Annotated in this window: 111 protein-coding genes, 1 tRNA gene and 4 riboswitches (1 of these 116 running past the window's edge); of the genes, 63 read left to right on the forward strand and 49 right to left on the reverse strand. The window is 63.5% G+C overall.

Annotated elements, in window-relative coordinates; all coding sequences use genetic code 11:
• Window positions 1–138: 138 nt before the first annotated feature.
• The gene (locus tag VMF11_06180) at window positions 139–1,485 is read right to left on the reverse strand and encodes a HAMP domain-containing sensor histidine kinase (GenBank protein HTU69891.1); all 1,347 of its coding nucleotides are present in this window, start codon (window positions 1,483–1,485) and stop codon (window positions 139–141) included.
• Window positions 1,482–2,906 (reverse strand): pyridoxal-dependent decarboxylase, encoded by a 1,425-nt coding sequence (locus tag VMF11_06185; GenBank protein HTU69892.1) that lies wholly within the window; start codon window positions 2,904–2,906, stop codon window positions 1,482–1,484. The genes VMF11_06180 and VMF11_06185 overlap by 4 nt, the downstream gene beginning before the upstream one ends.
• A 56-nt stretch (window positions 2,907–2,962) precedes the next feature.
• Between VMF11_06185 and VMF11_06190 the strand changes: the two genes are divergently transcribed.
• Both VMF11_06190 and VMF11_06195 read left to right on the forward strand, forming a co-directional pair.
• Window positions 2,963–3,994, forward strand: a complete 1,032-nt coding sequence (locus VMF11_06190) for an aldo/keto reductase (protein HTU69893.1) — start codon at window positions 2,963–2,965, stop codon at window positions 3,992–3,994.
• Window positions 3,994–4,377: a RidA family protein gene (locus VMF11_06195; protein HTU69894.1), complete on the forward strand. Its 384-nt coding sequence runs from the start codon at window positions 3,994–3,996 to the stop codon at window positions 4,375–4,377. Before VMF11_06190 ends, VMF11_06195 begins: the two co-directional genes overlap by 1 nt.
• 45 nt (window positions 4,378–4,422) lie before the next feature.
• Here VMF11_06195 and VMF11_06200 read toward each other — a convergent pair whose 3' ends face one another.
• Both VMF11_06200 and VMF11_06205 read right to left on the reverse strand, forming a co-directional pair.
• Window positions 4,423–5,703, reverse strand: a complete 1,281-nt coding sequence (locus VMF11_06200; protein ID HTU69895.1) for a glutamine synthetase family protein — start codon at window positions 5,701–5,703, stop codon at window positions 4,423–4,425.
• Window positions 5,681–6,823, reverse strand: coding sequence for a helix-turn-helix domain-containing protein (locus VMF11_06205; protein HTU69896.1), 1,143 nt, complete (start codon window positions 6,821–6,823; stop codon window positions 5,681–5,683). Before VMF11_06205 ends, VMF11_06200 begins: the two co-directional genes overlap by 23 nt.
• Window positions 6,824–6,862: 39 nt before the next feature.
• Here VMF11_06205 and VMF11_06210 point away from each other — a divergent pair, with 39 nt between their 5' ends.
• On the forward strand, window positions 6,863–8,668 hold the full coding sequence (locus tag VMF11_06210; GenBank protein HTU69897.1) for a diguanylate cyclase: 1,806 nt from the start codon (window positions 6,863–6,865) through the stop codon (window positions 8,666–8,668).
• Here VMF11_06210 and VMF11_06215 read toward each other — a convergent pair.
• Genes VMF11_06215 through VMF11_06225 form a run of 3 tightly spaced genes read right to left on the reverse strand, consistent with a single transcriptional unit; the run spans window position 8,643 to window position 12,595 of the window.
• Complete coding sequence (locus tag VMF11_06215; GenBank protein ID HTU69898.1) at window positions 8,643–9,953, reverse strand: Nramp family divalent metal transporter; 1,311 nt, start codon at window positions 9,951–9,953, stop codon at window positions 8,643–8,645. The two genes, VMF11_06210 and VMF11_06215, sit on opposite strands and share 26 nt — an antisense overlap.
• Entirely contained in the window at window positions 9,934–11,241 is a 1,308-nt protein-coding gene (locus VMF11_06220; protein ID HTU69899.1) for a CBS domain-containing protein, read from the reverse strand. The genes VMF11_06215 and VMF11_06220 overlap by 20 nt, the downstream gene beginning before the upstream one ends.
• A 43-nt stretch (window positions 11,242–11,284) precedes the next feature.
• Window positions 11,285–12,595, reverse strand: a complete 1,311-nt coding sequence (locus VMF11_06225; GenBank protein ID HTU69900.1) for a flagellin — start codon at window positions 12,593–12,595, stop codon at window positions 11,285–11,287.
• A 496-nt stretch (window positions 12,596–13,091) separates the two neighbouring features.
• On the opposite strand from VMF11_06225, the gene VMF11_06230 reads away from it, so the two are divergent.
• The 8 genes from VMF11_06230 to VMF11_06265 all read left to right on the forward strand — a co-directional run bounded on the left by VMF11_06230 (window position 13,092) and on the right by VMF11_06265 (window position 24,521).
• Window positions 13,092–16,130 carry a hypothetical protein gene (locus VMF11_06230; GenBank protein HTU69901.1) on the forward strand — a complete coding sequence of 1,013 codons (3,039 nt, stop codon included), beginning with the start codon at window positions 13,092–13,094 and terminating at the stop codon, window positions 16,128–16,130.
• A 54-nt stretch (window positions 16,131–16,184) separates the two neighbouring features.
• Window positions 16,185–16,889, forward strand: a complete 705-nt coding sequence (locus VMF11_06235; GenBank protein HTU69902.1) for a hypothetical protein — start codon at window positions 16,185–16,187, stop codon at window positions 16,887–16,889.
• A 64-nt stretch (window positions 16,890–16,953) separates the two neighbouring features.
• Window positions 16,954–17,757, forward strand: a complete 804-nt coding sequence (locus tag VMF11_06240; protein ID HTU69903.1) for a hypothetical protein — start codon at window positions 16,954–16,956, stop codon at window positions 17,755–17,757.
• 46 nt (window positions 17,758–17,803) lie between these two features.
• Window positions 17,804–18,481 (forward strand): hypothetical protein, encoded by a 678-nt coding sequence (locus tag VMF11_06245; protein ID HTU69904.1) that lies wholly within the window; start codon window positions 17,804–17,806, stop codon window positions 18,479–18,481.
• A complete protein-coding gene (locus VMF11_06250) occupies window positions 18,478–19,188 on the forward strand; it encodes a hypothetical protein (GenBank protein HTU69905.1) in 711 nt (236 codons plus the stop codon). The genes VMF11_06245 and VMF11_06250 overlap by 4 nt, the downstream gene beginning before the upstream one ends.
• Before the next feature lie 23 nt (window positions 19,189–19,211).
• The gene (locus tag VMF11_06255; protein HTU69906.1) at window positions 19,212–23,318 is read left to right on the forward strand and encodes a hypothetical protein; all 4,107 of its coding nucleotides are present in this window, start codon (window positions 19,212–19,214) and stop codon (window positions 23,316–23,318) included.
• On the forward strand, window positions 23,308–24,093 hold the full coding sequence (locus tag VMF11_06260) for an inositol monophosphatase family protein (protein HTU69907.1): 786 nt from the start codon (window positions 23,308–23,310) through the stop codon (window positions 24,091–24,093). Before VMF11_06255 ends, VMF11_06260 begins: the two co-directional genes overlap by 11 nt.
• Window positions 24,090–24,521: a DUF4383 domain-containing protein gene (locus VMF11_06265; GenBank protein ID HTU69908.1), complete on the forward strand. Its 432-nt coding sequence runs from the start codon at window positions 24,090–24,092 to the stop codon at window positions 24,519–24,521. Before VMF11_06260 ends, VMF11_06265 begins: the two co-directional genes overlap by 4 nt.
• Here the strand turns inward: VMF11_06265 and VMF11_06270 are convergent.
• From VMF11_06270 to VMF11_06290, 5 genes are read right to left on the reverse strand one after another with little or no spacing between them, the layout of a single operon-like run.
• Window positions 24,473–25,837 (reverse strand): MATE family efflux transporter, encoded by a 1,365-nt coding sequence (locus VMF11_06270; GenBank protein HTU69909.1) that lies wholly within the window; start codon window positions 25,835–25,837, stop codon window positions 24,473–24,475. The two genes, VMF11_06265 and VMF11_06270, sit on opposite strands and share 49 nt — an antisense overlap.
• Window positions 25,834–26,982: an aminotransferase class V-fold PLP-dependent enzyme gene (locus VMF11_06275; protein HTU69910.1), complete on the reverse strand. Its 1,149-nt coding sequence runs from the start codon at window positions 26,980–26,982 to the stop codon at window positions 25,834–25,836. Before VMF11_06275 ends, VMF11_06270 begins: the two co-directional genes overlap by 4 nt.
• Window positions 26,979–27,755: a tryptophan 2,3-dioxygenase family protein gene (locus tag VMF11_06280; GenBank protein HTU69911.1), complete on the reverse strand. Its 777-nt coding sequence runs from the start codon at window positions 27,753–27,755 to the stop codon at window positions 26,979–26,981. Before VMF11_06280 ends, VMF11_06275 begins: the two co-directional genes overlap by 4 nt.
• A 12-nt stretch (window positions 27,756–27,767) precedes the next feature.
• Window positions 27,768–28,163 carry a protease inhibitor I42 family protein gene (locus VMF11_06285; protein HTU69912.1) on the reverse strand — a complete coding sequence of 132 codons (396 nt, stop codon included), beginning with the start codon at window positions 28,161–28,163 and terminating at the stop codon, window positions 27,768–27,770.
• The gene (locus VMF11_06290) at window positions 28,160–28,483 is read right to left on the reverse strand and encodes a DUF962 domain-containing protein (protein HTU69913.1); all 324 of its coding nucleotides are present in this window, start codon (window positions 28,481–28,483) and stop codon (window positions 28,160–28,162) included. Before VMF11_06290 ends, VMF11_06285 begins: the two co-directional genes overlap by 4 nt.
• Before the next feature lie 48 nt (window positions 28,484–28,531).
• On the opposite strand from VMF11_06290, the gene VMF11_06295 reads away from it, so the two are divergent.
• Window positions 28,532–29,131 (forward strand): hypothetical protein, encoded by a 600-nt coding sequence (locus tag VMF11_06295; GenBank protein ID HTU69914.1) that lies wholly within the window; start codon window positions 28,532–28,534, stop codon window positions 29,129–29,131.
• A complete protein-coding gene (locus VMF11_06300) occupies window positions 29,115–29,843 on the forward strand; it encodes a hypothetical protein (protein HTU69915.1) in 729 nt (242 codons plus the stop codon). Before VMF11_06295 ends, VMF11_06300 begins: the two co-directional genes overlap by 17 nt.
• Here VMF11_06300 and VMF11_06305 read toward each other — a convergent pair.
• Window positions 29,773–30,309: a methylated-DNA--[protein]-cysteine S-methyltransferase gene (locus VMF11_06305; protein HTU69916.1), complete on the reverse strand. Its 537-nt coding sequence runs from the start codon at window positions 30,307–30,309 to the stop codon at window positions 29,773–29,775. The two genes, VMF11_06300 and VMF11_06305, sit on opposite strands and share 71 nt — an antisense overlap.
• A 15-nt stretch (window positions 30,310–30,324) precedes the next feature.
• Between VMF11_06305 and VMF11_06310 the strand changes: the two genes are divergently transcribed.
• On the forward strand, window positions 30,325–31,194 hold the full coding sequence (locus VMF11_06310; protein ID HTU69917.1) for an NAD(P)-dependent oxidoreductase: 870 nt from the start codon (window positions 30,325–30,327) through the stop codon (window positions 31,192–31,194).
• Between the two features lie 7 nt (window positions 31,195–31,201).
• Window positions 31,202–31,954 (forward strand): enoyl-CoA hydratase-related protein, encoded by a 753-nt coding sequence (locus VMF11_06315; protein HTU69918.1) that lies wholly within the window; start codon window positions 31,202–31,204, stop codon window positions 31,952–31,954.
• Here VMF11_06315 and VMF11_06320 read toward each other — a convergent pair.
• From VMF11_06320 to VMF11_06375, 12 genes are all read right to left on the reverse strand, one after another.
• Window positions 31,951–33,075 carry a Fic family protein gene (locus tag VMF11_06320; GenBank protein ID HTU69919.1) on the reverse strand — a complete coding sequence of 375 codons (1,125 nt, stop codon included), beginning with the start codon at window positions 33,073–33,075 and terminating at the stop codon, window positions 31,951–31,953. The genes VMF11_06315 and VMF11_06320 overlap by 4 nt on opposite strands.
• A 726-nt stretch (window positions 33,076–33,801) precedes the next feature.
• A complete protein-coding gene (locus tag VMF11_06325) occupies window positions 33,802–34,494 on the reverse strand; it encodes an ABC transporter ATP-binding protein (protein HTU69920.1) in 693 nt (230 codons plus the stop codon).
• A complete protein-coding gene (locus VMF11_06330) occupies window positions 34,494–35,258 on the reverse strand; it encodes an ABC transporter ATP-binding protein (GenBank protein HTU69921.1) in 765 nt (254 codons plus the stop codon). Before VMF11_06330 ends, VMF11_06325 begins: the two co-directional genes overlap by 1 nt.
• Before the next feature lie 62 nt (window positions 35,259–35,320).
• Window positions 35,321–35,506, reverse strand: a complete 186-nt coding sequence (locus tag VMF11_06335) for a helix-turn-helix transcriptional regulator (GenBank protein ID HTU69922.1) — start codon at window positions 35,504–35,506, stop codon at window positions 35,321–35,323.
• 19 nt (window positions 35,507–35,525) lie between these two features.
• The gene (locus tag VMF11_06340) at window positions 35,526–36,812 is read right to left on the reverse strand and encodes an ABC transporter substrate-binding protein (GenBank protein ID HTU69923.1); all 1,287 of its coding nucleotides are present in this window, start codon (window positions 36,810–36,812) and stop codon (window positions 35,526–35,528) included.
• A gap of 35 nt (window positions 36,813–36,847) precedes the next feature.
• Window positions 36,848–37,807 carry a Gfo/Idh/MocA family oxidoreductase gene (locus VMF11_06345; protein ID HTU69924.1) on the reverse strand — a complete coding sequence of 320 codons (960 nt, stop codon included), beginning with the start codon at window positions 37,805–37,807 and terminating at the stop codon, window positions 36,848–36,850.
• Window positions 37,804–38,655 carry a class III extradiol dioxygenase subunit beta gene (locus VMF11_06350; GenBank protein HTU69925.1) on the reverse strand — a complete coding sequence of 284 codons (852 nt, stop codon included), beginning with the start codon at window positions 38,653–38,655 and terminating at the stop codon, window positions 37,804–37,806. Before VMF11_06350 ends, VMF11_06345 begins: the two co-directional genes overlap by 4 nt.
• A complete protein-coding gene (ligA, locus tag VMF11_06355; GenBank protein HTU69926.1) occupies window positions 38,648–39,049 on the reverse strand; it encodes a protocatechuate 4,5-dioxygenase subunit alpha in 402 nt (133 codons plus the stop codon). The genes VMF11_06350 and ligA overlap by 8 nt, the downstream gene beginning before the upstream one ends.
• Entirely contained in the window at window positions 39,049–39,924 is an 876-nt protein-coding gene (locus VMF11_06360) for an amidohydrolase family protein (GenBank protein ID HTU69927.1), read from the reverse strand. The genes ligA and VMF11_06360 overlap by 1 nt, the downstream gene beginning before the upstream one ends.
• On the reverse strand, window positions 39,921–40,943 hold the full coding sequence (locus tag VMF11_06365; GenBank protein HTU69928.1) for an amidohydrolase family protein: 1,023 nt from the start codon (window positions 40,941–40,943) through the stop codon (window positions 39,921–39,923). Before VMF11_06365 ends, VMF11_06360 begins: the two co-directional genes overlap by 4 nt.
• Window positions 40,940–42,037 carry a 4-oxalomesaconate tautomerase gene (locus VMF11_06370; GenBank protein ID HTU69929.1) on the reverse strand — a complete coding sequence of 366 codons (1,098 nt, stop codon included), beginning with the start codon at window positions 42,035–42,037 and terminating at the stop codon, window positions 40,940–40,942. The genes VMF11_06365 and VMF11_06370 overlap by 4 nt, the downstream gene beginning before the upstream one ends.
• On the reverse strand, window positions 42,034–42,660 hold the full coding sequence (locus VMF11_06375; GenBank protein HTU69930.1) for a 4-carboxy-4-hydroxy-2-oxoadipate aldolase/oxaloacetate decarboxylase: 627 nt from the start codon (window positions 42,658–42,660) through the stop codon (window positions 42,034–42,036). Before VMF11_06375 ends, VMF11_06370 begins: the two co-directional genes overlap by 4 nt.
• A 55-nt stretch (window positions 42,661–42,715) precedes the next feature.
• On the opposite strand from VMF11_06375, the gene VMF11_06380 reads away from it, so the two are divergent.
• From VMF11_06380 to VMF11_06410, 7 genes are read left to right on the forward strand one after another with little or no spacing between them, the layout of a single operon-like run.
• Window positions 42,716–43,411, forward strand: a complete 696-nt coding sequence (locus VMF11_06380; protein HTU69931.1) for a GntR family transcriptional regulator — start codon at window positions 42,716–42,718, stop codon at window positions 43,409–43,411.
• A gap of 8 nt (window positions 43,412–43,419) precedes the next feature.
• Window positions 43,420–44,154, forward strand: a complete 735-nt coding sequence (locus tag VMF11_06385; protein ID HTU69932.1) for an ABC transporter ATP-binding protein — start codon at window positions 43,420–43,422, stop codon at window positions 44,152–44,154.
• Window positions 44,151–44,873 carry an ABC transporter ATP-binding protein gene (locus VMF11_06390; GenBank protein ID HTU69933.1) on the forward strand — a complete coding sequence of 241 codons (723 nt, stop codon included), beginning with the start codon at window positions 44,151–44,153 and terminating at the stop codon, window positions 44,871–44,873. The genes VMF11_06385 and VMF11_06390 overlap by 4 nt, the downstream gene beginning before the upstream one ends.
• Window positions 44,870–45,766, forward strand: a complete 897-nt coding sequence (locus VMF11_06395) for a branched-chain amino acid ABC transporter permease (GenBank protein HTU69934.1) — start codon at window positions 44,870–44,872, stop codon at window positions 45,764–45,766. Before VMF11_06390 ends, VMF11_06395 begins: the two co-directional genes overlap by 4 nt.
• Window positions 45,763–46,782 (forward strand): branched-chain amino acid ABC transporter permease, encoded by a 1,020-nt coding sequence (locus tag VMF11_06400; GenBank protein ID HTU69935.1) that lies wholly within the window; start codon window positions 45,763–45,765, stop codon window positions 46,780–46,782. Before VMF11_06395 ends, VMF11_06400 begins: the two co-directional genes overlap by 4 nt.
• Window position 46,783: 1 nt before the next feature.
• Window positions 46,784–48,001: a 4-hydroxybenzoate 3-monooxygenase gene (locus VMF11_06405; GenBank protein ID HTU69936.1), complete on the forward strand. Its 1,218-nt coding sequence runs from the start codon at window positions 46,784–46,786 to the stop codon at window positions 47,999–48,001.
• On the forward strand, window positions 47,998–49,479 hold the full coding sequence (locus tag VMF11_06410) for a benzaldehyde dehydrogenase (protein ID HTU69937.1): 1,482 nt from the start codon (window positions 47,998–48,000) through the stop codon (window positions 49,477–49,479). Before VMF11_06405 ends, VMF11_06410 begins: the two co-directional genes overlap by 4 nt.
• Here VMF11_06410 and VMF11_06415 read toward each other — a convergent pair.
• The 13 genes from VMF11_06415 to VMF11_06475 are packed head-to-tail and all read right to left on the reverse strand — an operon-like array spanning window position 49,476 to window position 61,859.
• Window positions 49,476–50,453, reverse strand: coding sequence for a hotdog domain-containing protein (locus VMF11_06415; protein HTU69938.1), 978 nt, complete (start codon window positions 50,451–50,453; stop codon window positions 49,476–49,478). The genes VMF11_06410 and VMF11_06415 overlap by 4 nt on opposite strands.
• 8 nt (window positions 50,454–50,461) lie before the next feature.
• A complete protein-coding gene (locus VMF11_06420) occupies window positions 50,462–50,917 on the reverse strand; it encodes a MaoC family dehydratase (GenBank protein HTU69939.1) in 456 nt (151 codons plus the stop codon).
• Window positions 50,917–52,560, reverse strand: coding sequence for a long-chain fatty acid--CoA ligase (locus tag VMF11_06425; GenBank protein HTU69940.1), 1,644 nt, complete (start codon window positions 52,558–52,560; stop codon window positions 50,917–50,919). The genes VMF11_06420 and VMF11_06425 overlap by 1 nt, the downstream gene beginning before the upstream one ends.
• Complete coding sequence (locus VMF11_06430; protein ID HTU69941.1) at window positions 52,557–53,402, reverse strand: alpha/beta fold hydrolase; 846 nt, start codon at window positions 53,400–53,402, stop codon at window positions 52,557–52,559. Before VMF11_06430 ends, VMF11_06425 begins: the two co-directional genes overlap by 4 nt.
• Window positions 53,399–54,235, reverse strand: coding sequence for an alpha/beta hydrolase (locus VMF11_06435; GenBank protein ID HTU69942.1), 837 nt, complete (start codon window positions 54,233–54,235; stop codon window positions 53,399–53,401). Before VMF11_06435 ends, VMF11_06430 begins: the two co-directional genes overlap by 4 nt.
• Window positions 54,214–55,143 (reverse strand): branched-chain amino acid ABC transporter permease, encoded by a 930-nt coding sequence (locus VMF11_06440; protein HTU69943.1) that lies wholly within the window; start codon window positions 55,141–55,143, stop codon window positions 54,214–54,216. The genes VMF11_06435 and VMF11_06440 overlap by 22 nt, the downstream gene beginning before the upstream one ends.
• Window positions 55,140–56,018 carry a branched-chain amino acid ABC transporter permease gene (locus VMF11_06445; protein HTU69944.1) on the reverse strand — a complete coding sequence of 293 codons (879 nt, stop codon included), beginning with the start codon at window positions 56,016–56,018 and terminating at the stop codon, window positions 55,140–55,142. Before VMF11_06445 ends, VMF11_06440 begins: the two co-directional genes overlap by 4 nt.
• Before the next feature lie 22 nt (window positions 56,019–56,040).
• The gene (locus VMF11_06450; protein HTU69945.1) at window positions 56,041–57,258 is read right to left on the reverse strand and encodes an ABC transporter substrate-binding protein; all 1,218 of its coding nucleotides are present in this window, start codon (window positions 57,256–57,258) and stop codon (window positions 56,041–56,043) included.
• On the reverse strand, window positions 57,255–58,307 hold the full coding sequence (locus VMF11_06455; GenBank protein ID HTU69946.1) for a branched-chain amino acid ABC transporter permease: 1,053 nt from the start codon (window positions 58,305–58,307) through the stop codon (window positions 57,255–57,257). Before VMF11_06455 ends, VMF11_06450 begins: the two co-directional genes overlap by 4 nt.
• Window positions 58,304–59,176, reverse strand: a complete 873-nt coding sequence (locus VMF11_06460) for a branched-chain amino acid ABC transporter permease (protein ID HTU69947.1) — start codon at window positions 59,174–59,176, stop codon at window positions 58,304–58,306. The genes VMF11_06455 and VMF11_06460 overlap by 4 nt, the downstream gene beginning before the upstream one ends.
• A complete protein-coding gene (locus tag VMF11_06465; GenBank protein ID HTU69948.1) occupies window positions 59,176–59,910 on the reverse strand; it encodes an ABC transporter ATP-binding protein in 735 nt (244 codons plus the stop codon). Before VMF11_06465 ends, VMF11_06460 begins: the two co-directional genes overlap by 1 nt.
• Entirely contained in the window at window positions 59,907–60,665 is a 759-nt protein-coding gene (locus tag VMF11_06470) for an ABC transporter ATP-binding protein (GenBank protein ID HTU69949.1), read from the reverse strand. The genes VMF11_06465 and VMF11_06470 overlap by 4 nt, the downstream gene beginning before the upstream one ends.
• Window positions 60,666–60,677: 12 nt before the next feature.
• Window positions 60,678–61,859, reverse strand: a complete 1,182-nt coding sequence (locus VMF11_06475; protein HTU69950.1) for a substrate-binding domain-containing protein — start codon at window positions 61,857–61,859, stop codon at window positions 60,678–60,680.
• Between the two features lie 172 nt (window positions 61,860–62,031).
• Between VMF11_06475 and VMF11_06480 the strand changes: the two genes are divergently transcribed.
• Together VMF11_06480 and VMF11_06485 are read left to right on the forward strand one after the other, a co-directional pair.
• Window positions 62,032–63,102 carry a histidine kinase gene (locus tag VMF11_06480; protein HTU69951.1) on the forward strand — a complete coding sequence of 357 codons (1,071 nt, stop codon included), beginning with the start codon at window positions 62,032–62,034 and terminating at the stop codon, window positions 63,100–63,102.
• Entirely contained in the window at window positions 63,087–63,716 is a 630-nt protein-coding gene (locus tag VMF11_06485; GenBank protein ID HTU69952.1) for a response regulator transcription factor, read from the forward strand. Before VMF11_06480 ends, VMF11_06485 begins: the two co-directional genes overlap by 16 nt.
• A 60-nt stretch (window positions 63,717–63,776) precedes the next feature.
• Here the strand turns inward: VMF11_06485 and VMF11_06490 are convergent, their stop codons facing one another.
• The 3 genes from VMF11_06490 to VMF11_06500 form a co-directional block, all read right to left on the reverse strand.
• Window positions 63,777–64,853 (reverse strand): hypothetical protein, encoded by a 1,077-nt coding sequence (locus VMF11_06490; protein HTU69953.1) that lies wholly within the window; start codon window positions 64,851–64,853, stop codon window positions 63,777–63,779.
• Window positions 64,854–64,982: 129 nt separating this feature from the next.
• Window positions 64,983–65,882 (reverse strand): 3-hydroxybutyrate dehydrogenase, encoded by a 900-nt coding sequence (locus VMF11_06495; protein HTU69954.1) that lies wholly within the window; start codon window positions 65,880–65,882, stop codon window positions 64,983–64,985.
• On the reverse strand, window positions 65,818–67,797 hold the full coding sequence (locus VMF11_06500; protein ID HTU69955.1) for an EAL domain-containing protein: 1,980 nt from the start codon (window positions 67,795–67,797) through the stop codon (window positions 65,818–65,820). The genes VMF11_06495 and VMF11_06500 overlap by 65 nt, the downstream gene beginning before the upstream one ends.
• A gap of 114 nt (window positions 67,798–67,911) precedes the next feature.
• On the opposite strand from VMF11_06500, the gene VMF11_06505 reads away from it, so the two are divergent.
• Window positions 67,912–69,765, forward strand: a complete 1,854-nt coding sequence (locus VMF11_06505; protein ID HTU69956.1) for a hypothetical protein — start codon at window positions 67,912–67,914, stop codon at window positions 69,763–69,765.
• On the opposite strand, the gene VMF11_06510 is transcribed toward VMF11_06505, so the two are convergent.
• A complete protein-coding gene (locus VMF11_06510) occupies window positions 69,762–71,597 on the reverse strand; it encodes a S53 family serine peptidase (GenBank protein ID HTU69957.1) in 1,836 nt (611 codons plus the stop codon). The genes VMF11_06505 and VMF11_06510 overlap by 4 nt on opposite strands.
• A gap of 69 nt (window positions 71,598–71,666) precedes the next feature.
• Window positions 71,667–72,437, reverse strand: coding sequence for a class II aldolase/adducin family protein (locus VMF11_06515; GenBank protein ID HTU69958.1), 771 nt, complete (start codon window positions 72,435–72,437; stop codon window positions 71,667–71,669).
• Between the two features lie 60 nt (window positions 72,438–72,497).
• Here VMF11_06515 and VMF11_06520 point away from each other — a divergent pair, with 60 nt between their 5' ends.
• The 10 genes from VMF11_06520 to VMF11_06565 all read left to right on the forward strand — a co-directional run bounded on the left by VMF11_06520 (window position 72,498) and on the right by VMF11_06565 (window position 81,630).
• The gene (locus VMF11_06520) at window positions 72,498–72,878 is read left to right on the forward strand and encodes a DUF1330 domain-containing protein (protein HTU69959.1); all 381 of its coding nucleotides are present in this window, start codon (window positions 72,498–72,500) and stop codon (window positions 72,876–72,878) included.
• Window positions 72,879–73,480: 602 nt separating this feature from the next.
• The gene (locus VMF11_06525; GenBank protein ID HTU69960.1) at window positions 73,481–77,002 is read left to right on the forward strand and encodes an AAA domain-containing protein; all 3,522 of its coding nucleotides are present in this window, start codon (window positions 73,481–73,483) and stop codon (window positions 77,000–77,002) included.
• The gene (locus VMF11_06530; GenBank protein ID HTU69961.1) at window positions 77,002–78,036 is read left to right on the forward strand and encodes a DNA topoisomerase; all 1,035 of its coding nucleotides are present in this window, start codon (window positions 77,002–77,004) and stop codon (window positions 78,034–78,036) included. Before VMF11_06525 ends, VMF11_06530 begins: the two co-directional genes overlap by 1 nt.
• The gene (locus VMF11_06535) at window positions 78,014–78,997 is read left to right on the forward strand and encodes a hypothetical protein (GenBank protein HTU69962.1); all 984 of its coding nucleotides are present in this window, start codon (window positions 78,014–78,016) and stop codon (window positions 78,995–78,997) included. The genes VMF11_06530 and VMF11_06535 overlap by 23 nt, the downstream gene beginning before the upstream one ends.
• Complete coding sequence (locus tag VMF11_06540; protein HTU69963.1) at window positions 78,994–79,737, forward strand: hypothetical protein; 744 nt, start codon at window positions 78,994–78,996, stop codon at window positions 79,735–79,737. The genes VMF11_06535 and VMF11_06540 overlap by 4 nt, the downstream gene beginning before the upstream one ends.
• Window positions 79,737–80,210, forward strand: a complete 474-nt coding sequence (locus VMF11_06545; GenBank protein HTU69964.1) for a hypothetical protein — start codon at window positions 79,737–79,739, stop codon at window positions 80,208–80,210. The genes VMF11_06540 and VMF11_06545 overlap by 1 nt, the downstream gene beginning before the upstream one ends.
• Window positions 80,211–80,488: 278 nt before the next feature.
• Entirely contained in the window at window positions 80,489–80,878 is a 390-nt protein-coding gene (locus VMF11_06550) for a hypothetical protein (GenBank protein ID HTU69965.1), read from the forward strand.
• A gap of 12 nt (window positions 80,879–80,890) precedes the next feature.
• Window positions 80,891–81,286 carry a helix-turn-helix transcriptional regulator gene (locus tag VMF11_06555; protein HTU69966.1) on the forward strand — a complete coding sequence of 132 codons (396 nt, stop codon included), beginning with the start codon at window positions 80,891–80,893 and terminating at the stop codon, window positions 81,284–81,286.
• 19 nt (window positions 81,287–81,305) lie between these two features.
• A complete protein-coding gene (locus VMF11_06560) occupies window positions 81,306–81,491 on the forward strand; it encodes a hypothetical protein (GenBank protein HTU69967.1) in 186 nt (61 codons plus the stop codon).
• Between the two features lie 51 nt (window positions 81,492–81,542).
• Window positions 81,543–81,630: transfer RNA gene (locus tag VMF11_06565), tRNA-Ser, on the forward strand.
• A 6-nt stretch (window positions 81,631–81,636) separates the two neighbouring features.
• Here the strand turns inward: VMF11_06565 and VMF11_06570 are convergent.
• On the reverse strand, window positions 81,637–82,299 hold the full coding sequence (locus tag VMF11_06570) for a carbonic anhydrase (protein HTU69968.1): 663 nt from the start codon (window positions 82,297–82,299) through the stop codon (window positions 81,637–81,639).
• A gap of 24 nt (window positions 82,300–82,323) precedes the next feature.
• Here VMF11_06570 and VMF11_06575 point away from each other — a divergent pair, with 24 nt between their 5' ends.
• From VMF11_06575 to VMF11_06605, 7 genes are all read left to right on the forward strand, one after another.
• Window positions 82,324–82,737, forward strand: coding sequence for a fimbria/pilus periplasmic chaperone (locus VMF11_06575; protein HTU69969.1), 414 nt, complete (start codon window positions 82,324–82,326; stop codon window positions 82,735–82,737).
• Entirely contained in the window at window positions 82,734–85,010 is a 2,277-nt protein-coding gene (locus VMF11_06580; GenBank protein ID HTU69970.1) for a fimbria/pilus outer membrane usher protein, read from the forward strand. Before VMF11_06575 ends, VMF11_06580 begins: the two co-directional genes overlap by 4 nt.
• A gap of 7 nt (window positions 85,011–85,017) precedes the next feature.
• On the forward strand, window positions 85,018–85,365 hold the full coding sequence (locus tag VMF11_06585) for a DUF190 domain-containing protein (protein ID HTU69971.1): 348 nt from the start codon (window positions 85,018–85,020) through the stop codon (window positions 85,363–85,365).
• 42 nt (window positions 85,366–85,407) lie between these two features.
• Window positions 85,408–85,472: riboswitch (Fluoride riboswitch) on the forward strand.
• A 27-nt stretch (window positions 85,473–85,499) separates the two neighbouring features.
• Window positions 85,500–85,982, forward strand: coding sequence for an NUDIX hydrolase (locus VMF11_06590; protein ID HTU69972.1), 483 nt, complete (start codon window positions 85,500–85,502; stop codon window positions 85,980–85,982).
• Between the two features lie 5 nt (window positions 85,983–85,987).
• Window positions 85,988–86,053: riboswitch (Fluoride riboswitch) on the forward strand.
• A gap of 22 nt (window positions 86,054–86,075) precedes the next feature.
• Window positions 86,076–86,414, forward strand: a complete 339-nt coding sequence (locus VMF11_06595; protein HTU69973.1) for a hypothetical protein — start codon at window positions 86,076–86,078, stop codon at window positions 86,412–86,414.
• A gap of 8 nt (window positions 86,415–86,422) precedes the next feature.
• On the forward strand, window positions 86,423–87,967 hold the full coding sequence (locus VMF11_06600) for a hypothetical protein (protein ID HTU69974.1): 1,545 nt from the start codon (window positions 86,423–86,425) through the stop codon (window positions 87,965–87,967).
• Window positions 87,964–89,493: a hypothetical protein gene (locus VMF11_06605; protein ID HTU69975.1), complete on the forward strand. Its 1,530-nt coding sequence runs from the start codon at window positions 87,964–87,966 to the stop codon at window positions 89,491–89,493. Before VMF11_06600 ends, VMF11_06605 begins: the two co-directional genes overlap by 4 nt.
• Here VMF11_06605 and VMF11_06610 read toward each other — a convergent pair.
• The 3 genes from VMF11_06610 to VMF11_06620 are packed head-to-tail and all read right to left on the reverse strand — an operon-like array spanning window position 89,433 to window position 92,351.
• Window positions 89,433–90,104 carry a hypothetical protein gene (locus VMF11_06610; protein ID HTU69976.1) on the reverse strand — a complete coding sequence of 224 codons (672 nt, stop codon included), beginning with the start codon at window positions 90,102–90,104 and terminating at the stop codon, window positions 89,433–89,435. The genes VMF11_06605 and VMF11_06610 overlap by 61 nt on opposite strands.
• Before the next feature lie 16 nt (window positions 90,105–90,120).
• A complete protein-coding gene (locus VMF11_06615; GenBank protein HTU69977.1) occupies window positions 90,121–91,797 on the reverse strand; it encodes a dynamin family protein in 1,677 nt (558 codons plus the stop codon).
• Window positions 91,779–92,351 (reverse strand): hypothetical protein, encoded by a 573-nt coding sequence (locus tag VMF11_06620; GenBank protein HTU69978.1) that lies wholly within the window; start codon window positions 92,349–92,351, stop codon window positions 91,779–91,781. Before VMF11_06620 ends, VMF11_06615 begins: the two co-directional genes overlap by 19 nt.
• A 28-nt stretch (window positions 92,352–92,379) precedes the next feature.
• Window positions 92,380–92,444, reverse strand: a riboswitch (Fluoride riboswitch).
• Between the two features lie 186 nt (window positions 92,445–92,630).
• Window positions 92,631–92,690, forward strand: a riboswitch (Fluoride riboswitch).
• Window positions 92,691–92,758: 68 nt separating this feature from the next.
• On the opposite strand from VMF11_06620, the gene VMF11_06625 reads away from it, so the two are divergent.
• The 7 genes from VMF11_06625 (at window position 92,759) to VMF11_06655 (ending at window position 100,622) form a co-directional block, all read left to right on the forward strand.
• On the forward strand, window positions 92,759–93,709 hold the full coding sequence (locus VMF11_06625) for an NADH-quinone oxidoreductase subunit H (protein ID HTU69979.1): 951 nt from the start codon (window positions 92,759–92,761) through the stop codon (window positions 93,707–93,709).
• Window positions 93,706–94,371 (forward strand): hypothetical protein, encoded by a 666-nt coding sequence (locus tag VMF11_06630; protein HTU69980.1) that lies wholly within the window; start codon window positions 93,706–93,708, stop codon window positions 94,369–94,371. The genes VMF11_06625 and VMF11_06630 overlap by 4 nt, the downstream gene beginning before the upstream one ends.
• A complete protein-coding gene (locus tag VMF11_06635; GenBank protein ID HTU69981.1) occupies window positions 94,368–95,804 on the forward strand; it encodes a proton-conducting transporter membrane subunit in 1,437 nt (478 codons plus the stop codon). The genes VMF11_06630 and VMF11_06635 overlap by 4 nt, the downstream gene beginning before the upstream one ends.
• A 3-nt stretch (window positions 95,805–95,807) precedes the next feature.
• Window positions 95,808–97,367, forward strand: coding sequence for an NADH-quinone oxidoreductase subunit C (locus VMF11_06640; protein ID HTU69982.1), 1,560 nt, complete (start codon window positions 95,808–95,810; stop codon window positions 97,365–97,367).
• Window positions 97,367–98,089 (forward strand): hypothetical protein, encoded by a 723-nt coding sequence (locus tag VMF11_06645; protein HTU69983.1) that lies wholly within the window; start codon window positions 97,367–97,369, stop codon window positions 98,087–98,089. Before VMF11_06640 ends, VMF11_06645 begins: the two co-directional genes overlap by 1 nt.
• Window positions 98,086–100,212 (forward strand): proton-conducting transporter membrane subunit, encoded by a 2,127-nt coding sequence (locus tag VMF11_06650; protein HTU69984.1) that lies wholly within the window; start codon window positions 98,086–98,088, stop codon window positions 100,210–100,212. The genes VMF11_06645 and VMF11_06650 overlap by 4 nt, the downstream gene beginning before the upstream one ends.
• Before the next feature lie 65 nt (window positions 100,213–100,277).
• The gene (locus VMF11_06655; protein ID HTU69985.1) at window positions 100,278–100,622 is read left to right on the forward strand and encodes a DUF190 domain-containing protein; all 345 of its coding nucleotides are present in this window, start codon (window positions 100,278–100,280) and stop codon (window positions 100,620–100,622) included.
• On the opposite strand, the gene VMF11_06660 is transcribed toward VMF11_06655, so the two are convergent.
• Window positions 100,608–101,528, reverse strand: a complete 921-nt coding sequence (locus VMF11_06660; protein HTU69986.1) for a glutathione S-transferase family protein — start codon at window positions 101,526–101,528, stop codon at window positions 100,608–100,610. The two genes, VMF11_06655 and VMF11_06660, sit on opposite strands and share 15 nt — an antisense overlap.
• 20 nt (window positions 101,529–101,548) lie before the next feature.
• Here VMF11_06660 and VMF11_06665 point away from each other — a divergent pair, with 20 nt between their 5' ends.
• Genes VMF11_06665 through VMF11_06685 form a run of 5 tightly spaced genes read left to right on the forward strand, consistent with a single transcriptional unit; the run spans window position 101,549 to window position 105,276 of the window.
• Window positions 101,549–102,118 (forward strand): cytochrome c, encoded by a 570-nt coding sequence (locus VMF11_06665; protein ID HTU69987.1) that lies wholly within the window; start codon window positions 101,549–101,551, stop codon window positions 102,116–102,118.
• 29 nt (window positions 102,119–102,147) lie between these two features.
• Window positions 102,148–103,080, forward strand: a complete 933-nt coding sequence (locus VMF11_06670) for a DUF2249 domain-containing protein (protein ID HTU69988.1) — start codon at window positions 102,148–102,150, stop codon at window positions 103,078–103,080.
• Window positions 103,077–103,676: a sterol desaturase family protein gene (locus VMF11_06675; GenBank protein ID HTU69989.1), complete on the forward strand. Its 600-nt coding sequence runs from the start codon at window positions 103,077–103,079 to the stop codon at window positions 103,674–103,676. Before VMF11_06670 ends, VMF11_06675 begins: the two co-directional genes overlap by 4 nt.
• Window positions 103,673–104,908 carry a DUF4010 domain-containing protein gene (locus VMF11_06680; protein ID HTU69990.1) on the forward strand — a complete coding sequence of 412 codons (1,236 nt, stop codon included), beginning with the start codon at window positions 103,673–103,675 and terminating at the stop codon, window positions 104,906–104,908. Before VMF11_06675 ends, VMF11_06680 begins: the two co-directional genes overlap by 4 nt.
• Complete coding sequence (locus VMF11_06685) at window positions 104,905–105,276, forward strand: hypothetical protein (GenBank protein ID HTU69991.1); 372 nt, start codon at window positions 104,905–104,907, stop codon at window positions 105,274–105,276. The genes VMF11_06680 and VMF11_06685 overlap by 4 nt, the downstream gene beginning before the upstream one ends.
• On the opposite strand, the gene serS is transcribed toward VMF11_06685, so the two are convergent.
• Entirely contained in the window at window positions 105,241–106,524 is a 1,284-nt protein-coding gene (gene serS / locus VMF11_06690) for a serine--tRNA ligase (protein ID HTU69992.1), read from the reverse strand. The genes VMF11_06685 and serS overlap by 36 nt on opposite strands.
• Between serS and VMF11_06695 the strand changes: the two genes are divergently transcribed.
• From VMF11_06695 to VMF11_06735, 9 genes are all read left to right on the forward strand, one after another.
• Complete coding sequence (locus tag VMF11_06695) at window positions 106,523–107,752, forward strand: molybdopterin molybdotransferase MoeA (protein HTU69993.1); 1,230 nt, start codon at window positions 106,523–106,525, stop codon at window positions 107,750–107,752. The two genes, serS and VMF11_06695, sit on opposite strands and share 2 nt — an antisense overlap.
• Before the next feature lie 55 nt (window positions 107,753–107,807).
• Entirely contained in the window at window positions 107,808–108,914 is a 1,107-nt protein-coding gene (locus VMF11_06700; protein HTU69994.1) for an aminotransferase class I/II-fold pyridoxal phosphate-dependent enzyme, read from the forward strand.
• Complete coding sequence (locus VMF11_06705; GenBank protein ID HTU69995.1) at window positions 108,911–109,636, forward strand: metallophosphoesterase family protein; 726 nt, start codon at window positions 108,911–108,913, stop codon at window positions 109,634–109,636. Before VMF11_06700 ends, VMF11_06705 begins: the two co-directional genes overlap by 4 nt.
• Window positions 109,633–110,079, forward strand: a complete 447-nt coding sequence (locus tag VMF11_06710; GenBank protein ID HTU69996.1) for a hotdog fold domain-containing protein — start codon at window positions 109,633–109,635, stop codon at window positions 110,077–110,079. The genes VMF11_06705 and VMF11_06710 overlap by 4 nt, the downstream gene beginning before the upstream one ends.
• 14 nt (window positions 110,080–110,093) lie before the next feature.
• Complete coding sequence (gene smpB, locus VMF11_06715) at window positions 110,094–110,588, forward strand: SsrA-binding protein SmpB (GenBank protein HTU69997.1); 495 nt, start codon at window positions 110,094–110,096, stop codon at window positions 110,586–110,588.
• Complete coding sequence (gene tilS / locus VMF11_06720; GenBank protein HTU69998.1) at window positions 110,575–111,456, forward strand: tRNA lysidine(34) synthetase TilS; 882 nt, start codon at window positions 110,575–110,577, stop codon at window positions 111,454–111,456. Before smpB ends, tilS begins: the two co-directional genes overlap by 14 nt.
• A 19-nt stretch (window positions 111,457–111,475) precedes the next feature.
• The gene (hpt, locus tag VMF11_06725) at window positions 111,476–112,054 is read left to right on the forward strand and encodes a hypoxanthine phosphoribosyltransferase (protein ID HTU69999.1); all 579 of its coding nucleotides are present in this window, start codon (window positions 111,476–111,478) and stop codon (window positions 112,052–112,054) included.
• 442 nt (window positions 112,055–112,496) lie between these two features.
• Complete coding sequence (gene ftsH, locus VMF11_06730) at window positions 112,497–114,416, forward strand: ATP-dependent zinc metalloprotease FtsH (GenBank protein ID HTU70000.1); 1,920 nt, start codon at window positions 112,497–112,499, stop codon at window positions 114,414–114,416.
• On the forward strand, window positions 114,416–115,343 hold the 5' portion of the coding sequence (locus tag VMF11_06735; GenBank protein ID HTU70001.1) for a hypothetical protein. It continues 362 nt past the right edge of the window; the window shows 928 of its 1,290 coding nt (coding positions 1–928); the start codon lies at window positions 114,416–114,418; the stop codon falls past the right edge of the window. Before ftsH ends, VMF11_06735 begins: the two co-directional genes overlap by 1 nt.

A 115,343-nucleotide genomic window follows, 5' to 3' on the forward strand; every position in this document is an offset into this window, starting at 1 on the left:
GGGTTATGGCCGCGATGGCGCATCTCCATCGTCGTCGGCTCGGTCACAGAACACCCTGGCTATGCTCCCTCGCCGACTCCTCGGATCTGCGGCCATCGGGGCCATAACGATCGGTGCATGGACTTCTTCAGAGCTTCCCTAGGAGCGGGAGGGGACGTTGACGGCGGCGAGGAGGTCGCTCACGAGGAATGGTTTGGGCAGCGTCGCGTCCCAGCCGTCGCCGGTTGCGGCTCCCACCCCGATCAATCGTGCTCGAACGTTGCCGAGCACCGTCCGTATCTGATCGACGGCCGCGTGCTGAGCGTCGACTAGCAGCACGTCACCGCCGCGCGCGCCGCTTGCGGCTTCGGAGGCCGAACTCACTTCGCGTACGCGCAACCCGCGCGAGCGTAGCTCGAAGGCGGTGAAACGCGCGAGGCGCGTATCCGGCGTCACGATCGTGACGCGTCCCGGCCCGGCGTTCCCGGTTTCCAACGTCGGGAGCGTCACCGTAAACGTGCTGCCCTTGCTCAACTCACTGGCAGCCTCCACGCCGCCGCCGTGGCGATCCACGATCGTACGCGCGATGAACAGCCCGACGCCCGTACCGGCGATTTTGAGCTTGCGCGCGTTTGACGCGCGCGCGAAACGGTTGAAAAGCTTGGGCAATTCGTCGGGAGGAACGCCGATGCCGCGATCGCGGAACGAGAATACCGCCGCATCCCCTCGCACGCGCGCCTCCACGCGAACCGGCTCGCCGCCGGGAGAGTATTTGATCGCGTTGCGCAGCAGATTGTCGAAGACCTGACGCAACCGATCGGCGTCTCCGCGCACGAACGCATTGTCGATTTCGAATGCCGTTTCGATCTTGCGCTCGGCCTCGACCGCTTCGATCGCCGAACGGAGAACCGTGATCACGTCGACACGATCGTCGGCGATTTCGAGCTCGCCGTACTCGACGCGCGAGAGCGCGAGCATGTCGTTGGCCAGCGTCGCCAGCCGCTGCGCGTTCGTCCGAATCGTGCGCGCGGCATCGGTCGCTTCCTCCCCCTGGAGAAATCCCTCTTCCATCAGTTCGGCGAACCCGATGATCGACGTCAACGGCCCTTTGATGTCGTGGGCGAGCGTGGCAACGAGGTCGTGCTTGAGCTGGCTGATCTGCAACACGGCCGCGCGCTGCGCTTCCAATTCTTCCAGCGCGGCCGCGAGCGATGTGTTCAGGCGCGCACGGTCCGCCGCCATGAAGAGCTTGCGCGCGAACGATTCGTCGTCGCCGAGAACGACCACCGGCACCGGCGCAACGGTCTTTACCAGCTGCTGCACGAGATCGGCCTTGGTGGCCAGGCGCGAGCGGTCGAGCACGACGACGTCGGCCGAGATCGGATTGGCGAGTGCTTCTTCGACCGTCGCGGCCGTCTCGACCAGGAACGAATCTCCCTCGGGCAGCGACTGTAATCCGGCGGTGGCGGCGGCGTTGCCGATCACGAGGATGCGCAGCGGTGTCATGGCTGCAGCCTTTGCGCTTCGCGCTGCAGAATCGACCACGCCGCCTCGACGTCGCCGCGGGTCGTTCGCAAGTTGCCGATCGCCAAACGCAGCACGTAGCGAGCGTCGAGCTTCGTATGCGAGATGAACATCTCGCCGCTCGTATTGACCGCGTCGAGAATTGCGGCATTGAGACGCTCGAGGACCGCTTCGTCGTCGACACCTCGCGGATGGAAGCGGAAGCAGACCAGAGAGAGCGGATGCGGCGCCATCACCTCCCAGTTCGGATTCTCGTCGACCCACTGGGCGAAACGCTGCGCAAGCGCGATGTGCCCGCGGAGGCGCTCGCGAATCTGGGCCGCGCCCATCGCTCGCAGCGTGAACCACAGCTTGAGCGCGCGGAAGCGCCGGCCCAACTGGATCCCGTAGTCCATGTAATTGCGTACGTCGCCGTCGGTGGTGGTGAGGTACTCGGGCACCAAGCTGAACGCGCGGCGCACCGTCGCTTCGTCGCGCAGGAACAAGACCGAGAGATCCATGGGAATGAAAAGCCATTTGTGCGGGTTGACGACGAGCGAATCGGCGCGGTTTACCCCGTCCATCAGATACGCGAATTCCGGAAGGATCGAGGCGACGCCGGCGTAGGCGGCATCGACGTGCAGCCACACGTTCTCACGGGCCGCGATCGTTGCGATCGCCGGTACCGGATCGATCGAGGTCGTCGAGGTCGTGCCGACGGTTGCGACGATCGCCATCGGTACGAAGCCCTCGCTGCGATCGTCGGTGATCGCGCGCTCGAGCGCGCTCGGGTTCATCCGATACGCATCGTCGCACGGCACGGCGACGACGTTGCGTCGTCCCAAACCCAGTGCGATCGCGGCCTTTTCGATGTGCGAATGCGTTTGCGCGGTTGCATAGACCCGCAGCCGCGGAAGATCGCGTCCGCTCATGCCCGCCTCGCGGATGTCCAGCCCCAAGGATTCGCGGGCGGCGGCCAACGCGGTGAAACCCGCGACCGAGGCCGTGTCGTAGATGATGCCGGTCCAGTGGTCGGGCACGCCCATCAAGCGGCCGAGCCAGCGCATTACCACCGACTCGAGTTCCGCGGCCGAAGGCGAGGTGCGCCACAGCATCACTTTGACGTCGAGTGCGGCCGCCAGCGCCTCGGCGGCGATCGCGGCGGGCGCGGCGCTGGTTGCGAAGTACGCGAAGAAGCGCGGGTGATTCCAGTGCGTGATGCCCGGCACGATGATCCGCTCGAAGTCCGCCATGATCCGCTCGAACGGCTCGCTCTCCTCCGGGGCCCGGTCCGGCAGGGCTGCAGCGATCTCGCCCGGCGCGACCTTGGGCAAGACGGGATAGCGGGCCGGATCGCTCAGATACTCCTCGATCCAGCGGCCGACCCGCGCAAAGTCTTCTTCAAAGGTGCGCTGCTGTACCACAATGTGAGGGTTTGGCGCTCCGCGTCAGAGAAGCCCGCTTGCAGGAGTGGCAACGCATGAAGTACCGCACGTATCCAAACAGTAATCTTACCGTCAGCGAGATCGGCTTCGGGATGTGGACGACCTCGACCGGATGGTGGGGCGAGAAGACCGACGACGAGGCCGTGCAGATGTTGCACGAAGCCCGCGACCTGGGCATCACGCTCTTCGATGCAGCCGATACGTACGGAAACGGCCGCAGTGAAGAACAGTTGGCGCGTGCGTTCGGGAACCGGCGCAGCGACGTCGTGATCGCCACCAAGTTCGGCTACGACATCTATTCCAACCCGGGCGAGCGGCGCGGGCAGATGGAGCTGCCGCAGAACGTTTCACCGGCGTTCATCCGCAAGGCGCTCGACGAGTCGCTGCGCCGTTTGGGAACCGACTATATCGACATCTATCAACTGCACAACGCGAAGATGGAACACGTGCACGATCCGGCGATGTGGGCGACGCTGGAAGAACTGCGGGCCGAGGGCAAGATCCGGATGTACGGAATCGCACTCGGTCCGGCGATCGGCTTCCTTTGCGAAGGCGTCGACGCGGTCAAAGAGCGCAACGTCGCCACCTTGCAGATCATTTGGAACATGCTCGAACAATTTCCCGGCGATAAGCAAATCGCCGCGGCCGACGAGGTCGGTGCCGACACCGGGTTCATGATTCGCGTGCCGCATGCGAGCGGCATGCTCGAAGGACACTACACGGAGGAGACCGTCTTCCCGGAGAACGATCATCGCCGCCATCGTCCCCGCTCCTGGCTGATCAACGGCATTCAAAAAGTCAAACAGCTGCGGTTCCTCGAGAGCCCGTCACGCACGTTGGGCCAGGCCGCGATCCAGTGGCTCCTGCGCGAGCCGCGCGTCATGACCGTGCTTCCGAACATCTACGACTCGGCCCAGCTTCGCGAATTCGCGTTGGCAACGGAGTCGCCCGCACTGACCGCGGATGAGCTGGCAGCGATCGACGCGCTCTATCGACGCAACTTCGGGCTCGAAGAGGAGCCGATGAAATTCAAGGGCACGATGACGCGCGAATCGGTTTCCGCGTAGTGGCTGCGAACGAGACTGTTCGCAGCGACGGGGCGCCGGCGCCGATCGGCCCGTACAGTCAGGCCATTCGCAGCGGTAAGACCCTGTATTGCTCGGGACAGATCGCGCTCGATCCAACGAGCGGCGCGCTGATCGACGGCGACGTCGCGGCGCAGACCGAACAGGCAATGAAAAACCTCGGCGCGGTACTGCGGGCCGCCGGGTTCGACTACGACGACATCGTCAAAACGTCGATCTTCCTGATCGACATGAACGATTTCGCCGCGGTCAACGAGGTCTACGGCCGCTACGTGGACGCTGCCAAGCCGGCGCGCTCGACGGTCGCCGTCGCTGCCCTCCCACGCGGCGCGCGCGTCGAAATCGACTGCATCGCTCGAAAATAGCTCCCAACCAGTTCGGAGTCGGGGTGACGGTTTCCGAATTGCGCCTCAATAGAGTTTCAAATACGCCCGGTGTTCCCAGGGGTGCACGGCGCGGCGGTAGCTTTCGTATTCGGCGAGTTTCGCGTCGCGGAACGCATGATAGATGTGATCGCCGAGCGCGGCGCGTACGACCGGGTCTTTGTCGAGTTCGGAGATCGCCTGCCGCAACGATTTCGGTAAAAGACCGATTCCTCGTTCGTGCCGTTCGCGTTCGTCGAGGTCGTAGGTCGATCCGGCAAGTGCGCCGCCCGGCAGCAGACTTCGCGCGACGCCGTCACCCGCCGCGCCGAGCAGTACGGCGAGCGCGAGATAGGGATTGCATGCCGGGTCGGGGCTGCGCATCTCGATCAGATGCGGCCGGCTCGCCGGCGGCACGCGTACCAGCGCGTTGACGCTGCGCTCGGACCACACCGTGTAAATCGGTGCGTCCCACGCGGCTACCAGCCGTTTATAGGAATTCACGGTTGGATTGCAGATCGCGGTGGCGGCGGATGCGTGCTCGAGCAACCCGCCGATGACGTAGAGCATCGTCTCTTCGTCGGACTGCTCGCCGAGCCGGAATTCGACGTGTAAGCCGTTTCCGGCGCGCTCTTCGAGCGGCTTGGGCATGAAGGTCGCATCGAGGCCAAAGCCGGCTGCCACGTGTTTGGCGATCGTCCGCAGCGTGAGCACGTTGTCGGCGGCGGCAAGCGGATCTTCGAATGCGAGATCGATTTCGTGCTGGCCCGGTCCGTGTTCGTGATGCGCCGAAGCCACCGCGATGCCCATGCTCTGCAGCGCCGCGACGATCGCGCTGCGCGCGTCTTCACCGCGGTCGTTGGCCGAGAAATCGAAATAGCTGCCGACGTCCGAGGTTTTCGTGCCGCCCTCGAACAGATAGAACTCGACCTCCAGGCCGATGCGCAGCGCCGGCAAGACGGCGTTCGCGCTCTCGATCGCGCGTGCGAGCGTGGTGCGGGGACAGCCTTCGAACGGCGAGCCGTCCGGCATCGCGATGTCGCAGAGCAGGCGCGCCTGCGCGCCCTCGGGGCTCGGCCACGGATAGACCGCGAACGTCGCCGGATCCGGGCGCAGCACCATGTCGAGTTCCTCGCCGCGCACGAATCCGTCGATCGACCCGCCGTCGAAGGTCACGCGGCCGTCGAGCGCGGCCTCGAGTTCGCTGGCGGGAATCGACACGTTCTTGCTCACGCCGAATATGTCGGCGAAGACCAGGCGCACGAAACGTACGTTGCGTTCCTTGGCGACCTTGACGACGTCGCGCTTATTGTTGGTTGTGGAGTGCATCGATCGCCAACGCGAGACGGAGGGTGAGCTGATCGTGCGCGCTCTCCAGCGAGCGCCCGGAGATCTCGTTGATTTGGCGCAGACGGTAGAAGACGGTGTGACGGTGGACATTGAGCTCGGATGCCGTTGTTTTCACGTTTTGCCCCGTTGCAAAGTAGAGCGCGAGCGTGCGCTCGAGTTCGGTTTGATGCTTCTCGTCGTAGGCGCGTAGCGGCGCCAGCACCGCGCGCGCGAGCGCGCGCAAATGCTCGACGTCCGCTCCGTCGTAGAGCAGTGCATACGCGCCCAGCTCGTCGTAGGCAGCGACTCGCCCGCCGCCGTAGATACGCCGGCCGATCGTGAGCGCCGCTTCGGCGTTCGCGACGCCGCGCTGCGCGCCCAGCGGTGCGACGACGGCCGAAACGCCGCCGGCAATGCGCAATCCCGATTTCCGTTTGGCGGCGCTTTTCGGCAAGAGCTGCGCGGCCGTCTTCGCATTTTCGGCGTCGACTTCGCGCCCGGCCGGAACGAGCACCGTCAGGGTTACGCCGCGCTCGAGGATGCCCACGTCGGCATCGCTCGCCCGGAACGTTTCGGCGGCGAGTGCGCGCAGTTCGGCTAAGGCGGGCGCGTGGTCCTCGTCCGGACCCGGCTCGGCTTCGAGCGCGATGCAGACGTACTGGGTCGCGAGGGTAACGCCGCGCGCGGCCGCGTCCTCGCGTGCCGAGCCGATCTCGTGGTACGCTCCGCCGATCAGGCGTTCCCAAAACGTGCGGCGCCGCGTGCGTCCGCCATCGGCCTCGCGCGCGAGCTCGAGCGCGATCGCCGCGGCAGCCAGACGGACGATGCGAACCAGTTCCTGGTCTACCTCCGGGGTGCCGGGAAAAACCGAGAGATAGCCGAGCTGATTCGTGCCTGAAGCGATGGCGACGGTGTGGACGCGGCCGTTGCCAAGACCGCGAGCCGTGGCCGGGAGACTGCCTTTACCGGCGGTCGCCACGTGACGCCACTCGGCGTCTTCCACCAGGACCCCCATTCCGGCCGCGTCGGAGAGGTGCGCTGCGAGCGCCTTCGGACCGCCGCCCGCGGCGGCGATCCGGGACAATTCTTCGGCAAATTCGATGATCCGGTCGGGGGTCATCCACAACTCTTTCGGCGAAATTGACGATAGTTCTTGGAGATGGACCCGCAAGTATTGCGTGAGGCGGTGGCCTCGCTGTACGAGGATACACCGGACGCGGTCGTCATGTACGACGCGACCGGGCATACCATTGCCGCCAACGAGGCCGCGCAGGCGCTCACCGGTTACAGCCCCGGCGAGTTCATCGGTTCGCCATACCGGCTGCACGTCGTCGAGACCGATTTCTCGCGACTGGAGCTCGCCCTCAAAACGGGGCTGGCCGGCGGGACCGATCATTTCGATACCAGCGTCAAGCATCGCGAAGGCACGCTGATCCCGGTCGAGTGTTACGTGTTTCCCGCGCGGTTCAACGGCGAAATCGTCGGGGTCTTTGCGCAGGCCCGCGACATCGTCGCGCTCCGCTCGGCCGAGTCCTCGCTCACGATCAATCAGGAAAAGTTTCGTTCGCTCTTCGAATATCACCCCGACGGCATCATGGAGCTCAAGAGTTCCGGCGCGATCTCGCGCGTCAACGTCGCGCTCGAAGGCGAGACCGGTTACTACGGCGAGCAGGTCGTCGGTAAGCCCTGGACGGAGCTGATCGCGCCGGAACGGCGCGACGCCGCGCTCGAATTGCTGCGCAACGCGATGCGCGGCGAAGCGGTCGAGGTCGATTCGCTCTTGCTCGATCGCCTCGGTAACCGGCTCGACGTGCAGCTCAAGCTCGTGCCGCTGCATGTCCACGGCGAGATTCACGGAGCCTATGCGATCTTCAAAAACGTGACCGCGCAACGCGAAGCGGAACGCGCGATCGCCGCGCAATCCGAACGCCTTCGCCGCCTGGTGATGGTCGCGGCATCGGGCCTCGAGTCGCTCGACGAACAGATCGATGGCGCGCTCAGCCTCGGTGTCGAGCTCTTCGGCTGGGACATCGGCTACGTCGCGCAATTCCAGCGCGATCGCGTGCTCGTGCGCAACGCCTCGGGCGAGGCGATGATGACCAAGGGAACGATCTTCCCGGCCCGAGCTTCCTTCTCGCACTACGTGATGGACCGTCACGCCCCGCACTTCATCCCCGACATGGATGCGCCGGAACTGCGCGAGGACCCGGTCCGTTCGACCGCACCGTGGCGTTCGTACTTCGGCGTGCCGCTCACCGTCTTCGGCGAACTCTACGGCGCCCTGGTCTTCGCCAGCCGCGCGTCGCACAGCGAAGGCATCGATCCGAGCGAGCGCGACCTGGTGCAGTTGATCGGACTCTTTGTCTCGGCCGCGCTCGAACGCGCCGCGCAGAACGAGCGCATCGAGCAGATGGCCTTCAACGACGCACTGACGGGCCTTCCCAACCGCGTACTCTTCACTGACCGTATCGAACAGACGATTGCGACCGCGCGGCGCTACGATCGCGGCTTCGCGGTGATGTACCTCGACGTCGACCACTTCAAAGCCGTCAACGACAAGTACGGGCACGCCGTCGGCGACGCCGCGCTGCAGGAAGTAGCGCACCGCTTGCGTCTAGCCACCCGCGAGAGCGATACGATCTCGCGCTTCGGCGGCGACGAGTTCGTGATCTTGCAGCCGATCGTCGACGGGCCGAGCGACGCGGCCGATCTCGCGCGCAAACTCAACGTCGCGATGCAGGATCCGGTCGTCATCGACGGTGCCCCGCACAAGATTCGGTTGAGCATCGGTATCGCGCTCTACCCCAGCGACGGCTCGACCATCGAAGCGCTGATGGAAGGCGCCGACCGCGCGCTCTACCGCGCCAAGAAAGAGGGGCGCAACCGCTGGTGCTTCGCCGACGTGGAGAACGCGCGCCGCACGCTGACGAAACCGCGCGTCATGAGCCGAGAAGCTGCGGAATAAACTGCCCCAACACGTAGACTAGCGAGAGCAGTCCGATCACGATCGCGGTCGTCCATGCGATCGCGTTCGCGAGCGGACCGTTCGTGTACGCGCCCATCACCGATTTGCGATTGATGATGATCAGCATCAGCACGAGCTCGAACGGAAGCAGCACGCCCTGCAAGAGCTGCGCGAAGAGAATGAATTGCAGCAGCGGGAGGCCGGGGATGAGCACGAACCCGGCGCCCAGCACCAAGCCCGCGGCAAAGAGCGTGAAAAAGAGCGGCGCCTCGGAAAAACGGCGGTCGATCGCAGCCTCGAAGCCGAGCGCTTCGCAGACGATGTAGCTGGTCGAGAGCGGCAATACGGTTGCGGTAAAGAGTCCCGCGTTGAGGATTCCAATCGCAAAAATCAGGGCCGCCGCTTCGCCCGCGAGCGGTTTGAGCGCGACGGCAAAGTCCATCGCGGTTTGCGGGTTGAGCCTGGCGCCGTGTTCGTTGGCGATGAAGATCGTTGCCGCGTTGGCGATGATCATGAAGCCGGCGAGCGCGATCGCGAGAATCGACCCGTTCGTCACGTCGATACGAGTGAACGTCAGATCCTCGGTACGCGATCCCTTTTCGACGACCTGCGACTGCAAGAAGAACTGCATGTAGGGCGAGATCGTCGTTCCGATGACCGTCACCACCATGGCGAGCCAGCCGGCCTGGTGGAAGGCGAAGTGCGGAATAAACGTGCCGGTTGCCACGCGGTGCCAATCAGGCTTGGCTAGGACGGCGGAGACGATGTAGCTCAGGTACATCAGCGAGAAGACGACGAAGACACGCTCGACGACTTTGCTGTTGAAGCGCAGGACGAAGAAGAAGACCGCCACCAGCGCGAGCGGAACTCCGACGTAGCGCGAGATGCCGAAATGTTCGGACGCGGCGGCGATGCCGGCGAATTCGGTCGACGTGATCAGCGTGTTGATGAGGAAGAGCACGAGCATGGCAAAGACCGAGATCCGCACGCCGAAGCCCTCGCGAATCAGCGCGGCGAGGCCCTTCCCGGTCACGCAGCCCATGCGCGCCGACATCTCCTGCACCACGATCAGCGCGACCGCGAGCGGAACCATCAGCCACAGGATGTCGTAGCCGAACTGTGCCCCCGCCGACGAATACGTCGCGATGCCGCCGACGTCGTTGCCGGCCGATGCCGTAACGAAGCCCGGGCCGAGAACCGCGAAGAGCAGAAGGAGGGTACGCCAGGGCGAACGGCGTCGCGGCGTTTCCGCCGCAGCGGCCGTGCTAGCCGGCGACGCTTGCATCCGGCTGACGCGAACGGCGGTGAGCGGTGAATTTGGGAAGTTTACGCGCGACGTCCTCGGGCATGATCGCGTCGATCGCGTCGTCGACGGTGACGATACCGAGCATCTTGTTCTTCGGATCGACCACCGGCACCGCGAGCAGGTCGTAGCGCGCGATCGTTGCGGCGACCTCTTCCGAAGGCATGTCGGGATGGATTACCACCAGATCCGTGTCCATGATCGTGTCGATCGATGCCAGCGGATCGGCCAGCAGCAGCGTACGCAGCGAGAGCGCGCCGAGCAGCGTGTCCTCCTTGTCGACTACGTAGAGGTAGTAGATGAATTCCGAGGTCGGTGCGATCTCGCGAATCTTACGGATCGTCGCCTCGGCGGTGCGGTGCGGATAGATCCAGGTGTAATCGGTGGTCATCAGGCCGCCGGCGCTATCTTCGGCATACTTGACCAGCTCGCGCAGCTCGCTCGCCGTGTACTCGTTCATCTCCGAAAGCAATTCGTGCTGCTGATCTTCGTCGAGCTCGGCGAGCAGATCGGCGGCGTCGTCGGAGTCCATCTCCTCGATGATGTCGGCAGCGCGTTCGGTGCCGATGTCCTCGATCAGCGAGCGCGCGGTCTCGGCGTCGAGATGCTCGAACGCGTCGGCCGCGGTCTCGTCGTCGAGTTGACTGACGACCGCTGCCGCCTCGTGGGACGAGAGGTCCCCGATGATCTCGGCCAGCTCGGAGGGGTGCATCCGGGCAAGCTTGCTCTCGGTGACGGAGAGATTGACTTGCGTCGGATTGACGTCGCGAATCGGCGCGACGGAATCCCATGCGATCATGGAGCGCGGGATCGAGCGGTAAATGGCCGGCGTGAAGCGCCGGCCGAACGATTTGAGGCCGAGCCGGCGGAAAAGTCCCGCCACGCCGACGTCCGCGGCCACAACCCGCAGCCCCTCTCCGGCGCGGGCGATCTCGAGATCGTTGATCCGCACGACCTTGCGGCCGTCGACGTCGACGATCTGCTTATCGAAAAGGTCCGCGATCAGTAATAAGGCGCTCTCCTCAGGGGGGGCGGGCTCCTTCGGCGTGGTCAAGAGCTCGATGGTGCGCCCGGCCGGATCGATCTGTGCGACGGTCTCGATCGGGGCGTAACGCAGGCCCTGCGAGGTCTTGATCACGAGGCCGTCGATTCGCGGAAAGACGTCGTCGGGCTTGTTGACCAGGAAGTCGCTGACCCTCCCAATGGGAATGTCGTTGACCGTCGCCTTGCGGCCGACCAATTCGGAAATGAAGCCTTCGGTGAACGCCATACCTCCTTAAGTATAGAACGTTCAGCCAAACCCCTTGGGGGGTCTATGCGATGAGCGCCTGGATCAGCAGGGCGGTCATGATCTTGGCGTTGCTTTCGATCTGACTGAGCACTTCGGTGCCCACGCTGGTGAGAATCTGTTCTTGGGTGTACTGAGTGGTCGCTTGTCCGACGTTGAGATCGGCGAGTTGGCTCACCGATTGCTGGTAGTTGACGATCGCGGTGTTGTCGTCGGTATCGTCGTCGTTCATCGCGACGATCTGGGCTCCGATCTGCGCCTCGTTCGTCGTGATCGTCGTGAGCGCATTTTGAACGAGCAATTGGGAGTACGATGCGGAAAAGTTATTGCTCGAACTCGTACTGACGTTGAAGTTCGCGTCCTCGACCGTCGGAGCGAGTACTGAGACGTCCGCTAGCCCGAGCGCGCCGGTATTGATGGTTGGAAGCGAGATGCTGAGCGTATCGCCCTCGTCACCGCCGTCGTTCAAGCTAAGAGCCGTTCCCGTTCCCGCCGGCGCCCCATCGGTCGAAAGGAAAGCCATCGTTACGCCGACGTCGTTTGGAGAGAGGTTTGCGATCTGGAAATTCTCCATCAGCAAACCGGTGCCGTCGGCGGTCGTGAGTTCCTCGTTCGGCGTTTGGCCGCTGCCGGTCGGTATCTGGATCGACTGCGAATAGAGCGGCGCGGGTCCAAAGTCGCTGGCGGTGCTGTATGCATCGATTTCGAGCGTCGCCTGCCCTGCACTATACCCCGTGACGGTGTAGACCATCAACGCCGGTACGAACGTTCCGACGGCGAGCGGAATCGGGGAGAGTCCGGGCGCGATAGCGATCAGCGGTCCCGAGCCGCCGGCGCCGGTCTCGTTTTCCACCTGCGTCGATCCGCTTCCATAGGGCGATGCGACCTCGGTAAACGTAGGCAGCGAACCGGTCGACGTATCGAATGCTCCATCGAGCAAATTCAATCCGTTGAAATTGGTCTTCTCGCCGATCGTGTTGATTTCGGTGAGCAACGATTCGATCTCGGTTTGGATATCCTGAAGGTCTTGCGTCGAGTTGATGTCGCTATTTGCTTCGACGATCAGGTTGTTGATGCGGACCAGAATGTTCTGGACCGAGCCGAGAGCGCCGTTGGCAACATTGAGCGCGTTGATGCCGTTCTGCACGTTGTTCACGGCTTGCTGGAGACCGTTCACTTTGCTCGTGAGATTGGTAGCGATCGCGTTGCCGCTGGGGTCGTCGGCTGCGCTGTTGATGCGCAGCCCCGACGAGAGCTGCTGGACCGTCTTTTCGAACGCTAGCTGATTTCGATCGAGGTTCAGCAGTACGTCATCCGCTCCGATTTGTAGGTTCATGTGCGCGCTCCCATCCTATGGAGCGAGCGGCGAAGCGCAAATCGGCAACGGCCGCGCGGACATGCGAAACCGATCGAGCGGATGTGCTGGATACGCTCGACGCGATGTGCGATGCCGGCGGCCGTGACGGAAGCGGATTGAGAATAGGTGCTGGAAACGCAAACACAAAGCGCACGATAGACTCTGTCTTTCGCGCACGTCAACCGTCCGTGTTTTGTTCGAGTCGGCGGAGCGTTCCGAAGAACGAAACCGCGACCCCCCAGCACATCCATGAACGAGGTCGTTTCCTCCCTGAAACTTCCCTGTAGTATTCCTATCGGCAGGGCAGGGCGAAAAGTTTGGGCCAAAGGCGGCGGCTGAGATTAAGGCTGAGCGTCCGGTGGTCCGAAACTCAAGGAGAACCATGGGTCGCCTTCTTCAAATTGTCGGTTGCGTGCTTATGCTCGCCGCCATGGGCGTTGCTTTGGGCCGAAGCAGCCAGGCGGATGCCGACATTTTGGCACCCTTGGGACGGGCGATCGTGCTGGCCGAGGCACAGCTCGCCCAGGCGACCCCCTCTCCCCACGCCTACGAGCCGTCGCCGACCCCCTCGGCGAGCGGGCTCATCCTACCGAACGCAACGCCGACCCCGGGCAAAGAGGAAACGATTCGCGGCGGTCCGGTCCGCTTTTCATTAAATGGAAGCCTCTCGCTGGGCGAGCGTTCGGCGACCCAGACGCTCAATGGCACGGGCGGCCTGTCACCGACGCCGACGCCGACCGCATCGGGTTCGCCTTCACCCTTCATCGGGCCGGGCGGCGCGACGATATCGACGCAGAACCAAGCCATCACCGGCGTCGGGCTCTTTGCCGAGCTCGACCGTCGGACCGCGCTCACCTCCACCGACGTCAAGGTCCCCTTTGCGTTCAGTAGCGGCGGCCAGGGCTTGATCGGTGCTACAACGGTGCTCTACTCGACGCCGAAATACGGGCTCGGTTACGGTCCCACACCGCTCACCCTTCTGGGGCAGCTCCCGGTAGGGAGCACGATCCGCAGCTATTACGGGATTCTTCCCACCCATAACGGCGAGACGACCTTTTACGAAGGACCGACGATCGGCGCGCAGGGCGAGGAGATTCCGATCGAGGGTATGCAGTGGCGCGAGTCCGCGGGCAACAGTATCTATGAGGGAGGACTGGTGTACGGCGACGGCCCGTTCACCGGCAAGAGCGAAACGGCTATCTTCGGTGACGCGGTCTCGCTCGGACCTCTCACCGCAATCGGCGAAGGTGCCTACCAAACGCGTAGCGGCGGCGATCAGGACGCATCCGGTTTGAGTTATCAGTTCCGCGCCGACGACGGCAACACCAATACCTACCTGACCGGCATCCTGCGGCACATCAGCGACGGCTTCGTCTCCTTCGGGGACGGCGAGATTTACGGCGACGATTATTTTTCGCTCGCCTATCATCGCGCGACCGCGTTGCAGAATTTCACGTTCAACGCGAGCACGGAACAGGCGGGCGCACTCGACGGGCCGCCGCTGCTCGATCGCATCGGCGCGCTCGCCTATAACGGGCCGCTCCGCTTCGGCGGCTACTCGATTTCCCTGCAGTCGCAGCGAACGGGTGAGTCCGGTTCGACGTCGTCGCTCGAGCAAGGCTCGACGCAGATCTCGGCGACCATCGGTAAAGGCGTGCTCCTGGTCGGCGATCTGCTCTCGCGCACCACCACGCAGATCGACGGAGACGAAAGTCAGGCGGGCTACAACGCAGAGCTGCAACTCCCGTTTCGCAGCGTGGTCGCCGGGCTCAGCTTCAATAACACCCGATTGACCTCGCAAGAGTCCGGAACGTCGCTCACCACCAGCGAAGGCCTGAATCTCAGCCGCTCGTTCGGCAAGGCCGCGATCACCCTCTCGGATATCTTTGCCCACGCACAGAGCGACATCTCCGATGCGTTGACGACAAACCTCTCGGTTGCCGTTTCGCGCGCCATATCGCCGGTGATTTCCGTACAGGCTCTCTTCGGCGTGCAGAGCTTGAACGACCGAATCAACCCGGTCGATAACGGGCGCTCGAAAAACTTCGCCATCCAGATCAACGCGCCGTTCAGTTACGGCAACGGCGTCGTCACCGGTCGCGCCGATCCGCGACTGCCGGCGACGATCGTCGGACGCGTCTTGACCGACACGTCCGCCAACCCGACATTCGCGGGCATCGCAAGCGGCGGCGTCGCCAACGTGGAGGTGATTCTCGACGATAAATCCGTCCAGCGCACCGACGTAAGCGGAAACTTCCAGTTCTCCTTCGTGACGCCGGGTCAACATCAGTTGAGCATCGAGAACTCCTCACTGCCGCGCGGCGTCACCGTGAACATCCCCGTCAACACGATTCAAGTGGCAGGCGGCCAAACCGCGCAAGTGACGTTCTTGGTCGGAACGTACGGCGGAATCACCGGCCACGTCTACGGACGCAACGATGCGGGCACCATCGTCCCATTACCCAATGTATTGGTTCGCGTGGACGGCGCCACGTACTCGCAAACCGATAAGACGGGCGCCTACGGGTTCGGGCGGTTGCGGCCCGGGAAGCATACGGTCAGCGTGGTCGAGAATTCGGTGCCGGCGTTCGCGACCTTCGATTCGGCCAACGACAAACAGACGGTCGACGTGCAGAACGGGCAATACGCGACCGTCGACTTTACCGCATTACCGCTCGGCTCGATCTCGGGTTCGATCCTCTTCGGCAGCGACATGGGGTACGGTCCCTCCGTCGGCGTTCCAAACGCGTATGTGGTGGCCGAACCCGGCGAACATGCGGCGATCGACAACGACGACGGAAGCTTCGTCATCGACGACCTCCCGCCCGGTGATTACACGGTATCGGTCGATCCCGAAACCGTACCCGAGGGGCTGGGCATCGAGCCGGACAGCATTGCAATTACTTTACAATCGCAGGAGCATTACCAAGGCGCGGCGTTCGTCGTCGGTCACACGGAGAAGAAGGTGACGTTCTCCTTCGTCGGCGGCGGCGTGAGCGCGGCCAGCGCGCCCAGGACGCGCCTGAGCGAGTCGCGTCTTCCGCCGCGCGGGTACACCACCGTGACCGTAGACGCGCCGAAGAGCGCCGGCCTCGTGAGCCTCGAGCTCTTCGGCGAGCACGTCGCGTTTACGTACGACGACAAGGCGGCGGTGTGGAGCGGCGCGATCACCGTGCCGACCAGCGTCAAAGGCGGCTCGTATGCCGTTTCGACAAAAGTAGAAAACGGGACGCAGCCGCAGCCGGCTACGCTGACCGTCGACCCGAAGATGCCGCTCGCGATACTGCAAACCGAGCCGTCCAATCCGCAGATCGGAGCGTACGTGCGCGTACGAGCACGATTCTTAGTGGATGCGCGGCCGGGCGACCACATCGTATGGGCCGATGGGCAAATCACGACACTGGGCAAACCGATCGCCGGTCGCGTCTTTACATTTAGTATACGTTTTTCTTTACGCCCGCTGCACGGAGTCCTACGTGCGCAGGGAGCAAGCTTGCCGATAAGTCTTATGTAACTGGCTCACCTCTCTGCCACGGACGGCAAAACTCTCGCGCATGGTGAAAGGAAAATGATTACTAAACGCATTGCTGCGCTCGCTGCCCTGAGCGCAATCATCTCGATGGCGGCGCCGGCAATGGCCGCGGCCCCGACCATCACGGTCAAGTGGAACACCCAGACGATCTCGACGTTCGTCGTTACGACTCAGGCGAGCGCCGCGGAAACGCACTCCGGCACCGCCGAAAACATCTACTGGGGCGGCAACGGCAGCACGTCCAGCGGCTGCGCCGGCACCACCGATACGGCGTCGGCCGGAACCGATAACTCGGCGAACGGGACCGTCAACTTCGGCAGCGTCACGCCCGACGCGGCCGACTACACCGACTGTCTCGAGGTCAACGCGGTGAACGCGTACGTCGCCACCAACGACTCGAACGGCTACAACGTCACGGTTCAAGCCACGAGCGCGGTGCCCAGCAACTACGCTGCGGCCGCAAACGGCGCGTACCTCTGCCTCCTGCCGAACGGCACGTGGGCGAACAACCTCGCCTACACGGCATCGACCCGTAACGCTGCGGTTGCCATCACGAGCACGACCGCTTGCCCGGCCGGCGACTTCGGTGTCGCAAGCTCGGCCGCGACGACGCTGCTCGCCGAGACGGCTTCGACCGCCGCGACGAACATTCCGCAGGACATGGAGCTGGTGCTCGGTCCGAACGCCTCGTCCACGGGCCAGGTCGCGATGGTCGTGACCTATACCCTGACCACCCTCTAAAGAAGAAGGAACCATGACCGCTTCGTCGCGGGACTCCAGGGAGTTCCGCGACGAAGGGGCCAGGATGATGCAGCAGCTGATACGACGCTCCGCCCTACTGGCATGCCTGATCGCGCTCTTCGGAGCCTTGACGGCAACGGCGGACTCCCTGGATCTCGGTATGACGGTAACACCGGGTAAGTTCGAAGCCTCGATACCGCTCGGTACGACCTACAACATACCGGTCACGGTGGCGAACACGGCGGCAACCCCGCTCCACGTGCTGGCCTCGATGACCGACTTCGGAGTCGCGGAGAACGGCGATTACCAATTCGAAAAGGTTGGTACCCGTCCGTACTCGCTGCTCAGGTGGGCGGCGATCCGTCCGCGCGAATTCGATCTCCCGCCGGGAACCTCGCAACAGGTGCAGCTCACGATTTCGATTCCCTCGGATGCGCAGCTCAACGGCGAGTACGCCGGCATCATCTTCTTCCAAACCCGGCCCGAGCGTCGGGCCGGAACGGGATACGCGTTCTCCGAGCGCGTCGCATCGAAATTCTACATCACCATTCCGAATACGGTGAAGGTGGACGGTGCGATCGTCAAGATGACGAGTGTGAAGGGAGGCGGTGACGAGATTTACCGCGTGCTCTTCAAGAACATTGGAAATGCCCATGAATATCTGCGCGGTCAGTTGACGGTGCAGAAGGGCGGAGCGGTCGTGTACCAAGTGCCGATGCCCGACAATATGTTGGTCGAGCGCGGCGGTGAACGATTGATCGAACTGAAGGGCAAGGGTCTGGAACCCGGCACCTATCAGGCGATCGCCACGATCGATTACGGTGGTAAAACGGAGACCGGCGGCGAGATCAACTTTGACGTTCGCTAGTCGGTAACTAAACTGACACAGGGAGCGTGTAGGAACTACACTGGCGATGAAACGGTATCTTTTGGGAGCACTCGGCCTAGCCTTCGCGATACTCGCGGCGCTGGCGGCCTTCTCCCCGGCCATCGCCCAGAGTAGCGCGACCGGCTCGGTCAGCACGAAGTGGCATACGACGGCTCTGATCGACTTCACGCTGACGCCGAACTACTACACGGGTTACGGCGCAGTGCCGGCCGAGTTCGGCACGCAGCCGGCTCCGACACACGGCCCCTACGCCACCGGCGTCGGCGCCGGCAGCGTCGATTTCGGCACCACGCTGGCCGGCAAGACGTACTTGTACAAGTACGCGGCGCACCTACACGTCACCAGCAACGATGCGGCGGGATTCTTCATCTACGGCGAAGCGGCGATCAACATCACCAACAGCACGGACGGAACTACCTACCCGGTCTCGCAAGCGTTGTTTTATCTTCCCAGCGGCGCAACGTCGGATTCCAACACGGGCTTCAGTCCCGGGTTCCCTTTTCAGTTGACCAGCGGCGCGGTTAGCGGCGGCACGTATAGCACCCCCCCGACGATCGCGTACACGACGTATCCGCCGCCGATCGCAAGCTCGAACACGGACGACGGCGATTACTACTACGACTACGAGTTCAAAGTGCCGAGCGACGCTACCGCCGGCAACGTATACTACGTGTGGATCGTCTACACGGTGATCGGACAATGAAATACTTCAAACTGTCGCTCGCTGCCGTTGGGCTCTTGATCCTTAGCCTCGTCCTGCTGCAGCCGGTGAAAGCCGGCCTCTCGTCGCAGCAGGCACAGATCGGCGTCACCATCGTCGTGATCGTTTCACCGACGCCTCTCGCCTACAACGAACGATCCACCACGACGGTCGCGCAGGCTCCGGTAATCACGTCATCGATGTCACTGGATCGCGCGACCCCCGCCCTCAAACACGTATTCGACGCACAGAGCCTCCAGTTCGAACAAACCTCGTCGCTCGTCGTGGCGCAGGTGCAGCATCCGCTGCTCGTTCAGGCCGCGGTATCGCCCAATCCGAACGCGACGCTGCTGACGTCGAACAATACCGAAGTCGTGATCAACGCGAGCCCGGGGACGACCCTGCAAGTGCCTTGTGCGTTTACCGTCACGGTGTCGACGACCACGAGCTGGTCGCTCGACGAGGGGCTTACGAACGACTTCTCGTCGAGCTTTCCGGGCAAGGACTTGGCCAACAACACGTACGCGAGCACGCCGCTGCCGACGTCGACGCCCTACCTCGTCTATGCCGACGACGGCAGTGCATGGTCGCTCTTGGCAAGCGGCTCGAAAATCACGACCTACTGCGTAACACTCACCGTGACGGTGCCGGCGTCCGTCACCGCCGGGACGTATAGTTCGAATGCGATCTATACGCTGTTCATGAGCTGATGCGAATTGCTCCTTCCGCGTGGGTGTTTGCGATCGTCTCGTTCGTCGCCGTAGCAACGGCGGCATTTGCCGATCCGCGGCTTGGGGTCGCTCCCGTCGCGCCGGTTCATCCGGTTCCCGTCGCAAGCGCGGTGCTTGCGCCGGCGCGAGCGATGGCGACCATGCCGCCGAACGGTGCGTACGTCGGTGCTGTGCCGCCCGGAACGGTCGTACCCCTTTCGCGTCTGCCGCGGTTGCCGATGCGCACGTCGATGAACACGGTGACACCGAAGGGGCTCAAAGCCGGGCATTTCCATATCATGGCGGCCAGCGGTGCGACGATCGACATCACCGGCACGTCCTGCGGCGGCGCGCTCGGCGATATCTTCCCGGTGGATTGCACGATAACGTGGCAGGCGATCAACCTGCCCGCCACCGACAGCAAACAAGATTACTACATCGCGGCGGAAAACGGCAACGAGCTGACCAGCAGCGCAACCGCGGTTGGCACAACGGGGAGAAGGCCGGAGGATCCGTACACCGCTACAACGGGCCCTTCGAACACGACGGAAATGACCGAGGACGGAACCTACATCTTCGGCACCTACGACGTCACCAAGTCCGAGTGGATCGCGGTCGTTTACGTCAATGCCGGCCAGGTCTTTACGCTCGAGGTCTTTTCGGACCCATACCACTCCTCTCAGACCTACCAGTTCGACGCCGCCGACAGCCCCGATGCGTACATTTATCTGCAGAACGTGGCGCAATCGGATTACTACGTCGTGGGCGTCCACGAAACCGGCGTCAATCCGAACTGCATCTTCATGGCGCCGGTTCCGACGCCGTCGCCGTACACCTACAGCTCGAGCCAGCTTTGCGATTTGACCGCGTCCTCCGGCGTTCAGGCGCCGGGCGGCGATCTCTCCGTCACCTGGCCGATCAGTTCGAGCGATCCGGCGGGCAATTATTCGGTCGAGGTGTACGATCTCACCCAGGGTCAGCGCCTGGGACAGGTGCAGGTCTCGCTAACGGGCTCGACCGGCATCGTGCTCGCGTCGTATCCCGATGATTCCGGAGCGAACTCGAACCCCTCACCGGCTCCGCCGATCGCCGCGACGCCGTCGACGATCCTTGCGTGGGATGGCGGCGCCGCGCCGGGACCCGCCGACGAATCGGTGACCGGCATCAAGACCACGGTCTCGGGATTGCAAAACGGCACCAATTACTTGTGGACGCTCTCCGATCCGCAAGGCCAGGTCGTCGGCACGGCAAACGGCACGATTACGGGCAGCGACGGATCGAACATCTTCACCTTCGACGATCTCTCGGGCGGCGCAGGCCAATCGTATATCGAACCTCCCGGCCGGTATCCCGCGAAATCGTGGGTGGTGCAGCTCTACAACACCACGAGCAAGACGGTCAGCGCGTCGCAATCGTTCCAGATTCTCGGCTACTCGACCTCGACGCAGTTCAACGCGAGCGGAACGCTCGAAACCTCGATGGCGCTCACGCCGGGCGGCACGGCGGTCGATGCCGGACTGCGGATCACCAACGCGAGCAGCACGGTGTTCAACGGCTACGGCGACAACCTGGCCAAGGTCTCGTTCTCCAGCGGCAACGACTTCAATCCGAGCGGAGGCGGCAGCGGAAACGGCATCATGGTCGGTACCAGCGCGACCGCGCCGTGCAGTACGGTGTGCAGCACGACGGGAACCGACGAGAACGGTAACACCTGGCCGGTCACGATTACGTGCAGCACCACCACGTTGACGACGTCAGGCGAATGTACGATCGAAGCCGACGCGCCATCCGGCGGATCCGTCTTTCTGACGCCGGGCGAATACGTCGAGGTTGATGGGCTCTACTGGTTCGACGCCGCCGCGAGCACGTGCGGCAATTCGTGCCAGGGTCTCACCTCGGAATTGCCGCAGCACGGCTTGCATTGGTCGTGCATCTATGGACAGGGATCCTGTCCATCGGACACGCTTGCGTGGGTTCCGGTCTATTTCCGCAACGCCAGCGCGACGGCTTCCGGGACTGCAAGCTTCGCGATCATCGGATCGTACAACGAGTCTGCGCTCAACGATCTTGCCTCGCCCTACACGCCGCCGTTCGTCAACGCGCATTGGTTCCAGGACTACTTCGAGCAGGCGGATTACGCCGAAACCTCACCTTACGACAGTCCGATCGGCGCGGTGGGCGACTACGGCGGTACCAACATGGACGTCGACGCGCTCACGATCACGAACTCGACCGACACCAACAACATCACCGAAGTCGCCGTCGTCTATCCGCCGGTGCTGCATGATCAAAGCTGGCTCGCGCTTCCGGGCGGCAACGGATGGGGCTTTGCGACCTGCCCGAACAACTTCCGCGCGGCGACGATCTGCTACGACGGCGGGAATATCGCCAAAGGTAAGAGCGACACGATCACGATCTACCAGACGCCGACGCTGCAAAGCTTCCCGTTCCAAGACCTGCAAGTGCTCGCCTACGACGGCTCGCAGTGGTTCCAGCTGACGCCCGCCTCGGAAAGCATTTCCACCCCCGACGGCCTCTATACGAATCTCGACGCCCTTTCGGTTGGACAGTATTCGCTCATTGCCAACGACATGACCGCGTACTTCGACCCGGACACGGTTGGGAACGGCTCGACGGCGACGCTCGGGTTCGTCTACACCAATACCTCGACGGCGGTGGATGCCAATCCGGATTCGATCGACGCGCTCGTTCTCGAAGCGCCCTCGACCGGCTATACGCTCAGCACGACGGGAATGACGATCAGTGCTCCGGGTTGGAGCTATCTCGGTGCCTACAAGCCGAACGGCGCGACGACCACGCAGTACTGGTTCGGTCTGTGCGCGACGCAATTCACCAATGGCTCGAACACCGGGACGTACAGCGGTCCGCCGACCGCAAGCGGCGGCCCCGGTTTCCCGCTGACCGCGAAGTATCCCACCCTCGGCAACCCCGCAACATGCGGAACCGAGCACGACGCGATCAAACCGGGCGGCTCGATCACGGTCTCGGGCCTCTCGTTCTCGAACTTCAACACGAACGGTACGCTGACGTGGTACATGTACGCCCATGGCATCAACGGTGGCGGATGGTCCGATAAACAGACGATGTCGCTCGCCGTCGCCTCCGCGTCCGCGTCGGTCTGGTTCAACGAGGTCGACGGAACCGCCGTCGCGTCGAATACGACGCCCACGATCGGCAGCAGCCCCAACGACTACCAGTACGCGATCGAAAACACGAGCAAGAGCACCAACATCACCTCGATTGCAATCACGCTGCCCGGTACCGACATCAACGGGCAGAACGCGTACGACGGCACGAATTATTGGGAGATCCCGAATATCGATACCGCCGGAACGATCACGCTTACCTATGCGGGCGCGAACAATCCGACGTGCACCGTCAACACGACGGCGGCCGACACCTACAACGCCACGTCGGGCGGGGCGAACGGCCAGATCTACATCACGTGCACCAATTTCAAGGCCGGCTACACCCTCTACGTGAACTTCCCGGCGACCAAGACGATGACCAACCCGGAGGAGGAGAGCGACAGCTACGTCTTCCCCGCGACGATCAACGGCACGACCGCGGCCGGAACGGCGTGGCTCGGCAGCGACGAGATCAACGAGCAGTTCAGCATCGGGCTCGACGTGGTCGTAGACCCGTCGAATCCGGGGCCGGGCGGTTCGACCCCGGTGGTCAACTGCGGCAATACCTGTGCCTTCTCGGGCAACACGATCGACTTCGGCAATATCGCGAACAATCAGAGCTTCACGTTCCAAGACGTCGTGCGCGCCAGCATGTACTATACGGGTACGACCTCTTCCGGACACAATCTCGATCTCTACGTCGAAGCGAATGCGAATCCGACCAACACCTCAGGCTCGCCGACGAACGAGTTGCAGACCGAGGTCGACCAGTCGCATTCCACCAGCGCGACCGGCATGTCGTTCCTGACGACCGCCTATACGGTGGTGCCTACCTCGACGATGCTCGAGCTGGCAACGGCGCCGGAGACCTACAGCTCGACGCCGTACGACATCATCAACAGCTACGAGGTCTCGATCGGGCCGAGTGATCCGATCACCGCTCAGATCATCACGCTAACGTATACGTTGATTGCGAATTAATCCTCTGACTACCGCCCTCGCGGCCGCGCGCGAGGGCGCGGCGGCGCTGCTCGAGCACGCGCATTTGCCGCTCGAGATCCGCGAGAAGGGCCGCCGGGCAGACCTCGTGACCGCCGCCGATCGCGCCAGCGAACGCGTGGTGATCGCGCGCTTGCGGGCCGATTTTCCGCACGCCGCGATCCTGGCCGAAGAGAGCGGCAGCGCGCCCGGTACCAGCGACGAGCGCTGGATCGTCGACCCGCTCGACGGCACCACGAACTACGCGCACGGCTATCCGGTCTACAGCATCTCGATCGCCTACGAGCGCGGCGGCGAATTGCTTGCCGGTATCGTGTACGCTCCGGCACTCGGTGAGTGTTTTGCCGCCGAACACGGCGGCGGCGCGCGTCTGAACGACCGGCCGATCGCGGTCTCGAGAATCGATCGCGTCGGCGACGCACTGCTCTGCACCGGCTTTCATCCGGCGGATTTCGAACGCAACGCGGACTTCTTCGCACGTGTGTCGGCGCGCGCGCAAGGCGTGCGGCGCGACGGATCGGCGGCGCTGGATTTAGCATTCACCGCGTGCGGGCGTTTCGACGGGTTTTGGGAATTCGACTTGAGTCCGTGGGACGTTGCCGCCGGCACCCTGCTGGTGCGCGAAGCGGGCGGATCGGTCAGCCGTGTCGACGGTGGTCCGAGCGCGCTCGATGCGCGCAGCATTCTCGCCAGCAACGGCCGAATCCACGCCGAACTGCAGGGCGTGCTCGCGGACGGAGATAAGCAGAGGCCATGAATGCAGCGCTGATCGCGCGTATCGTCGGCTTGATCTTTCTCGTTTTCGGTGTAGCCGGCTTCTTGCCGTGGGTTGCGCCGGCGGCGGCCTTCGACGCACCCGTGATCACGCTCGATGCCGGGTATCGAATGCTCTTTGGAATCTTCCCGGTCAACGCCGCGCTCGACGTCTTGTATCTCCTTTTCGGGATCTGGGGTTTGGTCGCGGGCGCGCGTTTTCGAGCGGCCGTCGTCTATAGCCGCAGCCTCGTCTGGATCGCGCTCGTATTGATCGTTCTCGGCGCGATTCCGATCACGAACACGCTCTTCGGCGCGGCGCCGATCTACGGCTGGGACGTCGCATTGTATGTGTTGGTCGCGATCGTCGCGGCATACGGCGGCTACGGGCGGGGTTCGATAATGGAAGAAGTCCAGGCGCCGGCGGAGTAGCGCAGTTTGCGCGCCGTCAGTGCCACGCGCACGCTCCAGGCAATGATCCAGGCAACCGGGACCGAGTAGAGACCGATCCGCAGACGCTCGATCGCAAGCCAGGCGATCGGCAAGACGAGCAGCCCGCACACCAGACCGACCGCCATCGAAAACTTCGTATCACCGGCGGCGCGAATGGGCGCGAGCGCGACCATGGCCCAACCCTTGAGCGGCAAGGTGATCATGTGAACGGCGATCGGCAGCGCGGCGACCGACGCTACCGCCGCATTCATCGTGAAGAGATAGGCGAGCGGCCACGAGGCGAGCGCAACCAGGACGCCGGTGATCGTCGTCACGACCAGCGCGGCGTTGAGCGCGCGGTGCAGAAATGATTTCGCTCCGGCCGGATCGCGTGCGCCGATGCGCTGACCGATGACGGTTTGCGTCGCGCTCTGCAATGGAACCGGCACGACGAAGGTCAAGTCGGAGACGACGTTGAGCGCGCGAAATGCCGCCACGACGGTTGCACCGAGCGGCGCCAGCATCGCGACGACCGCGACGTCGGGCGCGGCGATCGCAAAACCGAACACGCTCTCCGGCAGTCCGAGCCACGCGCAGCGCAGCGCCAGTGCAAGATCGACGGTGCGCTGCGCGAAGATCCGGTATACCGGTTTGCGCGCGACGTACATCAGGGCGAAGAGCGCGGCAATCGTCTCGGAGGTGAGCGTCGAGATTCCCGCCCCGACGATGCCGAACGGACGGTGGGTGAGCCATCCCAGAGCCAACACCGCCAGCAGCGGAATGTGGATCAGGTTGATCACACCGAGAATGTAGACGCCCAGCTTGCGATTTCCGGCCGCGCCGAGACCGACGATGAGCGTGGCCGAAACATCGATCGGGACGAGCGACGCGCAACGCAGGACGAGGTAGGCTGCGCTGGCGTGCACGCTCGGCAGATTGCCGAGCATGAGGTGGAGCAGCGGCTCCGCACCGAACACGCTCGCGCCGGTCAACAGCATCGCAGCGATCCCGGGGACGACCCAACCGGCGCGCACCGTGCGCGCGAAGCCGTCCACGTCGTGCGCGCCGATACGCTGGGCGGCGATGATCCCGAGGCCGCTCCACAATCCGTTGATCAGCAAGATCAACGCGAAGAAGACCGTCGTGGCCGCGGTCACGCCCGCGAGCGCACCGGTGCTGATGTAGCCGATCGCGATCGTGTCGACCACGCCGAGCAGTTGGTCGCCCAGCATCTGCAGGGCAAGAGGCAGCGATAGGCGCCGCAGCGCGGCGCCTATCTTGGTGTGATCGACGATCATCGAGTCGGCGGCGGTCATCGTCGAAGCGCATCCAGCTCGCGGAAAAAGCGTTCGATCTCGTCGTCGGTCGTGTAGAAGTGCGGGCTCACGCGCAGCCCGCAACCGGGACGGTAGTCGATGAAGACGCGGCGCGCAATCAGCGCGCGGCAGACGCGATCGGCGCCGTCGAAGTCGATGCCGATCCAGCCGGTGCGCGCCGGCGGGTCGAGCGGCGTATTGACCCGCAACCCGCGCTCGAGCGCCGCATCCGCAAGCCGCGTCGTCAACCGCAGGTTGTGTTCGCGAATGCGGCCGATGCCGATCTGTGCGATCAGCTTGTGCCCGCATTCGGCCACGACGTAGCCCGGGATCGTGGGCGTGCCGTGCGCGAAGCGATACATGGAATCGGCATAGCGAATCGGCGCGTCTTCAAAATCGAACGGCTGCGCATGCGCCATCCAGCCGGTAACGGCGGGGCGAAAGAGATCGCGCAGCTCCGGCTTGACGTAGATCCAGCCGCAGCCGGGGCCGCCGCACAACCATTTGTGCGAACCGCCGGTGACGACGTCGAGATCCCATTCGCGCACGTCGTAGGGATAGGTCCCCGTCGTCTGATACGCGTCGAGGCAGAGCAGCGCGCCGACGCGACGGCAGTGGGCCTGGATCGTGCGCACGTCGGCGATCGCCCCGGAAACATAGTAGGCGTGCGAGATCACGGCGATCGCGGTACGCTCGGTGATCGCGGCGATGATGCTTTCGGTCGGAATCGTTCGGCCGTCCGGCGAGGGAACGACGACGGTCTTCGCCCCATAGCGCTCCCACTCGCGCCAGACGTAGGTCAGCGATGGGAATTGCAGCGCTTCGTACACGACCTCGTTGCGTTCGGTCGAGAAACTCAGCGAGGTTGCAAGCGCGGCTTGGAGCACCGAGACGTTCGGTCCGAGAAAAACACTGCCCGGCGCAGCGCCGATCAGCGAGCCGATGCCGTCGGCGATCGCTGCGATGCGCGGAATCCACCGTTCCCAGGCCTGCGGACCGTCGCTCGCCCACTCATCCCAATAGGCGGCGAGGGCGGCTTTCGCGCCGAGCGGTGCCGCGCCCATCGAATGACTCACCAAGTACGTCGCGTTCGCCAAGATCGGGAACTCGTCGCGATGCAGGGCCTGTGTCGTCAGTGTGCTCAAGCGTACGATCCTTTGCCCAAATAGGTCCGTACTTCCCACAGTTCGGGGAAGAAGCGGTGCACCAGTGTTCCTTGCAGGTAGTGTGCACCCGACGATCCGCCGGTGCCCGTGCGCTGCCCGATCATCCGCTCGACCATGCGCACGTGCCGGCCGCGCCAGAGCAGAAACCGTTCGTCGAATTCGATCAGATCTTCCATCAAGAGATAGAGATCGTAGTTTGCGTCGGCATCGGCGTAGATGAGCCGCATGCTCTCGACCAGCGCCGCGCTCGGTTCCACCGCGTAGCCGCGGCGTGTGAGAAGCGCCTTGACCCGGTCGTAGAGCGAGGGGGCTGCGAGGCGCGCCTGCAGGCGCGCGCGCTGTGTCTCGTCCATGTCGATGTGGGCCAGCGTATCGGTCCGGCGCACCCCGCAGAGAAATTCCATTTCCCGGAACTGCACCGACTGAAAGCCGCTGGCCGGATTGAGGTTGTCGCGAAATTGGTTGAACTCGTGCGGCGTCATCGTTTCGAGCACGTCGATCTGCGATTCGAGCAGGCGCTGAATCGTGTGAACCCGGCGGAAATACTTCGAGACACGCAAGAGATCGTCACGGTCGAGCGCCGCGATCGTCGCATCGAGTTCGTGCAAAAGCTGCTTGAACCACAGCTCATAGACCTGGTGGATGACGATGAAGAGCATCTCGTCATGATGCTCGGGGCGCGAGAGCGGATGTTGCAGTCCGAGCAGCTCGTCGACCTTCAGGTACGAGCCGTACGAGAGCCGATCGGGCAACTCAGCGGCCCACTATTGGACGGTGACCGTGTAGGTCAGCGTCTTCGCCGGCGGCGCGTCGGGCTCGAACGGACGGCTGTAGCTCAGCACGATCGTCGCCGTCCCGGTGCGGTTCGCGTGGTAGATGAAGATCTGCTGACCGGGAGCACCCGGCATTGCCTGCTCCGGCGGCTGGGTCACGTTGCCTTCATAGGCGACGATCAGGTCGCTGGGGAGCGTCTGCGTCCAGCTGTATCCGGTCGACGCGTTCGATTGGAGCGCGATGAAAAAATCCTCGCCCGCCTTGACGGTAATACCGCTCGCGGCGTCGGTGTCGATAAAGACCGGAGAATGCGGATTGATCGATGCCCCGGCCGGTGAGAACCCGAGCGCGAGTGCAACGAGCAGTGCGATCGAGAATCGCTTCATGTGTGGTGGACTCCTTGGGTGCGCGCGATCTCTTCGTTGATCGATCCGCGCAGAACGTGCCAGGCCATCAAATAATCGCCGCGCAGCGAGGCAAACGGCGCGCGGAAGGTTTCGGGTTTATTGTGTTCGATGAACGCGTGCGAGAACCACGCGGGTCCGTATCCGGCGACGAGCCCCACGCCGGCGAGCCACGGTTTGCGCATTGCGAGCGAGCCGAGTACGAGCGTGGTTGCGGCAATCGTTCCGGCGACGTGTAAGGCGCGCGTGCGCGGATCGCTGTGCGCCAGCAGATAACGCGGCCAGAACTCCTCGAAACTCATAGGCCTGGCATACGGGGGTCCGAGCGCCTTCTCCTCGAAGCGACGCGCATGGAACGAGCTCTCGGCGTGGCCGCGCTGATCCTCTTGCTGGGCGGCTGCTCGCAGTCCGCCCAGTCGACGTCCTCACCGTCTCCCCAGGCAACCAATCCGATCGGCTTTCCGCTCTACACCCCGAGCACGATCTTGCGGGCGAGGCCTCACGAAGTCATCGCCGAATCGCCCGCGTCGATGGATCAACTCGATATGTGGCTGCAGGGCCTCACCGCGAACCCGCCGCCCGGATATGCGGTCGCGGCAAGCGGTTCGAGCATGGATGCTGCGCACACGCGCGCGAAGGCGATGGGCGTCGAATTCCAAATCTTCACCCACGCGATCGATGGGAAGACGCACGCGCTCGTCGTTGTCGCGCTCGATCCGTCGACGTTCGAAGCCAAGGCCGGACCCATCCTCGGCCTGATCGACAAGTACCCGATGCTTCCCCCGATCCTGCGCGACCCGATCGACCAGCAGGCGAAGGAGCGAACCGGTTTCACCGTCAGTCAGGCGCTCGATCCGGCGCAACCGATCGGCGCTGCACTGGCGGCGGTGCGTGCGATGCGCAATTCCGGCGAGCGCGGCGTGGTGCTGGTCGATGCGGCAAGAAATTAGTTCCGCGCGACGCGCGCTGGCGGCGCTCGCCATGCTCCTCACGACGGCCGCAACGCCGTCGTATTCATACGTCGGCATTCAGGGACTCGCGCTGGTCGGGGTGCATCGCGACGTAACCGGAAGTGAATACGGCATCGGCGCCGGGCCGCTGCTGCAGGTGCACGCCGGATTTCGACGTTTCGCGCTGCACGTCGAAGGAATTCCGGTGGTGAGTATTCCCGGCACCCGCCCTTCGGCCGCATACGGACAGGCGACGCCGGCGCTCGGGATTTTCAACGGCGACGCGGAGTACGCGCTCGACGCTCGCGGCTACGCGTGGGCCGGTTTCGGTGAGACGATCTACAATCAGCGCACGCCGCTGCCGGCAAAAGCGCAAACGGTGTCATCACGGCTGGCCGGCGCGCGGTACGTGCTGCGCTATCGCCGGCCGCTGGCAAAGCAACGCTTCGTCGAAGCGCTCTTCGGAACCGCACCGTATTTGAGCGGATCGGACGTCTACGTCTTCTTGGACGGTGCGCCCGATACGATCCGGCCCGAGCGCGCCTCCGAGATCGACGCTTCACTGGAGTACGGCATCACGCATGGGCATACGCAGTGGCTTTTCGGTGTGCGCACGTTGAACTTCACCGCGCGGTATCCGCTCAGCGGCGAGGCCGCGGATCGCAACGTGGGCATCGGCCCGGTGATCGAATGGCGCGACTTGATCCGGTAGTTGACAAAACGATGCCTTCAAATGCGAGCAATCGGCGGCGCAGGGAGTTCGGCCCGGCGCCTTTGATCCGTCCGTCCGCGCCGATCACGCGATGCGCCGGAATCAGCAGATCGTAGGGCGTGCGTGCCATGGCGGCGGCGACGCCGCGGTGCGCGAGCGGTGCGCCGATCGCCCGGGCGACGTCGCCGTACGAGATCAGCTCGCCGAATTCGAGCTGCGCGACCAGCTCCCACACCGTGACCATAAAGCGCGTGCCTTCGAGCCTGAGCGGAAGATCGAAGCGCCGCAGCCTTCTTTTGAAATAGGCGCGCAGTTGAGCTCGCGCTTCGCGCAGGAGCGGGTCGCGCAGCGGAGCGGTTCGCGCACGGGCGCGCGGACGGAACGCGCAGACGACGATACGCTCCTGCTCGGCGCGTAGGAATAACGGCGCACCGAAGGGCGTGGGAAGGAGCAGGTCAGTCGTCATTCGATAATGAGTGTTATGTCACTGGCAGGGAAAACACTGTTCATTACCGGCGCGAGCCGCGGCATCGGCCTCGCGATCGCGTTGCGTGCGGCGCGCGAGGGCGCGAACGTTGCCATAGCGGCCAAGACCGCCGAGCCCAACCCGAAGCTGCCGGGAACGATCTTCACCGCCGCGCAAGAGATCGAAGCCGCCGGCGGTAAGGCGCTTGCGCTGCAGTGCGACATCCGCTTCGAGGAACAGGTGCAGGATGCGGTGACCAAGACGGTCGAGCGTTTCGGCGGGATCGACGGGTGCGTCAACAACGCGAGCGCGATCGCGTTGACGCCGACGACCCAGACCGACATGAAGCGCTACGACCTGATGAACCAGATCAACGCCCGCGGAACGTTCCTCTGTTCGAAGCTCACGATCCCGCATCTGAGCAAGGCTGCCAACCCGCACATCCTGAACCTTGCGCCGCCGCTCGACATGCAGGCGCGATGGTTCAAGAACCACGTGGCATACACGATGGCGAAGTTCGGCATGTCGATGTGCACGCTCGGAATGGCGGCCGAGCTCAAAGATGCCGGAATCGCCGTCAACTCGCTCTGGCCGCTGACCACGATCGACACCGCCGCGGTACGCAACCTGCTGGGCGGTGAAGCGATGGCGAAGTCGTCGCGTAAGCCCGAGATCGTCGCCGACGCGGCGATCGCGATTCTGCATCGTTCGAGCACGGAATGCACCGGGAACTTCTTCATCGACGAAGAGGTGCTGCGAAGCGAAGGCGTCACCGACTTCTCGCCCTACGCGCACGATCCGAACGCGTTGCTCGCGCCCGACTTCTTCGTGCCGGACGACGTCATCGCACGCTCGAAAACCAAGCTCCTTCCGCTTCCGTGGTGAGAAACATATGAGCGACCATATCCTCTACAGTAAAGACGGCGCGGTGGCGTCGATCCGGTTGAACCGGTCCGAGAAGAAGAACGCGATCACGGTCGCGATGTATCAGGCGATGGTCGATGCGCTCGACGATGCCGCGCGCGACGACGAGGTGCGCGCGGTCGGGATCTACGGCGGGAGAGATTTTACCGCCGGAAACGACCTCGCGGATTTTCTCGGCGGCGGTTTCCTGGCGGCATCGCACGGCGCCGACATGCCGGTGATGAAATTTCTGCGGACGCTGGTTTCATTTCCCAAGCCCCTGCTGGCTGGCGTCAAAGGCGTTGCGATCGGCATCGGCACGACGATGCTGATGCATTGCGACGCGATCGTCGCGGGGCGCACGGCGCGGTTCGCCCTTCCTTTCGTGAAGCTCGGCCTCGTTCCGGAAGCCGGCTCGAGCGTGCTCCTTCCGTTGATCGCCGGCCGGATGCGCGCGTCGTGGTTGATGCTCTCGGGCGAGCAGTTCGGTGCGGACGAGGCGCACGAGTTGGGTCTGATCACGCGGGTCACCGACGACGAGGACGTCGACGGCGCGGTCGCGCTGATGTGCGGGCAGCTCGCCGAATTACCGCGCAACGCGCTGATGACGACAAAGCGGCTTCTCAAAGCGCGCTTCGCCGATCTGGTCGCGCGCGCGATGGACGACGAGAGCGCCGAATTCGCCGCGGCGCTGACCACCGACGAGGCGCGCGCCGCCTTCATGAAGTTTCTCGCCCGCTAAGCGCCCGCGGAACCGGGCGCGCGGCGCTTCGCGATCGTCGTATTACCGGCGGGTGAGGCGAGTTGCCGTTCAAGAGCCGTGAACGTGGCGATCACCTCGCGCGCTTCGAAAACTTGACGCCGCTTGCGATCGGAGAGGGCGCTGAGGATATTCGCCTTCGCCAAGCGCTCGAGCGCGCTGATCGCCGCGGGGAGCGAACAACGGATGAGCTTTACGACCGAGGCGGCGGTGACGACCGGACTTCCGGGAAGGGCCCGCATCAGGCGGAAAACCGCTGAGTCGGACCGCACGTGTCCGATACGCTCGCGCCACTGCGCTTGAAGTGTCGCGATGCGTTGCTCGTAGGCGACGGCGTCGTTGACGGAGCGGGTGCAAGCCGACGAAAATGTTGCAATCCACCGATTAAGTCCCTCGAGCGCCGGAGCCGATGTTGCGTTGCCGACGTAACGCGTCGCGGTGAGGCCGGCGACGTAGTCATCCGCCATGGTGGCGAGGACGAGCGAGACCGGCGGCGTGATAACGGTGGTGAGACCGCGCCGGCGAAAAATCATGTGAACGAGCGCGCGCCCAACGCGGCCGTTTCCATCGGCGAAGGGATGAATCGTCTCAAATTGCGCGTGCGCGATCGCCGCTTGCATGACCGCCGGCGTCGAGTCGGAATTGCAAAACGCGCAAAGGTCGGCCAGTAACTCGTCAACGTATTGCGGCGGCGGTGGGACGAACGCAGCAGAGCACGGATTATGCGAGCTGCCGCCAATCCAATTTTGCGTCGTTCGGACGACGCCACCGAGATGATGCAGCGACGTCGGTTGCATGAGGCGCCGGTGAACGTCGAGCAGTAGGTCGCGCGTGATCTCGCTGCTCCGATCGACAGCTTCGAGCGCATAATGCATGGCGTCGACATTTCCGAGCACTTCCGCGGCGGTGACGTCGTGTGGATCTTCATTCCGTACACGCGCGATATCGGCGCGTAGTAATCGGCGCGCGCCGACTTCGAGCCCTTCGATTTTTGAAGAACTGACGGACTCCGCGCGGAGGAGCAGCCGCGCGAGGGCCTCGGTGTCGGCTAGGGCGCTTGCGGATTGGTCGAGACGGGCGATTGCAAGCTCGGCGTCAGCCACGTCGGCTGCTTCTCGGGCAGAAATCGTAAACTGACGTTCCATGAGGCGATCTGGGACGTAGGCGGTATAGTCACAGCCCTGCCGATCGCGGCGGGACAGCCCGGTGAGGGGCCCAGCCCCGGGCCAGTAGCCTTTAATTACCGTGGCCATAATTAAAGACTATATCATAAATATTAGTTTGGCAGTCGCTGGTTAAAGATTGCGGGCCCTTCTGATAAGCGAAGGCTCGAAGTTTTGCGCCATTCGCAGGATGCGACCCTTCGAGGCTCGCCTTCGGCTCGCACCTGCGGGTGACGGAGCATCGCCTTCGGCTCGCACCTCAGGGTGACGGAGCATCGCCTTCGGCTCGCACCTGCGGGTGACGGAGCCTCGCCTTCGGCTCGCACCTCAGGGTGACGGAGCAACGCCTTCGGCTCGCACCTGCGGGTGACGGAGCATCGCCTTCGGCTCGCACCTGCGGGTGACGGAGCATCGCCTTCGGCTCGCACCTGCGGGTGACGGAGCATCGCCTTCGGCTCGCACCTGCGGGTGACGGAGCAACGGTCATCCTGAGGTGCACGAGCGCGCAGCGCGAGTGCCTCGAAGGACGCGACGAGCGTCCTCTTCGCGATCGGCGATGGCGCTTCGTCGAGCAATTGATGTGTGACGCTTCCTTCGACTACGCTGCGCGGAGCTTGTCCTCTAGCGAGCGCAGCGAGTCGAAGGGCTCGGGATGACAAGAGCGCGCTATACGCCGAGGAATTCGAGCAGATCGCTCTCGCGCGCGACCAAATCGGCGGTGTCCAGTACCTGCTCGACGCGGCCGTGTACCACGATATGGTGACGATCCGCGACCGCGGCGGCGAAGCGCACGTTCTGCTCGACCAAGAGCACGGAGATGCCTGCCGCCTTCATCCGGCGCACGATCTCGCCGATGCGCTCGACGATCACCGGCGCGAGGCCCTCGGTCGGTTCGTCCAAGAGAATCGTTTTCGCACCCGAGCGCAGCGCGCGCGCGATCGCGAGCATCTGCTGCTCGCCGCCCGAGAGCGTCGTGCCCACTGCCGACGCGCGCTCCTTGAGGTTCGGGAAGGCGTCGAAGATCCGGTCCAGCGTCCATCCGCCCGGCGCGAGCGCCGGCGCAAAGAGCAGGTTCTCGCGCACGTTGAGGGTCGAGAAGATGCCGCGCTCTTCGGGGACGTACGCGATCCCGCTGCGCGCGATGCGATCGGAAGGAGTCGCGCATAATTCGTTACCGTCGAGTACGATCGAACCGCTGCGCGGCCGAACGATGCCCATGATCGAGCGCAGGGTCGTCGTTTTGCCGACACCGTTGCGGCCGATGAGCGTCGCAACCTCGCCGTCGCGCAAATCGAAGCTCATCCCGTGCAGCACGTGCGACTCGTCATAGTAGGTATGAACGTCGCGGACGCTAAGCATCAGTGTCTCCCCGCGCCGAGGTAGGCCTCGACCACACGCGGATCGGCGCGAACTTCGGCATATCCGCCTTCGGTGAGCACCTTGCCGCGTTCGAGCACGCTGACCCGGTCACACAGGTGTTCCACGACGCGCAGATTGTGCTCGACCAAGACGACGGTGCGGTCGCGCGAAACGCGGCGGATCAATTCGATCGTCGGACCGATGTCTTCGGCGCCCATCCCGGCCGTCGGCTCGTCGAGCAGAAGAACGCTCGGGTCTTGCGAGATCGCAATCGCGAGCTCGAGCCCGCGCTTCTTTCCGTATGGCAGATTCGCGGCGACGGTGTTGCGGTCGTCATCGAGTCCGGCGACGTGCAATGCATCGCGCGCCGGCTCGTCGAGGACCGCCGTCACGCGGCTTCCCGCCAGCAGGCGGCGCGAAAGGTTGGTGCGCGCCTGCAAGGCGACCTTGACGTTCTCGAGCGCGGTCATGTGCGCAAAGATGCTGGTGATCTGAAAACTGCGCACCATACCCATCTGCGCGATTTCGGCTGCGCCGGCATGCGTGATCTCGACGCCCGCGAAGCGAACCTCTCCGGCGGTTGGGCGCACGAATCCCGAGAGCACGCCCAAAAGGGTCGTCTTCCCGGCGCCGTTCGGGCCGATGATCGCGTGAATTGCCCCGGAGCGGACCGAGAGCGTGAGTCCGTCGAGCGCCATGAAGCCGGAGAAGGACTTGGCGATTCCGGTTGCCTGCAACACGTACGCATCCGCGCCATCGTTCATGTTGCGCAAATACGTCCGAAATCGCGCTGCCCCTTTCCGCCCGCTCTACGATGACGCGGGAACTACACCCCCCGCCGAGCGACCCAGTGGATCGCGAGTTGGAGTTTGTTGTGCCCCGTCTTGTCGCGGATATTCCTGAGATGCTGCTTGACCGTTTCGGGGCTTACGGAGAGTTCTTGCGCGATCTCACGATTCTTCAGACCGCGCGTTACCAGATCGGCGACTTCGCGCTCTCGCGGGCTCAACACGTGGCGGACCTCCTGATCGCTATGAATACGGAAGCAGTTTGTGGTGGACGGGCACGTTGCGGTCTCCGGCATTTTCGGTCAAAACGTTCTCGAACGGGAAGCGGCTGCCGGGCTTGTTTTTCAACCACTGCGTGCCGAGAATCGGCATTACGGCGACGTTCGGAACCGGGCCGTGCGTGAAATCGACGCGGCCGTCGACCGTGACGGTGTTCAAGCGCGAGAGCGCCTTCGCGACGGCAGCTTTGGTCTTCGGGGCTCCGGAACTCTTGAGCGCCGCGATGCCCGCGTCGAAGAGCGCGAGTGACGCCCCGAGCTGCTGCGTCCACTGCTTGCCGGTCGACTTCGTGTAATCGTCGGAGAGTGCGCGCGAGCTCTGGCCGGTGAGCGGCGATTTATACGGGAAATCGGGGTGCCAGTAGTCTGCGGTTGCGATGCGATTGCCCAGAGAACCGAGCGCTTCGACGTCGGATGGGAAGAGGCCGGTCTTGGCGACTTGGGCGATCGTCACCATCTTGGTGTAGCCTTGCTGCGCCGCTTGGTTCCAGAACGTCACGAAATCCGGCGGGAGCGGGAAGGTGTTGAAAATCTGGCAGTTTTCCGCCTTGAACCGTGCGATCTGCGCGGAATAATCGCTCGTGCCGTCTTCATAGCCGCCGGGATCGACGACCGTGAAGCCGTCTTTCTCGAGGAGCGGGATCAAGTGTTCGCGGATGGCGTTGCCGTCGGCGTCGTTCGGATACAGCGCGGCGATCTTTTTGTTGGTGGGAAGCTCGTGAAATTGCGAGACGTAGCACACGTGAAAGCTTTCGACGCCGAAACTGAAGTGGTAGGTCCATTTGAACGGTGAGGGCTGGCCGGGCTTCGCACCGCGGCCGAAATACCACGATTCCCACGGCACGACCGTCGAAAGACACGGGACGCCCGCCGCTTCGGACGCGTCCGAAACGGGATTGACGTTTTCCGGCGTGGAGGTCGCGAGCATCATGTCGACCCCCTCCTTGCTGATCAGCTCGTTGGCGAGCTGCGCCGCGCGGGTAGGATCGGACTGCGAATCGCGAGCGAGGATTTGGACGGCATAGCGCTTGCCGCCGGCCTCCAGGCCGCCGGCAAGCGCCTTACGCGCGAGACCGACGACGTACGGGTCGCACTCGCCGAACCCGCCGAGCGGCCCGCTGCGCGGGCTCACGAAGCCGACCTTGATCACTTCAGCCGCGTCGGCACCGACCCAAATCGACGAAGTCGCGGCTGCGAGCGCCGCTCCGCCGGTTCCGAGAATGAATGAACGCCGGGAAGAATCCGATGACATAGACACCTCCTAGATCGTGTTGCTCAAGTGCATAATTACGCGGCGACGAACCGCCCGAGTTGCTGTTCGAGGCGCGCGAGCGTTTCATACGCGGGCAGCGTATCGACCAGACTTGATTGAGGCTCTCGACGCTCGGCGATCGCCGCGAAAAACTCGCGATCTTCGAGTTCGATTCCGTTGTTGGAAACGGCGAAGCCCGACAAGTCGACATTCTCGTTCTTGCCGGTGCTCAGATCGTCGTAGTACGCAAGGTACGTACCGGTATCGCCGATGTACCGGAAAAACGATCCGAATGGCCCGTCATTGTTGAAGGAAAGGGAAAGCGTCAGAATCGCGCCCGACGGGGCTTTGAGCTGGATGCTCATGTCCATGGCGATGCCGAGCGCCGGATGAACCGGCCCCTGGATCGCTTGGGCGATCTCCGCGGTCCCGCCGGTCTGCCACTGAAACAGATCGACGGTGTGGCACGCGTGATGCCAGAGCAGATGATCGGTCCAGCTCCGTGGTTGTCCGAGCGCATTGGTATTCGTTCGACGGAAAAAGTACGTCTGGACGTCCATTTGCTGCACGTTGAATTCGCCGCGTTCGATACGCTCGTGGAGGAACCGGTGGCTCGGGTTGAAACGGCGTACGTGGCCGGCCATCGCAACGACACCGGTCTCGCGCTGCACCTCGACGAGCGCGCGCGCGTCTTCGACGGAGTCGGCGACCGGGATCTCGACCAGCACGTGTTTGCCGGCACGCATCGATTGCTCGGCTTGGCGGCGGTGGATCTGCGTGGGCGAGGCGATGATCACGGCGTCGAGGCCGGGCCGCGCGAGCGTCTCGCCGAGATCGGTCGTCCAATGCGGTATCCGGAACCGTTCGGCGACCGCTTGCGTCGATTCGGGACGGCCGCCGGTGAGGGAGATGACGTTCACGCCGTCGATGTTCGCGATGGCTTCGAGATGCTTGACGCCGAATGCGCCTTGCCCGGCGAGCGCGACGTTGATCAACGCTGGTTCCTCACGTTTTCCAAGATGAGATGCCCGACCGCCGTATTCGAGGCCGGAACGTGGTAGAAGCGATGGATCTCCTCGACGCGGTCGTCGAGCGCGCCGCGCATGATCAGCCACATCACCAGCTCGATCGCTTCGGAGCCGGCTTCCCGAACGTACTCGATGTGCGGCCGTTGCGCGACGCGCGCCGGATCGGCGATGAGTTCGTCGAGAAATGCGTTGTCGAATTCTGCATTGATGAGGCCGGCACGCGGCCCTTGAAGCTGGTGCGACATACCGCCGGTCCCAAAGACGACCACGCGTAGATCTTCGGGGTATGATTCGACGGCCTTGCGAATCGCTTTGCCTAGGTTGTAGCAGCGATTTCCCGTCGGCGGCGGATATTGCACGACGTTGACCGCGAGCGGGATCACGGGTACGGGCCACGCGTCGGGCCGGCCGAACATCAGTGAGAGCGGCACCGTGAGACCGTGATCGACGGCCATGTTGTTGATGATCGTCATGTCGAATTCGTCGAGGATCGTCGACTGGGCGATGTGCCATGCCAGTTCGGGGTGGCCCTTCACCGGCGGAACCTTGCGGGGGCCCCAGCCTTCGTCGGCGATCGGAAATTCCGCCGCGCACCCGATCGCAAACGTCGGGATGAAATCGAGCGAAAACGCGGAGGCGTGATCGTTATAAACCTCGATGATGACGTCGGGAGCCAGATCCGCGATCCACTTCTTGGAGAACTCGTAGCCCGCAAAGAGCGGCTGCCAGTACGGCTCGGATGTGCGTCCGTTGTCGATCGCGGCCCCGATGGCCGGTACGTGCGAGGTCGCGACGCCGGCGATGATTCTAGCCACCGTGCGCCTCCGATTTGCTGCGGTTGCCTTCGATGCGGCGGCCGCCCGAGCGCATCATCTCCGCGTACTCTTCTTGCGTCGTACCGGTCATCAAGGCTGCGAGCGCCTGATACGAGAGACCGTCGGTCGCCCCGAGCTTCGCCGTGTAATAAATGTTGCCGCCGAGCTCGAGCATGCGATTCCAGTCGCGTGCGAGGACCGCGTCGCGCTGCTCCGCCGTCATCGGCCAGCGCTCGAGGTAGGCTCGCTCGTCGGCCTTGAAGGCTGCGCGGTTTTCTTCTTTCATCAACGACATGCAGAACATGTTGAGGTGATACCCGAGCCGGGAGTGCTCGGCGTCGAACAGCGTCGTTCCGGGGATGTCGTCGAACGGATTCTCGCGCGCTGCCGCCATCAGCTGCGCTCCGGCCAATAGAGGCGCATCGGATTGCGGACCAGCAGCTGCTCCTGCAGCGCCGGCGTCGTCGCCATTCGCGCAATGAAGTCGACGAGCTTCCCGTCATCGGGCATGTGCGTGGTCATGTTGGGATGCGGCCAATCCGTTCCCCAGAGCACGCGCTCGGGATAGCGCTCAACCAGCGCGCGTCCGAACGGCACCACGTCGTCATACGGAGGCCCGGTCTTCGAAAGCCGCTCCGCACCGCTGACCTTCACCCACAGATTCGGATGTTCGTCCATCAGCGCGATGAACCGCTTCCACTGCGGATGTTCGAGGCCAAGGTCCACGTCGGGCCGTCCCATGTGGTCGATCACGACCGCCGCCGGCAGGGAGGTGATGAACGGCGTGAGCTCTTCCAGCTCCGGGGCTTCGAAATAGATGACGATGTGCCAGCCGAGCGGGATGATTTTTTTTGCGATCTCGACGTACTGCTCGCGCGGCGTAGCGTCCACCAGCCGCTTCAAGAAGTTGAAACGCACGCCGCGAACGCCGGCCGCATGCATCTCCGCGAGCTCCGCGACGCTCACGCCGGGCTCCACGACCGCAATACCGCGCGCCGTACCGGCCGACGCGAGCAACGCATCGACCATGGCACGATTATCGCAGCCGTGGCAACTGGCCTGGACGATCACGTTGCGCGTGAACCCGAGCAGGCTGCGCAGTTCGAAGAGTGCTTCCTTCGGTGCGTCGCCGGGCGTGTATTTGCGCTGCGGCGCGTACGGGAACTTCTCGCCCGGCCCGAAAACGTGGCAATGCGCGTCGACCGCTCCCGCCGGCACGACGAATGCCGGGCGCGTGGGATTGGGATGATAGCGATTCAGATCGATCATGCGACGGCAGAACCCAGCCGGCTCTTCAGCCGCGGATAGACGCGCAACGCATTCTTTTCATAGACCTTGACACGCGTCGAATCGTCGAGGCCGAGCGCCTCGACGTACCGTTTCGTATCGTCGTAGTTGAAGCCGGTGCGCGGATCGACGCCGCGCACGGCGCCGACCATCTCGGAACCGAACAGGATGTTTTCCGCGGGGATCACCTCGAAGAGCAGTTCGATGCCCGGCAAATGGTAGACGCACGTATCGAAGAAGACGTTGTTCAACACCGACTGTTCGAGCGGCGGGCGCTTCATGTCTTGTGCGAGCCCGCGGTAGCGGCCCCAGTGATACGGAACTGCGCCGCCGCCGTGCGGAATGATGAATCGCAGCGTCGGGAAATCGGCGAACAGATCGGCGGTGATGAATTGCATGAACGCGGTCGTGTCGGCGTTGATATAGTGCGCGCCGGTGGCGTGAAAGTTTGGATTGCACGACGAGCTCACGTGCACCATCGCGGGAACGTCGAGCTCGACCATCTTCTCGTAGAGCGGATACCAAAATGTGTCCGTCAGCGGCGGCGAGGTCCAATGTCCGCCGGAGGGATCGGGATTGAGGTTGATGCCCACGAAGCCGAGCTCGTTCACGCAGCGCTCGAGTTCGCGAACGCTGCCGGCGAGGCCGGCGCCGGGCGACTGCGGCAGCTGCCCGACACCGGCGAAGTTGCGTGGATACAGCTCGCACACGCGCGCGATCAAATCGTTGCAGGCGCGCGCCCAGGCCATGCTCGTGGCTTCCGTTCCGATATGATGCGCCATCGCCGAAGCGCGCGGCGAGAAGATCGTCACGTCGGTCCCGCGCTCGCGAGAAAATTTTAGTTGCGCGTTCTCGAGACTGGCACGGATCTCGTCGTCGCTGACGTTCGGTTTCAGGGGCGAAGGCAGCGAGGGGTCCGCGAGTCCCGCAATCTGCGCCGCTCGGAACGTCTGTAAACCGTCCGGCGCCGTCGTGTAGTGGCCGTGGCAATCGATGATCATGGGGACCCGTTCGTCCAAACGTCGCCGGGAATGAAGAGATCGCCGGACATCAGCGCGCGGGCGGTGCGCAGCAGCGCCGAGCGCCGCACGTGCGGGCCGGACGGGCCGGATTCGATCTGCATGGAGACGGTGAAAAAGCCGGTCGGGTGCTCGATCTCGAAACTGCGCTCGCCGCCCTCGCCGGGCGGTGCGATCTCTGAAGCGACCGATCCCGGGATCGCGCACGCGGTCGCAACGCTGACCGCGCCGAATACGCCGATCGCCTTGTGCACTTTGTGCGGAATGAACATCCGGGTCGAAATGTCGCCGCCGTTTTGCGCCGGCGCGGCCAGGCACATCTTGGGTACGGTCTTCTTGGACACGTCGCCCAAGTTCATGCGCTTGCCGGCCTCCAGGCGCAGCGCTTCGACCCGGGCGCGCAGCGAGCTATCCGCTTCCATCTGTTCGGGCGTTTCGCGGCCCGTCTGTCCGAAATCGGATGCACGCATCACGACGACCGGCATGCCGTTATCGATCAGCGTTACGTCGGTATCCGCGATCACGTCGCGCGCGTTTCCCGACGGCAGCAGCGCGCCGCAGCTGCCGCCGGCGACGTCGAGGAAATCGATGTCCACCGGCGCCGCGGTTCCGGGAACGCCGTCGATGCGCGCATCGCCGTCGTAGCGCACGCGGCCATCGGGCGTCTGGACGTGCGCGACCGCGATCGAGGCGGTGTTGACCATGTGGATGCGCACGCTCGTTCGCGGCGCACTTGCGGGGACGAGTCCGCGCTCGATCGCGAACGGCCCGACGCCCGCCAGCATGTTTCCGCAATTTTGCGATGCGTCCACGCGCGCTTCGCCGACGACGACTTGCAAGAAGAGGTAGTCGACGTCCGCGTCGGGGCGGCTCGAGGGACCGACGATCGCCACCTTGCTCGTCAGCGTATCCGCCCCGCCCACGCCGTCGATCTGACGCACGTCGGGTGAACCCATCGCCGCTAGCAGTACCGCATCGCGCACGGCCGTATCTTCCGGCAAATCGCTCGCCAGAAAAAACGGGCCCTTCGACGTCCCGCCGCGCATCAGAGTGCACGCAATGGCGCGCTGCTTCACGCGCGTGAACCCTCGACCAGCTTGCGAAGATCGTTGATGTCGTAGGAGTGTTCACCGCGCGCGTACCGTTCGCGATTGCGGCTCTCCGTTTGCGTGCGCGCGCGCGCCGCAACGACGACCTCTTCCGCGCGCTCCTTGCGGATGGCGCAGGCGCCATCGGCATCGAGCACCACCAGATCGCCCGGCGAAATCATCGTGCCGCCGACCTCGACCGGCACGTCGAGCTCTCCGGGCACGGCCTTCTTTGCTCCTCGCACGCGAATCCAGCGCGCCCACACCGGGACCGCCATCGAGGAAAGATCTTGGGCATCGCGCACTGCTGCGTCTACCAAAACGCCTGCTGCGCCGGCCGCGATCATTTGTGTCAACAGCAGGTCCCCGACGAGGGCGACCGCGCGCGGTTCCGGCATGGTCAGCACGACGATATCGCCGCGCCGGATGCGCTCGATCGACGCGTGCACCATCAGATTATCGTCCTGCGCGCAGCGCACCGTACGCGCCGGGCCCGCCGCGCGACTATGCGGAACCAGTTGGTGCAGCGCAATATCGATCAGGCCTTCTTTCCCCGAGGCTTCGTAAATCGTCGCAACACCGAGATGCGCGCACTCGTCATAGTCGATCATCGCTCGTACTCACCGGAGGAGGGGAATAAGCACGTTGCCAATATTGTTGACAATTATGGCGCCCACTTTTCGCGTACCTTCCGACGATCCTGCTCGCAGTCGAGCTTCGGATATCGCCGAACACATTCGGCGCGCGATCGTGTCGGGTGAGTTCGCGCCGAATGAGCGCTTGGTCGAGCAAGAACTTGCTAAGGATCTCAACACCAATCGCGCCGTCATCCGCGCTGCGTTCGCGCATCTCGAACACCAGCGGTGGCTCGTTCGCGAGCCCAATCGAGGCGTGCGCGTACGAACGTACACGGCGCAGGAAGCCGCGGAGATCCTCGAAGCGCGTGCGGCCCTCGAAGGTCTGGTCGCGCGCTACGCGGCACGACGCATCGATGGTGAGGGCGAGCGCACGTTACGCGGAATCATCGCAGAGATGAAGGCTTGCCACGATTCCGGCGATCCGCTCGCGTATTCGCAGCTCAACGCGAAGCTCCATCGCACGATTCTGGAAATTGCAAACCACGAAACCGCGGCTATGCTGCTCTCGTCGCTGCAATCGCAGGCCGTACGCTATCAATTTCGCACGGTGCTGCAACCGGGGCGGATCACGCAATCACTGCGCGAACACGAGGCGATCGTTCAGGCGGTCCTCGCACACGACGAAGACGATGCGGAACGCGCGATGCGCGTGCACATCGGATCGGTCGTCCGTACCGTTCTTGCGATCGCGGGCAGCGGTTCGAACGCCCTGAAGGCGATGTAGGGCGCCGCATGGCAGACACCGGCCCGGTGCTCACCGCTACCGCTGCGACCAAACGCTTTGCAAACTTCACCGCCGTGGACCACGTCGATTTTGCCGTTTCCCGCAACGAGGCCGTCGGCATCGTCGGGCCGAACGGCGCGGGCAAAACGACGCTGCTCAATCTGCTCGCGGGAACCTATCCGCTCTCCGAAGGGAGCGTCTTCGTCGACGGTGCCGACGTTTCGCGCACCGACGCGGCAACGCGATGCCGCATGGGCATCGGACGCTCGCATCAGGTGCCGCGGCCGTTCGTCGACATGACGATCTTCGAGAACGTCTTTGTGGCGGCGTCGTTCGGCGGCCGCCGCACGCGCGCCGAAGCCTACCGCGCCAGCATCGAATCGCTCGACCTCTGCGGTATGCTCGAGAACGCCAATCGTACCGCCGCGACGCTCGGTCTTCTCGATCGCAAACGCTTGGAACTCGCCCGGGCGATCGCAACGAATCCGAAGGTCTTGCTCCTGGATGAAATCGGGGCGGGGCTGACCGATGCGGAAGCGAGCGACCTCGTCGCGATCATTCACCAGTTGCGAGCGACGGGAATCGCCATCGTGTGGATCGAGCACATCCTGCACGTTTTACTGCGGGTCATCGATCGACTCGTGTGCATGGACTCGGGCGTCGTGATCGCGCAGGGTGAACCGAAAGAAGCGCTTGCGCACCCGGCTGTCATCGAAGCGTATCTGGGAAGCGGCGTTGCATGAACGTGCTCAGCGTCGAAGCGCTCGACTCGAACCACGGCCTGCTCAAGGCCGTTCGCGGCGTGTCGTTCACCGTCGCGGAGGGCGAGATTCTCGCGCTGGTGGGCGCTAACGGCGCCGGCAAGACGACGCTGCTGCGCACGATCGCCGGCGCGCACAAGCCGTCGTCCGGAAAGATCGTATTCGAGGGCATCGACGTCACCAACGTTCCCGCCGGCAAACGCACGCGCGCCGGCATCGCGCTGGTTCCCGAAGGCCGGCGTATCTTCGGAGAAATGACGGTCGAGGAGAATCTCCTCGTTGCCGGGCGCACCGGCCGTAAGGGGCGCTGGAACTACGCGACCGTGCTCGAGGCGTTCCCGATGCTGCGGCGGATCGCGCAGCGCAAAGGCGGCGATCTCTCGGGCGGAGAGCAACAGGCCACGGCGATCGGCCGCGCGCTGATGACCAATCCGCGTCTCCTGCTCATCGACGAACTCTCCCTCGGGCTTTCACCGGTTGCCGTCAACGCGGTGTACGAATCGCTCGAGTCTGTGATGGCAAGCGGCGCGACGATCGTGCTGGTGGAACAAGACCTCAGCCGCGTGCTCCGCGTCTCGACGCGCGTTGCCTGCATGCTCGAAGGCCGCATCGTTCGTGAGGGCCGGACGTCCGAGATCACCAAAGAAGCGATCACCGAGGCGTACTTCGGCTTGCGGCGCGGCGAAGAGGTGAAGGCGTGATCGACCAGATCGTGCAGGGCATCTTCCTGGGCGGCTACTACGCGCTCGTCGCGTGCGGTCTCTCGTTCATGTACGGCGTCATGCGGATCATCAACCTCGCGCACGGCAGCCTCGTCGTTCTCTCGGCGTTCCTCGTGTGGTACATCACCGAACATCTGGGGATCTCGCCCTTTATCGCGTTGCTGATCGTCATTCCCATCATGGCCGCGGCCGGATGGATCTTGCAGCGAACGGTCCTCGACCGGAGTTTGCGCTCGGGTCCGCTCACGCCGCTGCTCAGCACGTTCGGCCTCGCGATCGTCATCGACAATCTGCTCTTCCAACGCTTCGGCGCGGATTCGCGTTCGCTCGGGCCGAACATCGGAACCCTCTCCTACAACGGTTGGACGCTGCCGGGCGGCGTGACCGTCAGCGAGCTTGGACTCCTCACGCTCGGCACCGCGATCGTGTTGATCGTCGGCTTGCAGCTCTTCCTCAAATATGCGCCCCTCGGCCGCGCGATTCGCGCGACGTCGGAAGATCGCGACACGGCCGAGCTGATGGGCATCGATTCGCGATCCGTTTATGCCGCCGCCGCGGCGATTGCGTTGGCTACGGTGGCGATCGCGGGCATGTTTCTGGGCATGCGCACGACGTTCGCTCCCTACGCGGGCGCGACTCAGCTCATCTTCGCGTTCGAATCGGTGGTCATCGGCGGTACGGGCTCGCTTTGGGGAACGCTGGTCGGCGCGATTGCGCTCGGCGTCGCGCAGAATCTTGGGGCACTGGTCAACCCGCAGGGATTCTTCATCGCTGGACACCTGTTGTTCTTCTGCGTGCTCGCCGTTCGATTTTTCGCCGCCGGGAGTTTTTCGGCCGGCTGGCTCAAGGTTCTACGGAGGCAATCGGCATGACCGACGTCGGTACGGTTGCGGTGCGGCGGTGGAGCAGTGTCTCGATCATCGCGATCGGCGGCTTGGTCGCGATTATCGCGATCCTCGCATTCGGGCCGCTGTTTCTCGGCTCGTATCTGACCGGGCGGATCACGACGCTCTTCATCTATGTCATTCTCGCGGTGATGTGGAACGCACTGGCCGGTTACGCGGGCCTGGTTTCGGTGGGGCAACAAGCGTTCTTCGGCCTGGGGGCGTACGTCGTGATCCGCCTTTCCAACGGCGGTATGCCGGTCTATCCGGCCATCGCGCTGGCGCCGCTGGTGGTCGCCGTGCTCGCGCTCGCGCTCTCGCCGCTCGCGCTGCGCTTACGCGGCGGCGAATTCGCGATCGGCATGTGGGTATTCGCCGAGCTCGCGCACCTGCTCGTCAATCTCGACGGCCTGATCCAAGGCGAAACCGGGACCTCGCTGATCGCGATCTCCGCCTTCGCGCCCGCGGTGAGACGAGCGGATAACTACTGGTTCGCCCTCGGTGCAATGACGATCGTTCTGGCGCTCGTGTTCGTTCTGCTGCGCAGCCGGACCGGCGCGTGCGTGCAAGCGATTCGCGATAACGAAGAAGCGGCGGCGTCGGTCGGGGTGCGCGTCTTGCCGACGAAGCGTACGATCTTCGTGCTGGCGGCGGCGGGCTGCGCGGCGGCAGGCGCCTTGACGCTCTCGACCCTCATCACGTTCCAGCCCAAAACATTTTTCAGCGTGCAGTGGACGGCGTATATGATCTTCATGACGCTGGTCGGCGGTCTTGGGACCTTCGAAGGGCCGATCATCGGAGCGGTCGTCTTCTTTGCCGTCGAAACGCTCTTGGGGGCCACCGGCGTGTGGTATCTGATCGCGTTGGGCGCGTCGGCGCTGGTCTTCTCGCTGTGGTTCCCGCGCGGAATCTGGGGCGGGTTCAGCGCGCGATCGGGACTGCAGCTCATGCCGCTCGGCTACCGGCTTACGTTCGGCCGCAACAGCGCGGCGAGAGACGAGTAACGTGAGCGCTCCGCTCCGCACGCAGGTCGCGATCATCGGCGCCGGGCCGGCCGGCCTGATGCTGGCGCATCTGCTTCATCGCTGCGGCATCGAATCGGTGGTCGTCGAATCACGCAGCCGCAATTACGTCGAGAGCCGCGTGCGTGCCGGTGTGCTCGAGCACGGCACGGCGGAGCTACTGAACGATACCGGCGCCGGAGAGCGGATGCGCCGCGAAGGTCTCGTGCACCGCGGGATCGCGCTGCGCTTCGACGATTGCAGCAAACGCATCGATTTTCCCGATTTGACCGGCGGCAAGACGGTGACGGTGTACGGCCAGCAAGAAGTCGTCAAGGATCTGATCGCCGTGCGGCTTGGCGCGGGAGGGTCGATCCTCTTCGAATGCGAGGTCATCGCAGTCGACGCCGGCGACGATCCGTCGATCTGCTATCGTGACGCGGCCGGCGCCGAACACGCCGTTCGCGCCGACTTCGTGGCCGGTTGCGACGGCTTCCACGGCGTCGCCCGCGCGGCGATTCCGCCGGACGCGGTCACGATCTACGATCACGCCTTTCCGTTCGGCTGGCTCGGCATTCTGGCCGAGACACCGCCGGTAAGCGAAGAGCTGATCTACGTGAACCACGCGCGCGGCTTTGCGCTCGTGTCGATGCGCTCCCGGACGATCAGCCGTATGTACCTCCAATGCCGCAACGACGAAGATCTCGGCCTCTGGCCCGACGAGCGCATCTGGGCCGAATTGCGCGAACGCCTCGGCAGCGACCGCGGCGGACCGGACGTGCGCCCCGGTAAGATGCTGCAGAAGGGCGTGACGCCGATGCGCAGCTTCGTGTGCGACCCGATGCGCTACGGGCGCCTCTTTCTCGCCGGAGACTCCGCGCACATCGTGCCGCCGACCGGCGCGAAGGGCATGAACCTCGCCATCGCTGATGTGTACGTCCTGGCAGAAGCGCTCGATGCATACTACGGGAGTGGTGAGACCGCGCTGCTCGACGCGTATTCGCAGACGTGCCTGCGGCGCGTCTGGAAGACGCAGCGCTTCTCGAGCTACATGACCCGGATGCTCCACCGCTTCGACGGGCAGGTGCCGTTCGACTATCGCGTGCAGCTCGCCGAGCTCGACTACGTCACCAGCTCTCGCACCGCCGCTGCGAGCTTGGCGGAGAACTACGTCGGTCTTCCCTTCGAATCGACTGCGGATCTGCGAAAGGTTCCCACATGACGACGACATCGACGTCCCACGCGTTGCTCGGAAATTTCGACTGGTCCGGCAAAATCTTTCTCGACGGGTGGCGGCAAGGCAGCGGGCAATTCGCCGCGACGAACAAAGCGAACGGTGCCGCGCTCGGAACGGTTGGCACCGCCTGCGCGGCCGACGTCCGTGCCGCCGCGGCCTCGGCCGCGCAGCACCAGCCGGCGTGGGCACAGACGCCGCGTACGGATCGCGCCGCCGTTTTGAAACGCGCGCGAGCGCTGTTGACGCAGCACGCGGACGAATTCGTGTGGTGGATCGTGCGCGAAGCCGGCTCCACGGTCCCCAAATCGCAATTCGAGGTCGGCGTACTGACCACCGGATATTTCGATAAGATCATCGGCGATCTCGAGACCGCCGCGTTCGAAGAAACGATCGTCGACAAGGACGGCTTCCGCAGCGTTGCCGAACGCGTCCCGCTCGGCGTCGTCGGCGTCATCGGGCCGTTCAATTTCCCGCTGATCCTGTGCATGCGCGCGGTGATTCCCGCGCTGGCGTTCGGCAACACGGTGGTACTCAAGCCGAATCAACAGACCAGCGTGTGTTCGGGCATCCTCATCGCGCGCCTGTTCGAGATGGCGGGCCTACCGCAAGGCGTGTTGCACGTCGTTCCCGGCGAGACCGAGCCGGGCGCGGCGTTGGTCGAAGATCCCAACGTCGCGATGATCGCCTTCACGGGTTCGACCGCGGTCGGCCGCAAGATCGGCGAAGCCGCGGGCCGCACGCTCAAGCGCGTTTCGCTCGAACTCGGCGGCAATAGTCCGTTCATCGTGCTCGAAGACGCGGACGTCGAGGCGGCCGCGCGCTGCGGTTCGTGGGGTTCGTTCTTACATCAAGGGCAAATCTGCATGGCGTCGAGCCGTCATCTCGTGCACGAAAGCATCGCCGCGAAATATGCGGCCGCGCTCGCCGAGCACGCGCGCAAGCTCGTCGTCGGCGATCCGGCCGAGAATCAGGTCCATCTCGGGCCGATCATCAACGACGCGCAGCGCGAACGCGTCGATCGCATCGTCAAAGACACGCTGGCGAAAGGCGCGAAGCTCGCTGCGGGCGGTACGCACGAGGGCAACTTCTACGCCGCGACCGTCTTGACGGGCGTGACGCCGGGTATGCCGGCGTTCGACGAAGAGATCTTCGGGCCGGTCGCGCCGATCACGACGTTTACCTCCGACGAAGAGGCGATCGCGCTGGCCAACAAGACCGAGTACGGCCTTTCGGCCGCGGTCCACTCGGCATCGCTGCCGCGCGCGCGGAACATCGCCAAACGCTTGCGGACGGGGATGGTCCATATCAACGACCAAACCGTGAACGACGACCCGCGTGCCCCGTTCGGCGGCGTCGGCGCCTCCGGCAACGGCAGCCGTCAAGGCGGACACGCGTCACTCGACGAGTACACGACCTGGCGGTGGTCGACCGAGCACGATACCCCGCCGCCGTATCCGTTCTAAAGAGAAGAGCCGGCGAGGCGGCGCAGCCGGCGGCGGTGCGCAGCCAGATAGCGCACGTCCTCTGCGTAGGTCGTCGGATAGACGTTCGGCACGGGACGCGCGCCCAACGCATCGTCGACGTTTTTGAAGGTGAAAGTGCAGGTATTGCACAGCGCCGCGGTGCGGCGATCGCGACTCTCACGCACGATGTCGACCTCCACGCAGATCGAGGTGTTTCCGGTGTACGTCACGCGCGAGCTGAAATGCAGTTTGTCGCCCACGTTGACCGGTTGGTGGAAATTGACCCGATTGATCGATACGACGACCGGCCGGTCCGGAGCCACCAGCTCGGCGCACATCGTCGCATGGACGTAGGCCCGATGGATAACGTATCCGCCGACGATCTTCGCCGGTGACGACGCCGCGGGCGGGGTTTCGGCGCGGTCGTACTCGCGGTTCGTGAGATTGCAGACCAGCAACCCGTCGAACCCCGCGCCCTCTTGCGCCATGTGCAGCTCGGCCAGCAACGACTGCTCCGCCGGGCTGGGCGGTTCGATCGTCGGTACCGCATCGTCGCGATAGGCGTTCTTGCGCACGAGCGCACGGCCGCGGCGCCGGCGTTCGAGTTCGTCTTCGTAGTCCAGCGGCGGGAGTTCGTGATTCGCGACCATCGTGAAGTAGCACGAGACGTAGTGCAGCGGTTTGGGACCGGGCTGTTCGATGCGGATGCCGACTTCGAGCGAACGCGTGCCCACGTAGTTGACGCGCGCGAGCAGCACCATGTCCGACGTCATGTCCGGCCTACCGCGAAAGTGCATCTGGTCGATCGCCGCGGTCACGAACGCGATATCCGAATACGTTCGAGCGGCGTGCGCGAGCGCGGTTTCTTCGGCAAAGCGGTCGAGGATCTCGAGCAGCTGGAAGCTGCGGCGTAATTCGGCGTCGACGCTGAGCGGCAGGATCTTCGTGTGCGAGGTGTCGAGCGGGCGAGTCATGTCCAGCACTACGAAAAGTACACGCGGACCAGCCACGTCGCGGCCAGCGCGGGTTTCGGCGAATCCTCGAGCGCAACTTCGACCGACCAAACCGCGAGCGCGCTGCCGTCTGCGTTACGGTCGACCGCGCCGAGCGTGAACCGGCCGCGGATGCGTGCTCCGGATCGGACCGGACTGATGAAACGGATCCGATCGAAACCGTAGTTGATCGTCGCGGAAGCGCGAACCGCGCAGCACTGCTTGAACATCGCGCTGAGCAGGCTCAGCGTCAGAAACCCGTGCGCGATCGTCGTCCCGTAGGGCGATTCGGCGGCCGCTCGCTCACGATCGACGTGAATCCATTGATGATCCTCCGTCACGCTTGCGAAGCGGTCGATGCGCTCCTGATCGATCTCCCGCCAGTCGGTCTCGAGCGTCGCACCGCGCAGTGACTCGAGCTCCTCGAGGGTTCCGACGGTCGTCATCAACTCGTCTGAGCGCCGGTCAAGAGGCCTTCGAACCGCGTGCGCAGCTCGCGCTTCAAAAATTTTCCGACGCCGGTGCGCGGAATCGCGTCGAGAAAGAGGATCCGGTCGGGAATCTGCCAGTGCGCCAGATGCTGGGTGAGCCAGTCGCGCAGCTCCTCTTCGCCGAGGCGATGACCTTCGCGCAAGACGACCGCGGCGACCGGGCGCTCCTGCCACTTCGGATGCGCCAGACCGAAGACGCATGCTTCGCGTACGGCCGCGTGACCCATGATCGTGTTCTCGACCTCGACCGAAGAGATCCACTCGCCGCCGGACTTGATGAAGTCCTTGACGCGATCGACGATTTCGAGATAGCCGTATGCGTCGATCGTGCAGATGTCGCCGGTGTGAAACCAGCCGTCGGGCTCGAATGCCGCCGCGGTCGCGGTATCGTTGCGATAATAGCTCGTCGTAACCGCGAATCCGCGCACCAGCAACTCACCCCGCGAGGTGCCGTCGGCGGGGAGATCGGCGCCGTGTTCATCGACCAGGCGCCACTCGACGATCGGCGCGAAACGTCCGGCTTTGTAGCGTTCCTGCCGTTGCCGCTCCGGATCGCCGTCGAGCTGCGAGGTTGCCGAGCTGACCGTTCCGATCGGTGACATCTCGGTCATGCCCCACGCGTGAACGCCTTCGATGCCCAGCTCTTCGAGCCCGTCGAAAAGCGACCGCGGCATCGCCGAGCCGCCGATGACGATGCGCCGCAGGTCCGGCAGGCGTTGGCCGGCAGCCTTGAGCGCGTCGCGCACCGCGATCCACACCGTCGGTACGCCGGCCGAGAACGTAACCCGCTCCTGCGAGCACAGCTCGATGACGCCGGGAGCGTCGAGCCGTTCCATCGGCAGAATCAAATCCGCGCCGACGAGCGGTGCAATGAACGGAAATCCCCACGCGTTGACGTGGAACATCGGAACGATCGGCAAAACGCGATCGCGTTCGCGCAGCCCGATGTAATCGGCCAAGCACGAGGCGAGCGCGTGGAGGTAGGTCGAGCGATGCGAGAACAGCACGCCTTTGGGATCGCCCGTCGTTGCCGACGTATAGCATAGGATCGCAGCGGAGCGTTCGTCGATAAGCGGCCAGTCGAAGCGTTCGGGCTTGGATGCGACCAGCTGCTCGTAATCGAGCGCGCCGTCGACGGGTTCGTTCAGCTCGCCCATTGCCACGAACGTTCGCATCGTATCCGGCTGCAGCGCACGAAAGGCTTGCACCGCCTTGGCCAGCGAGGCATCGAAAAAGACGACGCGATCGGCCGCGTGATCGAGAATGAACGCCACCTGGTCGGGGAAGAGCCGGATGTTGACCGTGTGGAGCACCGCCCCGATCATCGGAACGGCGTAATAGAGCTCCATGTGCCGGTGGCCGTTCCACGCGAACGAAGCGACCCGGTCGCCCGGCTCGATACCGAGTTCGACGAGCGCGTGAGCCAGTTGCGCGACTCGCTTGGCGAAAGCGGGGTACGTGTAGCGAATCAGGCCGGTTCCCTCGCGCGAGACGATACCTTTGCGCGGGTGAGCGCGAACCGCGTGCTCGAGAATCGAGCGAATCGCGAGCGGCCGATCCGACATCGTGGAGGGCAGGGTCAGCGAAAGATCTTTCAACACAAAAACCTCCCGATCGCGCGGATCGAATCGTCGTGCATGACGATTCCGAAGTGGTTGGCTTCGATTTCCTGCGCCCTCGCCGAGGGAGTCGATTTCAGGAACGCCGCGAGGTCGCCTTCCGTCACGATGTGCCCGGACGAATCGCCGAGCGGATGGGCTGCGCGCAGCAGCAACACCGGAAGGTGGAGCGAGCTCCAGAGTTTGCGCGGCGAATGGATCGCCGCGTACATCGTGTCCTCGTAGAGCGCGCAGCGCTGCGTGCGCACGCGAATGCCTCCGCCCGCCGCCGGTTCGACTTCGTAGCGGTAATGCCGCTCCCAATGGTCGTTCCACGGGATCGCGAGCCCCAGGTTCTTCACCGCGCGCACGTACTGATCCGGGTTGTCGTATGACCACGTCAAACGCCGCGCGCTGCGCATCAACGTGAGCGCGGCCGAGGCGCTCGGCCGGCCGAGTCCGTCGACCAGCACCAGCCGGCCTATCCGGCGCCGCGTGTCGACGGCCACGGCATTCATGCCGACCAGCGCGCCCATCGAATGGCCAACCACGTCGAACGAGTTCAATCCCAACGCATCGGCCGTTTCGAAAACGTCGTGCGCATGACGCAGCCACCCGTACGTTCCGCTGCGCGATTTCTCACTGAGGCCGCGCCCGCGCAGGTCGAGCGCGAGAACCTGCCTTCCGTTCGCGGCGAGCGCGCGGCTCAGCGGCGCGAAAACCTTGGCGTTCGAAGAGATTCCGTGTACGCAGACGACGGCGCGCCGGGACGGATCGCCGCTGCGCTGCACGCGGATTTTCCCGGACGAGGTCGTGACGAAGAAGGCATCGGCGCCGCTCATTGCAAGAACTGCCCGATCGCATCGCAGGTCTTCTCGGCTGCGACGATTCCGTAGTGGTTCTCGGCGACTTCGATCCCGCGCGCGTGTGGAACCTCGGCCAGAAAGTCGCGGTAATCCGCTTCGGTGACGACGAAGCCGTCCGGGCCGCCCATGGGAACGCTCGCGCGCACGAGCAGGGTATCGAGCGTCAGGAACGGCCAAAATGCGCGCGGGTCGCGGGTTGCGCCGTACGCCGCGTCTTCGGCTACCGCGGCCGCGCTCGTGCGCGGATGGACCGAACCGTTCTCGGTGATCAAATCGTACCGGTAGTGCTCATCCCAGAACTCGCTCCAAGGCGTCACCAAACCGGTCGAACGAACGGCGGCGATGAAGGCGTCCGCGCTTGTGAACGTTTCCTTGCGGACGGCCAGCGCAGCGAAAATCGCGGCGATCGCGGTTTGCGAAGGCACTCCCAAACCGTCGATCAGCACGAGGCGGCGAATGGCCCTCCCGCGATCGAGTGAGACCGCGGTCAATCCGACGAACGCCCCCATCGAATGGCCGACGAAATCGAATTGCTCGATGCCCATCGCCTCCGCCGCTTCGAGCACGTCGCGGGCGTGATTCTCCCAACCGTACGTACCGGGCTCGGTGACCTCGCTCCGACCGCGGCCGCGAAGGTCGAACGCTACGAGGCTTCGCCCCTCGCGCTCGAATCGTTCTCCCAGACGTTCGAAAACCCGCGAGTTGGACGAAAGACCGGGAACGCAGAGCGCCGTTACGCCGGAGGAATCACCGAAGCGCCGCGCGCGCAAACGGCCGCGCAGCAGCTCTAGGTCGAAGTCTTGCGCCATAACGATAGCACTCCTCCGGCAATGCCTTGCCGGAACGCGAGGATGCACACGACGAACACCAACCCCATGACGAGATCGGTCTCTTGACCGATCGCAGTTGCCGAGACGAAGTAGTTGATGATTTCGTACACGCCTGCGCCGATCGCGGGACCGACGATCGTGCCGCTGCCGCCGAGCACGGTCATCATCACCACCGCCCCCGAGGTGTGCCAGTCGATCATTTCCAGACCCGCGAGGCGGTTGCTGAGCGCATAGAGTCCGCCGGCGAGGCCCGAAAGCGCGCCGGCGATCGTGAACGCCGCCAGCTTGTAGCGGTTAACCCGGTATCCAAGCGCGATCGCGCGCGTCTCGTTCTGCCGGATGGCGCCGAGTACGGTGCCGAACGGCGAATTGGTCAAGCGAACCACGAGCCAAAAGCAGATTGCGACGACGGCGAAGACGATGAAGTAGAAAGCCACATCGTTTGAGACGTGCGCGCCGAAGAGGGTACCGCGCGTGTCCATCGGAAGGCCGTTTTCGCCGCCGGTGAAGCTCGATAGATTGATCGCGGCGAAGTATTCGATTTGCGCGATGCCGAGCGTGATCATCGCAAAGTAGATGCCCGAGCGGCGAACGACGATCAGCCCGACGATACCGGCGAGCAGCGTCGCGTAGAGCACCGCCGCCGCGATCGCGAGCGCGGAGTCGACGTGAAAACGCTGCACCAGGATCGCCGTCGTGTAGGCGGAGCCGCCCCAGAACATCGCTTGGCCGAACGAGAGCAGTCCGGCGAAACCGAAGAGCAGGTCGAGCGCCAGCGCGAAGAGTGCGAAACACAGAATATCCATCGCTACGACAGGGTAAATCAATCGCGGAAGCACGAGCCCGGCGAGCGCCACCAGGATGAAGAGGACGTTGCGAGGGCTCACCGGGTGCTCTCCGGGCGGCCCAAGAGGCCCGAAGGCCGCAGCCAGATCACGATGACCATGACGATGAAGATCAGCGTGGTCGCGATCGGCGGATAGTAGACCGCGCCGATCGCCTGCAGTAGTCCGAGTAAGAATCCCGCGATGATCGAGCCGGTGATCGAACCCAGCCCGCCGATGACCACGATCGCGAAGGTATAAATGATGATGTCGTCACCCATCGTCGGAAGGACGTTGGTCGTCGGCGCGGCCAGCACGCCGGCGAGCGCGGCGATTGCGACGCCGATGCCGAACGTGACCGTCACCAGACGCGGCGTGTTTACTCCGAACGCGCGTACCAGCACCGGATTTTCGATCGCCGCGCGGATGCGCGCGCCGAGGAGGCTGCGATCGACGACGAGCCACGCAACGACGCAGACGGCCAGCGAGACCGAGATGACGAACAGCTTGTACGTCGGAAAGATCGTGAAACCCAGATTGGTCGCGCCCGAGAGCGCGCCGGGCATGGAATAGGGCGAGCCCAGCGTTCCCGCGAGCAGCGTCATCACGTTGACGATCACGAGCGTCAGTGCGAAGGTGAGGAGCAGCCCGTAGATCGGATCGCTGCGGGCGATGCGCCGCAGGATGAGCCATTCGAGCAGCATGCCGAGAATGCCGACCGCGATCGGCACGACGATCAGCGCGGCGAAAAACGGTAGACCGAGAAGCTGCGCGCCGTAATAGGCGCCGAACGCGCCCAGCATGTACATCGCGCCGTGCGCAAAGTTGATGATTCGCAGGGTCCCGAAAATGATCGAGAGCCCGAGGGCGAGCAGCGCGTAATACGCGCCGCTCGCCAGGCCGTTGAAGGTCTGAGCCGCAATGTAATCGAGGCTCATCGATCCCGGTCGACGTGCCGGGCTACCACGTCTTGGCGCAACCTTCCGTCGCGGGATTGGGGAACGCCTCGCTGCCGGGAATCGTTCCGATGATCTTCAGCCACGCGTTCTTTTCCTTGTATTGCGAAGGCGCCAGCACTTCGTACAGGTAGAAGTTGTGCAACACCTGATGATCGGCGGTGCGGAACTCGCCGTTGACGGCGTACATGTCGTTGAACTTGTGCCCGTCGAGATAGCCTACGACCTTGTCGGCGTCCGTCGAGCCGACCGCCTTGACCGCCTTGAGCCACTGCAGCGTGGCGGAATAGTCGGCGGCCTGGATCGAATCCGGCGGGTTGTCTCCGCCCATCTTTGCTTCCCACCGCCTGGCCCACGCCGCCGCTTGCGGCGTCTGGTCCCAATACCACGAATCGGCGAACTTCAGGCCGGTCCAGAGGTTGGGATCGGTGTTGACCTGCGAGGTGAAGAAGAGGCCGGCGATGATTTTCATCGACTTGTCGAGGCCGAACTCTTTGGCGGCTTTCATGCTGTTGACCGTATCGGCGCCGGCGTTGAGCAACGCGAGTACTTTCGCGCCCGAGTTCTTCGCGGCGAGCATGTACGACGAGAAGTCGGTGGTGCCGAGCGGCATGAAGTCGATCTTCACGAACTTTCCACCGTACGGTTGGATCGCGTTGGTAAACTCCTCGGCCATCGAGTGACCGAATGCGTAGTCGGGTGCGACCCCGTACCAGAGCTTGTCGCCGCCCTTGACGATTGGGATCGCCTCGGCATGCGCGAGCGCATAGGTGTCGTAGGCGTACATGTAGGTATACTTGTTACAGAATTTACCGGTGATGTCTTTGTCGGCGGCGCCGGTGACGATCACCAGTTTGTGCATCTCTTTCCCGACCGACGAAACGGCGAGCGCCGTCGCCGAGTTGGTAAGGTCGACGGCGAGGTCCGCGCCGTTGCTGAACTCCTGGCGCGCCTTGGCGTCGGCGACCGTGGCGGAATCGCGATGATCGACCGCATCGACGACGATCGAACGTCCGAGCACCTTACCGCCGAAATCATCGACGGCCATCTGCACCGCGGTAACCGATCCCTTGCCCGCAAGGCTCGAATAGACGCCGCTCATGTCGGTGATGACGGCGATATGGATAGGAGCGCTATCGGCGCTGACCGGCGCCGCCGGATATACTCCGGAGAGCAGCACCGCGATCGCGCAGATGCTGGACATCAATCGTATGGTCCTCATGGTTTATTGCCTCCAAGAATAGTGCGCTTTGATGAAGATGAGAGCCGGCGGACGGCTCCCGCAAGGCCTCCCGGAACGAAAAGGACGAGCAGAACGAACAGGACACCGAGGATGAAGAGCGGCTGCGAGAGTGGGACACGCAGCACCGGTGGGAGGGATTGGACACCGCTCGCGCTCGAGAGCACGACGAGACGGAAGTCCAAATACTCGTAGACGATTCCGCCGAGCACGGCACCCCAAAGCGTGCCGACTCCGCCCAGTACCACCATAACGAGCAGGGTCAACGTGAAGTTCGCCGTCGTGACGTCGGGCGCCGCTCCGCCTTCGAGGAACACGTAGACGATGCCGGCCAGCGAGGCCAGCAGCGCGGAAGCGACGAACGCGCCGAGTTTGAACAGATAGGGATTGAGCCCGACGGTTGCCGCGCGCGTTTCGTTTTCACGAATCGCCTGCCACGCGCGTCCCGGCCGCGACGAGATTAGCCAGGCCGCCGCCGCGTAGGTGAAGATCAGCAAAGCCAGCGCCAGCCAATAGAGATTTCGCGTGTTCGCGACCCCGGAGAAAGGCGCCGGAAGGACGCTTGCCGCCAGCGCCAGGCCCTCCTCACCGCCGGTTAGATTGTAGGGGTTGAGCATTACGACGATCGAGCCGGCTTGGGCGAAGGCGAGCGTCACCATCGCGAACGCAATGCCGTGCGTACGCAAACAGACGGCGCCGATGATCGCCGGAAGCACGATCGCCATCAGGATCACGAACGCGAGCGCGCCGGCTAAACCCCAGTGCCAGCGCGTGAGCGCGATCGCGGTGCCGTAGACCCCGATCGCAAAGTAGAGCGCGTGTCCGAACGAGAGCAACCCGGTGTATCCGAAGATGACGTCGTACGAGAGCGCCAGCGCGCCGAAGATGAAGCATCCCGCCAGAAGCGTCATCGAACCCGGCGAGCGCAGGGCCTCGCCGAAGAGCGGCGGCAACGGAATGCCGATGAACGGCACCAGGGCCAGCACGGCGATCAGCACGAGAACGAGCCCGGCGCGCACGGAGAGCTTCACGATTCGTACGCTCGCTGCGGACGCAGCAAGAGGGCGAGCGCGAGCAGCAGCACCACCGAAAAATCTCCTACGCCCGGGGCGGAGTAAAAGTTGAGGAACTGCTGCAGGAGCGCAACGCCGGCGGCCGCGATTGCGGTCCCGCTCATCGAACCCAAACGTCCGACGACGACGACGATGAACGCGAAAATCAGCATCGAGGTTCCACGTTCGGGATCGATGAAACCGAAGTAGGTAGCCGCCAGATATCCGGCCAAGCCCGCGGCAATACCGCCGATTGTAAAGACGATCGTGAACGCGCGCCCTACGTCGATGCCGAGTGCCTGCACCATCGAACGGTTTTCGACGCCGGCGCGAACGATGAGCCCGTACCGCGTGCGCCGCAGAAACACGAGCAATAGCGCCAAGACGACGAGCGCGACGGCCGTCGAGAACAAGTTGGTATTCGGAATCGACGCGCCAAGAATCGTCGTGGTATTCGACATCCAGGTCGGCATGTTCAGCTGGACCGCGGTTCCGCCGAAAATCCCGATCATCAGCGCGACCAGCGCGAGCGCCGCACCGACGGTAACCAGGACCTGGCCGATCGGCCGCGCGTAAAGCGGACGAATCAACAGCACCTCGAGCAAAAATGCGAGCGCCCCGCCGCACAGCGTCGCCGCGATCAAGCCCGCGGCCCAAGCGACGCCGGCATCGCTGCCCGCGTTCGACGCGACCACCCATCCGGCGTACGCGGCGACCGTGAAGATCGCTCCGTGCGCGAAGTTGAGCACGCGCATCAGCCCCCAGATCAGCGAGAGCCCGGAAGCAACCAAAAAATAGAGGCTCCCCAGGCCTAGGCCCGTGATCACCAGCAATGCGATCGTGCTCATCACGCGCGCCCTTTCGCCAATCCCAAATGGGTGCGCGCAAGATCGGGATTCTCGATCAACTCCGCGACCGAACCGCGGTATCCGACGCGCCCTTGATCGAGCACGATCGCGCGTTTCGCCAGCCGGTTCGCGACGGGAAGATTCTGTTCGACCAGCAGCATGGTGACGAGCGAGGCGGCTCGTTCGAGCGAATCGACGACGTTGCGCAGCATGAGCGGCGAGAGACCTTTGGTGGGTTCGTCGACGAGCAGAATGCGGTTGTCGCGATTGAGCAGGACGCGGGCGATCGCAAGCATCTGTTGCTGACCGCCGGAGAGCGTGCCGGCTCGCTGCCGCGCCCGCGTCTTCATTTCCGGAAAGAGCTCGTAAACGACGTCGTATTGCAGCTGACGCGCACCGCGCTCGGCCAAGCGAAGATTCTCCTCGACGGTCAATTCGGAAAAGACCTCGCGGTCCTCGGGAACGTAGGCAACGCCCAGGTTGACGATACGATCGGTGCGCATGCGCTCGATCGGCGTTCCCGCCAAAGAGACGCGGCCCGTGCGGCGCAGCATCCCGAGGATGCCCTTCAGCGTGGTCGTTTTTCCGGCGCCGTTCCGGCCGAGCAGCGCGGTAACGCCGCCTTCTTCGATCTCGCAGGAAACGCCGTGAAGGACGTGCGACTCGCCGATCCACACGTTGAGATCGCGCAATTCGAGCAGCGGCCTGTCCTGAGCTTGTCGAAGGGCGCTCACAACGGATCTCCGAGATACGCCGACTGCACGGTTTCGTTCGCGATGATCCGGTCGGGCGTGTCAATCGCGAGCAGTGCGCCGTGGTGCATCACCGCCATACGATCCGCCAGACCCTCGATCAAATCGAGACGATGCTCGACCATCACGACCGTCGAACCCCCTTCGCGGTGCATGCGCCGGAGCAGCGCGACGATCTCGGGTACGTCTTCGACGGCCATACCCGCGGTCGGTTCGTCGAGCAACACCACATTTGCGTCGGTGGCGATCAGAATCGCGAGATCGAGTTTGCGTTTCTCGCCGTGCGAGAGCGACCCGGCCGCAAGCCCGGCACGCTCCTCCAGCCCTACTTCGCGCAGCGCCGCGTGCGCGCGTTCGATCGCGTCCGAATCGCGAGCTGCGCGCCGCCACGCCTCTCCCGATCCGCCCAAATGCGCTTGCGCCGCGATTTGCACGTTCTCGAGTACGCGTAGGTTGGCGAAGACGCTCGAGGTCTGAAAGGTGCGTCCCAAGCCAAGGCGCGCGCGTGCGTAACTGGGCGCACGCGTCACGTCCATGCCGCCCAAGCGCACCTGCCCCGAGGTCGGCGCAGCCAGGCCCGAAAGCAGGTTCAAGAGCGTCGTCTTACCGGCGCCGTTCGGACCGATGACAACGAGAAACTCGCCCTCCGGAACGGAGAGCGAGACCTCGTCGACGATGGGGACCGAACCGATGCGTAGCGTCAGAGCGTGCGTCTCGATTGCCGGAGGGGATTGCAACCCGCCTCCCCGCTAGTGGAACGGATGAACCGGCGGCGCGACCGTTTGCGGTGTGAGCGTGCGCAGCATGACCGGATGAGCCTTCATTCCGGTTCCAACCAGCTTCACGATGAACATCGGCTGCAGCATCGCGTGATCGGCGCTGCGGATCTGTTCCTCCCCTTTGGGTGCCATGAACTTCCAGCCTTCGAGCGAGGAGATCATCTTGCTCACGTCCTGATCGCCGCTGGCTTGCACCGCATGCACGATCATTTCCGCCGCGACGAAACCATCGGCGTCGAAGAGATCGGGAACCTTCCCTTGCTTCTTCAAATAGTCGATCATGAAGTCGTTGGCGGGATTGTGGCAGCACTGATAGACGTAGAGCGAGATGAAAAATATCTTCGAGGCTTCACTGCCGAAATACGGATAGGTCGCGATCTGCGGAAGGCCGGTCACGATTTTCGTATGGTCGGCAGCACCGCTGTCTTCGAGCGATTTGAAGAGTGCGCCGCCGGTGACGCCGGCCCATGCCACGAAGAGCAGGTCGGGCTTCGCGTCGATCACTTTTTGCGCGAACGGCGAGAAGTCGTTGGCCGAGAGCGGAACGAGCAGTCCGTTCACGGTCGCGCCTTCCGCGCCCAGAACCGCGCGAGCGGCCGCGACGTTGGCTTGCCCGAAGGCCGAATCTTGCGCCAGCACGAGCACGGACTTGCCGCGCAGATTCGTGCCAAGCACGGTGCCCACCGAGAGCACGTCCTGATACGTTTGGCGCCCCGAGCGGAACGTGTTCCGGTTCGCGCCGCTGACACCGTCGACCGCGGCCGGGCCGGAGATATAGAGAATGTTGTTTTCTTGCGCAAGCGGCGCCATCTGCAGCGCGATGCCCGACCAGACCGTACCGGCGATGATCTTGGTTCCTTGGCCGATCAGGTCTTTGGCCGTCGCGACGGCTTTGGCGCCGTCGCCCGCGTCGTCGTTATAAGAGACGACGATTTGGTGCCCGTTGACCGCTCCGGTGCCATGCGTAGCGTAAGCGAGGCCGGCTTTGAAGCCGTCGTCGTATTCTTGTCCGTACACGCCGAGTAGCCCGGTCGTCGAGTTGATGATTCCGACATTGACCGGCGAGGCCGCTGCCGCGAAACCGCCGGTGTAGACAAGCGACAGCGCGAACGCGCAACAGCCCGCGCCTCGCACGATGCGGTGAGTATTCATGGTTTCGAGTATCGCAAATCAGGCATGCGCTGTTTACACCCAAAAGGACATACTTTTGTGCGGGCGAAGGCGATGAAAAGCTTCAATGCAACGAGCCCCGCACGGGATACATTCCCGCATCCGCCTGGCGGCGGACGAACTCGCTCATTTGGAACGCGAAGTTGCTCGACTGGTGTCCGTTCTCGATCGCCGGGCCATCCTGATCGAAGCCACGCGCATCCTGACCGCAGAGTGTGGGTTCAATTGCGCTTGGTTTGCCGAGCGAGACGATGACGAAACCGTCGTGATTCGTTACGGAGCCCACATGCTCTCGCGCATTGCGGAGATGCAGCTCAAGCGCGGACGCGGGCTGGGCGGGAAGGTTTTTGCGCTCGGCCGCACGCTCTGCGTCGACGAGTACCTGGGTTCCCGCGCGATCACCCACCATTACGACGAGAAGATCGTCGAGGAGCGCATGCACGGCATCATCGGAACGCCGATCCGGTACGATGGGACGTTCGAAGGCGTGCTGATGGGAGGTTCGCGCGACGGGACCACCTTCGGCGACGGCGCGGCGAAGATGATCGAGACCGTGGCCGAGCGAACTGCGCAGGCGCTCAACGTCGCCGAACAGGCGCAGCGGCGCTCCGCCGCCGCCATTCAGGAAGAACGGCAGCGCATGGCGCTCGATCTTCACGACACCGTCGGCGCAATGCTCTTTGCGATCACCGCGGGCGTGCGCAGCGTGAACGAGACGGTCAGCGACGGCGACTTGCGCGCGCGTCTCGGCGCGATCGAGAGCCAAGCCAAGGAAGCTGCGACGATGCTGCGCGATTCGCTTCGCGCGCTCGCGACACCGACCGATCAGCTTGCGCTCGGTTCCGTATTGCAGGCGGCGATTCATCATTTCGAAGTCCGCTCGTCGATCAAGGCAAATCTGGTCATGCTCGACGTTCTCCCCTCCCTGAGCGATGCCGCGGTTCGCATTCTGATTGCCGCCGCCAAAGAAGGCTTGCTGAACATCGAGAAGCACGCGCGCGCGAGCAGCGTGGTGGTCACGTTGGGCAGCTTGGGCAACGGCGTGACGATGGCAATCACCGATGACGGTATCGGCGCGAGCGGCGAAGCGGTTCGCGCTGACGAGCGCGATCACGGATTCGGTCTGGATGCGATCGAGCACGCGCTGGCGGGAATCGGCGGGACGCTGCACGTGAGCGAAAATCCCGAGGGCGGTACGACCTTCCGCGTATGGGTGCGCAGTTGAAGACGGTGGGCGCGAGGCCGATTCGGCTGCTGGTCATCGACGACCATCCGGTCGTTCGCGACGGCGTCGCGTTGCTCGCCGCCTCGACACGGCGTATCGAACTCGTCGGCTACGCGCCGAACGGCAAGAGTGCGGTAGAGCTGGCCGCTTCCGCCGCGCCCGATGTCATCCTGCTCGATTTGCGTCTGCCCGACATGCTGGCTCCGGAGTTGATCGGCATGCTGCGGCGCAGCGTTCCCGAGGCGCGGATCGTGATCTTCACCGCCTATCCAAATCATCCGGCGGTCTGTGCAGCGCTGAGCGCCGGCGCGTGCGGAATCGTGGCCAAGGATGCGGCGCGTACGGACCTGGCGGCGGTGATTACCGGGGCGATGGACGGAGAAGAGGGCGGCGCCCCAACCACGGTTCCCGCGCGCGCGCACACGATGGTCGGCCGCCGGGAGTACGACGTGCTGCGCCGCGTCGCGATCGGCGAGACGAATCACGAAATCGCCGAGGCGATGAGCCTGAGCCCCAACACGGTCAAGGCCTATCTGCGCAACTTGATGCAAAAGCTCGACGCGCGAAACCGCGTTGAAGCCATATCGCGCGCGAGAGAGGCTGGTCTACTTTAAAGAGAAGAAGCTCCCGGCGGTGCCGAGAGCTTCTTCTCTTTTGGTTATCGCTTGTTTATATTAGAAGTGGAGTGCGTAGTTCAGTTTCAGTTCGCTGACCGCAAAGCGAATCACGTCCGGCGGCGGAACCGTGTCGGCCGAGTATCTGCCTTGCAGTTTGAGATACGTGTAGCTGAGCGTGAGACCGTGCGGAAGCACCTTCACCAGCCCGAAGACGGTGATGTTGTAGACCTCGGGCGTGTTCTCGGCGTGGAAGATCACGGGGGCGCTCGAGTACCCGATGAACGGAATGAAGCCCGGCACCATGTGGGTGTCGGCGAACGGGAACATCGTCAGCCCGTACGGATAGACCGTCTGGCTGCCGACGTAGCCATTGATGCCGCCGCTGTTGCAAGCCGGCTGGTACCCGGGGGTGTAGGTGGTGACGCCGCCCACCGTGACGCCCGGATTGCCCGCGCTCCCGGGGCATGGGACCGGATTGTTCGGGCGCGGATAGTAATCGACGTCGAAGGTGGCCTTGAACATCGGCGGTTCGAACATCGTGTGCGGGCCGAACTCGTAAGCCACGCCGACGCCCCAGTCGTTCGAGTTGATGCTCGAAGGATTCGAAAGTTCGGTGCCCGTTGGACCCGGACAGTTCATCTGGTTGAGGCACAACGCCTGGACGTTGGTGCGTTCGTGGCTCGAATAGTATCCATCGACCGAGAGCCCGTGGCCCGCGGCATAGGTCAGCGTGCCCTGGTCGGTACGGTCGTCGATGTCGCCGCTGATCAGCGAAAGGCACGTGAAGGTTGCCGGGCTGCACTTGCCATAGGCGTAGTTCCCGAGGCTCAGAACGCGGCCGATCGAGAAGTCCAAGTTGGAGTGGGTGTACGCCAGCGTCCACTTCTTGTTCATATGGTACGTCACACCGTAGTCGACGCGCCAATTGTTGGTGATCTGCGGGTTGGGATTGTTGTAGATCGGGATGTATCCGGGCGGCGGTGCCGCATTCGCATCGCCGGTTCCATTAAGGAAATAAGCCGGCGCGATGTCGATTTCCCAGCGATTGTCCGCGGCCGAGGCGGTCGCGATGGTGAACCCGATGAGGGATGCGAACAGTACGGCGGCGGCGATGATAGTCAATGTTCGACGCATGAGCTGCCTCCAAAGCAAAATTGGCGAAAGGCGGCCAAGCGCGTAAGCTTCTGACCCCTTCCGACTAACGTAATTATCGCATCTTAATAATTTTCCCTCATACACCCCAAAGGGTGTATTAAGGGAGGATTATTGCATATGCCAGCCGTGGCTCACGACGATCGACTGGCCGGTCAGCGCATTGGTGGGAAATGCGGCCAAGAATACCGCCGTCTCGGCCACATCGGCGGTGGTGGTGAATTCACCGTCGACCGTCTCCTTGAGCATCACCGTGCGTATGACGTCCGCCTCGGAGATGCCCAGGGCCTCGGCCTGCTCGGGGATCTGCCGTTCGACCAGCGGCGTGCGTACGAAGCCCGGGCAGATCACGTTCGAGCGGATGCCGAACCGCGCGCCCTCCTTCGCGACGGTGCGTGATAGACCGAGCAGTCCGTGCTTGGCCGCAACGTAGGGTGCCTTCAGCGGCGAGGCTTCGAGCGAATGCACCGAACCCATGTAGATGATGGAACCGCCCTTGTGGTGCGCGTACATATGTTGGAGCGCAGCGCGGGTCACCAGAAATCCGCCGTCGAGATGGACCGAAACCACCCGGCGCCAGTCCGCGAACGCCAACTCGTGAATGGGCGCGATGTGTTGGATTCCCGCGTTGCTGACCAGGATGTCGAGACCGCCGCCTGCCGCCACCGTGCGCTTTACGCCGGCGGTCACCTGCGCTTCGTCTACCACATCCATCTCGATCGCGATCGCGCGCGCCCCGCCGCGCTCCAGCGCCGATGCGGCGCGCTGCGCGCCCTCGGCCGAGATGTCGGCGATCGCGACGACCGCCCCTTCGCGTGCCATGGCGCGCGCGATCTCGAACCCGATCCCGCTGGCGGCGCCCGTCACCAGGGCGACTTTTCCGTTTAACCTCACAGCCTGAGTTTGGCAGGCGATCCGCTCGGGCGGATACACCTTTTCGGGGGTATTAGTTGCGTTCGAGCCAGTAGTCGCGCAGCGTCCGGATGATCTGCGGCGCGGTCGAGGTTTCATGCCGGCGCAGCAAATCGAGTTCGCTGTCGTGCAATTCGTTGTGATCGATGAAATGTTGGGCGAGGCGATTTGCGCGCTCGACATCCCAGAGAAGATAGCCTGCCATTGCCCCGAGCGCCGTGCGCGGGGCATGCGGGTGAACCGGGTAGACGTAGCGTTTGCTCCAGAGCAGCAGCTCGGCCGTCGTCATCGGCTCGGCAATCGCGTGACCCTGTCCGCAATCCGCGCCCAGAACTGCGGCGGCTTCCAAGATGCCGTGGTTCTCGAGCCCTTCGACGGTTACCGGCGTTTCGAGCGCGTGGGCGAGGCGGGTGAGGTAGAGGATGAATTCAAGCGCGCGCTGCGGATTGCGCAGCGCGCCGCGCACGAGTTCCTGATCGACTTTCACCGCATCGAAGGGATATTGATCGAGCCGAACCAGCGAACTGTGTCCGGCGCCAAGATCGTCTTGTTCGATCGAGATGCCGGCTTCGCGCAGACGGGCGATGAACGTGCGATGGCGCGCCGCATCGCCGGCGCCTGCCTGCGTCTCTAGCACCTCGAGCGCGAGCCGATTGGGTTCGATTCGATGCTCCGCGATCGCGCCGAAAAGCACGTTGAGGTACCGCGTATCGCCGAGAGCTTCGGCCGGAATGTTGATCGCGATTCGCGTCGTCAAGCCCTCGTGCTCGAGCTCGTGCCAGTCGCGGCACGCAAGGCCCACGACCTGTTCGAAGAGCGCAAGCAATTCCGCGTCGCCGAGCGCCGGGAGAAAGCTCGACGGGAGAAGCGGCTCGATTTCGCTCGTTTGCAAGCGCGCGAGCGCCTCGATCTTCGCGAGCGATCCGTCATGGAGATTCACGATCGGCTGGTAACGCACAATCACGCGATGCTTGTCGATCAGCCGGCGAAATTCGTGGCGATCGCTCATTGATACGACGGGTGCGTTGATGCGCTGCGCGACCGCGTGGCTGAGCACTTGTCGCAGATGGGCGACGAAACGCATCATGCGATCGGTGGAGAAACAGCCCGGGAAGGCACTGTACAGGCCGAGCAGCGCGATCGTGCGCCCGGCTTCGTCGACCAACGGAATCGCGACGCTCGATCGAAACCCGAGTTCTGAGCCCACCGGAAGCCACGGCGCGCGATCGGGTTCCAGCTTCCAGGCGGGCGATACGATGATGTGACCGCTGCGCCACGCGCGTCCGCTCGGCCCTTGGCCGGCGGGATCGTTCGCGTCGGTCGTGATCTGCGGAATGCGCCCTTCGCTCATCGCTTCGAGATAGCGATGCGCGACGCCGAACGTCGCTTCGATATGCAGGCGGCCTTCGTTGTCGGCGCGCGCAAAGTACCCCGAGATTTCACCGGGTAAGCCGGCAAGGGTGGCGAGCAGCGCGTGCACGAGATCGGAGAGATTCGCCGCCGCAACGACATGCTGATCGACGCGGCTCATGGTTTCGGTGACGTCGCGGCTCACCTGGTGGTAGCCGGCGACTTGTTCGTGCAAATCGACCAAGACGCGCGATGAAACGGCGCGCTGGACCGGCTCGCGCACCTGCGGCGGAAGGTCCGCCAGGTAGCGTTCGATGCCGCGTTGGAACGTCACCAGTGCTTCGACCAGCCACTGGATGTCCGCCCCGACGAGCGCATGCGTGCGGCCCGCGCGCCGTGCTTGGACCTGATGCGTCGCGAAGGTGAGCTGCGGACTGACGAGCATGACCAAGTATTCCGCTTGGCGTGCTTTGAGTGCGGCGAACTCCTCCGGTGTCAAGCGCGCGATGATCTCGCCGATCGAGCTCGAGCGTTGCAGCGTTTCGTAGAATTGTTCGGTCAGCGGTGAGGCCAGGCCGACGATCGGCTCCTCGAGCCGCCGCAGCGCCGCCCTCGCTTCCGCATCGTATGCATGCGAGAAATCCGCCGTCGATGAGGCGTCCACACCAACCCCCCAAAATAGGCCTAAGCCTCGTTAACCTACGTCATTAGGCGGCGGGCAAGCTCTCTCCCACCTCGCGGGACCGTTCACGCCGTTTCGCGTAAGAAACGTGTGTCGATGTGGCGATTTACGGCGGGACTTCTCACGTGTACCCTGCTCCTCGGGGCCGCGCAACCAGCGGCGAAAACCTCCGCGTTCGACATCTTGGGCGCCAGCATCGATCTCGCGGTCGATCGTGACGGAACGAGATTGCCGGCAACGCAGGTGCCGTTTCTCAAGTCCGGCGACGGCATCGAGATTTCGTTTTCCAAGGGCGTGCAGTTCAGCCGCATGCCGCGCTGGCATCTGATCGTCGCCGACATGTACGAGAACTATCTCGAACACCCGCCGGTCTTCTCGATTCCGGATGCGGACCTGAGCCGCGCGAAAGCGGGTACGGTGTGGAAGACGGTCGTGCCCGCCGATGCAACCCCGCTGATCTTTCTCGTGCCCGAGAGCGGAAGCCGGTACGGTCACGGCATCCCGGATGCGCGCGCAGCGATCGCCGAACTGAGCAACCGCGCGTTGTTGCTGCGCACGGCCAGGCTTTCGGCGAGCGTGCAGGTCAAGGCATCGACGCTGCGATCGTTCCTCGGTTCGCTCGCGTCGATTCAACCCGGTGAACTCGCCGACGGGCGCGCGCGCGTCGCGGCGGCCTCGCAATCGCTTTTCGGCTCGAATCTGGGCGGCGAGGCGTGTTTCAACTCGACGGTTGCGCAAAGCACGCAGTACGCATGCGCGGCGCAAGCGGTGGCGGCGGGCTACGAGAGTTCACCCAAGCCCGCCGTCGTGGCGGCGGTCGGCAGCGGTCTATCCGTCAACACGGCGACTTACGGAATGCTGATCGGCACGCTCTATCAGCTCTTGGCCAAGCGCCGTGTTTCCGCGCATTATAGTTTCGAACCCGGCGTCGTCAAGCCCGGCGCCAAGACGACCGACGTCTACGTCAGCGAACAGCTCCAGTACGATCCCAGCGCGGCGAAACCGTCCACGATCGTGTATTTCACGATCGGCTCACGGGCGACCAGTCCGAAGCCGCCGGTTTATGGCCCCGCTCCGGCGCTCCCGGTGTGCCTGGCGGATCGCGCACTCGATCTGACCATCCCGTTTAGCGCGCTTCCGATCTATTTCCGAAGCCACGAGGTCAGGTTCAAAGCCGGCGGAGCGAGCTTCGCGGTTCCGGCCACGTATGACGTGGTTCGCGGGTATCGTGCCGATCTGAGTGCGCAGCAGTTTTCGGAACTGAAGTCGGGCGGCACGGCGAGTATCGTCAGCAATTGGGGTTTCGAGAGCGTGCAGTCACCGGCGATCGATATCATCGAGCCGCATCCGGTGAAATGGGCGCTGCAGAAGGCGGGAACCTCGCTGGTCGCCGGAGCCAAATCGGCGCGGTTGACGTTCGACGACGCGGGGGCAGGAATGGGAAGCTGCGTGCAAACCGTCGAGGTGACGGACGAATTGGGTGATACGATCGCGCTCACGAAACTCGAGCGCGCAAAAGATACGGTGACGGCATCGCTGGATGCGTCGCAAGCCGGCGGAGCGAGCGGAAGCGCGATCGTGCGAGAGCTCGGGAATATCGAGTCCACGCCGGTCGCATTTACGATCCTGCCCGCGATGCCGTCGATCACCAGCGCGATCGCGTATCTTCCCAAAGGCGTGCTCGTGCTCAAGGGAACGGGCTTGAAGTACATCGCGAGCGTGATGCTCGAACGAACCGGCATTCGATTCGGATCGGGTACGCCGGATTCCGACGGATCGTGGTCGTTCACGGCGCAAACGCCGGCCGGCTACAACGCGGCATGGGAACACGAAACGATGGCGATTTCGTTTACGCTCGCCCCGCCCGACAAACGGACGGCGGCGGTGGAAGCCGACGTCGAATACGCTCCAACGCCGGCTCCCTCGCCTACATCGACGCCGACTCCCTAGGGATTGCTCGGCGTCTGGGGATTTCCGGCTAGCGGCGCAAGCGGATCGAGCGCGTATTGCGCACCGTACGGCGTTCCGTTTCCGACCACGTAGTTGTAGCCGCGTTTCGACGGATATCCGTTGTTACCGGGGATGTCGTTGTGGAAGACCGGACCGTTCCCGACCGTGCCGAGCGCGGCCAGCGCGTAGAGCAGGTAATTCGCGTTGCCGGCGCGGCTGTGTGTGATTTGATCTTGAACGGCTTGCAAGCCCGCAAACTCCGGTGACGAGGCGCTGGTGCCGATCAGCAGATAGAACTGACCGCCCAGGGCGGTGACGTCGGAGCTGCGATCCGGGCCGCATGGCGTCACCGATCCCACCGGACATCCGCCCATGTGCATCGCCACGTCGGGGTTGGTGCGCATCCGCGAACCGGTGTTGACCAAGTCCTGATACGGTGGTTTCGGCCAGTAGATGCTGACGCCGCCGCCCGATCCCCAGATCTCGCCGGCCGGTTCGCCCGAGTCGGCTGCGAATGTGTCGTGGTCGGCGTTCTCAGCCACGTACGCCGAACGCAACGTGCTCGTGTAGGTGGTAACCAGATTGGTGCCGCCCACCGCGGTGACGTCAGGATCGTTCGCCGGCCAGTTGATGCCGAGCGTCGCGATCGTTCCCGTCGGGTCGGTACATTCCATCGCGCCGAAATCGCCGGAGGAATTCATGAACGTGATCCCTTGGGCGTTGCCTTGACGATAGAGATCGTGGAAGTCTTGAAAGAGGTACGTGAAATCTTCGCCGTCGTTGTAGGCTGCGGTGAAATAGAGTTCGCACAAGCCGAACGACGTGCTCACCACGTCGGCCAGATTGTCTTCGTCGATCGCGGTGTACATGTCGAGGAAGGAGGGCGCGATCGACGCGTCCGGGGCTTCGTAGACGATGATCTTGGCGCCGGGTGCCGACCCGCCCGATTGCTGAACGTCGAGCGAGACTTCATCCGAGTAGCCGCTGTCGATGTTGAACGGCGGGCTCCCGCCGTCGACCGGCCGGCGAATCACCGTCGGCGGGGTGAGATTCTCGTGACCGAAGTAGAGTGCGACGTCGCTGTCGAGAAAATCGCTGGCCGCGAGAATCGCGATCGTCTCGCCGCGGCCGCTCGCGTCGGCGTACGAGGGATAGGCGTAGGCTTGTTTGAGATCGTCGAACCAATACGGCCCGACGTTGCTGTAACGGTTGTCCGGAAACGCCGCCGTCGTTCCGGCGAACATAAAGTCCGGCTTGAGCGCCGGCAGCGGCGCGAACGCCGCGACCGTCGCGTCGACCTTTGCCAGCGGGGCCGGTATCGTCGGCGCTTTGTTCGATTGCAGCAGTTGCACCGGCGCGGCACCGCGCGTGAGGGCCGCGCTGCGTTGCGCCAAAGTGACACCGAAGGTACGTTCGACGATAGCCTGCGGCGCATCCGCAACGACTCCCTGTGAGGTGATCGTCGTCTTGAAGCCTTGCGCGTTCAGCGCCGTTGCGACCGTTTGCAGGTCGCTAAGCGCCGGCCCGTACGATGCCCGGAATTGCGCCGGCGTCAAGAAATGATGATAGAGCGGCGAACCCTGTGTGCTTTGGTCAGCGATGAGCTGATCGAGTTCGGCACTGTTGCGCAGCGGAAGATGCACGTAGACGCGCACGTCCGCCGGCGCACCGGAGGGATAGGCAAACGACTGCGAGGCGGCCGCGCCGGTCGCGAGATTCGTTTGCGGAAGGTTCGTCATGGGAACGGGACTCGAGGAGTTGCCGCCTCCGCCGCACGCGGAGAGCGCGAAGAACGCAGCGGCAGCCAACCCGAAGGGTGCACGTATTGCCATTGCTCTTACTCCGTCTGACGGGTAGGCGGTGGGACTTACGTTGGCGCCGGTTGGGTCCTGCTTGGGAGTTTACTCCGCGTACGAGGCGTCGATGCGGTCCAGCTTGCGGATCAGTCCCGGCCAGGCCAGCGCGCCGCCGCCCGCGCCGCGGGTTACCTGCTTGGCCTGCGCCTGCGCGGTCGCGATGATGCGCGGGTCGATCGAAACCAGCTTATCGCCGCAGCTCTGCGCACGAACCTGGATCGTGCACGTGTTCTCGAAGGTGTACAGCGAGAGGAAGGCTTCGGGGATGCTCTCGGCCACGGTGAGCAAGCCGTGGTTGCGCAGCATCAGAAAGTTCTTATCGCCGAGATCGCGTACGAGACGCGGTTTCTCGTCGTCGCGCAGGGCCACGCCTTCGTAGTCATGATAGGCGAGCGAGGAGAGCACGAAGATCGACTGCTGCGAGATCGGAAGTACGCCGTGCTCCTGCGCCGAGACCGCGATGCCGTTGAGGCTATGCACGTGCATGATGCATTTGGCGTCGTCGCGGGCGGCGTGGATCGCGCTATGAATCGTGAATCCGGCCGGATTGATCTCGTACGGCGACTCCATGACCTTGTTGCCGTCGAGGTCGACTTTGACCAGGCTGGATGCGGTGATCTCATCGAAGAGCATGCCGTAGGGGTTGATCAGGAAATGATGGTGGGGGCCCGGCACACGAGCCGAGAGGTGCGTGAAGACGAGATCGTCCCAATGAAAATACGCGACCAGACGGTAGGCCGCCGCGAGTGCGACGCGTTGATCCCACTCCTCGGCTGAAACCCGATCGCGAACGCTGGATGCCGCCGCTACGCTCATGTGTGCCGTCCTTTCCGGGAGTTATAGGGTTCGGCGGATGCGCGCGCAATCCCAGCGCGTATGGAAGTAGACGACATCGTCGAGCCGACCGGCGATCAGCTGCGGGCGCTCGCCGCGAGCCCGGACGACGGACCGGTGATGATGCTGAACCTTCTCGCATACCGCGAAGGCGGCCGGGAGCATTACCGCGCCTATATGGCGGTTGCGCAACGGGCGCTGAAAGAAGTCGGCGGTTCGGTCGTGCTGTTCGGGCGGGCGTCGGAGCCCTTTATCGGACCGCCCGACGAACGCTGGGACGAAGTGCTCATCGTGCGCTACCCCAGCCGCGCGGCGTTTCTGCGCATGCTCTCGTTCGACTACTATCGCGACTCGCTCGTCCACCGGCGCAACGCATTGCAGCGCACGCGCATCTTCCCGCTCACCGTGGACACTGCTTCGTGATGCGCGGTTCAATGCAGCGGTCTTGAAAATCACAAACGCCACGCTGTCCAAGTCTTCGCTAACGCGCTTTACGCACGAAAACTCGAACTGCCGGGACTTACCAAGACTTATCATGACCTAATCCGTGACCCAACCGTGACTAGATCCGACATTTGGTCTCAGATCGTTAGCCTTGCGGCGCAGCGGTCAACGGGAGCCTTTTGCCGGATAGTCGGCCGATCGCGCCCGACCGAGCCGGCCCCGGATATCGCCCTCGCCTCGGGGCGACCACCACCTCGCCTCGGGCCAGGTTTGGCTCTATGCCGGCAGGCCTCGGAGCCGGGATTCGGGCGCCTCGGCATTGGTAACTGGCGTCCGCGCGGCGCTGAACCCATAGCGTGGTTGTTGCGCTGGAACTAGGTCTAAGGGCTTGGTACCAACGCATTGTCGGCGCGGAAGTGCGAAGCGTCTCCCATTGTGACATGGGCCATAAATCCCAAAATTCGACGAGACAGGACAGTCGCTCGTCGCTTTGAACCAGCCTGGAAACATGCTGTGACAGGCGGGGTGACCTGGACGAGCCGTTAGACGACGAAGAGGTCGTCGAGAAGAAGCCGAGACCCTTGCGCAGCGCGGTCATTCCATATTGGAGGACCGTGCTGCGAGCGTTAAGCGCCGAAGATCTCATTGAGGACGGGAAATTCATTGCCGTGGCTCTTGGTCCCGATTGGGACCGAGGCGTCGTTTCGCTTAAGGCTGCGGAGTGGAAAAAACTCGGATTCAAGGACGGCGACGATCATATCCGTGTTGTCGTCGCGCTGGGATTCTTTCACAATTCAAGGACGAAGGAGAAAGACTCGAATCATATACTCCTATCTTGGGCTGCATCTCTCAGTCGAGACGGACGGATATCTCCCGTCGAAGGCGCGGCGCCGATCATTGCGGATGAGTTTTATGATGACAGCGCTAAGAAGAGGCTCGCGCTTGCGTCGCGTGCAGCAGCAAAAAGATTTCTCGAGGAACGTCCCTGCCCTTCGCCCGAGGACGGCTGGCCTGCGCTTCTTCAGTATGCGCGTGACTACTATCGCGCGGCGTGCCGCAACGGCGTTCTGTTGGATGGTAAAGGGCCGACCACTCGCATCTACGCCGAACCCGAAGAGGGCGATGCGAAGATCGCTAACTTGCTGCGTCTGTATGACGATCTTGAAGATTTGAACGGTGACGAGACCGCCCTCTACGACGCCCTCATCACTCCAAGGTCAAGTTCGCTGGTTCCATCGGATGCGGACCTTCGAGATGTTGCGCATGGCAACGAGGCCTTCCATTGTGCTCACGTCGACCCGCGCTATGGGCTCGACCCGGATCAAAGGCGCGCCGTGCGAAGCCTGCTATCGTCGACGACGCCCTCGATTGTTGCGGTAAACGGACCACCCGGCACAGGAAAGACCAGTATGCTCAAGGGTGTCATCGCGAGCGTATGGATAGCGCCACTACTACAGAAAGACTTTCCAGAGCCGCCGCTTATCATTGCAACTGCCGCGACAAACCAGGCCGTCACAAATATCATCGCTGGTCTAGGGGATACTGCTCGTGGCAACGACCCATTCGAGAAACGTTGGTTACTCGGCGTGAACGGTGAAGAAATCGCACCGTCCTATGGGTGGTTCTTTGCATCGAAAACGTCTGCTAGCAAATATCCGCGGTTCATGCAGCTGACGCTGGAGAAAGGTTTCCCGAGGCTGTATGCGGACAAGGCGGGCAGTGGTGTCGATGGTAGCGATCAGGCACTCGTGTCTCAGTACGTGAAGGCATACGCTGCAGCCACATTAACGCCGATTGGTGTGCATAAAAAAGAATATATCAGGAAGACCATCCTCCGAGCTCTTCTTGAGAAAATTCGGGAATTATGGGCGAATGAGCGACGGCTCTATGAAGAGGCGGTGGCATTCGATAGGAACCCATCTGATCTACATAAGTCCGCGCTCGTTAACGGAATCAACGCCGCTGCCAAGGAGTGTGCAACTGCGGGCTCCGTTGATGGCCGAGCGACGCTGACGACTCTTGTTGCCGCGATCAATGATCGCGATGCGGGGTTCTGGGAGGCGTACGAGTGCTTCGTTGACACGGCGTACCGACGGCGGTTGTTCGCGATCGGCGCAAGGTATTGGGAAGGGCGGTTCATTGTTGGAGAACGAGGAGACACACGACCTGATACCGTTCGGTACTACGCGATGGTCGCGCCCGTTGTCGTTGCGACATGCCACACTCTTCCCAAGCTGCTATTCGACTACGATAAGCAAGAAAAAGTAAATCACCCGCGTTTTGGCTACGCGGACCTTCTGATTGTAGATGAGGCCGGTCAGGCGAATCCGCCGCTAATAGCCGGTCTTTTTGGACTTGCGCGCAAGGCGCTTGTGGTTGGCGACGTAGAGCAGCTCGAGCCCGTGCTAAAGCTTCTCGAGTCGGAAGATGACATGCTTCTTCGTTCCGCGGGACTCGACTCAGCGGGGAGTTCCGTGCAGCCGCTGAAGGCGTCACAAGGAAACGTGATGCGTCTTGCGCAGGCAGCGAGTGCATTTAAGGAGGAGAGTGGTCCCGGTCTTACACTGCGACGTCACTACCGATGCGTCCCTGACATCATCGACTTCTGCAACAGAAATGTATACGGCGGTGATCTGCGCTGTATTCGTCGCAATGATTCGAAGCCGCTGTACGGCAAGCACTTGCTCTTTGTAAGGTCTGACGAGGGCGGTTACCAATCTTCTGGCAGCTGGGTAAATGACCGAGAGGCTGAAGCGATCGCGTCGTGGCTCGTTCGCGAACGTGGGAATATCGAGGCTTGGGCTAAGCGCACAAATCGCGATGGCGATCTGGCGGATATTGTTGGGATTATCACCCCGTACGAGCCGCAGGAATGGAAATTGCGGCACGCGATTGAGGCTGCTTTCTCCGCAGCCGCGGCCACCGAGGACCGCCGAGCTAGCGATGCCGCGATGGTTGAACGGATGACGATCGGGACAGTTCACAAGTTGCAGGGCGCAGAGCGGCCGATCATCATCTTTTCTGGAACGTCTGACAATGCGAAGTCGCGGCCCTATTATGATAAGGATCGACGCCTGCTGAACGTCGCGGTATCGCGAGCGAAAGATACGTTTGTGCTCTTTGGTGAGAGCCAGACGTTTTTCGAGGCTCCCGGTGACGGCGACGGAACTCGCGGAACGTCACTATTGGGAAGGCATGTGCTGGCTCGCGGTAAGCGTCTGTTCCCGCGTAACGTCGTTGTGGTCGAGTCGACGAACAAAACCCGAAAAATTCAGCGTTATCTCGGCGTCGACTATCTTGTGCTGCACTCAGGTGGCCACATTCGGAAGCTTAAGACTGGAAGGCGCGGCGTTGACGTCGATCGCGGGTTTGCACCCGAATACGAAGAGCTCGCCGAAGGGACGCGATTGCTTGATCGAGTGCGAAGAGAGCTTCCTGAGATAGATCGCCTAATATTGGCTACGGACGCCGACCGCGAGGGCGATCACATCGCGCAAGCGATTGTCGAAGCATTGGCGGGTGACGATACGAGTCATGTCACGGTGCAGCGTGTTCATCTGGAAGCGGTAAATCGTGCGGCGGTATCACGTGCGTTTGGCCGGCCGGCTGAGCTGGATCGGCAGTCGGCAGTCGCGGCGCGTACGCGCGAAATACTGGATTACCTGATTGGGCATCTTATCCCGACGGTTTTGCAGAATGATGAGGACGTTCGTGGATCTTCTGGGCGAGTTCAAGCCGCGGCGCTTGCGCTGTTAATGGGCCGGGAGCAAGCTAGGCGGATTCGCGGGCAGAGATATCGTCTGACTCTTGGCGATCCAGACTCCGCCGATCGCACGACGTTGGCGGAACTCATACTTCCGGCAGGCGTGTCACCCCCTCTCGAGGGTACGCGATTCGGGCGTGTAGCCGTGGAATGTCGTGAGCTGCGGCTGCCAAGCGCCCCCGCTTCGACAACGGTTGAGGTATTGCGGCGAGCGTCGTCTGAATTAGGGCTCTCGCCGACCGCTACTATGGCGGCCCTTCAAGAACTATTCGAGGGGCCACGTGAGATTGTCGTAAATGCGTCGCACCCTGCCGATCCGCAGACGGAGCTGCCACTCTAGTGGCCCACGCGCAACTAACTCCAACGGATCTGCGTGTGGCGGCGGAAGATATTCGCAAAATGTATCGTGGCGCAGAGGAGAACGTAGTTCGCGTCTACGATATCGTCCGGCGCTGTTCACTGAGAGCTCTATCGGCGAAGCCGCTCGTCGTGGAGAACGTTACTTCTTGGAAGCAAGGCGATTGGCTTGTCCGTACCGTCGGCAGGAAAATCATCGAATTCGGGTGGCTGGAGTACGACGAGTTCGCAAGGGAGAAATACGCCGAAAGCGACAGTCTAGCTGAGTTGGATGAGGTCTCCGTTTTGGCGACGGAATTGTCGGACGACGTAGGCATGCCACTGGCCGACCTCCTGGAGGCCATGGCCCTCCTCCAGATAGGGCGACCGTCAACATATGCTTCCACTATCCAACGGTTGGTCGAGAAGGGCTATATCGATCTTTCGGGCAGCAACGTGACGCTGACAGGCGGCGGACGTGAGATGTTTGAAGCCCTTCGCCGCAGCATGCCGCTAGTCACTGACGTGTCATTCACAGCCCTTGTCGAGCGGAGCCTCGACGCGATCGCAGCTGCTGAATCCGTCAACGAGTCGCGCCGTTTAGCGGACACTCTTCTGCGCGACCTCTGGGCGAGGCTAAACAGTAAGGACTACTATGTTGCGCAGATCGATGCCGAGTCATTCAACTATGCGCCCAATGTTATCGACGCGGAACGTGTTGCAGAGTATTTGATTCCGAGGGACCATCCGCTACGGCTAGAGCTAAGTCGCTTTGAGGCACTCGCGGTCGATCGGCGCGAGATGATCGACGAAATAGCGCTTAACATCGCTAAGCGAGTGTCGGTGTATGGAGTATTCGCCCTGATGCATATTGGCGCTGCGCTGGGGGCGCGCTCGGCTGAAGAATTGAGCGAACTCCTCGAGTTTGACGTACGGGCGCGATGGTTTGTTGATTATCCGCTTGATCGCTCCGCCTGGCCCGCCGACCTCATCAGGCCAGTAGTCGAGCAAATCCGTGAGCACCTCGGCGGTGGATGAAGATCAGGCGAAGGAGCCGGAAGAAAGGCCTGCATCAGAAGGCTCCTCGGCCGCACAGGAAGGGGCGTCGCGGGTTGCAGGCGGTGGCGACGATGGCGGTTCGGTAACCTATCCGAGAACAGACGGAACGGAACTGGATGAGGACGTCCGTCGCACGGCCGAGGCACTGGGACTGAATCCTGACCTGCTGCGGGACTACGCAGACCTTCGGATACTTACCGACGAGAATCTCGCGGCCATCTCGTATGCGGCTATTCAGTACGACCTGGCCGCGGCTGTTCTATTGATTTCTCAACTGGAGGCGCTCCTTGCGTCTCCGGAGGTGATGAAAAACCCGAGGCTTGCCGGCGCAATTATCGAAGCGCTGCGCCGCGCGCGCCTTGCTGCATACAGTCATCAGGCGCTCGCGAGTCGAAAATCTTGGGCTGAGCAGCATCTGTTCGACACGTCGAGGAGCCACTTCGCATACGCGATGCCCGCATCCGCGGCAAGGAATGCGCTCGACGAGGTCCTCGCCAGGGCGCCGTTAGGTCGAACATCATCAGGCTTTCGTGGACTCGTCGAAGATTTGGGCATGGAAGGCGGTTCATGTTACATCGGCTGGATGATCGGGAAGCCTCTCGATGCACAGTCCCTAGTCTCGTTCACGGGTCGCAATACGTTCAATGGGTTTTACTTTGACCATGAGATCCGTTCGGTACAAGTGCTCGAAGCGAAGGGCGGAGGGTCACACCTTGGATACGCCGCTGGTCTTCGTCAGGGAACCCAAGCGTACTTCGGTCATATTCTGTCGCGCATGGAGAGCTCGCCAGATTCGAGGAGACGCGCTGAGGCCCAGGACCTAATCAAGGCTTACAAGGATGGGTACGACGTGCGGTACGTCGGTGTGCGAACTACGTACGCGACCGGAAGCGAAGACCCCACTAAAGTGTTCGATTCGCGGATTACCCTAGCCTTATGAGCTATCCGTTTGAACTCGATAGGAGCTTCGTCGAACTGCTGCGTGCGAACGCCGCAGAAGTCGTGATCGACATTGACGAGCGAATGTCACCCGACTACCTTGGTCCGCGAGCTGCCCCCGATGCCCTAGCTGCGCTTGCGGCGCGTGAGTGGCGCAGAATCACGGCATTTGAACACGCTGCGGGTCGGGCCGCTGTGCCGCCGGCTGGCCGGGCTGCAGCCTATGCATCGCGAGTTCTCGCCCGGGCGTCTACAATGACGCCGCACAGTTTTTTTAGCTGGTTCGGGATCGCGTTACTGGCAGCGTCCAATGTTCTGGTTGAAGCGCTGTGTGCGCTGGACCTGGGCGTCTTTCGTGAGTCTGGCGCAATAGAGTCACGGGCCGCGGAGGAGTTGGCGCGAGGCTGGCAGCGCGCATTTTCGGCGAACGAGAGCCTCGCTGTATCGGAACGGGTTGACTTCGAGCGCCTCATCGAGCTGGACAAGCTCGATCTCGACCATGCTGACGAATTAGAGAGCCTTTGGCGAGTGACGCTGGCTGTAGCTTCGAGAAGCCCCGACGAATTAGAGGCGAGCGTAGCGTTTCGGGCACGGAGCTTCGATCGTAGAGCGCGCGACGTAGAGGAGCGTTATGTGTCTGACTCCTTGCTCGACCTACCACTGACGGCGCTCGTAATTTACGGTCGGAGTCGTGGCTTGCGAGTGCCGCTTAGGACTCCCTACGTGGCGAAGGTGGAATAGTGGGCTACACCTTAGAGTTATATGCACTCCGGCTTGAAACGCTTGAGACGATTGCGCGCGGCAGCGTTAAGCCCGAAGAGGTCGAACGCGCCATCTGGGATCGTGGTCAGGGAGATATTCGCGAGGGTACCTTTAGCGATGCGGCTGTAGATTTGCTAATCGACCTCATTCGCACGCGAGGTCGCCGCCTTGTCTCACTGGAACACGCAAGCTGGTCGGGACAAGAGTTCCGAGCTACTATCGAACGAATTGCAGGTTCTTCGCTGCTGCGTAGGCCACTGATTGGCATTGAAACGGGTGATTTTCCCTGGATTGGCTGGCTGACGTTGTCAGAGGCAGCGTCGGTTGGAGTGCGCCAACTCGATTCATTCGATTTGTCGGGACCTGACGAACAAGGATGGGCATCCGACCTCTGGCGCGCACTCGATTATGCGACGCGCGTCCAACTTGATGTGGTCAGCATTTACACCTGATGCTGCATGGCATGATGGACCGGCTATTGGGGTCCGGCGACCACCGCCGATGTCATGGCCCAGGCGACCCCATTGCTCGTCCTCTCGCTACCGGGCCTTCCTGGCGGGCAGCCGACCGACCGGTTCCGCTTTCCATCGGGTCCCCCTCAGAGGCGGCCTGCCTGGTCTCCCGAAAGTAGCGCGCCCATGGCTTGTAGCTCCGGTGAGCGAGTGAACCGTGCCTTCTTTACAACTTCGCCGTTTCGCGTTAGTGTAGAGTAACTTCGGGAAAAAGCGAAGTGGCGAGCATTCGGGTGACGCCCTTCTCGGCGGGAGGCAAGCAAGATGTCATCCGGCAGTTCCTTGGCAAGGATGCCAAGCGTCTACCCGGCGTGGCCACTGCGGTCTTTGACGCCCTGCGGGTGCTCGAACTCACCCCGCAGGTCGATCTCAAAGCGCATGGATGCCTGTCGCTGCTGCGCGACGGCGTATGGGAAGTTCGGGTCGAAAAGATTCCCGCCATCAAGAAACCCAAAGACCATTGGGTCCGATTGTTCGTGGCCTACTACCCCACCGGCATCGAGTGCGTCGTCCTTCTCGTGAAAGTGAAGAAGACGAACAAAATTGATCCGGATGATACAAATCAAGCGATACGAAACTTGGGGCTTTACAAGAGACAACGTTCATAGGTGAAAGTAAGCATGAAAACTCAGTCGTGGCGCGGAGACAGTCTGACCGATCAACTCGCAAAGGAGTATCCAGAGCTAGCACGCCATGCCGAGGAAACCGCGGGACTGCCGGAGTTGGCGTCCGCTTTGATCCAACTGCGTGCAAGAGGCGGGTTGCGGCAAGCCGATTTAGCGAAAGCTGGCGGCCTGCCCGTCACCCTCGTTTCGGAGCTCGAAAATGCCCAGAACAAAGGCGTTGCTTGGCGAACGCTGCAGCGCCTAGCAAAAGGAGCGGGGGCCCGGATCGAGCTGTCATTCATCATTGATCCATGCAACGCTGGCGAGGTTAACGTCAGTGTGGTCGGCCCGACCGGTCCGGAAGCCGGCGTCGATTCCGCCGACGCCCGCTGGCGTCGAAATTCCCCATGAACGTTTAATAGCGTCCATCGTGAACGAACTCGCACGTTCTCGCGTGCGCCACCGGGCATTACTGGATATTCTTGAAGAGCGCGGCCTCGTCAAGATCGCCGACAATGTCGAACGCTATCGTCTTGAAGAAGAACGCGACTTCAAGCCACTCGTTACATTCGTGACCAAATCCATGAACCAAATGGGCTTGAAGCGAATGCCGTGACCAAGCCCGAATCCCGAAAGCCCTGGTAGAAATCGGCGTTAGCGGGGACATGGAGAGGTGGCAGAGCGGTTTAATGCAGCGGTCTTGAAAACCGCAGAACGCGATGAGCGTTCCGTGGGTTCGAATCCCACCCTCTCCTTTGCTTCTACGCCAGCAGCTCGACCTTGCCGCTGTGCAGTTCGTAGACGCCGCCGATGATTCGCGCGTGCCCGGCGGCGATCGCGTCGTCGACGATCGTGGACCGTTTGCGAACGTCGTGCACGCCGGTGCGCACGTTGGCTGCGATCGCATCGTGCAGCGAAGCGGCGTGATTCTTGACCGCGGGCGCGATGCTCTCCACCACGTATTGAATCGCACCGGGCTGTGAGGTTCCGTCCTTGACGAACGCGAGCGTGGCTTTGACCGCACCGCAGTCGCTGTGCCCCAGCACCATGATCAGCGGCGCCTTCAGCGCGGCGATGGCGTACTCGACCGATCCCAGGCCGCCGCGATCGACGAAATTACCCGCGACGCGAATCACGAAAATGTTGCCGGGAATCTGATCGAAGATCGTTTCGATCGGAACCCGCGAGTCCGAACAGCCGAGCACGATTGCAAACGGGCTCTGTCCGGCCGCCAGTTCGAGCCGGCGGGCGGTGAGCGGAGGACAGGACGCCTTGTCGGCGACGAAGCGCGCGTTGCCCGCCATCAGCTCTTTCAGCGCGTCATCGGCGCTCAATGATGTACCCCCCGTTGCTGCGAGCGCAGTGCCTTGAAGCGCCAGGCCGGCGCCCGCTTGGAGCAGAAAGGTCCGACGATCGTACTTCATAAATGGGCTCGCTTGGATACTTTCTTGAGACGGACCTGGTTTTGTTCGTGGTTCGCGCTAGGGCCGTTCCTGCTCGGCGCGGCAACGCCGGTTTCATTCGGCCTAAAACCCGAGAGTGCGACCATCAGTCCGCAGGCCAAGATCGCCGAATTCCAATTCTCTAGTCTCTACGCCCAACCCGTCGTCTTCCAAGTAACCATCGCGCCGCGCGGCGCGGATTTCATCGTCGTTCCCGGCGTTTTTCGTATCACGCCGTACGAGACGCGCCTGATCCGCATCGCACTGCGCACGCCGGCCTTGCCGGCCGCCGAAGAACGCTACACGGTTTCGATAACGCAAGTCGTGCCCGGCGCGGCGACGCCGCCGCCGGCGGCTCGCCGGTTCACCGCCGCACTCGTCGTAACGCCTATCGTTCCGGCCGGTTCACCGCAGCCGTGAGAGCGGTCGCGGCACTATTCGCCCTGGTCGTTCTGATCGCGCGTCCGGTGCTCGCGGCCGAGGAAACGACCGACGCGTTCGATCCCGCCTACACGCTCGAACGCTATCGCGTCTCGATCGACGGGGTCGAAGTCGACCCCAGCGCGGCGGTGTACATGAGCACCGACGAGAGCGAAACCGTCTACGTTTCATCTAAAGAGCTCGACGCGTGGAACCTCAAGCGTCCGCGGGAACCGGCCTTCGAGCGCAGCGGACAGCAGTACTTCGGGCTCCAAACCGATTTGAAGCTGGCCACCTCGTACGATCGCACCACCCATGAGCTCGAGATCGTCGCCCCCCGCACCGCGTTTCGCGGCCAACCCAGGCCCGGCAAACCGCCGGTTACGCCCGGCAGCGGCGCGTTCCTGAACTACGATTTGCGCCAGGACAATCAGAGTTACGATTTCTTCGCGGTGAACGGCGCCGGCGTCTTTCAAATGAAGTACATCAGCAGCACCGGCGCCGACGGGTTGCAATTCGTTCGCTCGGTCACGCGCTGGTACCGGTTGTATCCTGCCAGTCACAGTCTCGTCACGTTCGGCGACAACACCAACGTGCCGGGTTGGCTCGGCACGGGCGCGTCCTTCGGCGGACTCCACTACGCGACCGACTACACCAGCGACCCGGAGTATTCGGCGAGCGGGCCGCCGATGGTCTCGGGTTTTGCCGCGTCGCCCTCGCTGCTCGAAGTGTACGTCGATAATATTCTCGAGCTTACGCGCGACGTGCCGCAAGGTCCGTTCACGGTCAACGGCCTTCCGGCGTCGGCGGCCAACTCTCAGATCGTCATGGTGCTCACCGATCGGAACGGAAATAAAACGGTGCAAGTGGCGAGCCCGCAATACACGTCGAGCCCGCTCCCGCGCGGGACGTCGAATTTTCAGTTCGATTCGGGTGTCGCGCACGAAAACGTCAATCAGCGCGGCCAATACTATCGCGGCCTGGTTGCCGACGGAACCTACCGCTACGGCATCACCAACACGATCGCCGGGGAACTCTACGGCGAATCGATCAAAGGTGAGGACTTTGCCGACGGTGGGGCTGATTTCTCGCTCGGCACCAGCACCACGTTCGGCTTTCGCGCCGGCGGCGGCGACCTGCGCCACTCGAGCGAGTACCGCTTCCAGACCAGCATCGGGGGCAACGTCACCTTCAGCGACACGTATCGCTTCAACTCGAGCACGCCGCTCGCTCTCGGGGACGACTTCGACAACGCTCAGTCGCTCATTTCGGAGAACAGCTCGCTCAACGTCACGCTCAGTCAACAATGGGGCCTCGGCTTCCAGTTTCAACGCTCGCGCGACAACATCGGCGGCAGCAACCAGTCCTCACTCTCGACGGACATCAGCTACACCCAAGGCATCCTCAGCCTCACCATTTCGCCGTATTACGATTTCATCACGCGCCAAGCCAGCGCCAACGCAAACGTGCGGCTGCGGCTGGACGCGAACCATCGCCTCACGCTGACCCCGAGCGTCACCGCGAGCGGGGAGACGGGCGCCGGCGTCGAGTGGAGCCAGGATCCCACCGACGACAACCCGATCTCGATGAAGCTCAAGCTTTCAGCGAACGCATCGCAAGATCGCCGCTTCGAAATCGGCGATTCGCTGCCGTGGGCGGTAGCCAACTTCAATTGGCAGCAGCAGAAAGGGGTCGACGGCAGCTCGAACAGCATCAACGAGGAGGAACTCCAAGGCGCGATTGCCACCGTCGGCGGCGGTATCTTCGCGATTCCCACGGTGAACAACGACGAATCCTTCGGCGTGCTGCAAATTCCGGGCGCACAGAACGTGCGCGTCCAGGTCAACGGCAGTCCCGTCGGGCGCACGAACACGCGCGGAAATCTTTTGCTGCGGAATCTCTCGCCGTATAAACTCAACGAGGTCATCGTCGACACTGCCGACGTGCCGATCTGGTACAATCTCGCCGACCCGATCGGCGTCACACCAAGCAAAGCCGCGCCGGTGCGCCTGCGCGCCCGTATCCTCTCGAAGGGCGGTGCGACCTTCACCGCGGTCGACGCACGCGGCATTCCGCTTGCCGCGGCGAGCGATCTGGTGCTGGGCACCGAGCGCTATCCGGTCGGGTACGGCGGCAGCGTCTACGTGCCCGGTATCGCGCCCGGGCGAACGAACTTCACCGGCGTCGCCGACGGCCATCCGTGCACGATCGACCTCGTGATCCCGGGGAACGTCAACGACATCCCGAATCTGGGCACCGTGAGGTGCATCTAGACGACCGATGGACGATTTTCGAGACGGCACATTATTGCGCATCTTCGTCGATGAGGCCGATCGGCACGGCCTGCAGCCGAGCTACACTGCGATTGTCGAGTTCTTGCGCAAACGCGGCGTCTCCGGTGCGACGGTTTTTCGCGGTATCGAGGGCTTCGGTGGCCACGGCGAGGTGCACATGGCACGAGTCTTCTCATGGCTTCCGAATTTGCCGATCCTCATCGAGGTGGTAGACGACTGGCCGGTGCTCGAGCCGCTCATCGGCGAGCTGGAGACGCTGATGGGCGAGGGGCTGCTTACGATCGAGGCGGCGCAGTACTTGCGAATCTCCAAACCAAAATCGACCCACGCCTAGCATGTCTGGAACAGGAGCGGCATCCATCGCTGCGAACGGAGCACTCGAAAAGGCGATGGAGCACCGCCTCTGACTGCCGCGGAGCGGCTGATGGCTCCTATTCGACGACACGTATCGAATGAGGATGCAGGGCGATGAACAATGCCGGTCCATACCGGGTGCGCGTTTCGGCCGCGGTGCTTCGGCCGGGAGACGAACTGCTGGTCGTTCGCGAATCGCACATGGCGCTCGCGGTCGTGAATCTCCCGGGCGGCGCGCCGCAGATAGGTGAGACCCTAGAGCGAGCGGTCGTCCGCGAGGTGCTCGAAGAAACCGGATACGAGGTCGTTCCGACCGAGATTGCGTTCGTCGCGGAAAAACGAAGCGATCGCTACTCGTCGTCGGCGTTGGAGGTATGCTTCTATGCGCGCATTGCCTCGCGGGCCCAGCGCGAGCCGGTGTCCGGTGACGGTGTGCAGGTGGTCGAGTGGCTTCCCTTGGGCCATGCCGACCTCCGGCGTCACTTGCCCCACACCGCGCTGTTCGCGCAGAGCAAACGAGGGCGCTACATCGACCAGGCTTCGCGCGCCGAAACGGCCGGCTACGAGGGGGCCGGGGCGCGCGGCCGGAAGCCCTGACATACGAGAATTCCGGCGATGGGGCCCGCCGAAACCGCCGCGTTCGCGCGGCTGATGGCTCCTACTTCATAGAGAAAGTAGGAGATGTCAGACGTGAACGATCCGGCCGCGACGGACGCAGCCCTTGCCCAGCGGTTGCACGCGGCCGAGCAACGCCTCTCCGAGCGGAGCGAGCGGCTCTACGAACTCCAGCAACACTATTCGTCCGAGCATTTCGCCCTTCAAGAGAGCATGCGCAATCTGAAAATCGAGCGCATGCGCAATGCGGGAGCATACGCGCAGCTCGAGTGGACGATGAAGCGCGCGCGTGCGCTGCAGTCGAGAATCGGCGATCTCAAAAACCGGCTCCGTCGCTACGAAACGGTCGAAGACGAGGAGTTCGATACCGCGCCCATTTTGATCGAAGATAACGCCGCGCCTCAGAGCGACTGACGGGATGGATGAGGTTTCATAGCATTCTTTTCCCAAGCGCTCGGGACGAGCCGGACGGTATTCCCGAAGCGCCGTCTTTCTTCACCGATCTGAATCTCGATCAAATCATCGACGCCATCGTATCCGCGAAAGAAGCGTACGGCCTCAAGCCGTTTTTTTACACGCATCTAAAAACCATCGAGGCGATCCGCTACCGTCACGCGGTGATGCGGGACGTCGAAAAAACGAGGATCTACGCCCTCATCGCGGAGTTTGCCGCGACGATGGATGCGGTGCGTCAGTGGCTTGCCCTCGCGAAGAAATCGTCCTACACATACGAGCGCGCGCGCTGGAGGGTGGACGCCGCCGATCTCTACTGCGAAGCGGCGCGGCGACTCGTCGAGGGACTCGGCGATTCGGACGTCGAGTCCGACGGGCTGATCGCCCTGCGGGATCATCTCCTCGCGTACTTGGAAGCGGACGGCTTTCGCGCGCTCTCGCGCGACGCCGCCTCGCTGCTGACGGACCTCGCGCAAATCGATTATCAGGTGCTGGTCGGCAGCGGCACCGTGACCGTGCGCAACGGCAATCACGAAGGCGACCTCGTGACGTCCGTTCAAGCGACGTTCGAACGCTTTCGGCAGGGTGCAACAAAGAGTTACCTATTGAAGTTTGCGCAGCGGACGTCGATGAACCACATCGAGGCGAAGGTTCTCGACTTCGTCGCACTGCTGCACCCGGACGTCTTTTCGCAGCTCGAACGTTTCGGTGAGACGTACGAGAGCTTCATCGACGAGTCCATCGCTCGATTCGAGCGCGAAATCCAGTTCTACGTCGCGTGCACGGACTATCATCGGGCATTCGAACGCGCCGGGCTGCCGACGTGCTACCCGCTGGTGGACGCGAACGGCAAAGAAGTTCGCGCCGAGGACGTTTTCGATCTGGCGCTAGCCCAGCGTCTCGTCGCTTCAGACGCTCGGGTGGTGAGGAACGACTTCTCCTTGAGCGGACCGGAGCGCGTTTTCGTCGTCTCCGGTCCAAACCAAGGAGGCAAGACGACGTTTGCGCGGACGTTCGGTCAGATACACTATCTCGCCGCGTTGGGTTGTCGCGTGGCGGGAAGGAGGGCCGCAACGTTTCTCTTCGATGCGATCTTCACCCACTTCGAGCGCGAGGAAGACCCATCGGCCTTGCGGGGAAAGCTGGAAGACGACGTCATCCGTATCCATGAAATTCTGGAGCGGGCCACGCCGAACAGCATCATCATCCTCAACGAAATCTTCGCGTCGACGACCGCATACGACGCGAGCACGCTGGCACGGCGGATCATGAGCAAGATACTCGAACTCGATACGTTGGGCGTCTGCGTGACGTTTATCGACGAGCTGGCTTCTCTGAGCGAGAAGACCGTGAGCATCGTCAGTCTCGTCAACCCGGAGAACCCCGACGTGCGGACGTACAAGCTGGCACGGCGCCCGGCCGACGGTCTCGCGTACGCGGTCTCGCTGGCCGAAAAATACGGGCTCACGTACGATCGCCTCCACCGGCGCCTCACGATCGTCGAGCGGCCATGAAGACCTTCCTGATGTACCGCGACCGCGACGTCGACATGCAGCAGGCGCTTCCGTGGAACGCCGGCGATCTTATCCAGGATCTGGGACTCGAGCGGTTGTTCGCGGTGATGGCCTCGGCCGATCGCTTTCTGCCGGAGGTCGCGAAGCGATCCGTTTTGTGCGGGCTCCCCGGCGTGGACTCGATCGTCTATCGTCAGGACGTCCTGCGTGATTGTCTCGCGAATCCCGGCGTCATTCGGGAAATCTACGCGCTGGCGGAAGAAGCGATCAAAAACGAGGGCCACTACTTCTGGGGATTGCGCACGCGAAACGTGGGCTCGATCTTGCGCCGCGGCACCGAGTTGCTGCAGATGTTCCTGGGCATCTTGCGGCGATTGCGCGCTCTCGCCGAGCGGCATCGGAACGACTTTACGTCCGATGGCTTCGAGCGTTTCTTCACGATGCTCGCAAGCGAGCTCGACGACGACTATCTGGCGTTGGCCGAGGACCACCTCCGCCGCGTCGAATTTCGCGGCGGCATCCTGATGAGCGCGCGCCTCGGGCGGGGAAACCAAGGCGACGATTACGTGCTTCGCGACTACGAGCCGAGGCTGCCGCGCTGGTTCGAGAGGTTGTTCGCGCCGAAGGAATCGGGCTACACGTATCGGCTGCACCCGCGCGACGAAAGCGGAATGCGGGCGCTCTCGGAACTCGGAGACCGCGGCATCAATCTCGTCGCCGACGCACTCGCCCAATCCGCCGACCACATCCTCGCCTTCTTCACGACGCTGCGCTACGAGACCGGCTTTTACGTGGCGTGCGTCAATCTCTACGAGGCGCTCGCGGCCAAGAACGAGCCCGTGTGCTTTCCACTGCTTTCGGACGCGGGCACCGGGATTCACGATTTCACCGGATTGTATGACGTGTGTCTGTCGCTCTCGGCGCAGCAGCGCGTCGTTGGGAACGACTGCAACGCCGACGGCAAGGCGATGATCCTGGTGACCGGAGCCAACCAGGGCGGGAAGTCCACCTTCCTGCGCAGTGTCGGAACCTCGCAGCTGATGATGGAATGCGGCATGTTCGTGCCGGCGATATCGTTGCGTGCGAGCCTGTGCAGCGGCCTGTTCACTCATTACAAGCGCGAGGAAGACGTCGAGATGAAAAGCGGAAAATTCGACGAGGAGCTTCGTCGTATGAGCGATCTCACCGGTCACCTGAGACCGAACGCGCTCGTGTTGTTCAACGAGTCGTTCGCCGCGACCAACGACCGGGAAGGCTCGGAGATCGCTCGTCAAATCGCCGAAGCATTGGTTGATTCCGGAATGCGCGTCTGCTTCGTGACGCACTTGTACGAGTTCGCCCATCGAATTTGGGAGGAGCGCGCCGCGCAGACGCGGTTCCTACGCGCGGAACGCGGTCAGGAAGGGAAACGCACGTTTCGACTGGTCGAAGGCGAGCCGTTGCCGACGAGCTACGGCGAGGACGTCTACCGGCGCGTGTTCGCCGGCGAGAAGCGGGGTTGCGCGAAGCAGCGGCAGCCCGGGTGAAACGGTGGTATCCACTCCGGCGTGCGCGGGCGGATGCCCCACTGTTCTTCGCACCGCGGGCAGGCCTCGCTGTAACCGTTCACCTCGAAGCCGCTTGGTGTGCGGTCTCGGGCTACGCGATCGGCGTGGGCGAGCATGCTCAACCAATGGGCGATGATTTCGATCAGACTGAGATCGACCTCGAGCGCTTCCGATGAAACGATCGGGTTGAGCCGAAAGATATTCGCTCGAACGCCGGTGCACAATCCGGCAGCGCAGAGCTCGTCGACCGCGCCGTGCACCCTCCGTCGGTCTAACCCGGTCGTAGATGGAGCGAAGACCACGTCCCGTTCCAGCGTCAACGGGGCGGCACGCGTGCGCACGAGCCGAGCGTTCAGCGAAAGCGATCGCCAAAGGTTGCTGTTCCAATCGCCGGAGGGGCCGAAAGCAAACGTCCAAAGGTGCGGCCGCTCTTGGATCGTTTCCAAGTAGAAGCGATAGGTCATCAGGGGCTCGTACCACAGATTTTTGCCGAGCAGAGCGGCTGCGACGTCCTGGCTCGTGAACGGCATCTCGACGCTGCGTTCGAGAACGCCGCGGGTGATTCGCTCGTCCGCCGACAGCAGGTCCAACGCTTCGGAAAAGCGGTTACGAGAATGCTGCAAGAACCGCATCCAAGATCCGCTCGTCGTGCCGGATGCGCTCCACCTGCGCGTGCAGCTTCGATTCGTCTCCCACGTCGCTCGCGCTCTCGAAGGCATCCTCGACGACACGGCGCGCCGCGCTGAGGCGTTCGCGCACGAGCCCGGCGTTGGCTAAGCGCCATTCGAGCAGATAGCGTACTGCTGCCGAACGCACCCGGCCCTTCGAACGGTCGAGAAGTTGGTTCGCAAGTGCGGCAAATCGTTTGCGCAGAGCGTGAAAACGCAGCGGTCCCGGAAGCGCCGCGAGCATCCCGCCGGTCACGAGCTCCAATCCCGTGGTTGGAACGGGACCGCTCATCCGCGTCGCCGCTTCTCGTGCGCCGAACTCGATGCGGCTCGCGTCGTCGTCCTCGGGTATCTCCAGTCCTAGCGCCTTGCTGCCGGCTTCGGCAAAGCGCTTCTCCAATTCCGTCAGCACACGTAGCGTGGATGCTTTCCGTTTTTCGACTCGCAGCTCGAGCGCCGACGACACCTGCGCGGACCACTCCGCCTCGCACTCCGCCACGCACGCGTGAAGCGCACGTTCGCCGCGCCCCGGCCCTTCCTCCGCGTATCGGTCGATTTGGGCCGAAACGGTGGAGATGCCGCCCTGCAAAAGCGTACCGAGAAGCGCATCCACGCAGACCAGCTCTTCGTTTGGAAATTGTTCGATCGCGCGGACGAGATCGGCTCCGCGCTCTTCGATCTCGGTGGCCAACTCGGAGAATAGCGCACGGGCGCGCTCGCGCTCGGCAGCCGGAAGCATCGCCGCAGCGCAACGGAGTTGCATTGCGCGCCGGATGCGCGAAGCCGCGCGCTGCACGCGCCGCGTGCGGGACCGCCGCGCGAGAATCCCGCCGCTCTCGGCGAGCGTACGCACGATCGTCTCGCGCAGCTCTACGATCCGCTCGTCGGAGTCCCTCGCGTTCACCGCGAAGAGAGCGAGGCCCGCAGGCGTCCCTTCATCGACGGTGCGCTGCGTGAACGCGAGGATCTCGGCCTCCGCGCCGCGCACGAGGTCGATCTTCGCGACGACCACGAACACGCGCTCGGCCAGCTCCGTGAGCTCGCGGAGAAACAAGCGCTCCTCTCCCGTGATCGGCGGCTCGGGACCGGTGACGAACAGGGCGAGATCGACCCGCTCGCTCGCCTCGCGCGCGGTCTGGGTATTATGGGTGAGCGTCGAACCGATTCCCGGCGTGTCGATGAACGTGATGTCGTGCAGCAGCGGCAACGGTAGCGTCACGTCGACGTACGCGACGCCGAGATGATTGCGCGGATTGCATTCTTCGGTGACGTAGGACGCGACGTTTTCAAGTTTCGTCCGTTCGGAGCGGCCATCGAAGAAGTGAACGGTCAGTCCGCGTTCGCCGAAGACGACGCGGGTCGTTACGCCGGTCAGAGGCAAACGTCCCGTCGGCAAGACGTTCTCCCCGAGGAGCGCGTTCAGTAACGTGCTCTTGCCGCGCTTGAACTGGCCGAGCACCGCGACGGCTGCGGTTTCCCTCGTTGCCTGATCGACGATCGAGTCGACGTCCGCGCGCAAGAGATCGTCGCCGTATGCGATGGCCAGATGCGCAAGCTCGTCGAGTTCGGTCGCGCGCTCCGGTTTCCAACCGGGCATCACGACGACCGTGCGCACAGGGCCAGACCGATGCGGGTCTTGACGATCCCCAAACGATCCAGACCGTGTGCCAGAACGCGATCGAGTGCGGCCTGTAGGCCGGCGCCGATTTCGTCGCGGACGGCTCCTCGCAGTTCCTCGATCCAATCGTCGACCTCGGACCGATGCGCGGGCGGTTCGGGAATTCGCATTCCCGCGACATCGAAGCGCCCGATCGTAAACATTCTGGGCAGAAGGCGCTTCGCGGCCACCAGATGCGTCGCTCGTATCGCGTCCGCGATCCGGGTCTCGGATTCTGCCAGCTCGCTCGTGTAGATTTTGAAGCGGGCGCGAGCGCGCAATTGGACGTTGCTGCACGCCGTTCGTGCGCAGCGCATGGCGATGCGCTCGAAGGTCTCGCGGCCAAGGTTGGCGACATGCGCTTCGCGCCGGGCGGCGCCGAGCGGCCGCGCGAGGAACCGCTCCATTCTCGCGGCGTCGTCGGCGCATCCGGCGACCAATCGCACGCGGGCTTCCGCTTCGACACTGCGCAGCGCCGCGAAGAGGGCTTCGAACCGCACCGAGTCGGACATATGAAAAAAACTCCTGATCACTTGACGCATCCGATCAGGAGCCATCAGCCGCAGCCGGCGGTTTCGCGGGGGCGCTCCATCCCCGTCAACGATATTTTCTGGAATCCGAGCAGAACGCCCTCTCTTCCAGACCGGTGCCGGCCGCGCGTCGGACTATCATCGAGTTCGACGAACCTTCGGCATTTGCGGGTCGCGTACGCAACGTCGGCGATCGACGATGATCCCGGGAGAATCTTTGGAAGGTGAGCGTTCTGACGCGTGAGAAGGAGGGCCCAAAGAGACCACGGGAGCGATGGAGCTCGCTTACCGCCCGGACGGGCTGATGGCTCCTACTCACTGCTTTGCGTTTGAGTATGGGAGCTTTTTGTGGTAGCCGTTGTTGCCTTCGAGCACGCAGGTAGCGGTGGATGACGCAGTCGATCGCCCTTAACCTCCTCCAAATCGCCTTCGTCCTGCTGCTCTCCCCGCTTTTTGCCGGCATCTTGGCGCGATGCAAGGAACTCGTGCAGTCGAAGCGCGGGCCGAGCATCTTTCAGCCCTACCGTGACCTGCGCAAATTGTTCGGCAAGGACGAACGCATTTCCGAGGACAGCAGTTGGATCTTCCGGAGCGCCCCCTACTTCGTCTTTATCGTTCCCCTCATCGTTACGCTGCTGATTCCGGTCCTGACCGATTTTCCGCTGTTCTTCGCGTTCGCCGGCGACATGGTGGGCGCGGGCTTCATCCTGGCGATTTCCGGAATGTTCTTCACGCTCGCGGCGATCGACGGCGGCAACCCGTACGGCGCCATGGGCGCATCGCGCACGCGCATGGTCGGCTTCCTCGCCGAGCCCGTGATCATCATCGTACTCTTCACGGTCTCGTTCGTCGCGAACTCGACGATTCCGTACATCGTGCAGCAACATTGGGTCCACCCCATTGCGAACTTCTTCGCTCCCTCACACGTGCTGCTGCTCATCGCGTTCTTCATGGTGCTGCTCGCCGAGACGGGAAGACTCCCGGTCGACAATCCGAGCGGCCATTTCGAACTTGCGATGGTCGACGAATCGAAGGCGCTCGAATTCTCGGGCCGCTCGGCGGCGCTGATCAAGTACGGCGGATACATGAAGTTCGTGGTGCTCTCGATCGTGTTTCTCAACGTCCTCACCACACCATGGGGCCTCGCAACGAACGGATCGCCGGCGGGCCTCGCGCTCGCGATCGCCCTCGTCGCGGTCAAAATTCTCGCGCTGATCGCCGTCATCGTCGCGGTGGAGTCGTCCTACGCAAAGCTGCGGCTCTTCCGTATTTCGGAATTCTTGGCTGCCGCATTCGTGGTCTCCGTCACGGCGATGATCACCGAGATTCTGCACCTATGACGGCATTGCTGCTCGAACTCAACGCGCTGGTGCTCGGGCTCTTCATCATCAGCACGATCGCAATGACGGTGACGCGTCAGATCGGCGCCTGCATGCAGATCTTCATCGTGCAGTCATTGCTGCTCGCCGCTTCTGCGTTTCTGCTCGGCGCGGCGCCCTTCTCGTGGCATTTGTTTGCACTCGGTTGCGTAACCGTGGCGTCGAAAGCCGTCATCATCCCGTGGCTGCTGCGCCGGCTGGTGCCCGGCGAAATCGACCGGCGGCGCGAACTCTCACAAGCGATCGACGTTCCGACGACGCTGCTCATCGCTCTTGGTCTTACGTTCGCAGGGTATGCGTTTGCCCAGCATCTCGTGCATGCCGCTGACAATCTTTCGCCCGGAAACATTTCGATGGGCTTCGCCGCTCTGCTGGTGGGATTGCTGCTGCTGGCGGTGCGCATCGAAGCCGTGCCGCAGCTCTTGGGCCTTCTCGCGATGGAGAATGCCGCATTTCTGGCGGGCATCGCTATTGCGCCGGACTTCCCGCTCATCGCCGAGCTCGCGATCGCATTCGACGTTCCGCTGCTCGCCTTCATCGTCGCACTGCTTGCGCGGATTGCGTACCGCAGCATGGGAACGACGCAAGTCGGTGGGCTCGCTTCGCTGAAGGAGCGGCAATGACGCTGCTCGCGATTCCCGTGATCGCGCTCGCCGCCGCTCTCTGGTGCGCGATTCCACGCAGCGCTCGCGCCGCGCCGGCGGTTACACTCGGCGCGGCGGTGGTTGCGTTCGCGCTGTCCACCCAGGTGCTCTGGGCGCTCAGGTTCGGGGCAACGCTCGCGCCTGCGCGCGGCTGGGTCGAAACGGACGCTCTCGGCGCATTCCTGCTCGTGCTGATTGCATTCGTCTATATGACGGCCGCGCTCTACTCGTGGGGCTATCTGAACGCCGAGGGAACGACGGCGCGCCGCGTCCGTCTCTACCATGCGAACTTCAATTTGTTCGCGTTCTCGATGTTTTGCATTCCGCTGGTGAGCGAACTCGGCCTGGTCTGGATCTTCGTCGAGCTGACGACGCTGCTCTCGGTGCTGCTCGTGAGCTACGCGCTCACGCCCGAAGCGGTGGAAGCGGCATGGAAGTACATGATTCTCACGCTGCTCGGCGCGACGACTGCCGTGCTCGGCGTGCTCGTCCTCTTCTGGGCTCTGCACACCACGGGCAGCACCGACTTCACCTGGGCCGGTTTGAGGGCGGCGGCTCCCCACATGCCGCAGGCGCTGCTCGGTGCGGCCTTCGTCCTGTTGCTCGTCGGATACGGAGCGAAGATCGGGCTGGTGCCGCTTCACACCTGGCTGCCCGACGCGCACAGTCAGGCGCCCTCGCCGGTTTGCGCGATGCTTTCGGGCATCGAAACCAGCGCGGTACTGTACGTGCTGCTGCGCCTTCGCAACGTGTTCGCGGGGGACCCGGCACTGCACGTCGGCACATGGTTCGCCCTCGCCGGTTTGATCTCGGTCGGAGTCGCTGCCCTCCTCATCGTGCAGGCACGCGATTACAAGCGCTTGTTCGCGTTCTCGACCGTGGAACACATGGGAATCATGCTCACGGCGGCCAGCATACTCACGCCGTTCGGAGATACGGCGACACTGTGGCAGATGCTCGCACACGCCGTGACCAAGTCGTTTTGTTTCTACGCTGCCGGCATCGCGGTCATCGTGACGGGTTCGCGTGAGATCGCCGACGTGCGCGGATTGCTCGGCATCAGCCGCGTCGCGAGTGCGGGACTGCTCGTCGGAGGTCTGGCGATCGGCGGCGCTCCCCCGATGGCCGTGTTCCCGAGCGAACTGGCGATCGTGCGAGCGGCGCTGCAGGCGCACGGATACGCCGTCGCGTCATTGCTGGTGCTCTTCATCGTTGTCGCGTTTTTCGGCGTCATGTGGCACGTGACGTCGATGCTCGCCGGGCCACCCGTCACCTCCGCTCGCCATCGGGTGCCGGTCACGTGCGCGCTGGCCCTCGCGGTGGCGGCGATTCCCGTCTTCGTGCTGGGCCTGTGGATTCCGAGCGGTTTATCGCAAGCGCTCGAAAGCGCCGCGAAGGTTCTGGGAACGTAGGCGATGCTGACCGAATTCGCGGAACTGATGCGCTCGCTCTGGCCGACGCTCGAATGGCGCATCGTCGATCGAACGATTAGCGTCGACGCCGACGCTCGCTACCTGCGTGCGATCGTGAAGCTTCTCCACGCGCAGCATTGGCGGATCGGGACCATCGTCGCACGCGAGCGCGGACGCGGATTGGAGGTGCGCTACGTTCTGTACGCGAGCGACTATCCCGGCTGGACGGAGCTGCGCGTGGCCGTCGACCCGGTCGAGCGAGCGCTTCCGAGTCTGACGAACGTCGTCATCGCATCGGACTGGTTCGAACGAGAAATCGAGGACCTGTTCTCGATTCGCTTTCTCGAGCATCCCCGGCTCGGGGACTTCGTGCTGCACGACGACCAGTGGGCCGAAAACCTCGGGCTCATGCGCCCGCACGTGCGCTCGGCCGAGGACGTGCCCGTGCACCGTCGCGAGTGGCATCCCAAACGCGTTCTCGAAGAAGAAGGAGCATTCGTGATGACGGTTGGTCCCGTCTACTCGGGTGAAGCGGAGTCGGCACTCTTTCTTCTCGAGACCGTCGGCGAAGACGTCGTGCGCGCGGTTCCGCGGTTGTTCTTCAAGTATCGCGCGATCGAGAAGATCGCCGAAGGGCGCACCATGCACGACGTGCTGCTGCTGGCCGAACGCTGCAGCGGAACCTCCGCGATCGGCAACGCCCTCGCCTATTGCCAAGCCGTGGAAGCGGCGCTCGGCGTCCGCGTGCCGGCGCGTGCGTCGTCGCTGCGCGCGTTCTTCGCCGAGCTGGAACGGCTGCGTCACCACATGACGTCGATCCGCGAGATATGCGCATCGACCGCGCTGACCGTCGCCGAAAGCCAAGCGATCTGGATCGAGGAACAGCTGCTGCGTATCAGCGGCTCGCTCGCCGGACACCGCTACCTCTTCGGGGTGCTCGCGATCGGCGGCGTCACGCGTGACTACGATCGCACGATGCTGCGCTCCGCGCTTACCGCGACCGAGGCGCTCGAGCACCGGGTCGAGTCGCTGCGAGCCGCCTTGGAGACCTCGAGCAGTTTCCTCGATCGGATCGAACAGATCGGCATCGTTTCGGAGCAGGCTGCGCACGCGTTCGAAATCGTGGGACCGTTTGCGCGCGCAAGCGGCGTGGCCTTGGACATGCGAAGGGTGCAGCCCTACGGTGCGTACGGCGGCATTCGATTCGACGTGCCGACCGAAAAGGACGGCGACGGCTACGCGCGATTACGCGTGCTCTTCGCGGAGATGACGCAATCGCTCCGCATCATGCGGGCGCTGGCGGAAGACTTTCCCGAAGGGGCGGTGCTGGGGGAGGTCGGTGCGCGAGGTTGCCATGCCGTCGGCTGGAGTGAAGCGCCGCGCGGCGCGTCGGTGCAGTGGGTCGAGCTGAACGATGACGGAACCGTCGCGCGATACCGGTTGACGCCGCCTTCGTTCAGGAATTGGCACGGGTTCCACGTCGCGACCGAAGACTTTGCGTTCCAGGACTTCCCGATCGTGCTTGCCACGCTCGATCTTTCCGTCGCGGAGAACGACCGCTGATGAAGAACTGGTTTCTGCGCGGACTCCTAGCGGGCGTTCGCACCGAACGGCCTCCGGACGGAGGCGACGTCGCGACCGCGCTCGCATCCGGCTTGCCGAAAACGACGCAGAGCACGCAAGAACGCGCGCTGGCGCTGGCGCAGGGTTGCCCGACCGGCGCAATTGAAGCGGACGCGGCGATCGCCCGTGTGAACCAGGACCGCTGCGTTCTCTGCATGCGCTGCAAAGGTGAGGGAGGAACGCAGTGGCGGCACGACGTGACTTGGGCGCATCCGCCGGATGTGAACGCGCGCGAACCGCTGGCCGGCCCCTTTACGCGCTCGCTGAATGTACGCGTCGTTGACGCGGGTGATTGCGGTTCGTGTCTGAACGAGCTCGCGCAGATGAACGGCCCCTCCTACAACCTCCATCGGTTCGGTATCTTTATCACGCCGACGCCGCGTCAGGCGGACGTGCTGCTGGTCGTCGGGCCGGCGACGCGTCAGATGCACGATGCGCTGCGCGCAGCATACGAGGCTATGCCGGAACCCAAACGGGTGGTGGCGGTCGGTGTGTGCGCCGCGACCGGCGGTGTATTCGGCCCGTCGCTGATGTCCTCGGGAGGAATCGCCGAGGTGATCCCCGTCGACCTGGTCGTTCCCGGCTGCCCGCCGCCGCCGCTCGCGATCATCGACGCGCTTCGCTTCGTCTGCGGCCAGTCACCGCGGGTTTCGCGCCCATGACATCGCTCGTTTTGACGGTCGCGGCACTTGCGCTGTGCGCCGCCGGCGCCGTCGTCGCGCTTGCGCTGGCGGAACGATACGCATCGCGCGTCCTTGCGGTCACCGGCTGTACGGCGGCAACGCTCTCGTTCATCGGCGGCGCGATCGCTCTTGCCGCCGGGCCGAGCGGCGATGTCGCACTGTGGTCGTTGCCGGTCGTCGGCACGATCACGATCGGCACGACGGCGCTCGGGTCGTGGTTCGCCTGCGTGGCCTCGCTCGTGTACGTCCCGACCTCGCTCTTCACCCTCCGGTATCTCGAACGGTACGCCGGCGAATATTCGCTGCGCGCTTTCACCGTGTGGTACTGCGTCCTGCTCGCCGGGATCATCGGACTCTTCGTCTGCGCCGACGTGACGTCGTTCTTCATCGTCTGGGAGATCATTGCAATCGCGAGCGCGTTGCTCGTCGCATTCGAATGGCGCCGAGCCGGCAACGCTCGCGCTGCGTTCGTGATGCTCGGCATGAGCGAAGCCGGCACCATGGCCGCGCTTCTCGGTGTCCTGCTCGCACGCGGGGATTCGCTCTCGTTTGCGGCGGCCGCGCCTCCGCTGAGCGCCCCCTTGTCGTGGGCCGTGTTTCTGCTCGCATTCTTCGGATTCGGCGTGAAGGCCGGGCTCTTGCCCATCAACTCGTGGTTGCCCCGCGCGCATCCCCTTGCGCCCGGCAACGTGTCCGCGCTGCTTTCCGGCGTGATCCTCAACGTCGGCGTCTACGGAATCGTGCTGGTCGATACGGTGCTTGCGCCCTCGCGCATCCCGGCTCAGGGTCTCGTGGTCATGGCCGTCGGTGCCGCGTCTGCTTTGGTCGGCATCCTCTACGCGACGATCGAGGACGATCTCAAGGCAATGCTCGCGTATAGTTCGATCGAGAACATCGGGATCGTCCTGACGGCGTTCGGGGCAGCCTTCGTGTTCGCGGCCGAACGTCAGCCGCTCTTCGCCGGGATCGGTTTCGCCGCCGGGCTGTATCATCTGACCAATCACTCCGCGTACAAAGGGCTGCTCTTTTTAGGGGCGGCGACGGTCGACACGAAGTTCGGAACACGGTCGATGAACGCGCTCGGCGGTATTATCCGCGCGCTGCCGATCACGACCGCGTTGTTCTTCGTCGGTGTGCTCGCGATATCGGCCATTCCGCCGTTGAACGGCTTCGTGAGCGAGTGGATGACGTTCCAGGCTCTGCTGCGCAGCGTGCAGCTCGGTCCCTTGACGTTCCGTGTCATTTTCGCACTTTGCGGCGCGACGCTGGCGCTCACCGCGGCACTCACGGTAACGTGCTTCGTGAAGGCGTTCGGCATGTCGTTTCTCGGGCTGCAGCGTACGCCGCGGCCGAAGCCGGCGGAAGCATCGCGCAGCATGCTCCTCGGGATGGGGCTGCTCGCGCTCGAGTGCGTGCTGCTCGGCACGTTGCCCACGTACGTACTGCCGCTCATCGGCCGTGCATCGAAGACGGCGTTCGGTTCGGACGTCGTCACCGGCACGCTCGTTCCACCGTTCTTCAAACCAGGCGCTCCGCCGAACCCGCTCCCGCCGGACTTCGTTGCATCCTTCCACGCGCTCGGCGCACAGATCGGGCAGTGGCTCCCGGGCAGAGGACTCGTCGTGATGCTGCGCGGAGGCGAGACGAACCCGGTCGTCTTCGCGATGTCGACGACCTATCTGTGCGTAATCATCATCGTCTTGTTGCTCGCCACGTACGGCGTGGTTCGGTTCATCACGCGGGCGCGGCGCGCCGAGCGTTCGAACGTGTGGGCCGGCGGGCAGAAATCGCTCTCGGCGGAGATGACGTACACGGCGACGGGCTTCTCGAACCCGGTCCGCGTCATTTTCGATGCGATCTTTAACCCGACCGAGGTTGAGAACCGGCGCGAGACGATTCACGAACATTTCCGGGCGGCGATCCTGCGCGAACGTGAGGATGTGTTCCTCGCCGATCGTTTGCTCAGTGCCCCGATCGCTTCAGCCGTGCGCGCCGCCGCGTCATTCCTGGCGCGAATGCACCACGGAAGACTCTCGGCCTATGTCGGATACGCGCTCGGAACACTCTTGGTCGCGCTCGCTGTCGTATCGGTGATGAACTAGGGAAGCTCTGAAAAGGAAATCGGTCGCCCTGCCTGAACGCCGACGCACGATGCGCCCGGCACGCGATGTCTGACCCGATTACGGGAACGCTCTTGCGAATCTTCGTCGACGAGGAGGACCGCTATCACGGGCGGCCGCTCTACATGGCGATCGTCGATGCGCTCAAAGACGCGGGGTTCACCGGCGCCACGGTTCTCAAAGGCATTGAAGGCTTCGGCTGCCACAAAACCGTGCATGCCGCGCGCACCTTCGACATGTCCACGAATCTTCCGATCCTGATCGAGGTCATCGAGGAGGATCCGCGCGTTCGGGCGTTCATGCCGACGCTGCGGGGTATGATCGCGGAAGGGCTGATCACCCTCGAGAAGATCCAACTGATCGCGAATTCGCGCAAACTAGAGATCCCCTAGATGCTCACGAAGTGCCGGCATCTCGAGGTACTGTAACGGGCCGACGGGGACGATCCGGGTCGGGTTGATGTCGTCGTGCGTGTAATAGTAGTGCCGTTTGATGTGGTCGAAATCGACGGTCTGCGCGATACCGGGGTATTGGTAGAGATCGCGTAGGTAGCCGTAGAGGTTCGGATAATCCACGATCCGCCGCAAGTTGCACTTGAAGTGTCCGTAATAAACCGGATCGAAGCGTATCAGCGTGACGAACGTGCGCCAATCGGTCTCGACCGGATGCTTTCCGAACAGAAACCGCCGCGTCGCGAGCCGCTCCTCCAGAAAATCGAGCATCGCGAAGACGCGGTAGGCGGCCTGTTCGTAGGCGGCTTGGCTCGTCGCGAATCCGGCTTGATAAACGCCGTCGTTGAGATTACGAAAGATCTCTTCGTTGAGCGCGTCGATCTCGGTCCGCAGCTCCAGCGGATAGAGATCGGGCTGCGGGTCACCGATCGCGTTGAACTCCGTTTCGAACATCCGCATGATGTCATCGTCCGAGTTGCTGACGATGCGTTTGGTCTGCATGTCCCATAAGACGGGCACGGTCACGCGGCCCCGATAGTTCGGGTCGCTCGCCTGGTAGAGCTCGCTCAGGAAATGCGTGCCGTAGCGCCATCCGCGCTCGTCGCGAATCGGATCGACGATCGTCATCGGAATCGCGGCTTCGAGCCGTTTGATCTTGCGAACGATGATCGTGCGATGCGCCCACGGGCAGGCGAGCGAGACGAAGAGCTGGTATCGTCCGGCGACGGGCGGGAATCCGGTATGCCCGTCGGCGCAAACCCACGTGCGAAAGCGGTCTTCTTGGCGGACGAACCTCCCGTCGGCCGATTGTTCGTCCGGGAACTGCGCCTTGACCGTCGTGTCCATATCCATGGAAAGGAGCCTGCGTGCTAAAAGGATTCATTCTCGGCATCGTGGTTACGATCGTTGCCGCGCTCGTCGTCGGCTACGCCGGCATCACCGGGGGATTTCTGATTCCGGCCAACGCCGACGCGAAGCCCTCGCCATTCGAGCGGTGGGCCGCGTCGCGCTCCCTTGACGCAACCATTGCGCGCGAGGCACCGACGCAGGCGAACCCGGTCGCGGCAACCGATGCGAATTACGAGGCCGGCATCAAGCTCTACGCAGCGAACTGCTCGGCCTGTCACGGTCTACCGGGCACGCGTCCGTCGTCGATCGCGATCGGACTGTACCAGCACGCGCCGCAGCTCGCCCGGCACGGCGTCGAGGACGATCCGGCCGGCGAGACGTTTTGGAAAATCAAGCACGGCATCCGTCTGACGGGCATGCCGGCCTTTACGCGCACGCTCTCGGACGCCCAGATCTGGACGCTCGCGCTCTTCCTCAAAGCGATGGATAAACTGCCGCCGGCCCCGCAAAAGCTCTGGAGGTCGCTGAAGATGCCGGTGGCACTCGCCCCGAGCTCGGCGCTGCCGCCGCCGCGGGCAGGTAGGTAGACCCAATCGCCGAGAAACGCGCATTTAATATGGAAAGCACTCGCCTCGATTTGCGCCTCCTCCCCGTTTGGGAGCGACCGGAGAAGGTTTTCGACATCTTCGACCGTTTGCCGCCGGGAGGTTCGGTGATCGTGGTCACCGATCACGAGCCCCGCGGCCTGGCAAGCCGCATCGAACAAGATCGCCAGCACCAGATGATCGTCGAGCACCGCCGGGTCGGGGATCGCGAGTGGGTTATCCACTTCACCCGGGCAACCGCCGAGTCCGAGCTGCCTTCGCCCGCCGGTATCATTAAACGCGCGCCGGTGTTCGCCACGCTCGACGAGGCGGAACGCCAGCGTTTGGCTGCCGAAGCGAGCATGCACACGACTCGGCGCGGACAAACGATCGTTCCGGAAAACACCGAGTGGCCGTACGTCGGTCTCGTGTTCGAGGGCACGCTGGCGTTGACTAGCGGCAACGGCAACGGGCGTCCGCGTATTTACGAAGAGATTTTCCCCTACGAACTCTTCGGCGAGCTCGAACTCTTCGACGAGGCGCCGGCAGCCTGCCGCGTGATCGCGCTCTCGAAGGTCGCGCGATACCTGCGGATCTCGCGCCGCGCAATTCTCGAAGCCGGAGAGCGTCATCCGCGCATGCTTCTTGCGCTCGGGCGGGTGAGCTCGCAGCGCTCGCGTGACTTGATGCAGGCGCTCTCGACGCAAGCGACGATGCCGATCATCGCGCGTATCGCGCAAGTGCTCGTGCCCTTTGCGATGCCCGAACGCGGACTGAGCGCTGCCCGCGCACCGCTGCCCCACATGACGCAGGCGCAGATTGCCGCGGCGGCGGGCACGGTCAAGGAAGTCGCGGCGCGCGCAATCGCCGATCTCGAGAGCCGCGGGCTGCTCAAGCGCGAGCGCGGCCACATTCGGTTTCTGGACCGGCAGCGTCTGATCGATCTCATCAAGGACGGCGGATGATCGCCACGTTCTTCCGGCATGGAAGTAACGCGGTCTTAGCTCTCGTCATCCTCGCGGCAATCGCCGCCTTCGCGCTCGGCGCGGTCCCGTTCGCTCTTTCGGGTGCGCTGATCGGCGCCGCAGTGTTTTTCGTCTCCGAATACACGACGCACCGGTTTCTCTTTCACGCGCAGCCCTCGAAGGCACCGTGGCTTCTGAAACTGCAGCACCGGCTCCACTACGATCACCACATCGATCCGCCCAAGCTCGAACTTCTGTTCCTGCCGCTGTGGTTCGTGTTGCCTACGACGCTGCTCTACTTCGGTCTCTACGCCGCGATCACGCGCAATCTGCCGTTCGCGTTTTCGCTCGCATTCGGCAGCGTTTGCGCGCTGTTCTATTACGAATGGGTGCACTACGTGGCCCACATTCCCTTTACGCCCAAGACGACGTTCGGCCGGTTCGTGAAGAAGTACCATCTCTGGCACCACTTCAAGAACGAGCATTTCTGGTACGGCGTCACCAATCCGTCGATGGACTTCGCCGGCGCAAGCTATCGTGACGTCGAGGCCGTCGAGCGCAGCACGACCGTGCGCGAAATCTGGCGCGGCATGTGAATTACGCCGTCCTCCTCGGGCTTTCGCTCTTCTTCGGGTTTGCGTTCGAAGAATTTTTCGGGAGCGAGGATCCTCCGGTACCGGGCGGGATACGCACGTTTCCGCTCCTTTCGCTCACCGGCGCCGCACTCTACCTGATCGAACCGCATTACCTGCTCGCGTTCATAGCCGGCTTGTTCGTGCTGGGCACATGGGTATTTCTCTACATTCGAAATGTCGTCAGCGGGAGCCGCAAGCCGGTCGACGGGCCCTTGATCATCCCGGTGTGCGTCTTGATCGCCTACGTTCTCGGACCGGTGGCGCTGACGCAGCCGCTGTGGACCTCGTTCGCGCTGGTGGTGGGGGCCGTGCTGCTCGTCGGCTCGCGCAAGTGGCTGCACGCGTTGGTGGCGCGGGTGCCCGAGGAGGAAGCGATCACGCTCGGCCAATTCCTGCTGCTGGTCGGCGTGGTATTGCCGCTGTTGTATGGCGCCCCGCCGATTCCGCACACGAACATCACGCCGTTCAACGTGTGGCTGGCGGTCGTCGCCGTGTCGACCCTTTCATACCTGAGCTACGTGCTGCAGCGCTATGTGCTGCCGTCGAGCGGCATACTCGTCGCGGCCACGCTCGGGGGTCTCTATTCATCGACGGCGACCACCGTCGTGTTGGCGCGCACCGCGCGCGATGAAGGCGTAATGCCCGAAATCACTGCGGGCATCGTGGCGGCGACCGCGATGATGTACGTGCGCATGGTCGTGATCGTCGCCATTTTCAACTTCCCGTTGGCGCGTGCCGTCGTCGTGCCGCTCCTCGCGCTCGGGATCGTCGCTGCCGTTATCGCCGGAGCTTTTGCCGCGCGCGCGGCGGGGATAAAGACGCGAGCGGTTGCGCCGTCCAATCCCTTGCGCCTTGGCACCGCGGCCGTCTTCGCGGTGCTTTTGATCGCGATCTCGCTGCTCTCGAAGTGGGTGCAGGCACACGCCGGTGCCCACGGCGTCCTTGCGCTTGCGGCGGTGGTGGGCGTCACCGACGTCGACCCGTTCGTCGTGAGCCTGGCGCAAAGCGGTGCCGCCAGCGTCGGACTGGCGCTCTCGGCGGTGGCGATCGTCATCGCAGCGTCGTCGAACAACCTGCTCAAAGCCGTCTATACGGTCGCGTTCACACGCCGTTCCCAGAGCGTCATTCCCGCCGCGGTCCTCGGTGTACTCTGCGTGCTCGGCCTGGCCGCCGCGTGGATCATGGCGAGGTGAGCTCGTTTCTCCGCGATCTCCTCGTGTCGATCGGTGTCCGTAAGCCGGAGCGTTCACCGATCGGCCTGCGGCCGCATCGTGACGTCGTGCTGCCGCTCGCAATCGATGCCGCGTACGAGCGCGTGCGCGAGGGCTTCGAGCGCACGCTCGGGGCCAACATCTATCTCGACGATCGCGCCGCGCGCACGCTCGAAGCCGGGTTCGGGACGATCAACCAGGAGCGCGTCCGCGCGAGCTTCGAATCCGAAGCGATCGCGCGAACGCGAGTCCGCATCGAGGCGTATTTCCCGGCGGGGTTTACGCCGCCGAAGCGTTCGCCGGCGGTGGACGCCTTAGCCGATGCGCTCGAAGCCGGCGTAGGGCACTAGCGCGCGCGGAACCGCGACCGAGCCGTCCGCACGCTGATAGTTCTCGAGGATGGCGAGGAACGTGCGTCCCACGGCGAGCGCCGAGCCGTTGAGCGTGTGAACGTATTCGAGTTTCGCCGCGGGATCGCGGCGCATGCGGATCGCAGCGCGGCGCGCTTGAAAGTCGGTGCAATTCGAACACGAGCTGATCTCGCGATACCCGTTTGCGCTCGGTAGCCAAACTTCGAGATCGTACGTCTTGGCGCTGTTGAATCCGACGTCGCCGGCACAGAGCAGCATCGTGCGGTACGGCAGCTCGAGTTCTTGGAGCAATGCCGACGCGTCGGCGGTGAGCCGTTCGAGCGCGTCCGGCGAGTCTTCCGGCGGCGTGAGCCAAACCAGTTCCACTTTTTCGAACTGGTGCTGACGAATCAGCCCGCGCGTATCCTTCCCGGCCGCGCCGGCTTCCTTGCGGAAGCACGGCGTGTGTGCCGTGAGCTTGCGCGGGAGGCCGGCGATGTCGAGGATCTCGTTTCCGTACAGCGCGGTGAGCGGAACCTCGGCGGTCGGAATCATGAACAGATCGGCTTCGGGATCGAGAAACATCGCGTCCGAAAATTTCGTGAGCTGGCCCGTGCTCCACATCGTCTCGCGCGTCACCAGGAGCGGCGGCGCGATCTCGACGTAGCCGCGCTCGACCGCGCGGTCGAGAAAGAACTGCGCGATCGCGCGGTGCAACCGCGCGCCCTTACCTTTCAGCACCGAAAAGCGGCTGCCCGAAAGTTTGGCGGCGCGCTCGAAATCGAGCACGTCGAGCGCCTCCCCGAGCTCCCAATGCGCTTTGGGTTGGAACGTGAACGGCGTCGGCTCGCCCCAGGAGCGCAGGAGAACGTTGTGCGACGAATCGTTCCCGTCCGGAACGGAATCGTCGAGTACGTTCGGGGTGTTTTCGAGGATGACGCGTAGTGGCGAACCGGGCGCGTCGGGCGCGAGCGCCTTGGCGGTTTCGTCCGCTTGCGCGATCGCGGCCGAAAGGCTGTCGAGTCGAGGACGCAATTCGCGGGCGGCGACCGCCTTGTCGGCCGCCTTTCCGATTTCTGCCGTCAGCAGATTCTTCTCAGCCTTCAATCGCTCGGCTTGCGCGAGTGCGGAGCGGTACCGTGCATCCAGATGCAGAAGCTCATCGACGAATGACGCGTCGATCCCGCGACGCTGTGCCGAACGGCGCACGCGATCGGGATCGCGTCGAACAAGAGCGATATCGAGCATGGAACAGCGCGGCTTCGTCTTTCTCGAAAAAAATCTTTTGTCGCCCGCCCAGGCGGTTGCGACGTTTCTCACGCGCGTCGCGGTTGCGCCGCGCGCGTTCGAGCGCGTGCGGCTCGAGGATGCGTGCGGCCGCGTTCTCGCCGAGCACGTCCTCGCCGATGCCGATTATCCGATGGCCCCGCGTTCGGCAATGGACGGATTTGCGATCGCCGCGGAGCGCGCGCCGGGCTCGTTTTCGATCGTCGGCGCGATCGCGATGGGCCATCCGTGGGGATCGTACTTGGCTCCCGGCCAGGCGGTGCGCATCCCCACCGGCGGCGTCGTCCCCGACGGTGCGGATGCGGTCGTGGCGGTCGAAGACGCGCGCCTGGCTGGATCGCAGGTGGTGTACGTCGACGACGCGCTCGATGCCGGCACCAACGTCAACCCGCCTGCCGGCGACATGCGCGCCGGAACCCGCGTGCTCGAAGCCGGAACGCGGATCGGCGGGCCGCAGATGGGCGTGCTGGCGACGTTGGGGATTACGCTCGTGCCGGTCTTTCCACGCCCGCGTATCGCGGTGATTTCGAGCGGCGATGAGTTGGTGCCGCCCGCGATGCATCCCTCGCCCGCACAGGTGCGCGATTCGAATCGGCACGCGATCGCCGGCGCGCTGCAGGGCATGGGCGCGCAGCCCTTCCACGGCGCGACCGTTTCCGACGTGCCCGGCGCACTGGAGCGCGCGCTGCGTCGAGCACTTGCGGAAGCGGATGCCGCGATCGTCACCGGCGGTTCGTCCGTAGGTGACGCGGATCGTACGCCCGCAGCCATCAATGCGCTTGGAGCACCGGGTGTGATCGTGCACGGTCTGCGGGTGAAACCGGGAAAGCCGACCGCGCTCGGGGCGGCCGGATCCAAACCGGTGATCGGCCTTCCCGGCAACCCGACCTCCGCACTGGTCATTCTCGAAGCGGTTCTGGCGCCGATCATCGGCGCGCTGGCCGGTGCGCCGGTTCCGATCGTGACGGTTCCCGCCACGCTCGCCGGCGAAGTCCGGACTCGCGCGGGTTGGACGTGGTACGTGCCGGTCCGGCTGGAACCGGGGGAGGAAGGGTGGCGTGCCCTCCCGCTGGCGCTGCGTTCCTCCGTCGTCAGTCTGACCGCGGCCGCCGATGGATACGTGATCGCGCCGGAAGAAACCGAAACCTTGGAGATGGGATCGCGTGTCGCGGTACACCGGTTCATCTAGGCCCGCCGGCCTACCACGCTAGGATGTTGCAACTGCACGGAGGTACACAATACCGGTGATTCGCCCTGCACCCGCGATCGATGCGATCGCGCCCATGACGCCGTTCATCGGACCCGAACAGCTCATGCGTGAGACCGGGCGATCGGAACTCGTCCGGCTCGGCGCCAACGAAAGCGCGTTCGGGCCGTCGCCCAACGCCGTTGCCGCGATGGCGGCCGAGCTCGAGCGGCTTTCATGGTACGGCGATCCCGAGTCGTATCAGCTGCGCGAGGCGCTGGCGCGAAAGCATGGTTGCCGGGTCGAGGAGGTTCTCGTCGGTGCGGGCATCGACGATCTGATGGGGCTGGTCGTGCGCGCGTTCGTCGCGCCGGGCGGCGCCGCGCTCACGACACGCGGCTCGTATCCTACCTTCAATTATCACGTCCACGGCTACGGCGGCCGCCTCGTCTTCGCGGACTATCTTCCGGACGGACGCCTCGACTTCGACCAGCTTGCCGCCGTTGCCGCGCGCGAGCGCGCGGCGGTCGTCTACGTTGCCAATCCCGACAACCCGAGCGGGACGTTCGCGGGCAAAGACGCGATGCTGCGCCTTTTCGAAGCGCTCCCTCGCGACGCGGTCTTTTTGCTCGACGAAGCGTACGCCGACTTCGTCGACGAGGCGGCGCTCTTGCCGATGTACGTGGAAGATCGCCTGATTCGAACGCGCACGTTTTCCAAAGCCTACGGCATGGCCGGAGGACGCATCGGGTACGCGATCGCTTCCGAGCGGGTGAACGGCATCTTACAGAAGATTCGTCTGCAGTACGGCGTCAACCGCAACGCCCAGATCGGCGCGCTCGCTTCGCTCGCCGACGAGCCGTTCCGGCGGCACGTCGTCGACGCGGTCGCGACGGCGCGCGGGGATTATTACGCGCTTGCGCGTGAACTCGGCCTGGGCGCGATCGATTCGTCCACCAACTTCGTCTGCATCGACCTGGGTGATGCGGCGCGGGCGACGACGGTGATGAATGAACTGCTCGCACGCGGGGTTTGGATTCGTAAACCGGGCCTGCCGCCGCTCGACCGATTCGTACGGGTCAGCGCGGGAACGCCGCCGCAGCGCGAGGCATTCGCACGCGCTTTCCGCGAGGTCCTCGCGGCGGTGCCGAGCGTCTCCGCATGAGGTACGCGGTCATCTCCGATATCCACAGCAACATCGAATCGCTTCAGCGCGCGCTCGCGCTCATGCGCGAAGACGACGAGATCCTCTGTCTCGGGGACGTCGTCGGTTACGGACCCAACCCGAACGAATGTCTCGAACTCCTCCGCACGCGCCTCAAACACGCGGTGCTTGGCAACCACGATTTGGCTGCACTCGAGAATTTCGGCGTCGAATACTTCAACGACGCGGCGCGCGCGGCGATCGCCTGGACCCAAAGGGTGCTTACCGACGAGAACCGCGCCTGGCTCAACGGACTGTCCTATGAAATTCGCTATCCGGAGTTTCTGATGGTGCACGGTGCTCCGGTTCATTACTTCGAATACATTCTCGACAAGCGCACCGCGGCCAAGGCTTTTGCCAACACCGATGCGCCGCTGGTTTTCATCGGACACACCCACATCGCCGAATATTGGGTGCAAGAACCCGACGGCAGCGTCGGTCACCGGCACATGCAGCACGGCGGCGCGCTCAAGCTCGAAGAGGGTCGGCGCTACATCATCGACGTCGGCAGCATCGGTCAGCCGCGCGACCTCAATCCCGAGGCCTCGTTCGTGTTCTATGAGCCCGAACGCCGCTCGGTTGAGTGGGTGCGTTATCCATACCCGATTCGCGAAGTGCAGGAGAAGATTCATGAAGCGCACCTGCCCGAGTATTTGGCGATGCGTTTGGAGTCGGGACGGTGAGCGCGCCCTTCGACGACGGCAACTGTTTCGGGTGCGGGCCCGAGAACGCAATCGGGCTGCATTTGCAATTCGAGCCGGCGGGTGAGGGCGTACGCGCGCACACGACGCTGGCGCGCGATTTTCAAGGTTGGCGTGCGATCGCGCACGGTGGGATCGTCGTGTGTCTGCTGGATGAAGCGATGGCGCACGCGGCCGGCGCCGCCGGGCATCGCGGCGTGACCGCCAGCGTCAACGTGCGCTTCCGCAAGCCGGTGCCGATCGACGAGCCGGTCGCGGTGACCGGCCGGATCGCGTGGCAGCGCCGCAACGTGCTGGGCGTCGAAGCGTGCGTGCTCGACGAGTCGGGCACGGTGCTTGTCGACGCCGAAGGTAAATTCGTCTCCAAGGGTTCGCTGGACGCCGTCAACGATCGCCGCAGCACATCTTGGGGAAATGTTGATTAGGCGCGCCTTTTCAAATGGCTAAGTCCAAACAAACACGGACCGTCGTCAAGGAAGAGGCCAAGCGCCGGAACGAGCCGGCGATCGATAACCGGCGGGCGCGGCACGAATATCACATCCTCGATTCGCTCGAAGCCGGACTGGCGCTGACCGGGACCGAGGTGAAGTCCATTCGCGCCGGCGGCGTGAGCTTGAACGAAGCCTACGCGCGTTTTCGCGACGGTGAAGCTTGGCTGATGAGCATGCACATTCCGCCGTACAAACAGGGTAGTTTCTCGAACGTCGATCCGAACCGGCCGCGCAAACTGCTGCTGCACAAGGAACAAATCGCATCGCTCGAAGCGCGGGTGAAGGAGAAGGGGCTCACGATCGTACCCCTGCGGATGTATTTCACGCGCGGCAAGGTGAAGGTGCAACTCGGCCTGGCGCGCGGCAAGAAGCTCTGGGACAAGCGCGAGGACATCGCAAAGCGCGACGTGGAGCGGGAGCTGGCACGGCATGCGCGGCGCTAAACCGCACGCTTCGATCGAGCAAACGATCGAGCGCGGCGGGAGTGTCCGGCGCGGGGAGCGCGTAGTGATCGCGTGCAGCGGCGGCGCGGACTCGGTTGCGCTAGCCTATGCGCTGAACGCCGTGCGCAAACCGATGGAATTGGATCTGATCCTCGGGCACGTCAATCACGGCACGCGCGAATCGGCATGGCAAGACGAATGCGTCGTGCTGCGCGCGGCCGCGAGTTTTGGGTTGCCGGTACGGATCGCCGCGCTCGATGGTTGCGCACGCGACGAGGCCGCATTGCGCGAGGCGCGCTACGACGCGCTGCTCGCGATCGCGCGCGAGGCCGGCGCGAGCGCGATTGCGACCGCGCACCATCGCGAGGACCAGAGCGAAACCGTGCTGCTCGCGCTTCTGCGCGGCGCGGGTCCCGACGGCTTGGCGGGCATGCGGGCACGCCGTGCCCTGGCCCCGGGAATCGACTTAGTGCGGCCGCTTCTCCGCACAGCGTCGCAGGAGCTGCGAGCAGCCGCACATATGCACGCCCTGCCCTATGCGGTCGATCCCGGCAACGCCGATCGCGGGCTGCGGCGCAACGCGCTGCGCGCCGCCTTGGACGCGCTGCGGCCGCTCTTTCCCGGACTCGACGCGGCGGTCGCTCGTACCGCCGAACTGCTCGGCGACGAGTTGGCCGGTACCTCGCGTTCGGATTTGCGGCGCGACGTGCGGGCGACCCTTGCCGCTCAAGAGGGGCTGCAAGACGTGGACTTCGAGCACGTCGAAGCCGTCGTGCGGGCGATCGAACGCGGCGGCACCGGCAGCTTTCATATGAAGAAAGGCGTCGAGCTGCGGGTCGAACGCGGCCTTATCGTCCGCGAGCGTTGACGACGAACGGCGGGTAGTGATGAAGATAACCGACGACTACGAGACGAGCATTGCGAAGGAACTCTTCTCCGCCGAGGAAATCGGCGTGGCAATCGCCCGGTTGGCGCGCGAGATCGCGGAAGATCATCGCCGCCTCCCGGTCACGCTGCTCGGCGTGCTCAAGGGCGCGCTCTACGTGAGCGCCGATCTTTCGCGCGCGATTTCCGCGATCGCAGATGGCCCCGCTGAGATCGTGGTCGATTATATCAGCGTTTCGAGCTACGGCAACGCCGCGCGGTCCTCGGGCGAGGTGCGACTTCTGAAGGACGCGAGCGAGCCGATAACCGGGCGGCACGTCGTGATCGTCGAGGATATCATCGACAATGGTCTCACACTGGCGTACCTGCGCGCGTTACTAGGGGAGCGCAATCCGGCCAGCCTTCGCGCTTGTGTGCTCTTCGATAAGCCGTATCACCGTCTGGTGGACGTACCGCTGGAGTACGTCGGTCTCCAGGTGCCCGAGGAGTTCGTCGTAGGTTACGGGCTCGACTACCAGGAAATGTTCCGGAACCTCCCGTACCTTGCGCAGCTTCGACCAGAGGTCTTTCTCGAGGGTTAAACCTGTGTGAGGAGCCTGCCGACTAAGGAAACGATGGCCCGGGTATCGTGGTTTAAGAGGTGGATACCCGTCGGAGGCTCGTGCCAAGCCGTCGGGATCCCGTCGCGCGAAGTCGCGATGGGGGTGCGCAGGCGAGTTTCCGCCGCGAAGTGGCGGAAGTGAACCGAAGCACCAAAACGACACGCGAAGTGTGTCGTTGATTTAAGGGGGGTCCCGTCGCGCGAAGTCGCGATGGGGGTGCGCAGGCGAGTTTCCGCGGCGAAGTGGCGGAAGTGAGCCGAAGCGCCAAAACGATACGCGAAGTGTGTCGTTAGTCTAAGGGGGGTCCCTTCGCGCGAAGTCGCGATGGGGGTGCGCAGGCGAGTTTCCGCCGCGAAGTGGCGGAAGTGAGCCGAAGCACCAGACAGTGCGCGAAGTGCACTGTCAGTCAAAGGGAAAATAAGTGAGCAAACATCTCCGTTCCATCCTTCTCATCGTCGCCGCAGTGCTGATCGTCTTCTTCGTCGTGGAGAAGCTGATGCAGCCGGGCGAAGGCGTTACGCGCCTCGATTACGGCGTCTTCTATCAGAAGCTCGAGTCGAACCAGGTGAGTTCGTTCCACGCCGTGGGCTTGGAGGCGTCGGGCGAGCTTAGCGATGGGACCAAGTACGACGTGACGCTGCCGAATACCGACAGCTCGTTTTCGCAGCAGCTCTCGAAGCACATCAAAAACGGCAAGTACGGCTTCGAGCAGCCGACGAACAGCGGGCTGGTTTCGAGCTTGGTCAGCATCGCGCCGCTGCTGCTGATCGCCGCCCTATTCTTCTTTATCTTGAGGCAGGCGCAGAGCGGCGGCAGCCAAGCGCTTTCGTTCGGCCGCTCGCGCGCGAAGATGATGAGCGAAAACCGTCCCAAAGTGACTTTTGCCGATGTGGCCGGTGTCGACGAGGCCAAGGAAGAGCTGGGAGAGATCGTCGACTTCCTTAAGTATCCCAAGAAGTATCAGGCGCTGGGCGCGCGTATCCCCAAGGGCGTGCTGCTGCTCGGACCGCCTGGTTCGGGTAAGACGCTGCTCGCGCGCGCGATCGCGGGCGAAGCGGGCGTTCCGTTCTTCTCGATCTCCGGATCGGACTTCGTCGAGATGTTCGTCGGCGTCGGTGCGTCGCGCGTGCGCGACCTTTTCGATCAGGCCAAGAAATCGGCGCCCTGCATCGTGTTCATCGATGAAATCGACGCGGTGGGGCGGCAACGCGGCGCGGGCTTGGGCGGCGGGCACGACGAGCGGGAGCAAACGCTGAATCAGTTGCTGGTCGAGATGGACGGCTTCGATCAAAATACGGGCGTCATCTTGATTGCAGCGACGAATCGTCCCGACGTCCTCGATCCGGCGCTGCTGCGTCCGGGCCGGTTCGACCGGCAGATCGTCGTCGATCGGGCCGACTTCCGCGGCCGCGAGAAGATACTCGAGGTGCACGCTCGCAACAAGCCGCTTTCGAAAGAAGTCTCGCTGGAGACACTGGCCAAACGCACGCCCGGCTTCTCCGGCGCAGATCTCGAGAACTTGCTCAACGAAGCTGCGCTGCTTGCTGCGCGCAAGAACAAGAACGTCATCGAGATGAATGACTGCGACGAGGCGATCGACCGCGTCATGGTCGGCCCGGAGCGCAAGTCCACGGTGATGAGCGCGAAGGAGAAGGAGAACACCGCCTACCACGAGTCGGGTCACGCAATTCTTGGAGGCTTGCTCGACAAAGCCGACCCGGTGCACAAAGTGACGATCATCCCGCGCGGCATGGCGCTGGGCATCACCTGGTCGCTGCCGGAGGACGACCGTCATCAAATGACGCGCGAAGAACTGCTCGCCCAGATCACGATGGCGCTCGGCGGACGTCTGTCCGAGGAGATTCAGTTCGGTGACGTCACCACCGGTGCGAGCAATGATTTTCAGAAAGCGACCGAACTTGCGCGCCGGATGGTGACGCAGTACGGGATGAGCGATCTGGGTCCGATTCAGTTCGGACGAGGAAGCCACCAGGTGTTTCTTGGACGCGATTTCGGCGAGGAGCGCAACTACTCGGAGGAGGTCGCGAGCAAGATCGACGCCGAGGTGCGCCGGATCATCGAGTCGTGCTATGACCGCGGGCGCACGATTCTCACAGAGAACTGGGATAAAGTCGAGCGCATGGTCCGCTCACTGCTCGAATACGAAACGGTCGACGCCGAAGAAGTTCGCGCGATCCTCGAGAACAAGCCCTACGATCGCAACGACTCGGGAGGCAGCGTGGTCGCCTCGGACTCCGGCCCGCCGGAGCGTCCTCCCGAGGAGCCGCAGCGCGAGAAGCCTTCGCGCATTCCGCCCACGATTCGGCCGGAGCCGGCCTGATGCGCCGGCCACTCCTTTTCGCAGCGGCGCTGGCCCTGATGCTCGCGCCGCTGGCCGCGTCTGCAGCCGGCGAACCTTCGGCCGGTCCGCTCCCGCACGGGGGCAACTATCTGATCGATCGCGACGCGACGCTCGCCTCGGCGGCGGTCGACGTGTGGTTTCGGGCGCCCGGGGCCGGGTATGACAATGACTCGCCCGGCATCTCGCGCTTGGCCGCGACGGCCGCAGCTGCGACGACGCTCGAGAGCGGGAGATCGCTGGTGAGCTTGGTGCGTTCACTGGGTGGGCGCCTCACGATCAACGTCTATCCCGATCTGGTCGGCGTGAGCGCGAGCGTACCCGCTTCCGCCGCACGCCGCGTGGTTGCGGCGATGAGCGCGGCGTACTTCGCGCCGGCGATCGACGAGGACGCGTTCAAGATCGCCGATACCGACGTCGCCGTGCTGAGCGCGCAGGAGCACTATTCGTCCGACGATCTGTTGCACGACGCGCTCTTCGCGCAGCTCTTTGCGGCCGGCCCGGCACATTATCCCCCGATTCCCGCCGACGTGACCGACGTCAAAGACATCACGCTCGCACAGCTCAATGCCTTCGCGAAACGCGCATTCCGTTCATCGAACGCAACGTTCACGCTCGCGGGTAACGTCGATGCCTCGCTGCTCGGCGCGATCACCGACGGCACACCGGGACCGGCCGAATCACCGATCGGCTCGACGGTGGCCGGCACGCCGGCCGATCGTACGATCACCGCCGCGGTTTCCGGCGAGGGCCTGGCGTGGTCCGGCCCGCCGATTAGCGACGAGCGCGCGGCGACCGCGATGGACTTTATCGCCGACTATCTCTTCCGCGACCAGACCGGCCTCGTGAGCAAAGAGATCGATCCTACGAGCGATCAGTACGTAAACGGGCAGTTCATCACGCTGCACG

The sequence above is a fragment of the Candidatus Baltobacteraceae bacterium genome (genome assembly GCA_035502855.1).
Taxonomy (GTDB): domain Bacteria; phylum Vulcanimicrobiota; class Vulcanimicrobiia; order Vulcanimicrobiales; family Vulcanimicrobiaceae; genus Aquilonibacter.

Bases quoted from the DNA above. Each gene is read 5' to 3' on its own strand.
- VMF11_06180 (HTU69891.1), bottom strand. From the start codon at position 1,485: ATGACACCGCTGCGCATCCTCGTGATCGGCAACGCCGCCGCCACCGCC.
- VMF11_06190 (HTU69893.1), top strand. From the start codon at position 2,963: ATGAAGTACCGCACGTATCCAAACAGTAATCTTACCGTCAGCGAGATC.
- VMF11_06200 (HTU69895.1), bottom strand. From the start codon at position 5,703: ATGCACTCCACAACCAACAATAAGCGCGACGTCGTCAAGGTCGCCAAG.
- VMF11_06205 (HTU69896.1), bottom strand. From the start codon at position 6,823: ATGACCCCCGACCGGATCATCGAATTTGCCGAAGAATTGTCCCGGATC.
- VMF11_06210 (HTU69897.1), top strand. From the start codon at position 6,863: ATGGACCCGCAAGTATTGCGTGAGGCGGTGGCCTCGCTGTACGAGGAT.
- VMF11_06215 (HTU69898.1), bottom strand. From the start codon at position 9,953: ATGCAAGCGTCGCCGGCTAGCACGGCCGCTGCGGCGGAAACGCCGCGA.
- VMF11_06220 (HTU69899.1), bottom strand. From the start codon at position 11,241: ATGGCGTTCACCGAAGGCTTCATTTCCGAATTGGTCGGCCGCAAGGCG.
- VMF11_06225 (HTU69900.1), bottom strand. From the start codon at position 12,595: ATGAACCTACAAATCGGAGCGGATGACGTACTGCTGAACCTCGATCGA.
- VMF11_06235 (HTU69902.1), top strand. From the start codon at position 16,185: ATGATTACTAAACGCATTGCTGCGCTCGCTGCCCTGAGCGCAATCATC.
- VMF11_06240 (HTU69903.1), top strand. From the start codon at position 16,954: ATGATGCAGCAGCTGATACGACGCTCCGCCCTACTGGCATGCCTGATC.
- VMF11_06245 (HTU69904.1), top strand. From the start codon at position 17,804: ATGAAACGGTATCTTTTGGGAGCACTCGGCCTAGCCTTCGCGATACTC.
- VMF11_06250 (HTU69905.1), top strand. From the start codon at position 18,478: ATGAAATACTTCAAACTGTCGCTCGCTGCCGTTGGGCTCTTGATCCTT.
- VMF11_06265 (HTU69908.1), top strand. From the start codon at position 24,090: ATGAATGCAGCGCTGATCGCGCGTATCGTCGGCTTGATCTTTCTCGTT.
- VMF11_06270 (HTU69909.1), bottom strand. From the start codon at position 25,837: ATGACCGCCGCCGACTCGATGATCGTCGATCACACCAAGATAGGCGCC.
- VMF11_06285 (HTU69912.1), bottom strand. From the start codon at position 28,163: ATGAAGCGATTCTCGATCGCACTGCTCGTTGCACTCGCGCTCGGGTTC.
- VMF11_06290 (HTU69913.1), bottom strand. From the start codon at position 28,483: ATGAGTTTCGAGGAGTTCTGGCCGCGTTATCTGCTGGCGCACAGCGAT.
- VMF11_06295 (HTU69914.1), top strand. From the start codon at position 28,532: ATGGAACGAGCTCTCGGCGTGGCCGCGCTGATCCTCTTGCTGGGCGGC.
- VMF11_06300 (HTU69915.1), top strand. From the start codon at position 29,115: ATGCGGCAAGAAATTAGTTCCGCGCGACGCGCGCTGGCGGCGCTCGCC.
- VMF11_06305 (HTU69916.1), bottom strand. From the start codon at position 30,309: ATGACGACTGACCTGCTCCTTCCCACGCCCTTCGGTGCGCCGTTATTC.
- VMF11_06310 (HTU69917.1), top strand. From the start codon at position 30,325: ATGTCACTGGCAGGGAAAACACTGTTCATTACCGGCGCGAGCCGCGGC.
- VMF11_06315 (HTU69918.1), top strand. From the start codon at position 31,202: ATGAGCGACCATATCCTCTACAGTAAAGACGGCGCGGTGGCGTCGATC.
- VMF11_06325 (HTU69920.1), bottom strand. From the start codon at position 34,494: ATGCTTAGCGTCCGCGACGTTCATACCTACTATGACGAGTCGCACGTG.
- VMF11_06330 (HTU69921.1), bottom strand. From the start codon at position 35,258: ATGAACGATGGCGCGGATGCGTACGTGTTGCAGGCAACCGGAATCGCC.
- VMF11_06340 (HTU69923.1), bottom strand. From the start codon at position 36,812: ATGTCATCGGATTCTTCCCGGCGTTCATTCATTCTCGGAACCGGCGGA.
- ligA (HTU69926.1), bottom strand. From the start codon at position 39,049: ATGGCGGCAGCGCGCGAGAATCCGTTCGACGACATCCCCGGAACGACG.
- VMF11_06360 (HTU69927.1), bottom strand. From the start codon at position 39,924: ATGATCGATCTGAATCGCTATCATCCCAATCCCACGCGCCCGGCATTC.
- VMF11_06365 (HTU69928.1), bottom strand. From the start codon at position 40,943: ATGATCATCGATTGCCACGGCCACTACACGACGGCGCCGGACGGTTTA.
- VMF11_06375 (HTU69930.1), bottom strand. From the start codon at position 42,660: ATGATCGACTATGACGAGTGCGCGCATCTCGGTGTTGCGACGATTTAC.
- VMF11_06380 (HTU69931.1), top strand. From the start codon at position 42,716: ATGGCGCCCACTTTTCGCGTACCTTCCGACGATCCTGCTCGCAGTCGA.
- VMF11_06385 (HTU69932.1), top strand. From the start codon at position 43,420: ATGGCAGACACCGGCCCGGTGCTCACCGCTACCGCTGCGACCAAACGC.
- VMF11_06390 (HTU69933.1), top strand. From the start codon at position 44,151: ATGAACGTGCTCAGCGTCGAAGCGCTCGACTCGAACCACGGCCTGCTC.
- VMF11_06400 (HTU69935.1), top strand. From the start codon at position 45,763: ATGACCGACGTCGGTACGGTTGCGGTGCGGCGGTGGAGCAGTGTCTCG.
- VMF11_06410 (HTU69937.1), top strand. From the start codon at position 47,998: ATGACGACGACATCGACGTCCCACGCGTTGCTCGGAAATTTCGACTGG.
- VMF11_06415 (HTU69938.1), bottom strand. From the start codon at position 50,453: ATGACTCGCCCGCTCGACACCTCGCACACGAAGATCCTGCCGCTCAGC.
- VMF11_06420 (HTU69939.1), bottom strand. From the start codon at position 50,917: ATGACGACCGTCGGAACCCTCGAGGAGCTCGAGTCACTGCGCGGTGCG.
- VMF11_06430 (HTU69941.1), bottom strand. From the start codon at position 53,402: ATGAGCGGCGCCGATGCCTTCTTCGTCACGACCTCGTCCGGGAAAATC.
- VMF11_06435 (HTU69942.1), bottom strand. From the start codon at position 54,235: ATGGCGCAAGACTTCGACCTAGAGCTGCTGCGCGGCCGTTTGCGCGCG.
- VMF11_06445 (HTU69944.1), bottom strand. From the start codon at position 56,018: ATGAGCCTCGATTACATTGCGGCTCAGACCTTCAACGGCCTGGCGAGC.
- VMF11_06450 (HTU69945.1), bottom strand. From the start codon at position 57,258: ATGAGGACCATACGATTGATGTCCAGCATCTGCGCGATCGCGGTGCTG.
- VMF11_06460 (HTU69947.1), bottom strand. From the start codon at position 59,176: ATGAGCACGATCGCATTGCTGGTGATCACGGGCCTAGGCCTGGGGAGC.
- VMF11_06475 (HTU69950.1), bottom strand. From the start codon at position 61,859: ATGAATACTCACCGCATCGTGCGAGGCGCGGGCTGTTGCGCGTTCGCG.
- VMF11_06485 (HTU69952.1), top strand. From the start codon at position 63,087: ATGGGTGCGCAGTTGAAGACGGTGGGCGCGAGGCCGATTCGGCTGCTG.
- VMF11_06490 (HTU69953.1), bottom strand. From the start codon at position 64,853: ATGCGTCGAACATTGACTATCATCGCCGCCGCCGTACTGTTCGCATCC.
- VMF11_06495 (HTU69954.1), bottom strand. From the start codon at position 65,882: ATGAAACCTCGACCGCGCCGCAGATCATCCGGACGCTGCGCGACTACT.
- VMF11_06505 (HTU69956.1), top strand. From the start codon at position 67,912: ATGTGGCGATTTACGGCGGGACTTCTCACGTGTACCCTGCTCCTCGGG.
- VMF11_06510 (HTU69957.1), bottom strand. From the start codon at position 71,597: ATGGCAATACGTGCACCCTTCGGGTTGGCTGCCGCTGCGTTCTTCGCG.
- VMF11_06515 (HTU69958.1), bottom strand. From the start codon at position 72,437: ATGAGCGTAGCGGCGGCATCCAGCGTTCGCGATCGGGTTTCAGCCGAG.
- VMF11_06520 (HTU69959.1), top strand. From the start codon at position 72,498: ATGGAAGTAGACGACATCGTCGAGCCGACCGGCGATCAGCTGCGGGCG.
- VMF11_06540 (HTU69963.1), top strand. From the start codon at position 78,994: ATGAGCTATCCGTTTGAACTCGATAGGAGCTTCGTCGAACTGCTGCGT.
- VMF11_06555 (HTU69966.1), top strand. From the start codon at position 80,891: ATGAAAACTCAGTCGTGGCGCGGAGACAGTCTGACCGATCAACTCGCA.
- VMF11_06570 (HTU69968.1), bottom strand. From the start codon at position 82,299: ATGAAGTACGATCGTCGGACCTTTCTGCTCCAAGCGGGCGCCGGCCTG.
- VMF11_06585 (HTU69971.1), top strand. From the start codon at position 85,018: ATGGACGATTTTCGAGACGGCACATTATTGCGCATCTTCGTCGATGAG.
- VMF11_06590 (HTU69972.1), top strand. From the start codon at position 85,500: ATGAACAATGCCGGTCCATACCGGGTGCGCGTTTCGGCCGCGGTGCTT.
- VMF11_06600 (HTU69974.1), top strand. From the start codon at position 86,423: ATGAGGTTTCATAGCATTCTTTTCCCAAGCGCTCGGGACGAGCCGGAC.
- VMF11_06605 (HTU69975.1), top strand. From the start codon at position 87,964: ATGAAGACCTTCCTGATGTACCGCGACCGCGACGTCGACATGCAGCAG.
- VMF11_06620 (HTU69978.1), bottom strand. From the start codon at position 92,351: ATGTCCGACTCGGTGCGGTTCGAAGCCCTCTTCGCGGCGCTGCGCAGT.
- VMF11_06625 (HTU69979.1), top strand. From the start codon at position 92,759: ATGACGCAGTCGATCGCCCTTAACCTCCTCCAAATCGCCTTCGTCCTG.
- VMF11_06630 (HTU69980.1), top strand. From the start codon at position 93,706: ATGACGGCATTGCTGCTCGAACTCAACGCGCTGGTGCTCGGGCTCTTC.
- VMF11_06635 (HTU69981.1), top strand. From the start codon at position 94,368: ATGACGCTGCTCGCGATTCCCGTGATCGCGCTCGCCGCCGCTCTCTGG.
- VMF11_06640 (HTU69982.1), top strand. From the start codon at position 95,808: ATGCTGACCGAATTCGCGGAACTGATGCGCTCGCTCTGGCCGACGCTC.
- VMF11_06645 (HTU69983.1), top strand. From the start codon at position 97,367: ATGAAGAACTGGTTTCTGCGCGGACTCCTAGCGGGCGTTCGCACCGAA.
- VMF11_06650 (HTU69984.1), top strand. From the start codon at position 98,086: ATGACATCGCTCGTTTTGACGGTCGCGGCACTTGCGCTGTGCGCCGCC.
- VMF11_06655 (HTU69985.1), top strand. From the start codon at position 100,278: ATGTCTGACCCGATTACGGGAACGCTCTTGCGAATCTTCGTCGACGAG.
- VMF11_06660 (HTU69986.1), bottom strand. From the start codon at position 101,528: ATGGACACGACGGTCAAGGCGCAGTTCCCGGACGAACAATCGGCCGAC.
- VMF11_06670 (HTU69988.1), top strand. From the start codon at position 102,148: ATGGAAAGCACTCGCCTCGATTTGCGCCTCCTCCCCGTTTGGGAGCGA.
- VMF11_06675 (HTU69989.1), top strand. From the start codon at position 103,077: ATGATCGCCACGTTCTTCCGGCATGGAAGTAACGCGGTCTTAGCTCTC.
- VMF11_06695 (HTU69993.1), top strand. From the start codon at position 106,523: ATGGAACAGCGCGGCTTCGTCTTTCTCGAAAAAAATCTTTTGTCGCCC.
- serS (HTU69992.1), bottom strand. From the start codon at position 106,524: ATGCTCGATATCGCTCTTGTTCGACGCGATCCCGATCGCGTGCGCCGT.
- VMF11_06705 (HTU69995.1), top strand. From the start codon at position 108,911: ATGAGGTACGCGGTCATCTCCGATATCCACAGCAACATCGAATCGCTT.
- smpB (HTU69997.1), top strand. From the start codon at position 110,094: ATGGCTAAGTCCAAACAAACACGGACCGTCGTCAAGGAAGAGGCCAAG.
- tilS (HTU69998.1), top strand. From the start codon at position 110,575: ATGCGCGGCGCTAAACCGCACGCTTCGATCGAGCAAACGATCGAGCGC.
- hpt (HTU69999.1), top strand. From the start codon at position 111,476: ATGAAGATAACCGACGACTACGAGACGAGCATTGCGAAGGAACTCTTC.